General features: G+C 65.0%; 103 protein-coding genes, 1 tRNA gene, 1 pseudogene and 2 riboswitches. Of the genes and pseudogenes, 46 read left to right on the forward strand and 59 right to left on the reverse strand.

From position 1 onward, the window contains the following. The 10 genes from ACODSD_RS13250 to ACODSD_RS13295 all read left to right on the forward strand — a co-directional run. On the forward strand, positions 1-965 hold a 965-nt coding region (locus tag ACODSD_RS13250), incomplete at its 5' end, for a bacteriophage T4 gp5 trimerization domain-containing protein (protein ID WP_488877540.1). Then, positions 965-3,181 (forward strand): DUF2169 family type VI secretion system accessory protein, encoded by a 2,217-nt coding sequence (locus ACODSD_RS13255; RefSeq protein WP_227108456.1) that lies wholly within the window; start codon positions 965-967, stop codon positions 3,179-3,181. The genes ACODSD_RS13250 and ACODSD_RS13255, both read left to right, overlap by 1 nt. Then, positions 3,178-4,257 (forward strand): pentapeptide repeat-containing protein, encoded by a 1,080-nt coding sequence (locus ACODSD_RS13260; protein ID WP_486637206.1) that lies wholly within the window; start codon positions 3,178-3,180, stop codon positions 4,255-4,257. The genes ACODSD_RS13255 and ACODSD_RS13260 overlap by 4 nt, the downstream gene beginning before the upstream one ends. Beyond that, the gene (locus ACODSD_RS13265; protein ID WP_107800058.1) at positions 4,257-4,853 is read left to right on the forward strand and encodes a DUF3540 domain-containing protein; all 597 of its coding nucleotides are present in this window, start codon (positions 4,257-4,259) and stop codon (positions 4,851-4,853) included. Before ACODSD_RS13260 ends, ACODSD_RS13265 begins: the two co-directional genes overlap by 1 nt. Before the next feature lie 11 nt (positions 4,854-4,864). Further along, positions 4,865-5,251, forward strand: a complete 387-nt coding sequence (locus ACODSD_RS13270) for a DUF4150 domain-containing protein (RefSeq protein ID WP_043593253.1) — start codon at positions 4,865-4,867, stop codon at positions 5,249-5,251. Then, positions 5,251-5,850, forward strand: coding sequence for a type VI secretion lipoprotein TssJ (locus tag ACODSD_RS13275; RefSeq protein ID WP_488877541.1), 600 nt, complete (start codon positions 5,251-5,253; stop codon positions 5,848-5,850). Before ACODSD_RS13270 ends, ACODSD_RS13275 begins: the two co-directional genes overlap by 1 nt. Further along, positions 5,847-7,208, forward strand: coding sequence for a type VI secretion system baseplate subunit TssK (tssK, locus tag ACODSD_RS13280; protein ID WP_235088624.1), 1,362 nt, complete (start codon positions 5,847-5,849; stop codon positions 7,206-7,208). Before ACODSD_RS13275 ends, tssK begins: the two co-directional genes overlap by 4 nt. A gap of 169 nt (positions 7,209-7,377) precedes the next feature. Further along, positions 7,378-8,988: a type IVB secretion system protein IcmH/DotU gene (gene icmH / locus ACODSD_RS13285; protein ID WP_488877542.1), complete on the forward strand. Its 1,611-nt coding sequence runs from the start codon at positions 7,378-7,380 to the stop codon at positions 8,986-8,988. Next, entirely contained in the window at positions 8,985-12,440 is a 3,456-nt protein-coding gene (tssM, locus tag ACODSD_RS13290) for a type VI secretion system membrane subunit TssM (protein WP_488877543.1), read from the forward strand. The genes icmH and tssM overlap by 4 nt, the downstream gene beginning before the upstream one ends. Before the next feature lie 84 nt (positions 12,441-12,524). Then, positions 12,525-12,902: a DUF6277 family protein gene (locus ACODSD_RS13295; protein WP_199225904.1), complete on the forward strand. Its 378-nt coding sequence runs from the start codon at positions 12,525-12,527 to the stop codon at positions 12,900-12,902. Between the two features lie 53 nt (positions 12,903-12,955). Here ACODSD_RS13295 and antC read toward each other — a convergent pair whose 3' ends face one another. From antC to ACODSD_RS13325, 6 genes are all read right to left on the reverse strand, one after another. Further along, entirely contained in the window at positions 12,956-13,978 is a 1,023-nt protein-coding gene (gene antC, locus ACODSD_RS13300; RefSeq protein WP_488877544.1) for an anthranilate 1,2-dioxygenase electron transfer component AntC, read from the reverse strand. Between the two features lie 16 nt (positions 13,979-13,994). Further along, on the reverse strand, positions 13,995-14,486 hold the full coding sequence (gene antB, locus ACODSD_RS13305) for an anthranilate 1,2-dioxygenase small subunit (protein WP_488877545.1): 492 nt from the start codon (positions 14,484-14,486) through the stop codon (positions 13,995-13,997). Next, the gene (gene antA, locus ACODSD_RS13310; protein WP_227108448.1) at positions 14,483-15,877 is read right to left on the reverse strand and encodes an anthranilate 1,2-dioxygenase large subunit; all 1,395 of its coding nucleotides are present in this window, start codon (positions 15,875-15,877) and stop codon (positions 14,483-14,485) included. Before antA ends, antB begins: the two co-directional genes overlap by 4 nt. A 91-nt stretch (positions 15,878-15,968) precedes the next feature. After that, the gene (gene catA, locus ACODSD_RS13315) at positions 15,969-16,880 is read right to left on the reverse strand and encodes a catechol 1,2-dioxygenase (protein WP_488877546.1); all 912 of its coding nucleotides are present in this window, start codon (positions 16,878-16,880) and stop codon (positions 15,969-15,971) included. A gap of 78 nt (positions 16,881-16,958) precedes the next feature. Further along, complete coding sequence (gene catC, locus ACODSD_RS13320) at positions 16,959-17,249, reverse strand: muconolactone Delta-isomerase (RefSeq protein WP_107800049.1); 291 nt, start codon at positions 17,247-17,249, stop codon at positions 16,959-16,961. 25 nt (positions 17,250-17,274) lie between these two features. Continuing rightward, positions 17,275-18,426, reverse strand: a complete 1,152-nt coding sequence (locus ACODSD_RS13325; protein ID WP_256477411.1) for a muconate/chloromuconate family cycloisomerase — start codon at positions 18,424-18,426, stop codon at positions 17,275-17,277. Positions 18,427-18,519: 93 nt separating this feature from the next. Here ACODSD_RS13325 and ACODSD_RS13330 point away from each other — a divergent pair, with 93 nt between their 5' ends. Next, entirely contained in the window at positions 18,520-19,422 is a 903-nt protein-coding gene (locus tag ACODSD_RS13330) for a LysR family transcriptional regulator (RefSeq protein WP_488877547.1), read from the forward strand. A gap of 60 nt (positions 19,423-19,482) precedes the next feature. Here the strand turns inward: ACODSD_RS13330 and ACODSD_RS13335 are convergent, their stop codons facing one another. Further along, the gene (locus ACODSD_RS13335) at positions 19,483-20,679 is read right to left on the reverse strand and encodes an MFS transporter (RefSeq protein WP_488877548.1); all 1,197 of its coding nucleotides are present in this window, start codon (positions 20,677-20,679) and stop codon (positions 19,483-19,485) included. Between the two features lie 139 nt (positions 20,680-20,818). Here ACODSD_RS13335 and ACODSD_RS13340 point away from each other — a divergent pair, with 139 nt between their 5' ends. Further along, a complete protein-coding gene (locus ACODSD_RS13340) occupies positions 20,819-21,415 on the forward strand; it encodes a TetR/AcrR family transcriptional regulator (protein WP_199225903.1) in 597 nt (198 codons plus the stop codon). Between the two features lie 13 nt (positions 21,416-21,428). Here the strand turns inward: ACODSD_RS13340 and pcaD are convergent, their stop codons facing one another. The 5 genes from pcaD to ACODSD_RS13365 all read right to left on the reverse strand — a co-directional run bounded on the left by pcaD (position 21,429) and on the right by ACODSD_RS13365 (position 26,317). Beyond that, positions 21,429-22,211: a 3-oxoadipate enol-lactonase gene (pcaD, locus tag ACODSD_RS13345; protein WP_488877549.1), complete on the reverse strand. Its 783-nt coding sequence runs from the start codon at positions 22,209-22,211 to the stop codon at positions 21,429-21,431. Between the two features lie 14 nt (positions 22,212-22,225). Next, entirely contained in the window at positions 22,226-23,566 is a 1,341-nt protein-coding gene (locus tag ACODSD_RS13350) for an MFS transporter (protein ID WP_227108442.1), read from the reverse strand. Positions 23,567-23,773: 207 nt separating this feature from the next. Next, positions 23,774-24,976 carry a 3-oxoadipyl-CoA thiolase gene (gene pcaF / locus ACODSD_RS13355; protein ID WP_488877550.1) on the reverse strand — a complete coding sequence of 401 codons (1,203 nt, stop codon included), beginning with the start codon at positions 24,974-24,976 and terminating at the stop codon, positions 23,774-23,776. Further along, on the reverse strand, positions 24,973-25,632 hold the full coding sequence (locus ACODSD_RS13360; protein WP_488877551.1) for a 3-oxoacid CoA-transferase subunit B: 660 nt from the start codon (positions 25,630-25,632) through the stop codon (positions 24,973-24,975). Before ACODSD_RS13360 ends, pcaF begins: the two co-directional genes overlap by 4 nt. Continuing rightward, complete coding sequence (locus ACODSD_RS13365; RefSeq protein WP_227108439.1) at positions 25,625-26,317, reverse strand: 3-oxoacid CoA-transferase subunit A; 693 nt, start codon at positions 26,315-26,317, stop codon at positions 25,625-25,627. Before ACODSD_RS13365 ends, ACODSD_RS13360 begins: the two co-directional genes overlap by 8 nt. Positions 26,318-26,487: 170 nt before the next feature. Between ACODSD_RS13365 and ACODSD_RS13370 the strand changes: the two genes are divergently transcribed. The 4 genes from ACODSD_RS13370 to ACODSD_RS13385 all read left to right on the forward strand — a co-directional run bounded on the left by ACODSD_RS13370 (position 26,488) and on the right by ACODSD_RS13385 (position 31,083). Continuing rightward, complete coding sequence (locus ACODSD_RS13370; protein ID WP_488877552.1) at positions 26,488-27,297, forward strand: IclR family transcriptional regulator domain-containing protein; 810 nt, start codon at positions 26,488-26,490, stop codon at positions 27,295-27,297. 104 nt (positions 27,298-27,401) lie between these two features. After that, positions 27,402-28,874: a sensor histidine kinase gene (locus tag ACODSD_RS13375; protein ID WP_227108435.1), complete on the forward strand. Its 1,473-nt coding sequence runs from the start codon at positions 27,402-27,404 to the stop codon at positions 28,872-28,874. After that, complete coding sequence (locus ACODSD_RS13380; protein ID WP_488877553.1) at positions 28,871-29,317, forward strand: response regulator; 447 nt, start codon at positions 28,871-28,873, stop codon at positions 29,315-29,317. Before ACODSD_RS13375 ends, ACODSD_RS13380 begins: the two co-directional genes overlap by 4 nt. Positions 29,318-29,322: 5 nt before the next feature. Then, complete coding sequence (locus ACODSD_RS13385; protein ID WP_488877554.1) at positions 29,323-31,083, forward strand: putative bifunctional diguanylate cyclase/phosphodiesterase; 1,761 nt, start codon at positions 29,323-29,325, stop codon at positions 31,081-31,083. 37 nt (positions 31,084-31,120) lie between these two features. On the opposite strand, the gene ACODSD_RS13390 is transcribed toward ACODSD_RS13385, so the two are convergent. The 20 genes and pseudogenes from ACODSD_RS13390 to cbiB form a co-directional block, all read right to left on the reverse strand. After that, complete coding sequence (locus ACODSD_RS13390) at positions 31,121-32,425, reverse strand: cobyrinic acid a,c-diamide synthase CobB (protein WP_488877555.1); 1,305 nt, start codon at positions 32,423-32,425, stop codon at positions 31,121-31,123. Next, positions 32,425-33,027: a cob(I)yrinic acid a,c-diamide adenosyltransferase gene (gene cobO / locus ACODSD_RS13395; protein ID WP_227108427.1), complete on the reverse strand. Its 603-nt coding sequence runs from the start codon at positions 33,025-33,027 to the stop codon at positions 32,425-32,427. Before cobO ends, ACODSD_RS13390 begins: the two co-directional genes overlap by 1 nt. A gap of 29 nt (positions 33,028-33,056) precedes the next feature. After that, on the reverse strand, positions 33,057-34,079 hold the full coding sequence (locus ACODSD_RS13400; RefSeq protein WP_227108425.1) for a FecCD family ABC transporter permease: 1,023 nt from the start codon (positions 34,077-34,079) through the stop codon (positions 33,057-33,059). Beyond that, the gene (locus ACODSD_RS13405; RefSeq protein ID WP_488877556.1) at positions 34,076-35,044 is read right to left on the reverse strand and encodes an ABC transporter substrate-binding protein; all 969 of its coding nucleotides are present in this window, start codon (positions 35,042-35,044) and stop codon (positions 34,076-34,078) included. Before ACODSD_RS13405 ends, ACODSD_RS13400 begins: the two co-directional genes overlap by 4 nt. A gap of 254 nt (positions 35,045-35,298) precedes the next feature. Continuing rightward, positions 35,299-35,832 (reverse strand): annotated as a pseudogene (locus tag ACODSD_RS13410) (ABC transporter ATP-binding protein); the annotation flags it as partial. Positions 35,833-35,835: 3 nt separating this feature from the next. Then, on the reverse strand, positions 35,836-36,942 hold the full coding sequence (locus ACODSD_RS13415; RefSeq protein WP_488877557.1) for a CobW family GTP-binding protein: 1,107 nt from the start codon (positions 36,940-36,942) through the stop codon (positions 35,836-35,838). Continuing rightward, positions 36,939-38,483, reverse strand: coding sequence for a precorrin-3B C(17)-methyltransferase (cobJ, locus tag ACODSD_RS13420; protein ID WP_488877558.1), 1,545 nt, complete (start codon positions 38,481-38,483; stop codon positions 36,939-36,941). Before cobJ ends, ACODSD_RS13415 begins: the two co-directional genes overlap by 4 nt. 326 nt (positions 38,484-38,809) lie before the next feature. After that, positions 38,810-39,649 (reverse strand): cobalamin biosynthesis protein, encoded by an 840-nt coding sequence (locus ACODSD_RS13425; RefSeq protein ID WP_488877559.1) that lies wholly within the window; start codon positions 39,647-39,649, stop codon positions 38,810-38,812. Next, positions 39,646-40,449: a precorrin-4 C(11)-methyltransferase gene (gene cobM / locus ACODSD_RS13430; protein ID WP_488877560.1), complete on the reverse strand. Its 804-nt coding sequence runs from the start codon at positions 40,447-40,449 to the stop codon at positions 39,646-39,648. Before cobM ends, ACODSD_RS13425 begins: the two co-directional genes overlap by 4 nt. Next, positions 40,446-41,174, reverse strand: a complete 729-nt coding sequence (gene cobI, locus ACODSD_RS13435; protein WP_488877561.1) for a precorrin-2 C(20)-methyltransferase — start codon at positions 41,172-41,174, stop codon at positions 40,446-40,448. Before cobI ends, cobM begins: the two co-directional genes overlap by 4 nt. Beyond that, positions 41,171-42,295 carry a cobalt-precorrin-5B (C(1))-methyltransferase CbiD gene (cbiD, locus tag ACODSD_RS13440; protein ID WP_488877562.1) on the reverse strand — a complete coding sequence of 375 codons (1,125 nt, stop codon included), beginning with the start codon at positions 42,293-42,295 and terminating at the stop codon, positions 41,171-41,173. The genes cobI and cbiD overlap by 4 nt, the downstream gene beginning before the upstream one ends. A 5-nt stretch (positions 42,296-42,300) precedes the next feature. Continuing rightward, complete coding sequence (locus ACODSD_RS13445; protein WP_488877563.1) at positions 42,301-43,860, reverse strand: precorrin-8X methylmutase; 1,560 nt, start codon at positions 43,858-43,860, stop codon at positions 42,301-42,303. Next, positions 43,857-44,558: a cobalt-precorrin-7 (C(5))-methyltransferase gene (locus ACODSD_RS13450; protein ID WP_488877564.1), complete on the reverse strand. Its 702-nt coding sequence runs from the start codon at positions 44,556-44,558 to the stop codon at positions 43,857-43,859. The genes ACODSD_RS13445 and ACODSD_RS13450 overlap by 4 nt, the downstream gene beginning before the upstream one ends. Beyond that, a complete protein-coding gene (gene cobA, locus ACODSD_RS13455; RefSeq protein ID WP_488877565.1) occupies positions 44,555-45,316 on the reverse strand; it encodes a uroporphyrinogen-III C-methyltransferase in 762 nt (253 codons plus the stop codon). Before cobA ends, ACODSD_RS13450 begins: the two co-directional genes overlap by 4 nt. Position 45,317: 1 nt before the next feature. Continuing rightward, positions 45,318-47,222: a putative cobaltochelatase gene (locus ACODSD_RS13460; RefSeq protein WP_488877566.1), complete on the reverse strand. Its 1,905-nt coding sequence runs from the start codon at positions 47,220-47,222 to the stop codon at positions 45,318-45,320. A 165-nt stretch (positions 47,223-47,387) separates the two neighbouring features. Continuing rightward, positions 47,388-51,557, reverse strand: a complete 4,170-nt coding sequence (locus ACODSD_RS13465) for a cobaltochelatase subunit CobN (RefSeq protein ID WP_488877567.1) — start codon at positions 51,555-51,557, stop codon at positions 47,388-47,390. Beyond that, on the reverse strand, positions 51,554-51,883 hold the full coding sequence (locus ACODSD_RS13470; RefSeq protein ID WP_488877568.1) for a (2Fe-2S) ferredoxin domain-containing protein: 330 nt from the start codon (positions 51,881-51,883) through the stop codon (positions 51,554-51,556). Before ACODSD_RS13470 ends, ACODSD_RS13465 begins: the two co-directional genes overlap by 4 nt. Beyond that, positions 51,880-52,926 (reverse strand): HoxN/HupN/NixA family nickel/cobalt transporter, encoded by a 1,047-nt coding sequence (locus tag ACODSD_RS13475; protein WP_235088681.1) that lies wholly within the window; start codon positions 52,924-52,926, stop codon positions 51,880-51,882. Before ACODSD_RS13475 ends, ACODSD_RS13470 begins: the two co-directional genes overlap by 4 nt. Before the next feature lie 108 nt (positions 52,927-53,034). Then, positions 53,035-53,216: riboswitch (cobalamin riboswitch) on the reverse strand. 107 nt (positions 53,217-53,323) lie between these two features. Continuing rightward, positions 53,324-54,310: a threonine-phosphate decarboxylase CobD gene (gene cobD, locus ACODSD_RS13480; protein ID WP_488877569.1), complete on the reverse strand. Its 987-nt coding sequence runs from the start codon at positions 54,308-54,310 to the stop codon at positions 53,324-53,326. Next, the gene (cbiB, locus tag ACODSD_RS13485; RefSeq protein ID WP_488877570.1) at positions 54,303-55,229 is read right to left on the reverse strand and encodes an adenosylcobinamide-phosphate synthase CbiB; all 927 of its coding nucleotides are present in this window, start codon (positions 55,227-55,229) and stop codon (positions 54,303-54,305) included. The genes cobD and cbiB overlap by 8 nt, the downstream gene beginning before the upstream one ends. Before the next feature lie 145 nt (positions 55,230-55,374). Here cbiB and ACODSD_RS13490 point away from each other — a divergent pair, with 145 nt between their 5' ends. Then, a complete protein-coding gene (locus ACODSD_RS13490; RefSeq protein ID WP_488877571.1) occupies positions 55,375-56,844 on the forward strand; it encodes a cobyric acid synthase in 1,470 nt (489 codons plus the stop codon). 57 nt (positions 56,845-56,901) lie between these two features. Here ACODSD_RS13490 and ACODSD_RS13495 read toward each other — a convergent pair whose 3' ends face one another. Continuing rightward, positions 56,902-57,288, reverse strand: coding sequence for a hypothetical protein (locus tag ACODSD_RS13495; protein WP_488877572.1), 387 nt, complete (start codon positions 57,286-57,288; stop codon positions 56,902-56,904). A 157-nt stretch (positions 57,289-57,445) separates the two neighbouring features. On the opposite strand from ACODSD_RS13495, the gene ACODSD_RS13500 reads away from it, so the two are divergent. The 9 genes from ACODSD_RS13500 (at position 57,446) to ACODSD_RS13540 (ending at position 65,623) form a co-directional block, all read left to right on the forward strand. After that, on the forward strand, positions 57,446-57,760 hold the full coding sequence (locus tag ACODSD_RS13500) for a hypothetical protein (RefSeq protein WP_488877573.1): 315 nt from the start codon (positions 57,446-57,448) through the stop codon (positions 57,758-57,760). Positions 57,761-57,824: 64 nt separating this feature from the next. After that, complete coding sequence (locus tag ACODSD_RS13505; protein WP_488877574.1) at positions 57,825-58,043, forward strand: major capsid protein; 219 nt, start codon at positions 57,825-57,827, stop codon at positions 58,041-58,043. Positions 58,044-58,418: 375 nt separating this feature from the next. After that, complete coding sequence (locus ACODSD_RS13510; protein WP_488877575.1) at positions 58,419-59,771, forward strand: virulence factor TspB C-terminal domain-related protein; 1,353 nt, start codon at positions 58,419-58,421, stop codon at positions 59,769-59,771. Next, complete coding sequence (locus tag ACODSD_RS13515) at positions 59,772-60,050, forward strand: DUF2523 domain-containing protein (RefSeq protein ID WP_488877576.1); 279 nt, start codon at positions 59,772-59,774, stop codon at positions 60,048-60,050. 2 nt (positions 60,051-60,052) lie between these two features. After that, complete coding sequence (locus tag ACODSD_RS13520) at positions 60,053-61,102, forward strand: zonular occludens toxin family protein (RefSeq protein ID WP_488877577.1); 1,050 nt, start codon at positions 60,053-60,055, stop codon at positions 61,100-61,102. A gap of 502 nt (positions 61,103-61,604) precedes the next feature. After that, a complete protein-coding gene (locus ACODSD_RS13525; protein ID WP_488877578.1) occupies positions 61,605-62,357 on the forward strand; it encodes a hypothetical protein in 753 nt (250 codons plus the stop codon). A gap of 376 nt (positions 62,358-62,733) precedes the next feature. Beyond that, positions 62,734-64,053 carry a rolling circle replication-associated protein gene (locus ACODSD_RS13530; RefSeq protein WP_488877579.1) on the forward strand — a complete coding sequence of 440 codons (1,320 nt, stop codon included), beginning with the start codon at positions 62,734-62,736 and terminating at the stop codon, positions 64,051-64,053. Between the two features lie 486 nt (positions 64,054-64,539). Further along, positions 64,540-65,088, forward strand: a complete 549-nt coding sequence (locus ACODSD_RS13535) for a DUF2726 domain-containing protein (RefSeq protein ID WP_488877580.1) — start codon at positions 64,540-64,542, stop codon at positions 65,086-65,088. 256 nt (positions 65,089-65,344) lie between these two features. Next, positions 65,345-65,623, forward strand: a complete 279-nt coding sequence (locus ACODSD_RS13540) for a hypothetical protein (RefSeq protein WP_488877581.1) — start codon at positions 65,345-65,347, stop codon at positions 65,621-65,623. Positions 65,624-65,727: 104 nt separating this feature from the next. Here the strand turns inward: ACODSD_RS13540 and ACODSD_RS13545 are convergent, their stop codons facing one another. The 5 genes from ACODSD_RS13545 to ACODSD_RS13565 all read right to left on the reverse strand — a co-directional run bounded on the left by ACODSD_RS13545 (position 65,728) and on the right by ACODSD_RS13565 (position 69,290). Beyond that, entirely contained in the window at positions 65,728-66,348 is a 621-nt protein-coding gene (locus tag ACODSD_RS13545) for an ATP-dependent Clp protease proteolytic subunit (protein WP_253314278.1), read from the reverse strand. A 196-nt stretch (positions 66,349-66,544) separates the two neighbouring features. Continuing rightward, a complete protein-coding gene (locus ACODSD_RS13550) occupies positions 66,545-67,363 on the reverse strand; it encodes a DNA cytosine methyltransferase (RefSeq protein ID WP_488877582.1) in 819 nt (272 codons plus the stop codon). Between the two features lie 116 nt (positions 67,364-67,479). Beyond that, entirely contained in the window at positions 67,480-67,953 is a 474-nt protein-coding gene (locus ACODSD_RS13555; RefSeq protein ID WP_488877583.1) for a hypothetical protein, read from the reverse strand. Between the two features lie 257 nt (positions 67,954-68,210). Beyond that, positions 68,211-68,957, reverse strand: a complete 747-nt coding sequence (locus ACODSD_RS13560) for a DUF1906 domain-containing protein (RefSeq protein ID WP_488877584.1) — start codon at positions 68,955-68,957, stop codon at positions 68,211-68,213. A 24-nt stretch (positions 68,958-68,981) separates the two neighbouring features. Next, a complete protein-coding gene (locus tag ACODSD_RS13565) occupies positions 68,982-69,290 on the reverse strand; it encodes a hypothetical protein (RefSeq protein WP_488877585.1) in 309 nt (102 codons plus the stop codon). A gap of 327 nt (positions 69,291-69,617) precedes the next feature. On the opposite strand from ACODSD_RS13565, the gene hpaR reads away from it, so the two are divergent. Next, a complete protein-coding gene (gene hpaR / locus ACODSD_RS13570; protein ID WP_227108364.1) occupies positions 69,618-70,067 on the forward strand; it encodes a homoprotocatechuate degradation operon regulator HpaR in 450 nt (149 codons plus the stop codon). Here the strand turns inward: hpaR and ACODSD_RS13575 are convergent, their stop codons facing one another. Beyond that, positions 70,068-70,868 (reverse strand): M90 family metallopeptidase, encoded by an 801-nt coding sequence (locus ACODSD_RS13575; protein WP_235088692.1) that lies wholly within the window; start codon positions 70,866-70,868, stop codon positions 70,068-70,070. Between the two features lie 163 nt (positions 70,869-71,031). Between ACODSD_RS13575 and ACODSD_RS13580 the strand changes: the two genes are divergently transcribed. The 8 genes from ACODSD_RS13580 (at position 71,032) to ACODSD_RS13615 (ending at position 77,954) form a co-directional block, all read left to right on the forward strand. Then, on the forward strand, positions 71,032-72,228 hold the full coding sequence (locus ACODSD_RS13580; RefSeq protein WP_488877586.1) for a cation:proton antiporter: 1,197 nt from the start codon (positions 71,032-71,034) through the stop codon (positions 72,226-72,228). Positions 72,229-72,232: 4 nt separating this feature from the next. Next, positions 72,233-73,366 (forward strand): YbdK family carboxylate-amine ligase, encoded by a 1,134-nt coding sequence (locus ACODSD_RS13585; RefSeq protein ID WP_107800002.1) that lies wholly within the window; start codon positions 72,233-72,235, stop codon positions 73,364-73,366. Positions 73,367-73,392: 26 nt separating this feature from the next. After that, positions 73,393-74,196 (forward strand): NAD(+) diphosphatase, encoded by an 804-nt coding sequence (gene nudC / locus ACODSD_RS13590; protein WP_227108358.1) that lies wholly within the window; start codon positions 73,393-73,395, stop codon positions 74,194-74,196. A 387-nt stretch (positions 74,197-74,583) separates the two neighbouring features. Next, complete coding sequence (locus tag ACODSD_RS13595) at positions 74,584-75,510, forward strand: MBL fold metallo-hydrolase (protein ID WP_488877587.1); 927 nt, start codon at positions 74,584-74,586, stop codon at positions 75,508-75,510. Positions 75,511-75,537: 27 nt separating this feature from the next. Then, on the forward strand, positions 75,538-75,840 hold the full coding sequence (locus ACODSD_RS13600; protein ID WP_488877588.1) for a hypothetical protein: 303 nt from the start codon (positions 75,538-75,540) through the stop codon (positions 75,838-75,840). Then, the gene (locus ACODSD_RS13605; RefSeq protein ID WP_488877589.1) at positions 75,828-76,667 is read left to right on the forward strand and encodes an MbnB/TglH/ChrH family RiPP precursor modification enzyme; all 840 of its coding nucleotides are present in this window, start codon (positions 75,828-75,830) and stop codon (positions 76,665-76,667) included. The genes ACODSD_RS13600 and ACODSD_RS13605 overlap by 13 nt, the downstream gene beginning before the upstream one ends. A 19-nt stretch (positions 76,668-76,686) precedes the next feature. After that, a complete protein-coding gene (locus ACODSD_RS13610; RefSeq protein WP_488877590.1) occupies positions 76,687-77,358 on the forward strand; it encodes an HvfC/BufC family peptide modification chaperone in 672 nt (223 codons plus the stop codon). 11 nt (positions 77,359-77,369) lie between these two features. Then, complete coding sequence (locus tag ACODSD_RS13615; protein ID WP_227108348.1) at positions 77,370-77,954, forward strand: HvfX family Cu-binding RiPP maturation protein; 585 nt, start codon at positions 77,370-77,372, stop codon at positions 77,952-77,954. 219 nt (positions 77,955-78,173) lie between these two features. On the opposite strand, the gene ACODSD_RS13620 is transcribed toward ACODSD_RS13615, so the two are convergent. From ACODSD_RS13620 to ACODSD_RS13630, 3 genes are all read right to left on the reverse strand, one after another. Then, complete coding sequence (locus ACODSD_RS13620) at positions 78,174-78,713, reverse strand: hypothetical protein (protein WP_227108347.1); 540 nt, start codon at positions 78,711-78,713, stop codon at positions 78,174-78,176. Positions 78,714-79,010: 297 nt separating this feature from the next. Further along, positions 79,011-79,086, reverse strand: a tRNA-Thr gene (locus ACODSD_RS13625). 45 nt (positions 79,087-79,131) lie between these two features. Next, positions 79,132-79,677 (reverse strand): hypothetical protein, encoded by a 546-nt coding sequence (locus ACODSD_RS13630; RefSeq protein WP_253314272.1) that lies wholly within the window; start codon positions 79,675-79,677, stop codon positions 79,132-79,134. Between the two features lie 200 nt (positions 79,678-79,877). Here ACODSD_RS13630 and ACODSD_RS13635 point away from each other — a divergent pair, with 200 nt between their 5' ends. Next, on the forward strand, positions 79,878-81,089 hold the full coding sequence (locus tag ACODSD_RS13635; RefSeq protein WP_235088698.1) for a SpoIIE family protein phosphatase: 1,212 nt from the start codon (positions 79,878-79,880) through the stop codon (positions 81,087-81,089). Positions 81,090-81,098: 9 nt separating this feature from the next. Here the strand turns inward: ACODSD_RS13635 and ACODSD_RS13640 are convergent, their stop codons facing one another. Then, a complete protein-coding gene (locus tag ACODSD_RS13640; protein ID WP_488877591.1) occupies positions 81,099-81,854 on the reverse strand; it encodes an N-formylglutamate amidohydrolase in 756 nt (251 codons plus the stop codon). 193 nt (positions 81,855-82,047) lie between these two features. Beyond that, positions 82,048-82,785 carry a class I SAM-dependent methyltransferase gene (locus ACODSD_RS13645; protein ID WP_488877592.1) on the reverse strand — a complete coding sequence of 246 codons (738 nt, stop codon included), beginning with the start codon at positions 82,783-82,785 and terminating at the stop codon, positions 82,048-82,050. A gap of 235 nt (positions 82,786-83,020) precedes the next feature. After that, positions 83,021-83,183, reverse strand: a riboswitch (FMN riboswitch). An 83-nt stretch (positions 83,184-83,266) separates the two neighbouring features. On the opposite strand from ACODSD_RS13645, the gene ACODSD_RS13650 reads away from it, so the two are divergent. Continuing rightward, positions 83,267-83,632, forward strand: coding sequence for a YfeK family protein (locus ACODSD_RS13650; protein WP_107798990.1), 366 nt, complete (start codon positions 83,267-83,269; stop codon positions 83,630-83,632). A gap of 97 nt (positions 83,633-83,729) precedes the next feature. Continuing rightward, positions 83,730-87,665 carry an ATP-dependent RNA helicase HrpA gene (gene hrpA, locus ACODSD_RS13655; protein WP_107798989.1) on the forward strand — a complete coding sequence of 1,312 codons (3,936 nt, stop codon included), beginning with the start codon at positions 83,730-83,732 and terminating at the stop codon, positions 87,663-87,665. Positions 87,666-87,749: 84 nt separating this feature from the next. Here the strand turns inward: hrpA and ACODSD_RS13660 are convergent, their stop codons facing one another. From ACODSD_RS13660 to ACODSD_RS13670, 3 genes are all read right to left on the reverse strand, one after another. Then, the gene (locus ACODSD_RS13660; RefSeq protein ID WP_488877593.1) at positions 87,750-89,066 is read right to left on the reverse strand and encodes an MFS transporter; all 1,317 of its coding nucleotides are present in this window, start codon (positions 89,064-89,066) and stop codon (positions 87,750-87,752) included. A gap of 66 nt (positions 89,067-89,132) precedes the next feature. Beyond that, the gene (locus ACODSD_RS13665; RefSeq protein WP_488877594.1) at positions 89,133-90,374 is read right to left on the reverse strand and encodes a GNAT family N-acetyltransferase; all 1,242 of its coding nucleotides are present in this window, start codon (positions 90,372-90,374) and stop codon (positions 89,133-89,135) included. Positions 90,375-90,453: 79 nt separating this feature from the next. Beyond that, positions 90,454-91,254: an AraC family transcriptional regulator gene (locus ACODSD_RS13670; protein WP_488877595.1), complete on the reverse strand. Its 801-nt coding sequence runs from the start codon at positions 91,252-91,254 to the stop codon at positions 90,454-90,456. A gap of 137 nt (positions 91,255-91,391) precedes the next feature. On the opposite strand from ACODSD_RS13670, the gene ACODSD_RS13675 reads away from it, so the two are divergent. The 6 genes from ACODSD_RS13675 to ACODSD_RS13700 all read left to right on the forward strand — a co-directional run bounded on the left by ACODSD_RS13675 (position 91,392) and on the right by ACODSD_RS13700 (position 98,264). After that, complete coding sequence (locus tag ACODSD_RS13675; RefSeq protein ID WP_107798985.1) at positions 91,392-92,282, forward strand: DMT family transporter; 891 nt, start codon at positions 91,392-91,394, stop codon at positions 92,280-92,282. Positions 92,283-92,424: 142 nt separating this feature from the next. Beyond that, positions 92,425-93,204, forward strand: a complete 780-nt coding sequence (locus tag ACODSD_RS13680; RefSeq protein WP_107798984.1) for a class II glutamine amidotransferase — start codon at positions 92,425-92,427, stop codon at positions 93,202-93,204. Positions 93,205-93,272: 68 nt separating this feature from the next. Continuing rightward, a complete protein-coding gene (locus ACODSD_RS13685; RefSeq protein ID WP_488877596.1) occupies positions 93,273-95,078 on the forward strand; it encodes a putative nucleotidyltransferase substrate binding domain-containing protein in 1,806 nt (601 codons plus the stop codon). Beyond that, entirely contained in the window at positions 95,078-95,686 is a 609-nt protein-coding gene (locus tag ACODSD_RS13690) for a 3'-5' exonuclease (RefSeq protein ID WP_227108331.1), read from the forward strand. The genes ACODSD_RS13685 and ACODSD_RS13690 overlap by 1 nt, the downstream gene beginning before the upstream one ends. A gap of 241 nt (positions 95,687-95,927) precedes the next feature. After that, a complete protein-coding gene (gene exaC / locus ACODSD_RS13695) occupies positions 95,928-97,448 on the forward strand; it encodes an acetaldehyde dehydrogenase ExaC (RefSeq protein ID WP_107798982.1) in 1,521 nt (506 codons plus the stop codon). Between the two features lie 153 nt (positions 97,449-97,601). Then, a complete protein-coding gene (locus tag ACODSD_RS13700; protein WP_488877597.1) occupies positions 97,602-98,264 on the forward strand; it encodes a class I SAM-dependent methyltransferase in 663 nt (220 codons plus the stop codon). Positions 98,265-98,315: 51 nt separating this feature from the next. On the opposite strand, the gene ACODSD_RS13705 is transcribed toward ACODSD_RS13700, so the two are convergent. From ACODSD_RS13705 to ACODSD_RS13760, 12 genes are all read right to left on the reverse strand, one after another. Further along, a complete protein-coding gene (locus ACODSD_RS13705) occupies positions 98,316-100,511 on the reverse strand; it encodes a phosphocholine-specific phospholipase C (RefSeq protein ID WP_488877598.1) in 2,196 nt (731 codons plus the stop codon). Positions 100,512-100,527: 16 nt separating this feature from the next. After that, complete coding sequence (locus ACODSD_RS13710; RefSeq protein WP_158274261.1) at positions 100,528-100,704, reverse strand: hypothetical protein; 177 nt, start codon at positions 100,702-100,704, stop codon at positions 100,528-100,530. Between the two features lie 189 nt (positions 100,705-100,893). Continuing rightward, on the reverse strand, positions 100,894-102,249 hold the full coding sequence (creD, locus tag ACODSD_RS13715) for a cell envelope integrity protein CreD (protein WP_488877599.1): 1,356 nt from the start codon (positions 102,247-102,249) through the stop codon (positions 100,894-100,896). Positions 102,250-102,364: 115 nt separating this feature from the next. Then, positions 102,365-103,783 carry a two-component system sensor histidine kinase CreC gene (creC, locus tag ACODSD_RS13720; RefSeq protein ID WP_488877600.1) on the reverse strand — a complete coding sequence of 473 codons (1,419 nt, stop codon included), beginning with the start codon at positions 103,781-103,783 and terminating at the stop codon, positions 102,365-102,367. 1 nt (position 103,784) lies between these two features. Next, the gene (creB, locus tag ACODSD_RS13725) at positions 103,785-104,465 is read right to left on the reverse strand and encodes a two-component system response regulator CreB (RefSeq protein WP_488877601.1); all 681 of its coding nucleotides are present in this window, start codon (positions 104,463-104,465) and stop codon (positions 103,785-103,787) included. Continuing rightward, positions 104,462-104,920, reverse strand: a complete 459-nt coding sequence (gene nudB, locus ACODSD_RS13730; RefSeq protein ID WP_488877602.1) for a dihydroneopterin triphosphate diphosphatase — start codon at positions 104,918-104,920, stop codon at positions 104,462-104,464. The genes creB and nudB overlap by 4 nt, the downstream gene beginning before the upstream one ends. Further along, positions 104,920-105,543: a response regulator transcription factor gene (locus ACODSD_RS13735; RefSeq protein WP_019100757.1), complete on the reverse strand. Its 624-nt coding sequence runs from the start codon at positions 105,541-105,543 to the stop codon at positions 104,920-104,922. Before ACODSD_RS13735 ends, nudB begins: the two co-directional genes overlap by 1 nt. Positions 105,544-105,561: 18 nt before the next feature. After that, a complete protein-coding gene (locus tag ACODSD_RS13740) occupies positions 105,562-106,848 on the reverse strand; it encodes a mechanosensitive ion channel family protein (RefSeq protein ID WP_227108322.1) in 1,287 nt (428 codons plus the stop codon). 137 nt (positions 106,849-106,985) lie between these two features. Then, positions 106,986-107,696: a lipoprotein-releasing ABC transporter ATP-binding protein LolD gene (gene lolD / locus ACODSD_RS13745; protein ID WP_107798975.1), complete on the reverse strand. Its 711-nt coding sequence runs from the start codon at positions 107,694-107,696 to the stop codon at positions 106,986-106,988. Beyond that, on the reverse strand, positions 107,689-108,933 hold the full coding sequence (locus ACODSD_RS13750; RefSeq protein ID WP_488877603.1) for a lipoprotein-releasing ABC transporter permease subunit: 1,245 nt from the start codon (positions 108,931-108,933) through the stop codon (positions 107,689-107,691). Before ACODSD_RS13750 ends, lolD begins: the two co-directional genes overlap by 8 nt. A 72-nt stretch (positions 108,934-109,005) precedes the next feature. Further along, positions 109,006-109,227: a hypothetical protein gene (locus tag ACODSD_RS13755; protein ID WP_048415208.1), complete on the reverse strand. Its 222-nt coding sequence runs from the start codon at positions 109,225-109,227 to the stop codon at positions 109,006-109,008. Between the two features lie 74 nt (positions 109,228-109,301). Next, positions 109,302-110,081, reverse strand: a complete 780-nt coding sequence (locus ACODSD_RS13760) for a C40 family peptidase (protein WP_488877604.1) — start codon at positions 110,079-110,081, stop codon at positions 109,302-109,304. A 229-nt stretch (positions 110,082-110,310) separates the two neighbouring features. Here ACODSD_RS13760 and ACODSD_RS13765 point away from each other — a divergent pair, with 229 nt between their 5' ends. Both ACODSD_RS13765 and ACODSD_RS13770 read left to right on the forward strand, forming a co-directional pair. Further along, positions 110,311-111,993 carry an ABC1 kinase family protein gene (locus ACODSD_RS13765; protein WP_227108318.1) on the forward strand — a complete coding sequence of 561 codons (1,683 nt, stop codon included), beginning with the start codon at positions 110,311-110,313 and terminating at the stop codon, positions 111,991-111,993. Position 111,994: 1 nt separating this feature from the next. Next, a complete protein-coding gene (locus ACODSD_RS13770; protein ID WP_227108316.1) occupies positions 111,995-112,807 on the forward strand; it encodes a hypothetical protein in 813 nt (270 codons plus the stop codon). The last annotated feature ends 47 nt before the right edge of the window (positions 112,808-112,854 follow it).

Consider the following 112,854-nt stretch of genomic DNA (forward strand, 5'->3'; position numbering starts at 1 on the left):
AGATCACCTTCGACGACCAGCGCGGCGCGGAGCGGGTGATGGTGCACGCCGAGCGGGACATGCAGCAGACCACCGAGCGCAATAGTTCGGAGGCGGTGGGCCAGGACCAGAACATCGATGTGAAAGGCACGTCGACCTCGGTCACCGGCGCGTCGATCAAGTTCACCGGGGTGTCGGTGTCCTTCACCGGCCTGTCGGTCAGCTTCACCGGGGTGTCGGCCAGCTTCACCGGCCTGTCCACCAGTTTCACCGGGGCGTCTACCAGCTTCACCGGCGTCTCCACCGGCTTTACCGGGGTGTCCACCGGTTTTACCGGCGTGTCCACCAGCTTCACCGGCATTTCGACCGGTTTCACCGGGGTGTCCACCAGCTTTACCGGCGTGTCCACCAGCCTGACCGGCACGCGCACCTCGGTGACCGGCACCTCGCAGGGCATGACCGGCATTTCCACCTCGATGACCGGCACCAGCGTGTCGGCCACCGGCATGTCGCAAAGCATGACCGGGGTGTCGTCCTCTTATACCGGCACCTCCACCAGCGTCACCGGCAGCAAGATGTCGGTGACCGGCACCTCCAAGAGCGTGACCGGCACTTCGATGTCGGACACCGGTTCCTCGGTCAGCATCACCGGCACCTCGATGTCCACCACCGGCTCGTCCACCAGCGTGACCGGCAGCAAGATGTCCACCACCGGGTCCGACGTCGGCGTCACCGGCTGTTCGGTGTCCACCACCGGCGCTTCGGTCAAGTTGGTGGGCAGCGATACCTCGATGACGGGTTCCGAGACCAAGGCGGTGGGCAGCAAGATGTCCACCACCGGTTCCAGCATCAGTTCGGTGGGGTCTGAGGTCAGCAGCACCGGCTTCAGCAACTCCACCACCGGTTTCAAATACTCCTACACCGGCGCGTCCTACTCGGACACCGGCGTGGATCTGAAAAAAGTCGGCATGGAGGTCAAAAGCTGATGCCCTTGCGTCATATCAAACCCCAGGCGGCGCTCGTGTCCTCGTCGCGCACCCAGATCGGCGCTCAAGCCATGTTGCGCGTCGGCGTCGGCGTCGGCTTCCGCCTGAGCGATCCCTTCATCCTGGCGCACGAGGCCGCGTGCTGGGAGGCGATCAAGGCCGCGGAGCCGGCGCTGCCGCTGTTCGAGCCGGCCATGCCCAAGCTGCGCGCCGAATGGCTGTTGCTGGGCAGCGCGCATTATCGTGGCCCGGCGGCCGGCGCCGGTGCGCTGGACTGGCTGGCCGAGGCCGAGCTGGGCGGCGTGCGCAAGATCGCGAGTTGCCGGGCGCGGCCGCGCGTGGACGGCGGCCGCGCCGAGGCCAGCCTGGCGCTGGACCCGCGTCAGGCCGCCGCCGGCCTGCAGGGCGAAAACCCTTTCGGCCAACGCCACGCGGCCCCGCCCTTGCAACGGGTCCGCGGCCTGAGCGTGAGCCCGGCGCCGCTGGCGGCGATGGGGCCGCTGGGCAGCGACTGGCCGGAACGCCGCCAATGGCAGCCGCGCTTCGCCGGCTCGCCGCAGGCAATGGCGGAGGACGGCAGCCATATGGGCTGGCCGGCGGCCACCGATCTGCGCTTCTTCCAGCAGGCGGCGCCGGACCAATGGTCGGAGCAGGCTTGCTGGCCGGCGCAAGCGCCGTACGCGCTCAGCGGTTTTCGCGGCGGCGAGCTTCAGGGCCGCTTGCCGGCCCTGCGGCCGCTGCTGCTGGCCGGGCGCGGCGACGGACCGCTGGACGAGCGCCCGGAACTGAGGCTGCAAACCGTATGGCTGCTGCCGGACGCGGATCTGGGCGTGATGTGGTGGAACGGCTTCCTGCCGCTGGATTACGTGCTGGACGACAGCGTCGGCCGGCTGGCGCTGGGCTTCAAGGACGCCGCCGAGCCGGAGCGGCCGGCGGAGCTTGCCGCCTTCGCCGAGCGCCGCGCGCGGCTGGACGACCAGGACCCGCTCTTGCTGGCCGATCACGCGCTGATGCCGGATCCCGCGCGCGGCTGGGTCTGGGAACAGATCCTGGACTCCGCCGACCATCCGCGCTTCGCGCCGCCGCCGCGCGATCGCGCCGAGATCCGCGCGCGGCTGGAACAGAACCGCGAGGATTTGCGCGAGGCGCAGGCGGCGCAAAGCCGGCTGCAGTCCTTTGTCCGCGCCAATGAAAACGCCTTGGCCGGCCTGCCGCAGGCGGCGGCCGACGAGGAAGACTGGCGCGCGCGGCTGCAAAGCGAGCGCGGCCCCTGGAGCGAGCTGACCATACGCGACGCCGATCTGAGCGGCCTGGTCATCGACGGCCGCGAACTGAACCAGGTCCGCTTCGAACGCTGCAAGCTGGATCACGGCCGCTGGCGGCAATGCCGGCTGGAGCAGGTGCAGTTCGTCGATTGCTCGCTGGCCGGCGCCGTGCTGGAAGCGGTGCGCTGGAGCGGCGGCGGCTTGAACCGCTGCAATCTGGGCGCCAGCGTCTGGAACGGCGTGGAGCTGGCGCAGCTGGGCATAGAGGATTGCCGGCTGGACGACATCGCGGTCAACGGCGGCGCCTGGCGCGCGGTCACCGTGCAGGGCGAGGGCGGCGCCGGCGGCCGGATCGGCCAGCTGCGCTGGGATCAGGTCAATTGGTGCCGGGTGCGGGCCGAGGACTGGCGCTTCACCGGCCTGCAGGCCGACGGCCTGGGGCTGGTGGAATGCCAGCTGCCGCGCAGCGGCTGGCGGCAATGCCGGCTGCTGAAGTTCAGCGCGCTGGACACCGATCTGTCCGCCAGCGTCTGGCAGCGCTGCCAGCAACGCTTCGGCGTGGTGTCGCACGGCAGCTCGCTGCGCCAGGCGCGGCTGGAAGACTGCGAACTGCTGTCGTGCAGCTGGCAGGAGCTGGACGCGGCGCAGCTGCGGATGGAGCACTGCGCCTGCCCGCAACTGCACGCTCAGCGGCTGCGGGCGCCGGATTCGCTGTGGCGGGGCTGCGCGCTGGACGGCCTCAACGCCACCCACGCCGATCTGACGCGCGCCCGCTTCGAGGCCTGCGCCTTGAAGGACGCGCTGTTCTACGGCGCAAGCCTGGAGGACAGCCGGATGGAGGGCTGCAATCTGATCGACGCCAAAACCGCCTGGATGCGGCCGCCGTCCGGCGGCGGCTGGAGAGGCAATCTGGAAACCGGACGCCAGGACTGGCCGAGGAGGGCGCCATGAGCGCGGCGGGAGAGGAGGTCTTGCGGGAGCTGGCCGGGCAGTTGCCGGCGGTGGTGGAGGGGCTGCGTTTCGACGCGCCGCCGGCGGCGACGCTGAACCGCGCCGTCTACATCGACTGCCGTTTCGAAGGCGTTCACTGGCAGCGGTGCCGCTTCGAGGAGGTCCGCTTCGTCAACTGCCGTTTCGAGGCCAACCGTTTCGAACGCTGCGTCTGGCGCGAGCTGGGCTGCGCCGACAGCCAGTTCATCGACTGCGTTTGGGACGAATGCGAACTGGAACGGGTGGGCTGGCAGCGGGTGAGCGCGTCCGGGGCCCAGTGGCGCGGCGGGCGGCAGCGCGACTTTTCCTGCGTGGAGCTGGACGCGGCCGATTGGCGGCTGAGCGATGTGCACAGCGCGCACGGCTCCTTCGTCGATTGCCGGCTGCGCGAGTGGCAGTTGCAGGGCGGGCGCTGGTCGGACAGCGCCTGGATCCGCAATCAGCTGGATGGTTTCAGCGTGGAAGGCGCGGAGCTGCGCAACTTCATCCACGGCCAGAGCCGGGCGCGGCGCGTGGCGCTGAGCGCCTGCCGGGGCCTGAACGCGCGCTGGATAGATTGCGAGCTGGAGCATATGGCGCTGGACCACTGCGAGCTGCGCCAGGCGGCCTGGTCGCACAGCGTCTGGAACGGCGGCGCCATCCGCGCCAGCCGTCTTGCCGGCGCCAGCTTCGACCAGGCCCGGCTGCGGCGGGTGCAAGCGCGCGAGGCCGATCTGGAGCAGGCCCTGTTCGACGGCGCGCGGCTGGAGGACTGCGCCTTCGAGCAATTGAGCGCGCCGCGGCTGTCGCTGCGGCAGGCGCGGCTGGAACAGGTCAATCTGTCCGGCGCCAATTTGCGCGGGCTGGACGCCAGCGGCGCCGCGCTGCAGTCGGTGAAGCTGTCCGGCTGCGATTGCCGCGGCGGCAGGCTGATAGGCCAGCCGCGCGGCGCATGGAGCGCGGCGGACACCGCCGGCGCGTTGTTCGACGATAGCAAACTTGAGCAAGACCGGGCCTGGCGGCAACAGGCGCAGCCCGGACCTAGAGGAGCCGCATGATGACATGGATGCAAGAGAGCGCCCTGGCCTGGGCTGAAACCCCGGCCGAATCCGATCCGGTGCTGCGCGCGCTGCGCGTGGCCGCGCCGACGCCGCGCCCCAGCCAGGAATGGCTGCCGGCGCGGGTGTGCGCGCAAGGCGAGGGAGACGGCGAATGGCTGGTCCGGCTGCCGACCGGCGCGCTGCGCCAGGCGCGCGCCGCCTTCAGCTGCCTGGTGAGGCCGCAGCGCGGCGATCTGGTGCAATTGGCGGCGTCGGAAGAGGGGTGCTGGGTGCTGGCCGTGCTGGAGCGCCCGCAGCCGGGCGGCGTCTGCCGGCTGGAACTGGGCGCGGCCAGCGTGCAGCTGCACGCCGCCGAACTGCATCTGTGCGCCGACGGCGAACTGAGCCTGAACGGCCGGCAGCTCAACAGCCGCGCCCAGGCCATCGCCACCGCGGCACAGGAGCGGCAGACCCATATCGGCGGCACCGACGCCGCGCACTGCGGCAGCCTGCTGCTGCACGCGGACCGCCACATGGGGCTGCACGCCAAGAGCACGGCGCTGAGTTCGGCTTCGCTGTTGAAGCTGGACGCCGGCCAGATCCACGTAGCTTGAGGAGAATCGCGATGTTCGCCAATTGTTCCGCGGGCGGCATGGCCCTGGCGGCCTCCGACGTCTGCAAGACCCCGCCGCTGGGGATTCCGTCCACCTACGCCAATATCGCCAACAAGCCGGAGGCGGTGCCCAATGTGCCGACCATCATTTACGCCGGCGGCCCGGTGCACAACCTCAACACCATCATCCCGATGACCCACGGCGACGAGGGCGGTTCGATGGGCGGCGTGGCTTCCGGCACCGTGGCGGCGTTGTCCCGCCACGTGACCGGCTCCGGCAAGGTGCTGATCCAGGGCGCGCCGCAGACGCGGCTGACCGACACCAATCTGCCCAATAACCAGAACACCGCCGGGCAGACGGTGGCTCCTTCTCAGACCATCACCATGACCTTGAGCTAATGACCTCCTTCTCCTTTGTCCGGCGCACGCTGCTGCTGTGCGCGCTGGCCGGCCTGGCGGGCTGCTCCTCGCTGTTCTCCTCGCGGAGCGACGAGGGGCCGCGCCAGCTGCACGTCACCCTGGTGGGCGGCGGCCAGCTGAACAACAGCGGCGGCGGCCCGCGGCCGGTGCAGGTCTGCCTGTACGTGGTGCGGGAGGCCAACTGGCTGCCGCCGGCCGGGCTGGAGGATTCCAGCTGCGCCCAGCGCGGCCGCGAAGTGGCGGCCGAATCCCGCCACGTGGTGGCGCCCAATCAGGTGCAGCAAGTGCTGCTGCCGGCCTCCGGCTCGGACCCGGTCTGGCTGCTGGCGGACGCGGACTTCGCCAGCAAGCCGCCCGGCTACGCGCCGCTGCGCATCCGGGTGGACGGCCGTCAGCTGATCCATCTGGCGGTGCTGCTGGAGCGCAACCGCATCGTCGACGCGCTGCGGCCCGCCCCCTTGCCGGCGGACGCCTCCGCGGCGGCGCCCGCCGCGTCGCCGCCGCCGGCCAAGCCCGGCCGCAAGCCTTGGCGCAAAACGCGCAAGGCGCCCATCGCCCATCTGGAGGAAAGCCCATGAGCGCTTTGCCGGTAGGACCCGTCGCCTGGAGCGACGGCATGTTGATAGAAACCCAGCATTTTCAGCAGCAGGAACGCCATCTGGCCCATCAGTTCGGCCTGCGGATGCGCCAGACCTCCAACCACGGCTGGGGCTTTTTCCGGCTGGACGTGGACAGCGACGGCCTGGGCCTGGGCCGGCTGGGCCTGCGCGCCGCCGAAGGCGTGCTGCCGGACGGCACCCCGTTCGCGCTGCCGGCGCACGACCCCTTGCCGGCGCCGCTGGACACCTCGGAGGCCCAGGCCGGCGACATCGCCTGCCTGGCTTTGCCGGCCGCCGGCTGCGGCGGCCCGGAAATGGCCTTCGGCGACGCGCCGGCCGCCGCGCGCTACCACGCCGCCGCCACCGAAGTGCCCGACCTCAGCGTGGGCCTGGACGCGCCGGGCTCGCCGCGGCGGCTGACGCTGGAAACCGGCCGCATGATGACGCGGCTGTGCTGGCAATCGCAATTGCGCGCCGATGAAACCGCCTTGCCCTTCGCCCGGGTGGCCGGGCGCAGCAGCGCGCTGACCCTGCTGCTGGACCCGCGCTTCATCCCGCCGCTGCTGGACAGCCGCGCCCACCAGACGCTGCGCGCGCTGATCGAGGAATTGCAAAGCACGCTGCAAGTGCGGCTGGCCGGCAGCGCCGGCTTGCGCCTGCTGTCCGCCGGCGGCGGCCTGGCCGATCTGGTGGAGCTGATGCTGCGCCAGGGCATTGCCGAATACCGGATGCGGCTGGCCCACCTGGACGCCTTCGACCCGCTGCCGCCGGCCTTGTTGTTCCAGGAGCTGATCGGCCTGTTGGGCCGCCTCAGCGTGCTGCCCGGCGTGGACGAGGCCCTGGCCGAGCGGCAGTTCGTCTATCAGCACAACGACCTGCAAGCCGGGTTCGAGCCGCTGGCGGCCACCTTGCGCTACGCGCTGGCCAGGGTGATCGAAACCCCGGTGCTGCCGCTGAAGTTCGAGGACCGCGGCGACCAGGTCCACGTCTGCGTGGTGGACCGCCAGTGGAAGCTGCAGAAGATGGTGTTCGCCTTCTCCGCGGCGATGCCGGCGGACAAGCTGCGCCAATTGCTGCCGCAGCAGGCCAAGCTGGGCGCGGTGGAGCAGATCCAGAAACTGGTGGACCTGCAATTGCCGGGCGCGCGCCTGATCCCCGCGCCCAATCCGCCGCGCCAGGTGCCGTACTACGCGCAGAGCGTGTATTTCGAAGTGGAATCCAGCGACCCGTTCTGGGCGCAGGCCTTCGCCGGCTCGGCGCTGGCGCTGCGCATCGTCGGGGACTTCCAGGACTTGAGGTTTGAGGCTTGGGGGTTGCGCGAAGGCAAGGTCGCTTAGAACCTGTTTACGATCGGCTGCGCGTCGGCGATACGGCGTTGAAAACGTCTTCGAAATGCTCATGTACCAACCGTACATTCCGCTTTCTCAGCCGTTTTCGCCTTGTCTCGCCTTAGCTCGCAAGCTCGTAAACAGGTTCAAAACCCAATAGCCGAAAGAGTGAACCTAAATGAATCTGCTGCATAATTTTTCCTCCATCTTTCGCCGGGCCTCCACCGCGCACCTGAACAGCGGCATGCTGGAAGGCGCGATGCGCAGCCGGCTGGAAAACCTGCCGCTGCTGATGCCGGGCCAGCAAGTGTCCACGCTGGACGCCCAGCCGGAGCCTGAGACGCTGGACGCCTTGCCGCTGGCGCTGCCGCCCGCCGCGCCGCCGACGGCGGGCGCGGGCAGGGCGCAGGCCGAGCCCGACGACGCGCCGGTGATCTATCAGCGCTCCGGCGCGCGCGGCGGCCTGCTCAAGGCCGGCCTGCAACAGGCGCAATGGGACAATCCCTTCATCTCCCACGCCTTGCCCGCGGTGCTGCAATTGCAGCGGCTGCAAGGCGGCGCGGCGGAGAGCCAGGCGCAGATCCGCGCCCAGCTGGGCCTGGAACTCAAGCTCTACCGCGAACGCCTGGCGGCCTCCGGCTGCGAGTGGCAACAGGCCCAGGACGCTTCCTACCTGCTGTGCACCTATCTGGACGAGGTCTGCAACGACGCGGCGCGCGGCGCCGGCCAACAGCCCTACGACGGCGAGCGCAGCCTGCTGGTGGAGTTCCACGACGACGCCTGGGGCGGGGAAGACGCCTTCGCCGACCTGCAGCGCTGGCTGCGCCACGAGCCGTCGCCCACCCCCTTGCTGGAGCTGTACGAACTGGTGCTGGCCCTGGGCTGGCAAGGCCGTTACCGGGTGCTGGATCGCGGCGAGGCGCTGCTGCAGGATTTGCGCTCGCAGCTGCACGCGGCGATCTGGCGCCAGCGGGAGCCGGAGCCGCTGGGCGCGGAATTGATCGCGCCGCCGCCCCCGCCGCCGCCGCCGGAACCCGAAGCCCCGCCGCGCCAGCGCTGGCTGACCCCGCTGCGCGGTGGCGCCATCGCGCTGGGCGTGGTGGCGCTGGCCTACGGCGCGGCCAATATCAGCCTGGACCTGCTGGGCCGGCCGATACGCGAAGCGCTGGCGGCCTGGACCCCGCCCTTGCGCAGCATCAATCTGGCCACCACCTTGCCGCCGCCGCTGCCGCAGCTGCTGTCCGAAGGCTGGCTGGTGGCCTATAAGCATCCGCAAGGCTGGCTGCTGGTCTTCCGCAGCGACGGCGCCTTCGACGTGGGCAAGGCCGAGGTGAGGGCTTCCTTCCAGAAAAACATCGAACGGCTGGGCCAGGCTTTCGCGCCGTGGCCGGGCGATCTGGAGGTGATAGGCCATACCGACCGCCAGCCGATCCAGACCAGCGCCTTCCCCAGCAATCAGCGCCTGTCCGAGGCGCGCGCGCGCTCGGTGGCGGACACCCTGCGCCAGACGGCGATTCCCGGCGGCGCGCAAGCGCCCGACAACGCGGTGGCGCGGCGCATCGATTCCTCCGGCCGCGGCGACAGCGCGCCGCTGGACGCGGCGCAAACGCCGGCCGCCTATGAGCGCAACCGTCGCGTCGACGTGTTGTGGAAAGTGGCGGACGCGGCCAAGGGCGCGGCGCCCGGTCAAAGCGCTCAGACGCCGGCCCCGCTGGCGCTGGCCCCGGGCGTCGGCATCGCCAACGGCCCCAGCCCGCTGGAGCCCGGCTATAAGGAGCAACAACCATGATCCGGCAAAGCATGCGCGTCTTGATCGCGCTTTTGATCGCGCTGGCGATCTGGTGGATAGGCCCGCTGATCTCCATCGGCGTCTACCGGCCGCTGGGCTGGGCCTTGCTGCGGCACATCCTGGCGGCGGCGGCGCTGATCTGGGGCTTCTGGCCGCTGCTGAGCTGGCTGTGGGGCCGGCTGACCGCCGCGCCGCGCGCCTTCCGACGCGCGCCCAAACCCGCGCCGGAACCGGAGCCGGACCCCGGCCCGCCGGACTATATCAGCGACACCTTGCAGCAACTGGAGCGCCAGCTGAGCCGCCGCGGCGGCGCGCCGCTGCCGTGCTATCTGCTCTTGGGCGCCGCCGGCAGCGGCAAAAGCAGCCTGCTGTCCTGGACGCTGCGCGACGGCGCGGCGCCGGCGACGGCGATAGGGCAGGGCCTGGGCCTGGATTTCCGCCTGTCTTCGGACGCGGTGTGGCTGGACACCCAGGGCCAGTGGAATGTCGGCGAAGGCTACGACCAGGAGGCCTCCGCCGCCTGGGACAAGCTGCTGGCCGGCTTGGCGGCCCTGCGCGATAAGGTCAGCGTCAGCGGCGTGGTGCTGTGCGTGGGCGGCGACGATTTGATTTCCATGGCGTCCAAACGCCGTCAGCAAATGGCCGCCACCTTGCGCCAGCGCCTGCTCAAGCTGCGCGACGGCCTGGGCCGCACCCCCAATGTTTACCTGGCCCTGACCGGGGCGGACCGGCTGGACGGCGCGCTGGCGATGCTGAACCAGATGCGGCCGGAGCGTTGGGCGCGCGGCATCGGCTTCCCGCTGCCGCTGGAAGCCGGCGCGGACGCCGCCGGCGCCTGGGCGCCGGCCTTGCACAGCCTGGAGCAAAGAGTGCAGCGCCAGGTGCAGTTCGCCGCGCCCCTGGCCGGCGAGGTGGAGGCCAACCACGCCCAGCTGCGCTTCGTGGAAGCGCTGGGCCGGCTGCGCCAGGCCTTGCAGGGCCTGCTGCCGCCGCTGTTCGCCCGCGACGGCGACGAGGACGCGGCTCATCTGCGCGGCCTGTGGCTGGGCTCGGTGGCGGAAGTGGCCGACATCGAAATCGACGGACCGGAACCGGCGACGCGGCCGCTGGGCGAGCTGTGGACGCCCTTGCTGCGCCAGGTGGCGGTGGAACGGCAGTTGATGGAGCAGAACCTGACCGCGGCCGAACGCCAGGCGCGGGAACGGCCGGCCCCGCCCGCGCCGCCCTCGCGCAAGCGTCGCCTGCTGAACGCGCTGCGCTGGGCGGCCTTGCCGGCCTTGGCGCTGGGCCTGCTGGTCTGGGTGGCCTGGGGCTATTTCGCCGAGCGCAACTATCTGGAATACGTCTGGGCCCAGTTCAGCGAGGGCAAGACGCTGGCGCGGGAACAGGCCGGCAGCGCGCCCAGCGCCGGATCGCCGCTGCTGGCGGTGGCCGCGCAGATGCGTTACGCCCAGGCTCAGGCGGAAAGCGCCGAGCGCGGGATGAGAACCCCGTATTTCGAGCACCGCCGCGTGGCCGAAACCGCCACCGCCACCTATCACCGCCATCTGCAGAAAACGCTGATGCCAGAGCTGTACAACGAGGTGAAACGCACCTTGCTGGCGCAGACCGAGGGCAGCCCCGGCGACATCTTCCTGACACTCAAGGTTTACTTGATGCTGTGCCGGCCGCAATACCGCTCCGCCGACGCGGTGGAGCGCTGGATCGCCGGGCGCTGGGAGGCGTTGTCCGAAGGCCAGTACAACGACGAGGACCGGCGTATGCTGATTGCCGACGCGCGCGCGCTGATCGCGCTGCCCGGCCTGCCGGCGGCACCGGAGGACGCCAATCTGGTGCAGACGGCCCGCGCCCGCGCCTCGCAGATTCCGGTGGTGACCCGGGTGCTCAACCATGTGCGGGAGCAGGGCTTGCCGGCGCAGATTCAGGACATCTCGCTGGCGCGCGCGGCCGGCTTCGGCTCCGCGATGAGCTTGCGCATGCGCAACAACGTGCCGGACACCGACAGCGCCGTTTCCGGCTGGTACACCCGCGCCGGCTATGTCGACGCCTTCCTGCCGCGGCTGGAAACCAGCGCCCGCGCCATGCTGGAGGAGCAGAGCTGGGTGCTGCGCAACGAACCGCTGCGCGGCAACGGCTTTGAAATCGACAGCCTGGTGCAGAAGCTGGCCGACAGCGCCCGCAACCAGTATCTGCAGGACTACATCACCGCCTGGCAAAGCTTTCTGGCCAATGTCAGCGTGCGCTCCGTCACCGGCCTGGACGACGCCGCGCAACTGGCGGCGTCCATGATGAACTCGCAGTCCCCGCTGGCCAATCTGCTGCGCTTCGCCGGACGCGAAACCATGTTGACCGGAAACTACGACGGCGGCATGGACAGCTGGATAGACCGCCAGAAGGCGCGGCTGGAGAAAAGCCGCCGCTCGCTGGTGGGCGAGATCAACGGCGAGCGCTACCGGACCACCTTGCTGCCGGAACACGCGGTGGAGGAGCACTTCCAGTCCTTGCGCCAGATCGCCAAGCAATTGGAGAAGAACGACAACAGCGGCAGCAATCCGCTGGCGCGGCTGTTCGATTCGCTGTACCGCCAGCTGGGTCTGGTCAACGGCGCGCTGCAAACCGGCCAGGTGCTGCCGGCGCAATACGATGTGTTCACCAAGCTGCGCGGCGACGCCGGCCTGCAGCCGGAACCGGTGCGCGGCATCATGCTGGACCTGATCAACAACGGCAGCGCCGCCACTTCCAGCCAGACCCAGGCGGTGCTCAACAAGGGGGCGGCCGGCGCCACGCGCAGCGCCTGCGACCAGGGCCTGACCGGACGCTATCCGTTCCGCCGCGGCGCCGGCGCGGACGCCAGCGTGGAGGGTTTTGAGCGGCTGTTCGCGCCGCAGGGCGCGATGGCGGTGTATTTCCGCGAGCATCTGGCCGCCTATGTCGACACCTCGGTCGCGCCGTGGAAGGCGCGCAGCGTGGACGGCGGCAAGCAGGCGCTGCTGAGCCCGGACGTGATAGGCGCTTACGAGAGCGCCAGCCGCATCCGCGACGCGATGCTGGACGACGGCGGACGCTTGCGCGTGCCCACGGTCTTGCGCTTCCTGGACATGGACCCGCAATTGGCCGAGGTGCAACTGGATCTGGCCGGCCAGACCCTGCGCTTCGCCCACGGCGCCACCACGCCGCAGCGCATCGACTGGAACGGCCAGAGCCAGAAGCTGGCGATACGGCTGCAGATGAAGTCGGTGGACGGCCGGGTCAACACCCTGCAATACGACGGGCCGTGGGCGCTGTTCCGCTTCTTCGACGCCGGCCGCGGCGTGGGCGGGACCGCGGACCGCCGCGAGCGTCTGTACCAGGGCAGCCTGGGTTCGGTGCGCATCGAGTGGCAGTCGCTGTCCTCGCCGTCGCCGCTGTGGTCCGGGCTGATCCAGTCCTTCCGTTGTCCGCAAGGCGGCTGACAACGGCTCCGGGGCCGGCGCGGCCGGTCCCGGGCAGCATTGCCGCCGTTTGCTTCATTCCATGACCCACTGAAAGGAAACACCATGACCAAGGCCGCAGAAAACATGATCAACCCGGCGGAAATCCTCAAGGCGTGCAGCGCCGCCCACCAGTACGGCCAGAGTGCCGGCGGCTCCATGGCGGAGCCGTTCATGAACTCGGTGCCGGGCATGTCCACCGCCTCCGGCAGCAACGCCAGCAATATGATAGGCAATGTGCAGGACGTGGGCCGTCAGATGCTGGATCACATGACGGCGATCAAGTCCGCGGTGGACAAGCAGGTGGCGGTGCACCAGGACCAGCAGCGCCGGCAGAAGACTTACGACTTCCAGCCGGACATGTCCGACCTGCGCCCCAGCGACGCCAAGGGCTTCCCCACGGAAATGCCGGAAGCCTTCTTCGCGCCCTTCATGAAGAAATAGGCGGGACGGGCGGGAGCCCGGGGCGCATCCCCGTTCCGGGCCCTGGCCGCCGTTCAGCCGCCGCTGTCGGCGAACTTCTCCAGATAGAGCTTGAGGCGCTCGCAGCCGTGACGGCGCAGCCAGTCGCGCATCGCGTCCACCATCGGCGGCGGGCCGCAGAGATAGATGTCGGCGGCCCGCGCGCGCAGCGCGTCCGCGTCCAGATGATCCGGGATCAGCCCGCGCTTGCCGCTCCAATTCTCTCCCGGCGCCGTCACCACCGGATGCCAGACAAAGCCGGGGAGCCGTTCGGCCAGGCCGCGCAAGCGCGGCAGCTCGCACAGATCGCCTTCGCGGTTGACGCCGTAATACAGCGTCACCGGCTGGCCGCAGCCGCCTTGTTCCGCCAATTGATCCAGCATGCCGAGAAAGGCGGACAGGCCGGTGCCGCCGGCCAGCATCAGCACCGGTTTGTCGATGTGGCGCAGATAGAAGCTGCCCAGCGGCGCCTCCAGTTCGATGCGGTCGCCGGCCCGCCAGCCGTCGCGCAGATAATTGCTCATCGCGCCGTCCGGCAGCAGCCGCACCAGAAAGCGCAGCTGCTTGTCCGCGCCGGGAGCGTGGGCGAAGGAGTAGGCGCGCCACTGCTCGCCGCCGGGCACGCGCAGCCTGGCGTACTGGCCGGGCAGGAAGGACAGCGCGCCTGCTGCGGCGGAGGCGTCCAGGCACAGCACGGCGCAGCTGTCCGACACCGGCTCCACCCGGCTGACCACGGCGCTGAGACGGGCGGCCGGCGCGCCGCGGCACAGGCTGGAGTCGAAGTCGAAGGAAAAGGCGGCGTTGGACAGCACCCGGGTCTGGCAGGACAGCACGCTGCGTTCCGCCAACTCCTCCGCGGACAGCGCCTCGGGGTCGACATAGTCCTGGCTGTAATCGCCGCGGTCGCAGCGGCCGCGGCAGGTGGCGCATACGCCCTCGCGGCAGTCCATCGGGATCTTGATGCCCTGGCGCAGCGCGGCGTCCAGCAGCAATTCCCCCGGCCGCGCTTCCAGAAATAGCGTTCTGCCATCGAGAAAATTCAAAGCCACTTGATGCATATCGGCGCTTTCCGATTCAAAGATGGTAGAAGTCCAACACCGCGTTGACGGTATCGTTCAGCAAGAGCACATGCTGACGCCGGATCAGCCAGCCGTCGCCGTTTCGCGCCAGCGTGTACGCGGCTCGGCCGTAAAAATAGTGGGTGTCGCCAAAGCGGGTGTAGAAGGTGGCCCAGTTGACGCGCGCCTCCACCAGCCCGTCCGCGCCGCGTTCCACGCGGAGATTGGCCAACTGGTGCAAGGTGCGCGGCATCGGGTTGCAGGCGGCGGATTTGCCGGTGCGGATGCGGAATACCCGGTCTTCCAGGCCGGCGCGGCTGGCGTAGTAGATCAGCGACATCTCGCGCTTGGGGTCGGTGGTGTACACATGCTCGGCGTCCCATTGCGGCACGTGGTATTCGCAGTCCGGCGCGTAATCGGCCAGGTAGGCGTCCCAGTCCTGGCTGTCGCAGCGCTCGGCGTGGCGGTAGAGAAACTGCTCCACCTGATAATGCAGTTCGATATTCATTGCTCGGCCTCCTCGGCGGCGGCGCGCCGCTCCAGCCCTTGCAGCAGGCATTGCCGCCAGGCGCTGTGCTGGTTGACGTACAGGCCCTCATGGGTGATTTCGGTCCCGGTCAGGCAGGGGCGGATGCCCAGGGTCAGGCTATTGGGCGTGGCGCCGGTCTGCCAGCGCGGGTGGCCGCGCGAGATGTCGCTCCAGCGCTCCAGCCGCCCCTGGAAGCCGCGCTGGGCCTCGCGGAACTCGGTCAGATCGTCCGGCGTGCCCATGCCGGACACATTGAAGAAGTCCTCGAACTGGCGGATGCGGTTTTCGCGGTCGGCGGCGGATTCGCCCTTGACGCCCAGGCATTGGCTTTGCACCAGGGTCTTGTTCCAGGCCAGCGGGCGGATGATGCGCAGCTGGGAGCTGATCTGGTCCATGAAGAACAGGCTGGGATAGATGTTGAGATTGCGCAGCCGGTGCATCATCCATTCCGCCTTGGCCTGGCCGTGTTCGGCCACCAGCCGCGGCATGATGCCGGCGTAGCCGGGCCGCACCGCGGGGTTGGGCATGTCGCTGAACAGCAGACTGTGGCCGTTGGGAAAGGAGAACCAGCCGTCGTCGGTGGCGGCGTCGCCGGCGCCCAGCTTGCTGTAGTCCAGCGTGGCGGCCTGCGCCTCGCCTTGCTGGCGGCTGACTTCCTGGCGGTGCTGCACCGTGGCCACGTAGTTGTAATGCACGGTGCTGACGTGGTAGCCGTCCAGGCCGTTTTCGTTTTGCAGCTTCCAGTTGCCGTCGTAGGTGTAGCTGGATTTGCCGGGCAGCACTTCCAGCTCGCCGCTGGGGGATTGCGCCACCATCATGTCGAAAAAGACCTTGGCGTCGCCCAGATAGTCTTCCAGCGCGTCCGCGCCGTCCGTGTCCAGGCTGACGAAGACGAAGCCCTTGTAGCTGGCGACGCGCGCCTGTTTCAGCGATCGGCCGGCCTTGTCGAAGTCCGCCGGGTATTCGCCCGGGGCCTTGACCTTGAGCAGGCGGCCGTCGTTCTTGTAGCACCAGGCGTGGAAGGGGCAGGTGAAGGTGGATTGATTGCCCTTGCACTGGCGCACCAGGGTGGCGCCGCGGTGCTGGCAGGCGTTGACCAGCGCGTGCAGGCCGCCGTTGGCGTCGCGGCTGACGATCAGCGGCTGGCGGCCGGCCTGCAGGGTGATGAAGTCGTTGGGCTCGGCGATTTCGCTTTCGTGACAGGCGTAGATCCAGACTTTCTCGAAGATCAGCTCCATCTCCAGCTCGAACAGCTGAGCGTCGGTGAACATGTCGCGGGCGATGCGGTAGACGCCGTCGTCCGGGCGGAAGTCCAGGCAGCCGCCGACGAAGCTGCGCCATTGCGCCGTGGTGCGGAAGGTTGTGCTCATCGTAATGTCCTTGAACAGGTTCTGCGTTCCGGCGAGCCCGCCGCGCCGGGCGGCGGGCCGCGGTTTCAATCAGTCCATCAGCCTTGGTCCATCAGGCCTGGGCGCGGGTGCGGCTGACCTCGGTGGAGGGGGCCGGAGCCGCTTCGCGGTGCAGGGTGAAGTTGAACTCGATGCGGGCGAAAGGCTTGCCCACGCCGCTCTGGCGCAGTTCCTCCGGCGCGCTGACGCGCTGGACGTCCGGCACCAGCCCTTCGCGCGTGCCGAAGGCGAAGTCGTCCCACAGATGCGGATCGTCCTGGATGTTGATCTGGGTGGTCAGCTTGCGGAAGCCCGGCGCGGACACGAAGAAATGCACGTGGGCCGGACGGTGGCCGTGACGGCCCAGCTGCCGCAGCAGACGGTCGGTGGCGCCGCCCGGCGGCACGCTGTAGCCACAGGGCATGATGCTGCGGAAGCGGTAGCGGCCTTGCTCGTCGGCGCGGATGCCGCGGCGCAGGTTGAAATCGCTCTGGGTTTTATCAAAGTAGGAGTAATTGCCCAGGCTGTTGGCGTGCCATACCTCCACCAGCGCGTGCGGCACCGGCCGGCCGGCGTCGTCCCGCACCTGGCCGCGCATGAACAAGGGTTCGCCGTCGTCCTTGCCGTCGTCCAGCCGCGCCTCGCATTCGCACAGCGGCGCGCCGGCCACGTAGAGCGGCCCTTCTATGGTGCGCGGCGTGCCGCCGAGCAGGCCGGCCTTGCGTTCGGCCTCGTCGGCGCGCAGGTCCAGGAAGTGTTCCAGCCCGAGACCGGGCACGATCAGGCCCAGCTCGCCGCTGCGGCCGGCGTCGGCCAACAGCTCCACCGCGCTCCAGAACTCCGACGGCTGGATGTCGAAGTCCTCGATCGCGTAGCACAGCTCGCGCATCAAGCGGTTGACGATGGCGCGGGTGCGCGGATTGGCCTGCTCGGTGGCGGTTTGGTCGAAGCGTTGCAGCAGGGCGTCGATTTCGGCGCGTTCCATGGTGTTTCTCCTTTGTTGACGGGCGGGGCGGGGGTCTTGTGTTTTGCCGCCGTCGCAGTGAACCGCTAAAGCGGGCGCCTAGCGGTCGTCGGCGTGGATGCTGGACGGATGCCGGTTCAAGGGCCTGACCTCGATGCGCATGAAGGGGAAGAGCGGCAGGCTGGACAGCAATTGGTGCAGTTCTTCGGCATCGGCGACGTCGAACACGCTGATGTTGGCGTACTGGCCGCTGAGCCTCCATAGATGGCGCCATTGGCCGCTGCGTTGCAGCGCTTGCGCGCGTTCGCGCTCGTCCAGCTTCAAGGCCGCCGCCCGTTCCGGGTCCAGGTCGTGCGGCAGTTGTACTTGCATTTCCACATGAAACAGCATGGTGGTCTCCTTGGGAGGTCGGGTGTCAGACCGCGTGCAGGCGCGGCGCGGTCCGGTCGCGGCGCAGGGCCGCCAGCTTGTCCGGGTCCGGGCGCACGCCCAGGCCGGGGCCAGACGGCAGTTGCAGTTCGAAGTCGCGGTAGCAGAGCGGCTCGCTCAGCAATTCCTCGGTCAGCAGCAGCGGGCCGAACAGCTCGCTGCCCCAGTCCAGCCGTTCGAAGGTGGAAAACAACTGGGCCGAGGCGATGGTGCCGATGCCGCCTTCCAGCATGGTGCCGCCGTAGAGGCCCAGGCCGTTGACGGCGGCGATCTCGGCCACCTGGCGCGCGGCGAACAGGCCGCCGGACTGCGCTATCTTCACCGCGAACACGTCGGCGGCGTCCCGGCGCGCCAGCTGATTGGCGTCCGCCGGGCCGTGCAGGGATTCGTCCGCCATGATGGGCACCTCGAAGCGCCGCGCCAGCCGGGCCAGCGCCGCCGGGTGTTCGCGCGGCACCGGCTGTTCGATCAGCTCCACGCCGCCGTCCTGCAGCCGGGCGATGGCGCGCTCGGCCTGCATCTCGCTCCAGGCCTGGTTGACGTCGACGCGCACGCCGGCGCGGCCGTCCAGCGCGCGGCGTATCGCCAGCACGTGGGCCACGTCGTCTTCCGGCGCGCGCAAGCCTATCTTCAGCTTGAACGCGCGGTGGCGGCGCCGCTCCAGCATGGCCTCGGCCTCGGCGATGTCGCGGCCGGTGTCGCCGCTGGCCAGGGTCCAGGCCACCGGCAGGCTGTCGCGCACCCGGCCGCCCAGCAGCTCGCTCAGCGGCACCTCCAGCCGCCGCGCCTGGATGTCCAGCAAGGCGGTTTCCAGCGCGCACTTGGCGAAGCGGTTGCCGCGGGCGCCGCGGCGCAGCTTGCCCAGCAGGCGGCCGAAGTCGCGGGCATCCTCGCCCAGCAGCAGCGGCGCCAGGTAGCAGTCGATATTGGTCTTGACGCTTTCCGGGCTTTCTTCTCCGTATTGCAGCCCGCCTATGGTGGTGGCCTCGCCCCAGCCTTCTTGTCCGTCGCGGCAGCGGATGCGGACCAGGGCCAGCGTCTGGCCGCGCAGGGTGGCCACCGACAACTGGTGCGGGCGGATGGTGGGCAGATCAACCAGAATGGTCTCCACCGTGTCTATCGCGGTATCAGGTATCAAGATTGCGCTCCCGTGGTTTCGGATATCATGCAAGCCTGTGGAACCGCGGGTCCAACACCGTTTTCGTCTGCTTCCATACCTGTGAGGTATTGAATGGAATTGCGCCATCTGCGCTACTTCGTCGCCGTCGCCGAAGAGCTCAACTTCACCCGCGCGGCGGAACGGCTGCACATCGCCCAGCCGCCGCTAAGCCGGCAGATCCAGCAACTGGAGGAGGAACTGGGCCTATTGCTGCTGGACCGCGGCGCGCGGCCCTTGCAACTGACCGAGGCCGGCCGCTTCTTCTACGCCCAGGCGCGCAATCTGCTGGCCCAGGCCCAGGGCATGCGTGCGATGACGCGCAAGATCGCGCTGGCGCGCCGGCAGCTGGTGATAGGGTATGTCGGCTCCACCTTGTACCGGCCCTTGCCGGAGGTGATACGCCGCTTTCACGCCATCCATGTCGACACTGAGCTGTCTCTGCTGGAAATGACGTCCTTGGAGCAGGTGGAGGCCCTGAAGGCCGGCCGCATCGACGTGGGCTTCGGCCGGCTCTTGTTCGACGACCCGGCGGTGGAGCGCGAAGTGCTGGCCGAGGAGCCCTTGTGGCTGGCCTTGCCGCTGGAGCACCCGCTGGCGCGGCGCGAAGGTCCCTTGCGTCTGCGCGACGCGGCGGAGGAAACCGTGCTGATCTATCCGCGCCAGCCGCGGCCCAGCTACGCCGACCAGGTGCTGGCCGCTTTCCGCCAGCGCGCGCTGGAGCCGGCTTACGCGCTCGAAGTGAGAGAATTGCAAACCGCGCTGGGCCTGGTGGCCGCCGGCATGGGGGTGTGCGTGGTGCCGGCCAGCGTGCTGAGGCTGCGCCGCGACGACGTGGTGTACCGGCCGCTGACGGACGAAGGCCTGGCCTCGCCGCTGATCATGAGCGCGCGGCGCGGGGACCGCTCCGAGGAGCTGGCCCTGATCCGGCGTTTATTGCGCGAGCTGCTGCCGCGCGAGGAGGCGCTGGAGGAGTAGGGCAGGCCGCCATCGCCGCAGGGGCGGGTTGAGGCGGCCCTTGCCGTTCGATGCCGCGGCCTAGGCCGTTTTCTCTTGCAAAGAGCGGGCTATCCGGCGCTGCCCGGCCAGCGCGATCACGGCCATCAGCGCGCCGGCGGCCAGGGTCACGCCGAAACCGGCGCGCACGCCGACATGGTCCACCACCCATCCCGTCGCCGCCGCGCCCAGCGCCACGCCGCTGGCGAGGCCGGTGATCAGCCAGGTCAGGCCCTCGGTCAGTTGCGCCGGCGGCGCCATCTCCTCCACCAAGCCCATGGCCACGATCATGGTGGGCGCGAAGAACACGCCGGCCAGCAAGACGCCGGCGCTCAACATCCATAGATTGGAGACCAGCAGCAAGGGCAGGGTGGCCAGCGCCGTGGCGGCGGCCGCCCAGACGAAGAGCCGCGCCAGCGGCATGCTGGCCTTGCGCGCGCCGAACAGCAGGCCGGCCAGGCAAGAGCCTATCGCGTACACCGACAAGACGATGCTGGCCGCCGCCGGCTGTCCCTGCTGCTGGGCGAAGGCGACGCTGATCACGTCCACGGCGCCGGCGATGGCGCCCAGCGCCACCAGGGCGAAGATCAGCACCCGCATGCCGGCCAGGGCGGCGACGGAGCCGCGCCGTTCTTGGGTTGCGGGGTGCACCGGCGGTTCGGTGCCGGTTTGCGCGCAGAAGGCGGCGACGCCGACGGCCAGCAAGACGGCGGCCAGCAGCGGGCCGGCCTGCGGAAACGCGGCCACGCTCAGGCCCACGGCGATGGGCGGGCCGACGATGAAGCAGACCTCGTCCAGCACCGATTCCAGCGAAAACGCAGTGTGCAGGCGCGGCGTGCCGCGGTAAATCTCGGTCCAGCGCGCGCGCGCCATCGCCGACATGCTGGGCATGCAGCCGGCGAAGGCGGCGGAGACGAACAGCGTCCAGGCCGGCCATTGCGCCCAGCTGCAGAACAGGAGCGACAGCATCGCCGCCACGCTGAGCGCGGTGGCCGCGGGCAAGACCCGGCGCTGGCCGTAGCGGTCCACCGCCCGCGACACCTGCGGCGCCAGCAGCGCCATCGAAAAGGTGAAGGTGGCGGCGACGGCGCCGGCCAGCCAGTAGGAGCCGGAGGTTTGCGACAGCATGGTGATGATGCCGATGCCGGTCATGGAAATGGGCATGCGCGCCACCCAGGCGGCGGCGGAGAAGGCCAGGCTGCCGGGGTGGGAGAACAGGCTGAGGTAGGGGTTGGCCATCGGGTTTCCTTGTGGCGGACGGCTCTGATCTCGCCTGGTCCGCTGTTTTAATATACGCGACGTATGCTAAACTAATTGACATACGCGCCGTATGTCAACAGCGGCACGACGGCCAATGCGGAAACAGGGGAGCGGGATGATGAGCAAAACACGCAGCGAAGCCATGGAGGAAACCCGGCGCAGGCTGTTGCTGTCCGCGCGCCGCAGCTTTGGCGCCGACGGCTATGCGGCGACGGTGATGGATGAGCTGACCGCCGCGGCCGGCGTGACCCGCGGCGCGCTCTACCACCACTTTGGCGACAAGAAAGGCTTGTTGCTGGCGGTGGCCCAAGAATTGGACGCCGAGATCGAGGCCGGCCTGGCGCTGGCGGAGCGCGAGGCGGCGGACCCGTGGCAGGGCTTCAAGCGCCGCTGCCGCGCGTATCTGCAAGCGGCCACCCAGCCGGAGGCGCAGCGCATTCTGCTGCGCGACGCGCCGGCGGCGCTGGGCGCGGAGTACGCGCAGGCCGGCCAGCGGCAGTGCGTGAGCAATATCGCCGAGCGTTTGCGCGCCTTGATGGACGCCGGCCTGATCCGCCGCGCCGACCCGCAGGCGCTGGCGCGGCTGATCAACGGCGCGCTGGTGGAAGGCGCCGGCTGGGCATCCGGCGCCGAGCGGCCGGCGGAGGCGCTGGCCCAGACGCTGGACGCGCTGGAGCCCTTGCTGGAGGGCCTGCGGCTAGGCGCGGCCGGCTGAACAATCGAACGGCTCAGGCCGCGTCCAGAAAGTCCAGCAAGGCCCGCTCAAAGGCGAGCGGCGCTTCCAGATTGGACAGATGGGAGGCGGGCAGCCGCGTCAGCCTGGCGTTCGGCATCGCCGCGGCCATGGCTTCCGCCTCAGCCACTGTGGTCACCGGATCGAGCAGTCCGGCGATCAGCAGCGTGGGCGCGGCGATGCGCGGCAAGTCCGCGCGCAGGTCGGCGTCGGCCAGCGCCTCGCAACAGCCGGCGTAGCCGTCCGGCGCGGTGGCCGCCAGCCAGGCGCGCGCCTGCTCGACGATGACCGGCGCCTGAGCGCAAAAGTCGGCGCTGAACCAGCGTTGATGCGCGCTGGCGGCCAGTTCGGCCAGGCCGCTGTCGCGCACTTGGGCGGCGCGTTGCCGCCAGGCTTCGCTTGCGCCTATCTTGGCGGCGCTATTGCTGACCACCAGGCATTGCAGGCGTTCCGGCGCGTGCGCGCCCAGCCACAGGCCGGTGAGGCCGCCCATCGAAATGCCGCAAAAATGAGCGCGTTCGATGTCCAGCGCATCCAGCAAGGACAGCGCGTCGCCGGCGAGGTCGGCCAGCCGGGGCGGAACGGCTCCGACGCCGCTGCCGCCGTGGCCGCGCGCGTCGTAGCGCAGCACGCGGTAGCGGCGGCTCAGCGCCGCCAGTTGCGGCCGCCACATTTCCAGCGTGGTGCCAAGCGAGTTGGACAGCAGCAGCGCCGGCGCGCCGGCCGGCCCGTCCACTTGGTAGTGCAGCGCGTGCGTGCCGAGTTTCAGCATGGGCATGACGGATCTCCTTTCTATACCTGGGGTTTCAAAGCCGCTGGGGCGGCGTCCAGCCGCGACATCGCGAACAAGGCCAAGGCGCCGGCCAATACCGGCGCGGCGGCCCAGGCGAAGAAGCCCTGCGCCGAACCGGCGGCGGCGAACAACAGGGCGCCAGTCATCGAGCCGATGATGGAGCCGGCGCGGCCGGCGGCCAGCGCCCAGCTTACCCCGGTGGCGCGGGCCTGGGTGGGGTAGAGCGTGGCGGCGAGTATGCTCAGATTGTTCAAGGCCCCGGTCAGGCTGAAGCCCACCAGGAACACGGTGGCGAACAACCAGCCGCCGTCGCCCAGCGCCGCGCCCACGGCGGACAGCGCCAGCGCCGCCAGCAGGCACAGCCAGGGCAGTACCCGGCGCGCGCCGATTCTATCCATCAGCATGGCCATGAGCACACCGCCCACCGCGCCGCCCAGCGGCACCATGGCGCTGATGCGCGCCGCCTGCGCCGTGCTGTAGCCGTGATCCCGCAGAATGGTGGGCATCCAGTTGGTGAGCAGGTAAAACACGAACAGACAGCAGAAGAAGGTCAGCCACAGCAACAGGGTGCGGGCGCGCGTTCCGGCGATGAAGAGCAGGCCCGCCGGCGAGCGGCCGGCCGGGACGGCGTTTTCGTGGCGGAAGACCCTGCCCCGCCAGCGCGGGTCCGGATTGATGCGGGCGACGATGCGGCGCAGCGCGGCGGCCTTGTCCGGCCTGCCGGCGAGATAGCACACCGATTCCGGCAGCAGCCAGGCGATGAAGGGCAGCAGGAGCAAGGGCGCCAGGCCGCCGGCCGCCAGCACGCCTTGCCAGCCCCACAGCGGAATGATCTGGCTGGCGACGCCGCCGCCCAGCGCTAGGCCGGCGGTGAAACCGGCGTAGCTGAGCGTGACCAGCAACATGCGGTGGCGCGCCGGCGAGTATTCCGAGCTTAGCGTGATGCAATTGGGCAGCACGCCGCCCAGGCCGATGCCGGTGGCGAAACGCAGCAGCGCCAACTCTGTTATCGACTCCGAGCGCGCCGAGACCAGCGTGCCCAGGCCGAAAATCAGCGTGCACAGCAGCAACACCCGTTTGCGGCCCAGGCGGTCCGCCACCGGGCCGAAGGCGAAATTGCCTATCAGCATGCCGAACAGGCCGGCGCCGAAAGCCGGCGCCAGCTGGCCGCGGGAAATGCCCCACTGGCTGATCAGTTCCGGCGCGATATAGCCAATGGCGGCGGTGTCGAAGCCATCCAGCAGCACAATGAGAAAGCACAGCGTCAACACCATGATCTGGTAGCGGGACAGCGGGCTGTTGTCGATGAACTCGCTGATGTCTATGGGCTTGTCCTGCATGGGAAGCTCCTATGAAAGAGGGCGCGCCGGGAGCGCCGACGCGCAGCAGCCTTTGAACAAGCTATCAGCGCCTGTTCAATGTCTCGCGAGCAAGGGCGAGACAAGGCGAAAACGAGTGAAAAAGCGGAATGTACGAGTGGTACATGAGCATTTTGAGCTTGTTTTTAACGCTGTATCGCTGAAGCGCAGCAGACTTTGAATAGGTTCTCAGACGCGCTCCATGATCAGCGCGATGCCTTGCCCCACGCCTATGCACATGCTGCACAAGGCGTAGCGGCCGCCGCCGCGCTGCAACTGATAGAGCGCCGTGGCCGCCAGCCGCGCGCCGCTGGCGCCCAGCGGATGGCCCAGGGCGATGGCGCCGCCGTTGGGATTGACGTGTTCAGCGTCGTCCGGCAGGCCCAGTTCGCGCAGCACCGCCAGCGCCTGGGCGGCGAAGGCCTCGTTCAGCTCGATCACGTCCATCTGTTCCAGGCGCAGCCCGGCCAGGGTCAAGACCTTGCGTATCGCCGGCGCCGGGCCGAAGCCCATGATGCGCGGCTCCACGCCGGCGCAGGCCATGGCCAGCACCCGCGCGCGCGGCGTCAGTCCATGGCGCTGCAGCGCGGCCTCATTGGCCAGCAGCAAGGCGGCGGCGCCGTCGTTGATGCCGGAGGCGTTGCCGGCGGTGACGCTGCCCTCGGGCCGCACCACGCCCTTGAGCCGGGCCAGCGCCTCCAGCGAGGTGGCGCGCGGATGTTCGTCGCGGACAACACGCAGCGGCTCGCCCTTGGGCCGCGGAATCGTCACTTCCATCAATTCGTCGTCCAGCCGGCCGGCTTCCTGCGCGGCGGCGGCGCGCAGCTGGCTGCGCAGCGCGAAGGCGTCCTGATCCGCGCGCGCGATGCGGAATTGCTCGGCCACGTTTTCCGCGGTTTCCGGCATCGAGTCCACGCCGTAGCGCTCGCGCAGCAACGGGTTGACGAAGCGCCAGCCCATGGTGCTGTCCTCGATGCGCAGATTGCGGGCGAAGGCGCTGTCCGCCTTGCCCATCACATAGGGCGCGCGGCTCATGCTTTCCACGCCGCCGGCTATCATCAGTTCGGCCTCGCCGCTCTTGAGCGCGCGCGCGGCCTGGCCGATAGCGTCCAGGCTGGAGCCGCACAGGCGGTTGACAGTGCAGGCCGGCGTGGACGGCGGCAGGCCGGCCAGCAAGACGGCCATGCGCGCCACGTTGCGGTTGTCCTCGCCGGCCTGGTTGGCGCAGCCGTAGAGCACATCGTCCAGCAAGTCCCAGTCCACGCCCGGATTGCGTTGTCGCAGCGCGCTCAGCGGCAGGGCGGCCAGATCGTCGGCGCGCAGGGCGGACAGGCCGCCGCCGTAGCGGCCGAAAGGGGTGCGGATGGCGTCGCAGATATAGGCCTGGCTCATGGCGTTTCTCCTTGGCGGGCGTCGGTCAGGGGCAGCGGCGTCAGCCGCTGCAATTCGTCGAAATCCAGGCCGGGCACGCATTCGTGCACTAAGAGCTCGCCGTCGCTGAGGTCGATCACCGCCAGATCGGTATACACCCGGTGCACGCAGCCGACGCCGGTCAGCGGGTAGCTGCAGGCTTCCACCAGCTTGCAGTCTCCCTGCTTGTTCAGATGCTCCATCATGACGAAGACCCGCTTGGCGCCGATGGCCAGGTCCATCGCGCCGCCCACCGCCGGGATGGCGTCCGCCGCGCCGGTGTGCCAGTTGGCCAGATCGCCGCGCCGCGACACCTGGAAGGCGCCCAGCACGCAGATGTCCAGATGGCCGCCGCGCATCATGGCGAAAGAGTCGCCGTGGTGGAAGAAACAGCCGCCGGGCAATAGGGTGACCGGCTCCTTGCCGGCGTTGATCAGATCCGGGTCCGCCTGGCCGGGTTCCGGCGCCGGGCCCATGCCCAGCAGGCCGTTCTCGCTGTGCAGGAAGATGTCCAGTTCCGGCGGCAGATAGTCGGCCACCCGGGTGGGCAGGCCTATGCCCAGATTGACGTAAGCGCCTTCGGGGATGTCGCGCGCCACCCGCGCCGCCATCTGTTCGCGGTCCAGTCGCTTATGCATGCCGGCCTCCTTGCATGGGCTGGCCGGCGACGCAGACCAGCTTGTGAACGAAGATGCCCGGCGTCACCACGGTTTCCGGGTCCATTTCGCCCAGCGGCAGCAATTGCCCCACCTGGACGATGGTCTGGCGCGCGGCGGCGGCCATGATGGGGCCGAAATTGCGCGCCGCCTTGCGGTATTGCAGATTGCCCCAGCGGTCGCCGCGCCAGGCCTTGATCAGCGCGAAGTCGGCGTGGATCGGGTATTCCAGCACATAGTCGCGGCCTGCGATGCGGCGGGTTTCCTTGCCTTCCGCCAGCAGGGTGCCGTAGCCGGTGGGGGTGAAGATGGCGCCCAGGCCGGCGCCGGCGGCCTGGATGCGGGCGGCCAGATTGCCCTGCGGCACCAGTTCCAGTTCGATGTCGCCGGCGCGGTAGAGCGCGTCGAAGACCTGGGAATCCGCCTGGCGCGGAAACGAGCAGACGATCTTGCGCACCCGGCGCGCGCGCAGCAGCGCGGCCAGGCCGGCCTCGCCGTTGCCGGCGTTGTTGTTGACGATGGTGAGATTGCGCGCGCCGTGGTCTATCAGCGCGTCTATCAACTCCGCCGGCTGGCCGGCGACGCCGAAGCCGCCGATCATCACCGTGGCGTCGTCGTGGATGTCGGCAATGGCGGCTGCGGCCGAGCTTACCGTTTTATCTATCATCGACTGTCCTTTGCGGGCTGCGTGCAGCCATGAATGGAAAGGAGTTTGTGCGATTATCGAACGATATGTTTTTAATCGCGCATTCAGCATGCTTGCCGGCCTGCCGCAGGGTCAATACGATGATCGCAATAGTGTGCGGTGATCGCTCAACGACGAGAAAAGGTGACAAGATGCAACAGTGGCAAGAGGCGGCGGCCGAGGAGGGCGTGGAAGAGAACTTCAGCGGCGATCCCAACTACATGGCCTCGCTGGCGCGAGGCCTGGCGGTGATACAGGCGTTCTCGGCGCAGCGCCGCCTGTTGTCCACCTCGCAGATCAGCCAGCGCACCGGCATTCCGCGCGCGGCGGTGCGGCGCTGCCTGTACACCCTGGCCAAGCTGGGCTTCGTGGACAGCGAGGACGGCCGCCATTTCGCCTTGCGGCCGCGCATTCTGGCGCTGGGCCACGCCTATCTGGGCTCCACGCCGCTGGCGCGCGCCGGCCAGCCGGTGCTGCGCCACGTCAGCAGCAGCGTCAACGAATCCAGTTCCATCGCCATTCTGGACGGCGACGACATCCTTTACATCGCGCGGGCCTTCACCAGCCGCATCATGACGGTGGATCTGGACATCGGCAGCCGCCTGCCGGCGGTCTGCACCTCGATGGGCAGGGCGATGCTGAGCCGGCTGCCCGCCGCGGAACTCGCCCTCTTGCTGGACCGGGCGCGGCTGGTCCGGCACACGCAGCACACCCTGATTGAGCGGCCGGCGCTGGAGGCGGAACTGGCGCGGGTGGCGGAGCAGGGTTACGCCATCATCGATCAGGAGCTGGAAATCGGCCTGCGCTCCATCGCCGTGCCCATCATCGGCGTCGACGGCCGCGCTGCGGCGGCCATCAATGTGGGGGTGCAGGCGGCGCGCGTCAGCCGCGAGGATTTGCTGTTGCGCATCTTGCCGGTGCTGCGCGAGGCCGCGGCGGAACTGGCGCTGCTGGCGGTGTGAGCAGTGCGGCGAGAACGACGCGGATAGGACATCAGAATTAACTGCGCGGCGGAAAACCCTATGCTAAACCTACAGCAATAAGACATAGGCGAAAGCAGGCTGTCATGTCGTTCAAATTTCCGGAAAGGGCGCCCGCCGGCGCTTCCGGCAATGCCGGGCTGGCCTCCGTGGTGGAGGCCGCTCCGGTGGGCGTGCTGGTGGTGGCGGCCGACGGCCGCATGCTCTACGTCAACAGCGCGCTGGAGAATATGTTTGGCTACAGCAAGGCCCAGTTGCTGGGCCAGGCGGTGGAAATGCTGCTGCCGGCCGATATCCGCGAACGCCATCTCGATTTTCGCCAGCTGTTTTTCTCCCATCCCACGCCCAGAACCATGGGCAGCGGCCGCGAGCTGTTCGCCCAGCATGCGGATGGCCGCCAGTTTCCCATTGAAATCGGCCTCGGCTCCATGCCGCACGAAGATGAAATCTGCGCGGTGGCCTTTGTCAGCGACATCACGCCGCGGCGCCGGCTGGAGCATCGCTTCGCCAAGGTGGTGGCCTCGCTGCCCATCGGCCTGCTGATGGCGGGCGCGGACGGCAAGATCTCAATGACCAACCAGGCGCTGGACGCCCTGTTCGGCTACTCGCCGGGAGAGTTGACCGGCCAGCCGGTGGAGGTGCTGCTGCCGCAACGCGTGCGGCAGGGCCACCCGGCTTTGCGGGCCGCCTTCGCCAAGGCGCCGGAAGTCCGGGCGATGGGATCGGGGCGCGATCTGCTGGCCCAGCATAAGAACGGCAGCGAATTCCCGGTTGAAGTGGGCTTGACCCCGCTGGAAACGGAAGGGGAGCGGCTGGTGCTGGCCGCGATCACCGACATCTCCCTGCGCAAGAAATTTGAGGAGACGCTGCAGCAGGCCAACGCCCAGCTGGAGGAGTTCACCTATGTGGCCTCCCATGATTTGCGCTCGCCTTTGCGCGGCATTGCCGACCTGATCTCCTGGATACGCGAAGACCTGGACCCGTCCCAGCTGAGCGCGGACATCGAGAGAAACTTTGTCCGCGCCGAGGAACGCATCGCCCGCGCCGAACGCATGATAGAAGACTTGCTGGAATACGCGCGGGCCGGGCGCCAGGACGAACGCGTCGAGGAAGTCGATCCCGGCCTGCTGGTGCGCGAGACCCTGGAGCTGCTTGATATTCCCCCGGGCTTTCAAGTGGAAGTGGAAATCAAGGCCCGGCCGTTTCCCGCCGCGCGCACGCCGCTGTCGCTGGCGATCCGCAATGTGCTGTCCAATGCCTGCAAGCATCACGGCGGCGGCAAGGGCGTGATCCGCATCGCGGTGGAGGAGGACGGGCGCTTCAATCTGTTCACGGTGGAAGACGACGGCGTAGGCGTGCCGCCAGGCTCGGAAGAACGCATTTTCAAGCTGTTTCACCGCGCCAGCAGCCAGGCGGAGGGGCATGGAGTGGGGCTGGCGGTGACGCGTCGCATGGTCAATAGCAATGGCGGCACGGTGGTGCTGGATAGACACGGCACGCTGGGCGGCGCCTGTTTCCGCATCCGCTGGCCGCGGTTTCCGCTCAAGGAGGTGGGATGATGGCAAGCGTGGCGGTAGCGAGCGATATCACGGTTTTGCTGGTGGACGACGACGATGTGGCCATTGAGGGCGTCTTGCGCGGCGTGCGCCGTCAAGGGCTTGAATGCAGGATGGTCACCGCCTGCGATGGCCTGGAGGCCTTGCAAATCCTGCGCGGCGCGCACGACAGCAAGCGGATCACCAGCCCCTTTCTGATCCTGCTGGATCTCAATATGCCGCGCATGGACGGTTTTCAATTCCTGGAAACCATCCGCGCGGACAGCCAGCTGCGCAACTCGGTGATCTTCGTGCTGACCACCTCCTCGCGGGACGCGGACCGCATGCGCGCCTACGAGGAAAACGTGGCGGGTTATATGATGAAGTCCGCCGTGGGCCCGCAGTTCGTGAAACTGATGGAGCTGCTGCATTCCTACGCCCAGTCCGTGGTTTTACCCGCCCGGTAATCAAGATGATCGACGACGTCGAATGCCTGTTGGAAACGCCGCCGCAAGTCAGCGTGCTGGTGGTGGACGACGACGACGTCGACCGCGAGCGCATCATCCGCCTGCTGCACCGAAACGCCCTGTGCTCCCAGATTCTGGAAGCGGACTCCAAGGCCAGCGCCTTGAAGCTGCTGGGCCGGGAGTTGTTCGACTTTGTGTTTCTGGACTTCAAGCTGGACGACGGCGACGGCCGCGAACTGGTGCCGTCCATCCAGCAACGCAACCAATCCTGTCTGATCGTGGCGGTCACCGGCACCGGCAATGAGCGCATCGCCGCCGAGGCGATCAAGCTGGGCGTCTACGAATACCTGCCCAAGTTCGAACTGACCGAGGACCGCCTGCGCCAGACCATCAGCGACGGCGTGCGGGTGGCGGCGATACAGGCCAAGCTGCGCGAAACCGAACAACTGCTGCAGCACCGCAGCCTGTACGACTCGCTGACCGATCTGCCCAACCGCAATCTGTTTCTCGACCGCCTGGATCAGCTGTGCGCCTTGCACGCTCGCAATCAACTGCCGTTCGCCGTGCTGATGATAGACCTGGACCGCTTCAAGGAGGTCAACGACAAGCTGGGCCATCAGGCCGGGGATTTGGTGCTGCGGGAGGTGGGGGCGCGTTTCGCCACCTTGCTGCGCGGCTCGGACACCATCGCGCGCCTGGGCGGCGACGAATTCGCCGCCTTGCTGCTGGAAGTGGATAGCGCGGAATGCGCGCTGGCCATGGCGGAAAAAGTGGGCCATACGCTGGACGCGCCCATCCTGGTGGGCGAGCACGCCTTGTCGATAGGGGCTTCCTTCGGCGTGGCGATGTGCCCGCAGCACGGCTGCGATCCCGCCCAATTGCTGTCCCGCGCCGATATCGCGATGTATCAGGCCAAGAGCCATCTGGGCGCCGTCGCCTTGTACGCGGGGGAAAACGACAAGCCCTGGCCCAAGGCGGGGCAAACCACCCAGGCCCTGATCACGCAATTGACCCGGGCGATCCAGCAAGGCGAGCTGGAAATGCATTATCAGCCCAAGGTCAGGCTGGATACCGAGGAGGTGGTGGGTTTCGAAGCCCTGGTCAGATGGAACAGCCCGGCGCAAGGCCGGGTAAACCCCGACGACTTCATGCCCACGCTGGAGTCATGCAATCTCTTGAGCCGCTTCACTTATCTGACGCTGGAGCTGGTGCTGTCCCAGCAACAAAGCTGGATCAGCCAGCGGCAAAAGCCGTTCAAGGTGGCGGTGAACATTTCCGCGCGGATGCTGGAGGACAATCGGTTTGTCGAAGAAGTGATGGCGCGGCTGGCGCTCTACAAGGTTCCGCCCAGCCTGCTGGTGCTGGAGTTGACGGAAACCGCGCTGGTCATCAACCCGGTCAAGGCCAAGGAAATGATAGAACAACTGCACGCTCAGGGCGTGTCCTTGTCGATAGACGACTTCGGCGCGGGCTTCACTTCCTTTACCTATCTGAAAAGCTGCCCCATCACCGAGATCAAGCTGGACAAGGCGTTTGCGCAGGACTTGGAGCCGGGCTCCTTCAACGCCTCCTTGATTCAGTGCATGGCGGTCTTCTGTCAAAGCCGCGCCATTGACTTCATTGTCGAAGGCGTTGAGCGTAAAAAGTATTGGCCGGTCTTGATGCAACTGGGTTGCTGCCTGGCCCAGGGCTTCAGCATCGCCAAGCCGATGCCGGCCGCCAAGGTCTTGTCGTGGTGGGAGACCTGGGAGCAAGGCAAGTCATGAAGGCGAGCCGGCCGCGTCTCGGATCGCAGGCAAGGGCTCAGGCAACGGCTGAGGGCAGAAACAGGCTTGCCGCGGCGCGGGGGTTGGACGGGAAATAGGCGTGGAAATAGCTGGCCAACAGGCTGCCGCTGCGGTACAAGGCCTCGCCGGTTCCGGCGCCGCTGGCGCGCGCGGCGCGGGCGATCGGCTCCAGCGCCGTGTCCAGCCGGGTGTAGTGGAAGGTGTGGCCGCGCAGCGCGCCGCCGGGGAAGGTCATTTTTTGAAGTCCCAGCCCGCATAGTCTGTCTTGAAGGACCGCGCGGCCGGGCAGTAGGCCCAGCATAGACGCGCTGTCGCCGTCGCGGCGGGTCAGCCGGTCCAGCAGATAGAGCATGCCGCCGCACTCGGCGTAGAGCGGCTTGCCGGCCGCTATATGTCCATGCAGCCCCGCTTTCAGCGCGGTGTTGGCGGATAGCGTGTCCAGATGCAGTTCCGGATAACCGCCGGGCAGGTAGACGGCGTCGCAGTCCGGCAGCGCCGTGTCGGTCAGCGGCGAGAAGAAGCTCAGCTCCGCGCCCAGCTGGAGCAGCGTTTCGAGGTTGGCCGGGTAGACAAAGGCGAAGGCGGCGTCGCGGGCGATGGCGATGCGCCGGCCGGCCAGCAGTTTCGGCGGCTCGGCGGGCGCGGCGGGGGGAAAGGCCACCGCCGGCGGCAGCGCGGCCAAGGCGGTGGCGGCGATCTGGCCCGCCATGCGTTCGAGACGCACGTCGAGGTCGGCGATCTCCTGCGCCTGCACCAGACCCAGATGACGCTCCGGCAGCCGCGCCGCCTCGTCCCGGCGCAACGCGGCCAGCAAGGGCGGATGGGCCGGCAACTGCTGGGCCAGCATTTCGGCGTGGCGCTCGCTGGCGACATGGTTGGCGATAAAACCGTGAAAGGCCAGGCCGGGGCGGAAGCTGGCCAGGCCGTGGGCGACGGCGGCGAAGCTCTGCGCCATGCCGGCGGCGTCTATCACCGCCGCCAGCGGCACGCCGAGCAGGGCGGCCAGATCGGCGCTGCTGGGCGTGCCGTCGAACAAGCCCATGCTGCCCTCGATCAGGATCAGGTCGGCCTCGGCGGCGGCCTTGTACAGGCGGGCGCGGCAATCGTCCTCGCCGTTCATCCACAAGTCCAGGCCATAGACGGTGTGGCCGCTGGCCCGCTCCAGCACATAGGGGTCCAGGAAGTCCGGCCCGGTCTTGAACACGCGGACCCGGCGGCCCTGATTGCGGTGATGGCGGGCCAGCGCCGCCGTCAGCGTGGTCTTGCCCTGGTGCGAGGCGGGGGCGGTCAGGAACAGCGCCGGGCAGCGCAAGGACGTCATCAGAACTCCACCCCGCGTTGCGCCTTGATGCCTTGCTCGCGGTAGGGGTGTTTGACCAAGCGCATTTCGGTGACCAGGTCCGCCGCCTCAAGCAAGGCTTCCGGCGCATGGCGGCCGGTGACCACCACGTGCTGCATCGCCGGCCGGGCGGCGAAGGCGGCCAGCACTTCGTCCAGCGGCAGGTATTCGTACTTCAGCACCACGTTCAATTCGTCGAGGATTACCATCTCGTAATCCTCGCTCTCCAGCATCGCCAGCGCCTGCGCCCAGCCCTTGCGCGCGGTGGCGATGTCGGCCTCGCGGTCCTGAGTGTTCCAGGTATAGCCTTCGCCCATGGTATGGAAGTCGCAGTTGTCGAAGCCGCCCAGCAGATCGCGCTCGGCGGTATGCAGCGCGCCCTTGATGAACTGCACCACGCCCAGGCGCATGCCGTGGCCGACGGCGCGCAAGCCCATGCCGAAGGCGGCGCTGCTCTTGCCCTTGCCGGTGCCGGTGTTGACGATGAGCAGGCCTTTTTCGCCGGTGGCGGCGGCCTTTTTCTTTTCAAAGCCCGCCTTGCGCTTCTCGGTCATGCGCTGGTGGGAAGCCGGATCGGTTTTCATCGTGTCGTCCTTGTGTGGGGCCGGCGCCGTCAGCGGCGCAGCAGCCAGATAAAGAAGGCGCCGCCGACGGCGGCGGTGCCGACGCCCACCGGGATGTCTTCCGGCGCGATCAGGGTGCGCGCGGCGGCGTCCACCCAGATCAGGAACAGCGCGCCCAATAGCGCGCAGGCCGGCAGCAGGCGGCGGTGATCGGCGCCGACGCAACGGCGGGCGATATGCGGGATCATCAGGCCGACAAAGCCTATTGCGCCGCTGACCGCGACCATGGTGCCGGTCAGCAGCGAGGAGGCGGCGAACACCGCCAGCCGCAGCCGGGTCACGCGTATGCCCAGGGTGACCGCGGTCTGCTCGCCGGCCATCAGGGCGTTCAGCGGCCGCGCCACGGTCAGCAAGGCGGCGAGGCCCAGGCACAGCGCGGCCAGCGGCGCCGGCAGCAGCTCCCAGCGCGCCTGGCCCAGGCCGCCCAGCATCCAGAACAGCACCGCCGAGGCCGAGCGGTGGTCGCCCAGATACAGCATCAGATTGGCCAGGGCCATCAGCAGAAAGGACACGGCCACGCCGGCCAGCAGCAGACGCTCGGCCTGCAAGCGGCGCTGGCGCACGGCGATGCCGGTGACCAGCAGCGTGGCCAGCAAGGCGCCGGTGAAGGCGGCCAGCGGCAGGGTGGCGCCGCCCAGCACATTGCCGCTGAACAGCAGCACCGTCACCGCGCCCAGCGTGGCGCCGGAGCTGACGCCCAACAGGTGGGGGTCGGCCAGCTGGTTGCGGGTGGTGGCCTGCAAGGCCGCGCCCACCAAGGCCAGGCCGGCGCCGACCATGCCGCCCAGCAGCACGCGCGGCAGCCGCAGCTGCCAGATGATCAGATCCTGGCCCGGCTGCCAGGCCGGTTCCACCGGCAGGCCCAGCTGGTGTAGCAGCACATTGGAACTGACGGCGAATTCAACCGGCGCGGCGCCCAGGCCGGAGGCCAGCGGCAGCGACAGCGCCAGCAGGGCCAGCAAGAGGCTCAGCAAGGGCCAGGCCGGCGGACGGTTGGCGATGGCGCGGATCACTTGGCGAAGACTTCCGGGTGCAGGCCGCGCGCCAGCGCGCTGATGGCGTCGGCGTTGGCGATGCCGGGCGTGGCGCTGTCGTAGGGCAGCACGATGAAGCGCTTGTCGCGCACCGCCGCCATCTTGTTCAGCGCCGGGTGTTTCTGCAGGAAGGCGATCTTCTGCTGGGCGGTGACCTTGCCGTAGTCGATGATCACGACCACTTGCGGATTGCGCGCCACCACGGTTTCCCAGTCGACGCGGGTCCAGCTGGCGTTGACGTCGTTCAGGATGTTGCGGCCGCCGGCGGCCTGGATCAGCGCGTCGGGCATCGCCAGCCGGCCGGCGCTGAAGGGGCGATCCTCGCCGCTGTCGTAGACGAAGACCGACGGCGTGGCCTTGCGTTTGGCGACGCGGGCGGCGACGGCGTCCACCTTGGCGCGCATCTCGGCCACCACTTTTTGCGCGCGCGGCTCCACGTCGAAGATGCGGCCCAGATTATGGATGTCGCGATAAACGTCGTCCAGGCTCGCCGCCGGGCGTTTCATCACATGGGCGCAGGATTCGCTGAGCTCGTAGACCTGGATGCCCAAGGGCGCCAGCGAGGCCGGCGTCACCGGGCCGCCCACGCGCAGGCCGTAGTTCCAGCCGGCGAAGAAAAAGTCGGCGTTGCGGGCCAGCAGCGCTTCCGACGAGGGGTAGTCGCCGGCCAGTTCCGGCAGCTTGCCCAGCGCCTGTTTCAACGGCGCGTTCAGCTTGTTCCAGGCGCTGATGCCGGTATAGCCGACCATGCGGTTTTGCAGGCCCAGCGCCACCATCATCTCGGTCAGGTTGATGTCGTGGCTGACCGCGCGTTGCGGCGCGCGCTGAAAGACGACCTTGCGGTTGCAGCTGTCCACGGTCAGCGGGTAGGCGCTGGCGTGGGCCTGGGAGGCCAGCAGCGCGGCGAGGCCGCAGGCGATGAGCGAAGGCGGATTCAGTTTCATAGGTTTTCTTCTTCCAACAGAGTGATGCGGGGGTGGCCGGCCTGCGGGTGGCGGTCCACCAGCGCGCGCACGCCGAACACCTCGGCCAGGAGCCGGGGCGTCAAGACGGTTTCCGGCGCGCCGCTGGCGACGATGCGGCCGGCCTTCAGCGCGTACAGGCGGTGGCAGAAGGCGGCCGCCAGGTTCAGGTCGTGCAGGGTGGCGACGGCGGCGATGCCCAGCCGGCGGACCAGGCGCAGCAGCGATAGCTGGTGACGCAGGTCCAGGTGGTTGGTGGGTTCGTCCAGGATCAGCAGCTCGGGCTGCTGCGCCAGCGCCCGGGCCAACAGCGCGCGCTGTTTCTCGCCGCCGGACAGGGTGGCGAAGGGCTGGTATTGCTGCGCCGTCAGTCCCACCTGGGCCAGCGCCTCGTCGACGATGGCGTGATCGGCCGGCGATCCGCCGCGCAGCAGCGACTGGTGCGGAATGCGGCCCATGTCCGCCACCTCGCGCACGGTCAGGCCGAAGTCCTCGGGGAATTCCTGCAGCACCACCGCCACGCGGCGGGCGAAGGCGGCGGCGGACTGAGACCAGATGTTGGCGCCGTCCAGCCTGGCTTCGCCGGCCAGCGGCTTGTTGAAGCGGAAGGCGCAGCGCAAGGTGCTGGTCTTGCCGCTGCCGTTGGGACCGATGACGCCGACGAATTCGCCGGGCCGCACCGTCAGCGCGATGTCGCGCAGCAGCCGGGTCTCGGGCGCTACGGCGGGGTCCGGCGACCAGTCCAGGCCGCATAGTTCCAAGGCGCTCATCGGCTAGCTCCAGTGCGCGCCGGTAATGTCGCGCAGCAGCGCCAGCACCCGTGGGCGGCTGGGGTGGTAGCCGATGAAAACCAGCTGCGCCTGGCGCGGCGCGGTCAGCGTCTCGTCGCGGCTGAGTTCGATGCGGCTGCGCACGCCCTGGGCCAGCAAGCGGCCGGAGCCTTCCGCGCAAGCGGCGAAGCCCTTGATTCTGAGCAGCGGCTCCTCGCCGGCGATGGCCTCCAGCGCCGCGGCCAGCTTGTCGGCGTTTTGTGGCTCCTTGCTGCGGATCATGAACGATTGCCAGCCCGGGTCTTGCTCGTGGAAATGCTTGTGGGTGGACAGGCCATGGCTGTGCGCGGCCTGGCCGCCGTGGCTGTGACCGTCCAGCAAGGCCTGGTTGGCCAGTGGCCGCATCGCCAGCCCCGGCATGCTGGCCACCGGGCCGTAATGGCGGTGCGCGGCCGGCGCGGCCTCGTGCAGGTGCAGGCCCAGCGTCAGCCGGGTGTCCAGCTTGGCGCCATAGGCCAGTTCGATGAAGCGTATTGACGGCGCTTGCCGGCGCACGGCGTCTTCCGCCGCCAGCAGCGCGTCGGCGGACAGCGCGTCTATCTTGTTCAGCACCACGATGTCGGCGTGCCCCAGTTGTTGCTCGAACAAACCCGCCACCGCGTCGGCCTTGCCGCCGTCGCCGGCCGGCGCGAAATGCCCGGCCAGCAGCAAGGGGGTGTCGACCACCGCCAGCGTGGCGTCCAGCACGAAATAGGGCGCCAGCGCCTCGCTTTGCAACTGGGCCATCACCGCGCTGGGCAGCGCCAGGCCCGAGGTTTCGATCAGCACGTGGTCGATCTGCTGGCGGCGCTGCCACAGCGCCAGCATGGTGGGCAGGAAGTCGGCGTCGTCGTCGTAAGCCACCAGGCCCTGGGCGAGATCATGAATTTCCACGCCGCCGGCGTCGCCGCCGCGCAGCAGGCCGCCGTCTATCGACACTTCGCCGAATTCATTGACCAGGATGGCCAGCCGGCGCTGCTTATTGTTTTCCAGCAGCTTGCTCAACAGCGTGGTCTTGCCGGCGCCGAGGAAGCCGGTCAGCACGGTAACGGGCAGGCGCGGCGCGCTCATGCGGGTTCTCCCGCGGGCAAGGCCGCCAGCACGCCGGCGAAGTCGTCGAAGGCCTGCGGATAATCCAAGCGGGGCCGGTCGATCACGATGAAGGGGATGCCCAGCGCGGCCGCGGCGGCCGCCTTGGCGTCAAAGCCGCCGGCCGCGCCGCCGTCCTTGCTGATCACGCAGTCTATGCCCCAGTCGCGCCACAGCGCCTCGTTGGCCGCCTGCGAGAACGGGCCTTGCATCGCGCAGACGCGTGAACGCGGGATGCCCAGCTCCAGCGCCCGTTGCAGGTGCTGCGGGTCCGGCGCCAGCCGGACGAACCATTCATGCTTGCGGTCGGCGTCGGCGGCGACGAAGCGGTGCAGTTCCTTGCTGCCGGTGGCCAGGAACACGCGCCGGCCGCGCGCCATCGCCAGTTTGGCGGCCGCATCGCTGTCGGCGCAGCGAATGAGCGGATGCGCGCTGGCGCTGGCCGGCCGCTCATAACGCAGATAGGGCAGGGCCAGTTCCTTGGCCAGCGCCATCAGTTGCTGCGACATCTCGCTGGCGTAGGGGTGGGTGGCGTCGACGATGGCGCTGGCCCGGCTGCCGGACAGCAGTTCGCGGCGGCGCTCCACGCCCAGCCGGCCGCTGACGGTGGCGACGCCAGGCACCGCCTGCTGCGCCTGCTCATTGCCGTAATCGCTGGCGCTGCTGATCACCACCGGGCGGCCGGTTTCCGCGATGGCGCGGGACAGCGCGTTGCCGTCGCTGGTGCCGGAGAACACCCAGGCCGCGCCGGCGGGCAGCGCGTCGGCCTTCACCGTGTCCTGAGTGTCGTCCCAGTTGAAGTAGCCGCGCGGGGTGAACATCCAGTTCCGTTTGCGGCGGGTGAAGCGGTTGCCGATGACGATGCTGGTCAGCATGTCGAAGCGGCGGGTGCGCAGCTCGGCCAGGGTGACGATTTCCACCGCCTGGTCCTCGCGGTAAGCATTGCGGACGATGCCGCACAGCGTTTCCGGCTTCTTGTGCTCCAGCATGATGTCCAGGATGCGGTAGACGCCTTCCTGGCGCTGGCGGCTTTGCACGTTGTAGAACACCACCGCCAGATCCGCCTGGGCGATGTGGCGGGCGCGGGTTTCAATCCATTCCCACGGGCACAGCAGGTCGGACAGGCTCAGGGTGGCGAAGTCGTGCGACAGCGGCGCGCCGAGCAGGGACGCGCAGGAGTTGGCCGAGGTGATGCCGGGGATCAGCTGCACGTCGAAGCCGTCGTCCTCGCGCATGTCCTCGTAAGCCAGCGTGGCCATCGCGTAGACGCCGATGTCGCCGCTGGACAGCAGAGCGACCGTTTTGCCGGCGCGGGCTTCCGCCAGCGCCAGCTGGGCGCGCTCGCGCTCCTGGGTCAGCGGCAGGGTGCGGATGTCCTTGCCGGTTATCCACGGTTGCACCCAGGTCAGGTAGAGATCGTAGGACACGATCACCTCGCTCGCCGCCAGCGCCTGGCGGGCGAGATCGGGAATCAGTTCGGCGCGGCCGGGGCCGACCGAGACGAGGTAGAGTTTGCCGGTCATGGGTTCATTCGTATTCATGGATGATGGCTATGCAATGTCGGGTGTTAGTTTGCAGATGGTTTCTGCAAAGCTGGATAGGTGTGCGATGCGCCCCGCGTGGGAAAATCCCTGTATGCCCACCCAAGGAATAGGCGTGGCATGGGGCTTCCGCCTTACCGCAGTGTCCATATTGGAGCCCCTCTCCCCTTGTGGGAGAGGGGTTGGGGAGAGGGGGCGTCGTGCCCTCTCCTTGGACGATCTTGGGGTGCTGGCTCCGCTCTGCGGGCGGGTAAGTCCGTAGCGCGGGTTGGACGCCAGGCAATACCTGCGATTCCATTTTCGATGGCTCATGTTTTGTCGGCCGCATCGCTCGCGGGTATGGCATGGCCAACCCGCGCTACGCACTGCGTCAAGCCCCTCTCCCCTCGCGGGAGAGGGGTTGGGGAGAGGGGGGCATCCTCCACCACCGCCACCGTCACCCCGTCGCGCGCGGTCTTGGGGACGATCAGCCCGCCCCTGGGGCTGGCGATCAGCGCGCAGGGTTCGCACACGCCGTCCACGCCGACGTTCCGCCGCACCCAATCCGAAGGCGCGCCGGTCCAGCCGCGGGCGGCGACGTCGGTGCGGGCGATGACGCGCAAGGGCAGCGCGTGGCGGGCGCAGAACGCCAGCAGGCCGGCTTCGTCGGCCTTCAGGTCTATCGTCGCCACTTCGCGCACGGCGGACAGCGGCCGGCCGGCCAAAGCTTGCAGAACCGCTTGTTCGATGGCCTCGGCGCTTTTGCCGCGGCGGCAGCCTATGCCCAGCGTCAGCGGTTTCATCGCTTCGGTGGCGGTGGTGATGGCCGGAACCGAGCCGGTCAGCCGCGCCGCTTCATAAGCCAGCGCATTGGCGCCGCCTTCATGGCCGGACAAGAGCGGGATGGCGAAACGGGCGGCTTCGTCCATCACCACCACCGCCGGGTCGCTGTATTTGCTTTGCGGCAGGCCGTCCAGGTAGCGGACGGCGATGCCGCTGGCCATCACCAGCACCCAGTGGCTGTGCGCATGGAAGGCGGCGCGGAATTGCTCGCGCGCGCCGGTCTCGGCTTGCAGCCACGGCTGGTACAGCCTGGCGTCCAGCGCCGCCGCCAGCTTTTGCCCCAGCGGCAGCGCCTCGGCGCGCACCAGCCACACGGCGCGGCTCATGCCTGCTTTTCTTTCTGAAGGCTGGCCCGCTTGGTCTTGCGCGCGTCGCCGTCGCGGAAGATGTGGGTGAAGCCGGCCGCGTACAGGCTGGATTCAACGCCGCCTTCGCGCGACAGCGCTGCGCCGACCAAGAGCAGCGTGGTCAGCAGCCAGTCTTTCTGCTTTACCTCGGACAGCATCTGGCCCAGCGTGGAGCGGTGGACGGACTGGTCCGGCCAGCTGGCGCGGCGCACCAGCGCCACCGGGGTATCCGGCGGGTAATGCAGCGACAGGTCGGCGACGGTCTGCTTCAGCCGCTGGCCGGACAGGAAGATGCACATCGTCGCGCGGTGGGCGGCGAAGCTGGCGATGGACTCCGTCTCCGGCACCGCGCTGGCGCGGCCGCTGGTGCGGGTCAGAATGATGGACTGGGACACCTCGGGCCGGGTCAGTTCGCTGCCCAATGCGGCGGCGGCGGCGGTGAAGGAGGACACCCCGGGCACCACTTCGTAGCCGATGCCCAGCGCTTCCAGCCGGCGCATCTGCTCGTTGGTGGCGCCGTAGATCGCCGGGTCGCCGGAGTGCAGCCGCGCCACGTCCTTGTCCTCGGCCTGGGCGCGGCGGTACAGCGCTTCCTGCTGGTCCAGGTTCAGTTCGGCGGTGTCGTGGATTTCCGCGTCCGGGCAGCAGTGGCCGAGCATCTCCGCCGGCACCAGCGAGCCGGCGTACAGCACCATGGGCGCCGCGCCCAACAGGCGGCTGCCGCGCAGCGTGATCAGGTCGGCGGCGCCGGGGCCGGCGCCGATGAAATACACTTTCATGAATGGCGTCTTTCTCTGGCTGTCTTGCGGATCAGCATGGTGGCGAGGTAGCCGCTGGCGTCTGCGCTCAGTTGCGAGACGTCGGCGCACAGCACTTCGCCGGGCAGGCCGATGCGGCGGGCGAAGGCGCACAGATGGGCGATGCCCATCTCGTTCAGCAGCGCCAGCACGTCCGGCAGCCGCTTGCCTATCTTCATCAGCACGATGAGGTCATGGCTGTCGATATCGGCCCGCAGCGCGGCCATCTCGTCCGGGCAGGGCAGGATCAGGATGCGCTCCTTGCCTTCGCCCAAGGGCCAGGACAGCGCCGACGCGGTGGCGGCGAAGCTGGTGACGCCGGGGAAGGTCTGGGTTTCCAGCGCCGGCAGCATTTCGCGCAGCGCCGCCAGCAGGTAGCCGTAAGTGGAGTAGGTCATCGAGTCGCCTATGGTCAGGTAGGCGACGTTCCGGCCGGCTTTCAGTTCGGCGGCCAATTGCTCGGCCAGCGCGCCGTAATGGCGGGACAGCGCGCCGCGGTCCGGATTCATTTCGAACTCGATTTCGCGGAAACGGCCCTCATCCAGCGCCAGCCCGGCCAGGCATTGCCGGGCGACCGATGCGTCGCTGGAGGTGGCGCGCGGCAGGTAGACGATGTCGGCCTCGCGCAAGGCGGCCAGCGCCGCCACCGGAATCAAGCCGGCCGGTCCGGGGCCGACGCCTATGCCTATCAATCGTCCCAGCTTCATGCGGCCTCTCCCAGCGGGGTGCCGTCCATGCTGAACAGGCGCACCGCCACCTGCCGCGCGCTGGGCACTTTCGCGGCCATCAGCGCCGCGGTGCGGCGTTCTATTTCCATCCAGTAGCCGCGCGCGTCCGGCTGGCTGCTCATGATCTGCACTACGTTCTCCACGGTATTCGCTTGTTTGATGGCGGCCACCAGCTCGGGCGCATAAGCCAGCTCGGCGGCGACGGCGGCGACGGCGTCCATCGCCATGCCGCTCTTGCCGGAGTGGGTGTTCCACACCCCGTCCAGCAGCTTGGCGATCTTGCCCGGGTGGCCCAGCACCCACAGCGTGTCTAGGATGCGGCCCTGTTCGAGCAGCACCGATTCGGCGAAGTCCAGCGAGTCGCCGACGAAGTTGGCGATCTGCACCACCTGCTTTTTCTCCAGCCCCAGCGTGTCGGCGGCGTAGCCGCGGCCTATCTTGCCCGGGGTGAAGGCGATGGCGGCCGGCAACTCGCCCAGCGCCACCCGCACATAGACCTCGATGGAGGCGATCCACGCCGCCTGCGACATCGGCTCGACGATGCCACTGGTGCCCAGTATCGAGATGCCGCCGACGATGCCCAGCATCGGGTTGAAGGTGCGCTTGGCGATCTTGTCGCCGTCGACGCAGCCTATCGCCAGGTCGAAGCCGGGGTCGGGCCGGCCGGCCAGCGTCTCGGCCAGCGCCAGCCGCATCATCTGCCGCGGCACCGGGTTGATCGCCGGCTCGCCGGGCGGGATGCGCAGGCCGGGCTGGGTGACCATGCCGACGCCGGCCGCGGCCAGGAAACGCAGCGCGCCGCTGTGGTTTATCCTCACCTCGGCGAAGATCGTCGCGCCGTCGGTGTTATCCGGGTCGTCGCCGGCGTACTTCAGCACTTCGGCGCGCACGGTGTTTTCGTCCAGCCAGACCACGCGCTGTATCGGCACCGCCAAATAGAAATCCGGGTCCGGCAGGCTGATGAAGACCCCGTCGGCGTCCACGCCGTCCAGCAGCAGCATCAGCGCCGCCTTGGCGGCGGCGGTGGCGCAGCTGCCGGTGGTGCGGCCGCGGCGCATGCCGTTGGGGGCGAGGGCGGCGAGGTCGTAGGGCTGGCGCACCGGGCTCAGGCTTCCTGCTGCTGATACACGTGTTCGATCGCGTCTATCATCAGCGCGTTGACCACGGTGGCCGCCCACGGCGAGCCGCCGCGGGTGCCGCGGTTGGTGATGCGCGGCACTTGCAGCAGCGCGCGCAGCTCGTCCTTGCATTCGCGGGTGCCGACGAAACCCACCGGCAGGCCCACCACCAGCTGCGGCCGCCAGCCGTGATCGCGCACCAGGCGCACCACCTCGCGGATGGCGGTGGGCGCGTCGCCTATCGCCACCACGCAGTCGTTGCCGAACTTCTGCCAGGCGCGGCGGATGCCGGCGGCGGAGCGGGTGATGCCGTTGGCTTCGGCCAGCAGCCGGGTTTCCTCGTCGTGCACGCCGCACCAGGTGTCCACTTCCAGCTGGCGCAGCACTTCGCGTTTGAGGCCGGTTTCCACCATGGTGACGTCGGTGACCACGCGGCGGCAGCGCAGCAGCGCGCGCATGCCGGTTTCACAGGCGCCGGGCGAGAAAAACAGCTCGTCCACGCTGTTGAAGTCGCCGGTGGTGTGCACCAGCCGCATCAGCGCGGTGCGCTGCTCGGCCGGGAAGGCCGACCAGTCGCGGCCCTCATTGATGATGCGCATGCTTTCCGCTTCTATCGGGTGCGGGGTGTAGCGTTTCCAGGCCGGCGGCTGGCTGGAACGGGGCTCGCGCTCCAGCAGGCCGCGCACCTTGCCGTGGTGGCCGCGCTGCGGCTCGCCCACTTGTTGTTCGAAGCCGACGATCTGCACCCGGTACTTGCACAGCGCGCAGTTCATCGCCGCGCGGCCTTCCACGCCCTCCTGCGCCCGTTCCAGGAACACCTCGGCCACTTGCTCGTCCGGGCCCAGATAGCCGGCGCTCAGCACCTCGATCTCCGGATGGCGCGCCGCCAGGTCCGCCGCCGCGCCGTAGATGCGCTTGACCAGCACGCCGTCGAACAGAAAGTAGGGCAGCATCACGATGCGGCGGTAGCCCAGCATGGCGGCGGCGCGCAGGCCGTCGGCCACCAAGGGTTTGGCGGTGCCGGAATAGCAGACGAAAGACGCGGCGAAGCCCAGGCCTTCTTCCAGCATGCGCGTGAGCTTGGAGATTTCGGAGTTGGCGTCCGGGTCCGAGGTGCCGCGGCCGACGACGACCAGACAGGCGTCGTTGCGCGACACGGTGTGCGGCGACGCCGCCTCGGCCTCGACGATGCGTTGACGACACAGCGCCAACAGCCGCGGATGCAGGTCCAGCGCCGCGCCGAAGTGAAAGGCTACGCCCGGATGCGCCTGCCGCAGCGCCAGCAGCTCGCTGGGCATGTCGTTTTTGGCGTGGGTGGCGGCCAACAGCACGCCGGGCACCATCACCACGGTCTTGGCGCCGGCGGCCAGCACCTGGTCCACCGCCTCGTCTATGGTGGGGCGGGCGAACTCCAGAAAGCCGTGAGCCACCGGGCGCTCGCCGGCGCGCGCCTTCAACGCGTCCACCAGCTGCATGAATTCGTTCACCCCGTCCGGGTCGCGGCTGCCGTGGCCGGCCAATACGATGGCGTAGTCTTGCTGGCTCATTTGTGGGTCGGCTCGATCTGGCTGTCCATCGGCGCGAGCGTGCGGATCAGCATGATGCTCATGTCGGAGAAGCGCTGCTCCGCGCACTCGGCCAGCGTGCCGCGCCATTCCGCCTCGTTGCGGGTCAGGTTTTCCCACACTTCCACCTGCTGGCCGGCCGGGATGCCGTTTTCCAGCAGATAGGCGGCGATGTGCCAGGGCATGAAGGAACGCGCCTCGTCCCAGGGGCAGGGGATCACGATGGCGTTGCGGCCGTCCTGCAGCACATGCACCAGGTGGCGCTTGAACGGGGTCAGGTCGCCGCGGCGGTGGAAGGTGATGAAGCTGGTTTCGTCGAAGCACACCTTGCCGCGCGAGGCCAGGATCTGCGCCGACGAGATGCCGGGTATCGTTTCCACCGGGTGGCCGCAGGCGCGCTCCACCCGCTCCAGATACTGGAAGCCGCTGAAGTGGATGTCGCCCATGAACACCACCACGCAGTTTTTGCCGGCGCGGTGGCGCTCGGCGACGATGTCCAGCTGCGCCACCTGGTCGCGGTAGCCCATCTGGATCACTTCGGTCGTGTCCGGGATCAGCGGGCGCACCACGTCCACCACCGCGTTGAAGCCGGCCACCACGTCGGCCTCGCGTATCAGTTGGGCGGAGCGTTGCGGCAGGTAGCCGATGTCGCCGGGGCCGGCGCCTATGCAGATGATCATGCGTATTCCTTCCTTGTTTCGTTGGCGGCGGACGGGCTACAGGACGCCAGCGCCACCGTCGGTCCGATGACGATCAGCGCCGGGCTGTGGATGCCGGCCGCGCTCATGTCTTGTTCCAGCGCGTCCAGGGTGCTCAGCACCTGGCGCTGCTGCGGCAGGGTGCCGTTTTCTATCGCCGCCGCCGGGGTGTCGGGTTTCAGGCCGTGGCGCAGCAGTTCGGCGCGGATCAAGGGCAGCCGCTTGACGCCCATATAGATCACCAGCGTCATGCCGCTTTGCGCCAGCGCCCGCCAGTTGGGCTCGTCGCCGTCCTGATGCGGGTGGCCGGAGACAAAAGTGACGCCGTGGACGAAATGGCGGTGGGTCAGAGGAATGCCCAGCGTGGCCGGCACCGCCAGGCCGGCGCTGAGGCCGTTGACGATTTCCACCTCGATGCCGGCTGCTTGCAGCTTCAGCATTTCCTCGCCGCCGCGGCCGAAGACGAAGGGGTCGCCGCCCTTGAGGCGCGCCACTGTCCTGCCGGCGCGGGCCTCGTCCATCATTCTTTGCTCGATGGCGGCCTGCGGCGTAGACGGCCGGCCGCCGCGCTTGCCCACCGGCACGATTTCAGCGTCCGGCCGCAGCATGGTGTGAATATCCGGATGCACCAGATCGTCCACCAGCGCCACATCGGCCAGCCGCAGGCAGCGCGCGGCCTTCAGCGTCAGCATGTCCAGGTCGCCGGGACCGGCGCCTATCAGATAAACCTTGCCCGTCATCTCAGCGGCCCAGTCTTTGTCGAATCGTCAATGTCAGTTGCTCGCCGGTCAGGGCGTCGCAAGCCAGGTATTCCGCGCCCAGCGCCTCGGCCAGTTCGCGGGCGCGGCCCAGGCGGACAAAGTCCTGCTCGGTGTCCAGCACCAGCGTCGGCGTGCCGGCCAGCTGGCCGGCCAGGTCCAGCGCCTGCCGCCACGGGTCGCCGTCTCCGTCCAGCGCCACATTGGCGCGGCCGTCGCTCAGGATGACCAGCAGCGGCGCCGGGCCGCCCAGCTGGCGGGACAGCGTGTCGGCGGCCAGCGCCAGCGCGTGCGCCAGAGGGGTGCGGCCGCCGGTGGGCAGCTCGCGCAGCGCCCGTTCGGCCTGCTCCACGCGGTTGCACGGCGGCAGCAGCAGTTCCGCCTGCTGGCCGCGGAAGGCGATCAGCGCCACCTGATCGCGGCGGCGGTAAGCGTCTTCCAGCAGGCTCAGCACCGTGCCCTTGACCTGCTCCATCCGCTGGCGCGCGGCCATCGATCCCGACGCGTCGACGACCAGCAGGATCAGATTGCCCTGTTTGGCGACGCGGACCTTGTCGTGCAGGTCGGCGCGGGTGACCGCGAAGTTGTTGGGGTCGCGCAGCAGCGCGTGGCGCAGGGTGGCGTCCACCGCCAGCTGGGCCGGCTGCGGGTTGGCCTCGGCGCGGACGTAATGGCCGCGCTGACGGCTGGCGCCGTCGCTGCGGCGGCCGGCGGCGTCGCCGGAGGAGGGCGCCTGGACGCGGATGCGGGCAATGTCGCCGGCCGGCGCCGCGGCGAAGATTTGCTCGGCGCCATGGCCGGACGTGTCCGCTTGCTGTTCGCCGTCGCCATCCGGCGGCGGCTGGTCGGCGCCGTTCCGCTCCTGCGGCGGCGGCGGATTCGACGCTTGCCGCGTCATCTGTTCCAGCTTGTCCTGATCCAGCCCGCTCTGTTCGAACGGCTTGCTGCGGCGGCGATGCGGCAGCACCAGCCGGGCGGCGTCGCGGACATCCTCGGCGGAGGCGTCGACGCGGCCATCCAGCGCCGCCAGCGCGCGGGCGGCCTTGTTCAGCACGATGTCGGCGCGCAAGCTGCTGACTTCGAATTCGCAGCACAGCTCGCTGACGAAGTGGAACAAGCTATCGCTGAGCCGGGTTTGCGGCAGCAAGGCGCGGGCGGCGGCGATCTTGGCGCGCAGCGCCTCGCTGTCGGCCTGCCACTGCGCGGCGAAGCCGGCCGGATCGGCCTCGAAGGCCAGGCGGCGGCGCACCACCTCGGCGCGCTGAAGAGGCTCGCGCGGCGCGGCCACGTCCACCATCAGGCCGAAGCGGTCCAGCAGCTGCGGCCGCAGATCGCCTTCCTCCTGGTTCATGGTGCCCAGCAGCGTCACCCGCGCCGGGTGGCTGACCGCCAGGCCCTCGCGCTCCACGGTGTTGACGCCCATCGCGGCGGCGTCCAGCAGCACGTCCACCAGATGGTCGGCCAAGAGGTTGACCTCGTCGATATACAGCATGCCGCGGTGGGCTGCGGCCAGCAGGCCGGGCTTGAAGGCCTGCTTGCCGCCTTGCAGCGCTTTTTCGAAGTCCAGGCTGCCCAGCACCCGGTCCTCGGTGGCGCCCAGCGGCAGGTTGATGAAGGGCACCGGGCCGTCATGCAGCGCGCGCGCGTCGCCGGAGCACACCGGGCACCGCGGCAGCGGGTGGTCCGGCTCGCAGTTGTAGCCGCAGCCGGCGGCGCGGCGGATGGGCGGCAGCACGGCGGCCAGGCCGCGCGCGGCGGTGCTCTTGGCGCTGCCCTTGTCGCCGCGCACCAGCACGCCGCCGACGGTGGGGTCCACCGCGCAGATCAGCAGCGCCTGCTTCAGTTGTTGCTGGCCGACGACGGCGGCGAAGGGGTAAATCGGGCTCATGCTGAAACCCTTATTTGCCACGAAAGCACACGGAAAGACACGGAATTGGGTGCAGCGGGGCGATGTGGATGCTTCTGCGCCCATGCTCCGGGAAACGATGGGATTTTTCCGGTTTTCATTTCCCTGCCTTCCAAGTGTTGCCCTGGCTCATTGAGTTTTGGGGTTTCATGCTTTGCTCTCTCCGCGCGCTTCCAGCAGCGCCTCGCTATCCAGGTGCAGCTGGCGCAGGGCGGCCAGCGTCTCCGGGTCCGGCTCCGCCCACAACTGGCGCTGCGCGGCTTCCAGCAGGCGGTCGGTGATGGCGTTCAGCGCCCAGGGGTTGCTGTCGGCGAAGAACTGCTGCATCGCCGGGTCCAGCGCGTAGCTTTGCGCCAGCTGTTCATAGACCCAGTCGTCCACCACCTGGGCGGTGGCGTCGTAGCCGAACAGATAATCGACGGTGGCGGTCAGCTCCAGCGCGCCCTTGTAGCCGTGCTTCTGGATGCCGGCTATCCATTTGGGGTTGGCCACCCGCGAACGGAATACGCGCAGCACTTCCTCCTTCAGGCCGCGCACCGCCGGTGCTTCCAGATTGTGGCTGTCGCCGAAGAAGGCGCGCGGCTGGCGGCCGCTGAGGCTGCGTATCGTCGCGATCATGCCGCCGTGGTATTGCAGGTAGTCGTCGCTGTCGAAGATGTCGTGTTCGCGGTTGTCCTGGTTGTGCAGCGCCACTTCCACGCCGGCCAGCCGGTGGCGCAGCGCGTCGCGGGCGTCGGCGCCGTTGGCCTCGCGGCCGTAGGCGTAGCCGCCCCAGTTGACATAGGCGGTGGCGAAGTCGGCGTCGTTCTGCCAGTTCTGCTCGTTGATCAGCGGCAGGATGCCGGCGCCGTAGCTGCCCGGCTTGGCGCCGAACACACGGTACAGCGCTTGCGCATCGGCGTCGGGCCGGGCGCCCAGCAGCTCGTTTTTCAGGTCGGCCAGGTAGTGCTTGCGCAGGAAGTTCTGCTCCGCCGGCTCGTCCAGCCGCGCCACGGTGTGCACCGCCTCGTCGATCAGCGCAATCAGGTGGGGGAAGGCGTCGCGGAAGAAGCCGCTGATGCGCACGGTGACGTCGATGCGCGGCCGGCCCAGTTCGGCCAGGGGGATCACTTCCAGACCCTGCACCCGGCGGCTTTCCTGTTGCCAGCGCGGCTTGACGCCGAGCAGGGACAGGATTTCGGCGATGTCGTCGCCATGGGTGCGCATCGCGCTGGTGCCCCACACGCTGATGGCCACCGACTCCGGGTACTGGCCGGTTTCCTTCAGATGGCGGGCCAGCATCTCGCGCGCCAGGCCGTCGCCTATGCGCCAGGCGGCGTTGGAGGGCAGGCTGCGCGGGTCCACCGAGTAGAAATTGCGGCCGGTGGGCAGAATGTGGGCCATGCCGCGCGTGGGCGCGCCGCTGGGGCCGGCCGGCACGTAGCCGCCTTCCAGGCCGCGCAAGAGATTGTCTATCTCCTCGGCGGTGCGGGCCAGCTTCAGGCACAGCTGGTCGCAGACGAAGTTCAGCACCCGTTCCAGATCGGCATTCGGCTCGATGCCGGGCAGCATGGCGGCGACGGCGGCCGGCACGGCGGCGCTGTCGTAGCCGCGCGCGGCCAGCTCGGCGATCAAGCCGCGCGCCAGCTTCAGCACCGCGTCGTGGGCGTCGGCGCGGGTGACCAGGGGCAGGCCGGCCAGCGCCTGCAAGGCCGCGGGGGTGTCGCTCAGCCGTTTGCCCTGATCCTGCTGCCACAGCGTCCAGTCGCCGCCGTAGGCCGCCGCCACGCTGGCGGGCAGGCCGGGGATGCCGAGGTTGGGCAAGCGGGTCAGCGCCAGCAGCATGTCGACCAGCGCCTCGCCCTGCGGCGCGTTGCCCAGCACGTGCAGGCCGTCGCGGATCTGCGCCGCGCCCAGCTCGCACAGATAGCCGTCGATGTCCTCGATCAGGTGGGCGACGTCCACGCCGTCCATCTTGGCCAGGCTCAAGGGCACGCCGTCTTCGTTCAGCGTGTCGTCCCAGTCGTGGTCATGATCGTGGTGGTCATGATCGTGGTGGTCATGATCGTGGTGGTCGTGGCTGTGGCCGTGATGGTCATGGTGATGGTGATCATGGTGGCCGCGGTGATGGTCGTGGTCGCCATGATGGTGATGGTGGTGCCCATGATCGTGGCCGTGGGCGGCCTTGGCCGGGCGATACTTCGCCGCCGCGGCCGTCGCCGGTTTCATCGCGGCCGCCGGCTTGGCCGCCTGTGGCCGGTATTTGCCGTGGACGGCGGCGGGCGCGTGATGATGTCCGCCATGCGGGTGTGGGTGCTCATGATCGTGGCGAGGCTCGTGATCATGGTCGTGCTCATGCTCGTGATCATGTTTCAGCATCGCCGCCAGGTCGGTGTCGAGCTTGGCTTCCTTGATCAGGTCCCAGATCTGTTGCTGCAACAGCGGCAGCTTGTTCGGGTCCAGCAGCTCCACCTGGTAGTACTCGTCCACCAACTGGGTCAGCTGCGCCAGCGGGCCGTAGCTGTCGGCGGTGGTCATCGTTGGCGTCAGGTGGTCGATGATCACCGCGTGGCCGCGGCGTTTGGCCTGCGAGCCTTCGCCCGGATCGTTGACGATGAAGGGGTAGAACAGCGGCATGTCGCCCAAGAGCGCATCCGGGAAGCAGTTCTGCGACAGGCCCACGCCCTTGCCCGGCAGCCATTCCAGCGTGCCGTGCTTGCCGACGTGGACGATGGCGTCGGCGCGCCAGTCGTCGCGCAGCCAGCGGTACAGCGCGTAGTAGTGGTGGGTGGGTGGCAGGTCCGGCGTGTGGTAGATGGCGTCCGGGTCCATGCCGTAGCCGCGCGGCGGCTGCAGCGCGACGAAGACATGGCCGTAATCCAGGCCGGAAAACACCAGTTCGTCGCCGTCGACGTAGGCGCCGCCCGGCGGCTGGCCCCAGCGCTGCAGCATTTTGTCGCGCAGACTGTCCGGCAGCTCGTCGAACCAGGCCTGGTAGCGCTGGGCCGGCACGCGGGCGGCGGCGTTTCGCATCTGCTCGGCGCTCAGGTAATCCTGATCGTAGGCGCCGCGGTCTATCAGCTCGTGCATCAGCGCGTCGCTGTCCGGCGGCAGCGGGTCCATCTGGTAGCCGCGGCCCTGCATGCCGCGCAGCATCGCGTACAAGGAGGCCGGGGAATCCAGGCCCACCGCATTGCCTATCTGCGAGGCCTTGCTATTGGAGTTGGTGAAGATGAAGGCGATGCGCTTGTCGGCGTTTTCCACATGGCGCAGCCGCGCCAGGCGGGCGGCGATGCCGGCCAGGCGGCGGGCGCGGTCCGGCAGCGGCGTGTATTGTTCGGCCTGGCCGGGCTGGTCCATCATGGCCGGCTGCTTGAAGCTCAGCGGCACGCCGATGATGCGGCCGTCGAATTCCGGCAGCGCCACGTTCATCGCGGTGTCCAGCGGGTTGAAGCCGCGGTCCGAGGCTTCCCATTGCTCGCGCGTCATGCTGCTGGTGATGGCCTGCAGCACCGGCAGGTTCAGCCGGTCCGACGCCTCCACCGCCCAGCCGGGCTGGGTGGGGCCGTCGTTGTTGATGTCGCCCATCGCGAACGAGGTGGTGTTGATCAGCAAGGACACCTTGGCGCGAGGATCGGCCAGCAGCGCCAGCGCCGCCGGCAGGCCGCCGTCTTGAATCGTGCGCAAGGACGAGGTGAACACCGGCAGCGCGTTGACGCCGCGCTCGGCCAGGCAATCGACCAATAGATCAATGAAGCGGGTGTTGCCGGACAGCCAGTGGGCGCGGTAGAAGCACAGGCCCACGGTGGGCCAGTCCGGGTTGCGGATTTCCAGCCAGTCGGCGAGCGAGCAGGGCGCGCTCAGTTCCGGGTGGTAAACGCCGTGCTCGGGCAGCGGCAGCGGCGGCTGGTAGCCGAAGCCGGTCAGCAGCAGCCTGTCCGCCAGGCAGCGCATCAGCTCGCCCAGATTGGCGCTGCCGCCGGCCTGCAGATAGGCGTGGACGTCCTGCTGCAGCGATACCGGCGCGCTGCATAGCGCTTGCAGCTCCGGGTCCGGCTCGCCGGTGCCGCTGAGCACGATGACCGCGGCCTGCAGCCGGCGCGCGTGGGCCAGCAACCGCTCCAGGCCGGGTATCGCGTCGGCGCGGCCCAGCACGCGCAGCACGATGGCGCGGGCCTGGGCCAGTTGGCCGTCCAGCAGCGCTTGCATCGCGGCCTCGTCGGCAATGCCTTGCAGCGAGATGCCGGCGACAAGGGGAAAATCTTCCGGCCAGCGCGCGCGCGCCAGCGCGGCGAGATCGGTGCCGGCGTGGCTCAACAGGGCGAGTGCGGCGCTCATGCCTGCGCCTCCGTTTCGATGTCGCCGATGCCGGTTTTATGGAACACCAATTCCTCGACCGGAACGCCGCCCTTCAGATGCTGGCAGACGATGCGTTCGATATCGCTTTCATTCACCTTGCGGTACCAGACCCCGTCCGGATACACCACCATCACCGGGCCTTCCTTGCACACGGCGAAGCAGTGGCTGCGGGTGCGCTTGGCGCGCAGGCCTTCGCAAGCGTCTATGCTGCGGCCCAGGTGCAGGAACATCGCTTCCGAACCCTGGCCGTCCGGCGTGCAGCGCGGGCCGGTGCACATCAGCACGTGTTTGTCGTGGGTTCTCATCGCGCCTCCGGCGTCAGTTGGTCAAAACGCTTCCATTTATAAATGGCGGCGGAGGCAAGCCACGTCAGCAGGAACACGCCGATGACGAAGTAGCCGAAATGAGCCAGATCGTCGTTGAGCGCTGAGATCAGGTCCCAGAAGCCGCCGGTGAGCTGCAGCTTGTCCGCCAGCAGGCCCAGTCCCTCCAGCCCGCCAATGCCGACGGCGACGAGAACGGAAACGAAGGTGATGGTCAGGTTGTACCAGAGCTTGCGCACCGGATTGACGAAGGCCCAGCCGTAGACTTCCACCATCATCATGCTGTCCAGCGTGTCCACCAGCGCCATGCCGGCGGCGAACAGCGCCGGGAACACCATGATGTGCCACAGCGCCACGCCGTTGGCGCTTTGCGAGGTGGCGATGGCGAACAGGCCGATTTCAGTGGCGGTGTCGAAACCCAGGCCGAACAAAAAGCCGATGGGCAACATATGCCAGCTCTTGGTCACCATGCGAAACAAGGGCTTGAGCAGGCGCGCGATCAGGCCGCGGTTGTTCAGCAGCAGATTCAGCTGCTCGTCGCAAATGGCCTCGCCGGCGCGGGCGCGGCGGAAAGCGCCCCATACCGCGCGCAAGGAAGACAGATTGATCAGCGCCAGCGTCAGCAGAAAGAAGGCCGACACGCTGGTGCCGATGACGCCGCCTATCTCCTTGAAGCCGGCGACGCGGCTTTGCAGCGCGCTGGCGGCGAACACGATCAGGGCGACGGCGATGACCACCACCGCGGAGTGGCCGGCGGAGAAGAACAGGCCCACCGCCGACGGACGGCGGCCTTCCTGCATCAGCTTGCGCACGGTGTTGTCGATGGCGGCGATGTGATCGGCGTCCACCGCGTGGCGCAGGCCGAACAGATAGGCGAGCAGGGCGGTGGCGAGTTGGGCCGGATGATCGGCGAAGGCGGCGAAAGCCCAGGCCCAGGCCAGCAGATTGGCCAGGATCAGCCCGGCGAGTATCGGCGCGTGCTGCGCCAGACGGCGGCCGGCGGACGGCGCGGTGGATGAATGCATGGTGCCCTCGGAGACGATTTCCGTCGCGCAAACGAGGGCACAGGTCGCCGAGTGTTCATGAGCGGCGCATGTGCGTATCCCCCGGTACACCCCGCCCGGTTTCTGCTTGCGTCGACACGTATGACGGCCGGTCTCCTGGCTCGCGCGTCGCCGTCCGGCGCCGCCTTCCCGGCCCGTTTAGGGGCCAGTGGCTTTAGGCGTGGACTCTGCGCTTACAGTTGCGGGGGCAGCCGCGGTCTTGCACCGCGTTCCCGTTTCACCCTCTGAGAACCTGTTTACGAGCTGCCGCGCGTCTTGGCTGGCGAGCTCGCACACAGGTTTTTGGGGCACCGTCATGATGGGGTCGGATGATACGTGACAAAAACCAGGCTGTGAACAGCTGGCGTTTTGATTTTAATTACAATCGCCGCCAATCCGCCAAGGCCTGCTCCAGCCGCGCCCAGTCCTGTTCGCCGCTAGGCAGGCCAAAGCGCAAGCTGGGCAGGGACTCGAAATAACGGCTCAAGATGCCGCGCCCCGCCAGATGTCGATGCAAGGGCAGGCTGGCCTCGCCGGGAACCCACTGGAACAGTTCGCAGCCGCCGGCCGGGGCGAGCCCGTGCCGCTCCAGACAGTTCCGCAGCCGCGCGCTATCGCGCAGCAGCTGGCTCCTCATGGATTGCTGCCACGCGGTGTCGCCAAGCGCCAGCGTCACCGCTTCGCGCGCGGGCCCGGCCATGGCCCAGGGCCCCAGTTCCTCGGCCAGCGCTTGAAGCAGCGCGGCCTGGGCGAACACGAAACCGGCGCGCGCGCCGGCCAGGCCGAAGAATTTGCCGACCGAGCGCAGCACGATCAGGCCCGGCTTGCCGATATGGGGGAGCATGCTGTCCCGCGGCGACGCATCCAGAAACGCTTCGTCGACCAGCAGCCAGCCGCCGCGTTCCGCCAGCCTTTGCCGCCAGTCTTCCAGCAAAGCCGGTTCAAAACGGTCTCCGGTGGGGTTGTTGGGGTTGCAGATTTGAACCACGTCCAGCTGATCAATATTCGCGGCCAGCCCGTCCGGAGTGAACCGTTCCACGCTGTGTCCGCGCCTTTGCCACTGGTAGGGATGTTCGGCGTAGCACAAGGTCAACATGCCGACGCGGCAGGGCGCTCGCAGCCGCGGCAGCACCTGGATGGCGGGTTGAGAACCGGCCACCGGCAGCAGTTGCTCGCAACCGTAATATTCCGCCGCCGCCGCTTCCAGCCCGTCGTGGTCCTGCGGCAGCCGCAGCCAGCCGTCGGCGGACAGCGGCGGCACTGGCCAGCCATTGGGATTGACGCCGGTGGACAGGTCCAGCCAATCCCCAGGCGGAATACCGTATTCAGCGGCCGCGCGCAGCAGGCCGCCTCCGTGTTCAAGCATGCATGACTCCAATCAAAACAGCCCACAATAGGGAAAGACCGGCCCACAGCCATGCGCCGCGGCTGACCAAGCGCACCGCGCGGCCGATGTCCTGATGCGTGGGCGCGGGGCCGCAGCCCAAGGGCGGGCGCTCCTTCCACTGGCCATGGTAGCGCGCGCCGCCGCCAAGGGAGACGCCCAGCGCGCCGGCGCCGGCCGCCATCACGGGGCCGGCGTTGGGACTGTACCAAGTGGGCGCCTGCGTTCTCCAGCAGCGCCAGCCGCTTGCCGCGTGGCCCAGCAACAGATAGGTGAGGGCGGTCAGCCGCGCCGGGACATAGTTCAACACATCGTCAAGGCGGGCGGCGGCCCAGCCAAAATGCAAATAGCGCGCGTTCTTATAGCCCCACATCGCATCCAGCGTGTTGGACAGCCGGTACAGCACCGCCCCGGGCGCGCCCAGCAGCAGAAACCAGAACAGCGCGGCAAAGACCGCGTCGCAGCCATTTTCCAGCACCGACTCAATGGTGGCGCGGGCGATTCCCGCCTCATCCAGCTCGCTCGTGTCGCGGCTGACAATCCAGCCCACCCGTTCACGGGCCAAGGCGAGATCGCCGTCGGCCAGCGCCTGTCTGACCACCTTCGCATGCTGAGCCAAGCTCCTGGCGCCCACCGCCAGGTAGAGCAGAACAAGCGGGACAATGGCTGACAGCAGCGGCAGACGGGCCAGCAGCCAGGCCGCCAGCGTCAGAGGCAGGATCAAGAGTGAAACGGAGAGGGCGCCGCGCAGACGCATGCGCCAGCGGGGCTCGGCATCGGGCGAGGAGGGGTAGGCAAAGCGCTCAACGCCCCGGGTCAGCCGACCGAAGCCGACCAATGGATGCCAGCGCCGCGGCTCGCCCAGCAGGCGGTCCAGCAACAGCGCTAGCGGTAGAAACAATGCGGAATTCAACACACAACCTTATATAATGGCCGACCGCCGCTTGGAGGTATCCAATGCGCAAATTTTTAGGGTTTGGGATGGCCGGAATGAATCAAGCCGCCATTCTAAGCCTTGTTCGCCATCTATGTGCAGGGGGAATGCCATGGCCAAGACCATCATGATTCAGGGCGCCACGTCCGATGCCGGCAAGAGCGCGCTGGCCACCGGCTTGTGCCGGCTGTTGGCGCGCCGTGGCGTGAGGGTGGCGCCGTTCAAGCCGCAGAACATGGCGCTGAACAGCGCGGTGACGGTGGACGGCGGTGAGATCGGCCGCTCGCAGGCGGTGCAAGCGCAGGCCTGCGGGCTGGAGCCGCATACCGATATGAACCCGGTACTGTTGAAGCCCAACAGCCATACCGGTTCTCAGGTCATCATCCACGGGCGGGCGATAGGAAATATGGAGGCTCGCGGCTATCACGACTACAAACCGGTGGCGATGAAGGCGGTGCTGGCGTCCCACGCCAGGCTGGCGGAGCAATACCAGTGCATCATCGCCGAGGGCGCCGGCAGCCCGGCCGAGATCAATCTGCGCGACGGCGACATCGCCAATATGGGCTTCGCCGAGGCGGTGGATTGCCCGGTGATCCTGGTGGCCGACATCGAGCGCGGCGGCGTATTCGCCCACCTGGCCGGCACCTTGGCGCTGCTGTCGGAATCCGAGCGCGCCAGGGTGATCGGCCTGGTGATCAACCGCTTCCGCGGCGACCCCAGCCTGCTCAACAGCGGCATCGATTGGCTGGAACAACATACCGGCAAGCCCGTGCTGGGCGTACTGCCGTATTTGCACGATTTGCACCTGGAAGCAGAGGACAGCATGGGCCTGGACAAGCCAGGCGGCGCGAGCGGCGCCGGCGACAAGCTGCGCGTCATCGCCCCGGCCGCGCCACGCGTCAGCAACCACACCGACTTCGACCCCTTGCGCCTGCATCCGCAGGTGGAGTTCACCCTGGTTCGTGCCGGCCAGCGCATCCCGCCGGCCGATCTGATCGTGTTGCCCGGCAGCAAGAGCGTGTTGGCGGACCTGGCCTGGCTGCGGGCGCAGGGCTGGGAAGAAGCGATACGCCGCCATCTGCGCTACGGCGGCAAGGTGCTGGGCATTTGCGGCGGCCTGCAAATGCTGGGCCGCAAGCTCCACGATCCAGACGGGTTGGAAGGCGAGCCGGGTAGCGGCGACGGACTGGGCTGGCTGGACATGGAAACCACGCTGGCGCCGGAAAAGCGACTGACGCGCGTGTGCGGCCGGCTGACCTTGGACCACGCCGAGGCCGCCGGCTACGAAATCCACATGGGAGTCAGCGCAGGCCCGGCGCTGCAGCGGCCAGCGCTGCATTTCAAGGACGGCGGCGCGGACGGCGCGCGCTCGGAAGATGATCAGATCCTGGCCACTTATCTGCACGGCGTCTTCGACGAGCCGGCCGCCTGCCAGGCCATCCTGCGCTGGGCCGGCTTGCAAGAACCCGTGGCGCTGGATTACCCGGCGCTGCGCGAAACCAATATCGACAAGCTGGCGGACATGCTGGAACAGTTTTTGGACCTTGGGCCTATCATCAGCGGCTTGCCTAAAGGCGATTAAACCACTGAAGCCCAGGGGTGGGCTTCAGGTAGGTTCTGGCGCTACCTTGGTTTATCCTTATGTTCGCATAATGGGTGATTTCGTTAACCCATTTGCATTTTTACCGCCCGTATATGCTTCGGAATTTTGCCCGGCGGCGAGCATCGTAATCGCTAGGAACAAAGCGGCAACGTTGCGCGAATGCCGCAAAAAAATGCTCTTGATGTACTCTTTGGCTACTGGGTCTTTCGTGTATTCATAGTCTAAACAAGCCTTTACCTCTCTTGCGTCCAGTCCGAGTATGTCAGCGATGACATAGCCAGCAACCGGAGGTGCTTGTCTTCTACCTTTCATGATGTCACTCATTTTGTGGGTATCAATTAGAAGCAATTTTGCAACAGCATAATCGCTTTCAAGTCCTTGTTTTTTCTTGATTTCTTCAACGTAATCCTTAAATGTCTTCATTCCGCTGTCCTTAATTTTTTTGACAACACCCCAATGGGGTGTATCCTTCATTTGTAGTCAACCCCAATGGGGTCTTAATTCGTTCTTGACAGATCATTTTATCAGCGTTGCAGCCCGCCAGCTGCCCCGATATTCCAACGTGCTAGAGGTTCTCAAAATGGCTGAACAAATCGCTCCCAAACCGTCTCTCTCGGCAAACATGGCCGTTGTTGTCGGCCGCATCAAAGCTGTCCGCAAGTCCGATGATTTCGTCCACACCGAAGTGATCCAGCCAGCCCCGGATGAATACAGCATGCCGGGGGTCGTAGAGGTTCGCTCCCGCAAGCGCCTGGGCGACATCGGACAAGATGTTCACATCAAGGTTCAGTGTACTGGCTACTACGGCAAGCCGTTCGATAGCAAAGACAAAGTTACCGGCGAGATTGTTAAGAAACGTGCCGTCATCAACGTTTTTTCCGCGATTGAAGATTAACCCCCGGTCTGCGCATTGGCTACGTGCGTGGGCCTTTTCCATTTGTAGCCATGGAGATTTTGAAATGATCAAAGCTATCCACGTAGTTCGCAAAGTTGCGATGAAAGTCGTTGCCGGTACCGCTGCCGCGATGTCCTTCGCCGCTGTGGCCTACGCCGAAGTTCCGGCGGCGGTCACTACCCAGATGGGCGAAACGACCACGGATGTCAAGACCATTGGCGGCCTGCTGCTGGTCCTCGCGTTCGTCATCGTCGGCTTCCGCTACATGAAGAAAGCGGCCTAGCCTTGGGCTGGGCTGTCGGTTATGCCTGTTATTCAGATCAGCAGGACGCAGCAGATTCGTTTTATTCGGCTACTCCTCCGCGAATTACTGAAGCTGGTTATCAGGCGTTCGAGAAAAGCGGGCAGAACTGGCAGCTAAATTCCTACCAAAACGGCCCCTCTGGGGCTGTTTTGATTTCTAGCGTGTCAGTTACTCCACGATTTGCTGAGTGCTCGCAAGTTGATCTTGCGAAAGATGGCGTAGCGCTGGGCTGGTTAACGATTACGCCCGCTTTAATACTTTACGCAATATTGCATATGAGAGAGGCGGCAAAGTGATGGCTTATTATATCGCTGGCTTTTTATCGGTCACTCTATGTTTATTGGTGCTGACGCGATGAAATTTATACGCCTGCTTATTTTCTTTGCGCTTGGCGTTGCTATCTCTGTAACTGCTGGCTTGGCTTTTGCTGGTAGTTACAGGGTTGGCACTTATTATCGTTACGGCGATTCAATTACTCGCAAAGTGACATCCGCTTCTGATGCGCAAAAGCTATCTGATACGGTCATGAAAGTTGCTTTAGACGATGCTAGAAATGCGCGAGTGACTACGCAAATGGCTGTCAATATGGAGTCTAATTTAGTCCAGTCACGAATTCTTGACCAAATACCTATTCCAGCTTCTGCTGCGGCGGCTGCGGCTGCTTCAGCGCTTAAAAAGGGCCGCATTAATCCCAGTGCCATTGTTGCCAATCTTTTGGCTGATTATGCGGTGCAAAAAGGCTGGGAGATGATGAAGGATGCTCAATGTGAAATGAAGGCCGGTGGATGCTGGAATGCTCCAGCTGGTGGCATTAATGAGTCTAACGCTTCGGATTGTGATTCATACGCATTGGCGTGGGGTCAAAAGGGAACGTATATTGTCCATATTCCCGGCTGGGTTTGTGTTCAAACAATGGGTGGCGGTCCGTCTTTTAATTCTGATAAATGTATTTGGAAAAATAATATACCGGTTGGCGGTGGTGAATACGCTGGCTATTACATGTGTAGAGAAACGACGCCTGTCAAATATGCTCAGAGTTCGCCAGCGACTCAAAATGATATCGATAATTTAGCTAAAGAATATTATTACAACTATACGCAACCTCTTTTTGAAGGTTTCATGAAAGAGGGCACTATTTTTGATCTGGACGACAATACGCCTACAACGACCTCCGGTGATCCTGTTACTGGCCCTAAATCAGTTTCAGCTTCAGGCTCCACTAAGAATGCAGATGGTACTGAGTCACAATGGCAGACTGAAAAGCAAACGACTTACACGCCCAAAGGCGATGGCAAAGCCGGGGGCGAAATTAAGATAGACAAGTCTACGACCACGACCACAACGACAAATACTTGTACTGGCGAAGGCTCATGCCGTACTAGCTCTAACACGACGACTACTAAGCCGCCGGAAGAACAAAAAACGGATTGTGACAAGCACCCCAATTCTATTGGTTGTTCAGAATATGGAGACCCTCCGACAATTCCTATACCAGAATCTACGCAAAATGTAGCGTTTGAATGGAAGCCTTTTTCATTGCCTGCTGCTTGCCCGCCTGATTATGTGATGAATTTTTTTATGGTGGGATCGGTAAGTTTTTCATTTGAATTGTTTTGCCGATTTGCTACGGGCATAAAGGCCATTGTTATTCTTGCCGCGTTTATATCAGCTTACTTTATTTGCTTCGGCGCTAAAAAGGAGGAGTAAATGGCTTCCCTTGCTTCCTTTTTGATGGGCATGGTTAAACCGCTAATTGCGCAAGCTCTTATTAGCTTGGGTATATCGGTGGTTACATTTACCGGCGTTCAATTGGTATTGTCACAATTCAATGGCTACATTCAGTCAAATTTGAACGGAATTATGCCTACTGTTGCCAATTTGCTGGGCTTGTCTGGGTTTGGTGAAGCGCTCGGCATTATCGCGGGGGCATTCGCATTTCGCGCTGCAATGAGTTCTGTTAAACGTTTCCAATTTAAGACGACTTAATCATGCTGACTTTGATTACGGGTGAACCTGGGGCGGGTAAAACAGCGCTGGCTGTGTCTATGCTGATGGAGGAGATGGGAGAGCGGCCCGTTTTTGTTATGGGCATTCCAGAATTAAAGGTTCCGCATGAACCTACGCCGCCGGTTGCGGAGTGGACTACGGTTCAGCCGTTGCCTGAAGATCCTTCTATCATGCGGCCTGTTTTCACTTTCCCGCCGAACTCAATCATTCTCGTCGATGAAGCGCAGAATGTTTACCGTCCTCGTTCTGCTGCCAGTAAAGTACCTGATATTGTTGCGGCATTTGAAACGCACCGTCATACCGGCGTTGATTTTTGGCTTATTACTCAGGGCCCGCATTTAATCGACTCAAACATAAAAAGCCTTGTGGGTCGACATGTTCATATCCGTAATATGCCTACGGGTCGAAAGCTTTATGAGTGGTCCGAGTGTGGTGATCCGAAAAGCAAGGCGAGTCGTGATGTAGCGGCTAGACGTAGTTACAAGCTGCCCAAAAAAGCTTTTTCGATGTACAAAAGCGCTTCGTTGCACTTAAAGCAATCGAAGCGTATTCCTCTTTATGTTTTTGTGGTTTATGGCGGCATTGCGCTTTCTTTGTTTCTTGCGTATCGCATTTATACTCGCGTATTTGCAGACAAGCCTCCGGTTGAGTCGGTTTCTCCGCCGAAGGTTCACGGGCAGGAACAAGCAGGGGGCGCAGTGACACAGGCGCAGCCGGGGGCACTGCAACCGCCTGCGGTGACTGCGGTTTCGATATATGAGGCTGAGAACCCCCGCATTGCTGGACGGCCTGAGACAGCGCCCATTTATGACTCACAGCGGCAAATAAAGGCTATGCCTATTGTTGCCGGTTACATCGCAAGCAAGGGCCGCTGTAGGGCGTTTACACAGCAAGGAACGATTGTTCCTATGAGTGAAGAACAGTGCAGGGCAGAAATGAACGCGCCTCGCTTTAACCCGTATATCGAAGCGGCTTCACAAATTGCGCCGGCTCCTATGAAAGTTTCTAAAGTAGAGGATTTCAAGAAATGACAGGCCTTCTGATTATTATTGCTATTTGTTGGGCCGCACTTCTAGTTCATATTCTTTTGAGGTGACTTATGCCTTTGTATGCAATTGCATTTTGTTGGTTTGTGATGTGTTTTGCGATTCTTGCAATCATTATTAAAATAATCAACTATGAAGCTCGGGGGTGATATGGCTTGTAATTTCTATCGTTGTCGTCGATATGAAGCCATTTATTCTAAACCCCATACTTATCGACTTCATTTCTTAATTTTTTATCTTCCTGTTCACGGCTTTATTTATGAATGTTCATTTGAAGGAAATGGCCGGGTTTTAACTAGAACTTCTTGGCATAGCAAGAGATTTCCTTTTCGTGGTTTTTGTTGCAATGGAATTCGAGAATATGATTTATATTGAATCCCGTTGTTAAATCGCAACGGAAAATAAATAATTGGAGAATTTCAATTAAATAACTTCCATTATTCGTTACCATAACGGATAATGAATTATCTAAACGGAGGTTACGCAAATGGCTAAAGACATGAATGACAGCGCAACGCTTGAATTGATTCCGGTTGCTAAGAAACGTGGCCGTCCATCTAGTGGCAAAGCATTAACGAATGCGGAGCGTCAGCGCCGTTTTAGGGAAAGCAAAAAGGACAGGGTTCAAATAGATTTGTCTAATGACGATTGGGCGCGATTGTCTGCTATTCTTCAATCACTTTATGAGAGCGATTTGGATCATCCTCGCCAGCTTAGATACGCGCATATTGTTGAGCAGGTTTATATGTCGGGGATGATGTATCGTAATGTGTCCATGCCTGACTGGTTTGAAGAAAAGCGTTACAAAGAACCCGTTACTGTAACGGAAAGTCAACACGCCCAAGAAAGCGTTACCGTAACGGAAATTGATGCTCCTGAGGACATGCCCGTTACCGTAACGGAAAAGCCACGTACTAAGAAGGCGCTGGCCCAGGTACAGACCCCGTCGAAAGAACCCGTTACCGTAACGAAATCTAGACCCAAAGCTGTAATTGAAAAGAAAGCCACTTTAGCCGGTCGTCCTGTTCTTGTTGACGGTGTAGTCGTTGGATATGCGCGTCGCTCTTCTGGCTCTGTTCGTAGTTCTTGGCTGTTGTTTTATGAAGCTTCCTTTATTTTTGGTGGTTCCTCTTTTAAAGAGTTTTCTCATGTGGAAGATGTTAGGCAGGCTGCCGTTGCTGCATATTGCCGTTTTGTTCCTAATTTCTCGCGCATTACGGACGGTTCCAATTATAATTAGCGTTATCGTAACGAAAACTCCGCGCGTAAAAATGCCCAGGTGCTTGCCCTGGGCTTTTTTGTATCTATTCCACGTTACCGTAACGAAAATCATCAGCCAAGATCGATCCGGCCCCCTTCCTGTAGACCTCCTGTAGCTTCCTCATGCGCTTGCTTCCGTAGCCCCGCGAAGCGCCCCTAGGGGCCCCATGCGGGCGGTTTGTGCCCGCCGTGGGGGTAGGGGGACTAGCCCGGCTTGCCGGGCGTAGTAGGGCGTCTAAGCTTGCTTCACATCAACCCCATTGGGGTGTATGCTTTATTTATCTTGAATGAAAAACCCCCAGTTCTGCGCCAACAGAGACTGGGGGGTGTTGCGAACACGACAGATACAGGCTGCCATGCACACCGAAACTATATACCCGGAAGGTCCGATTTCCAAGCCCCTGAGCCGTCAGGACGCGAAGCGTCCGCATGGGCTTGTCTTATATTCAACAAGTGCGACGCACGAGCAGCGGTTCTTTGAAGCGCGTGCTAGCCGCCTCAAACGCATGAAAAGGACGGTGATCACATCGGCCCGCATTCATGCCGAACACGTCTCAGCGAAGGGCTTCAGAAAGCCCAAGGCGGCAATGCTGACTCTCACATACCGTCCAGACGCCGATTACAGCCCTCGTCACGTTTCTGACCTGCTTGAGCGCGTGCGTAAGTGGCTCAAACGGCGCGGCGTCCATCAGCTGCGGTATGTGTGGGTTTTGGAGCTGACAAAGGCCGGCAAGCCGCATTATCACCTTGTGTTTTTCCTGCCGCGTGGCCTGACGCTGCCCAAGCCTGATAAACAGGGCTGGTGGCCGCATGGGTCTACGCGGATCGAGTGGGCGCGCAACGCGGTGGGCTATCTTGCGAAATATGCGAGCAAGGGCGGGGATGGTTGGCAGCTTCCGGCTGGCGCTAGGCTCTACGGCGCCGGGGGCTTTACAGATGATCAGCGTGAGGAACGCGCTTATATACTTGCCCCTGGATGGATTAGGGCCGTGTGGGACAGTAAGGACTTCAAGGTACGTCGTGCGGTCGGCGGTGGCTGGATCAGCTTGGCTACGGGTGTGTGGATGGCTTCGCCGTTCATTGTTCAGTTTGACGGCAAGCGTAGAGGCGTTACGGTAACGCCAATGGATGTGAAAACGTTCGTGTCCGTTGCTCACGATACCTGGCGTGAAGACATCGGCTTACGCGATTTCGTTCGTGAGTGTCTTGAAGGCGGTGGGAAAGTCGTTCAACTTGGTCAGAAACAAGTGACCGGGTCACTCCGTAGTCCTATGTTTGGAGATGACCCGGACACGCCGGAATATTGGCAAAAGCTTGGCCGCTTGTATTGCAAAGCGATTGAAGCGATGGGCCGCGACGATCTGCGCTTTCATGAGTCGCAGCTTGATCGAGAGTGGGCCTCCTTTTTTTCTGCGTCTCATGGTTCGCATAATGTATATTATGTCAAATTTTGGAAAAATACGACGCAGGGTATACAGGCTGCTCCAACGGTTCAATTCCCTGACTTTCCATCGTTGTGGGTTCGAGCAACAACTGTCCGCAGCAAAATGAAACGCAATCTACCGTGGTGTGAGTTCCCGTGCAGCCCTGATGACTTGATCAGGGCTGTTTGTTTTCGTGACGTAACGGAAATTGCCGCTGAGACTGGCTCACAAAGCGTCGACAGTGCTAGGTAAGCAGTTCGGTTCATTCTGGACGATGGCCAAGCGCTCATTTGTCCAGCGACTGGCGAGCGCATCAACTACGAAGAAGTCGCCCTAATGCGGGACTATCGTCGGGCCAAGCGCCTTGCCGTACAACAAGCGGAGCTGATCGAACGGCTCATGATTGAACGGGACTTCTACCGCGAGAACTGCCACCGTTAGGCCGCTATGCGGCCCGAAGGCGGCGCGACGCCAACAGGTTGCAACGCCCTACTACGCTCGGCCAAGGCCGAGCTAGTCCCCCTATCCCTTCCTGGATAAGAACGTCCAGGCGGGGCCCCTAGGGGCGCGCGAGCGCGGGGCTGGCCATGGGCGATCGCTCTACACGGTTTTTACTGTCTGCAAAAGAGCCGGGGGCGTGGCTTCCCTAAATTTTCGTTACGGTGACGAATAAGACGAATTTGCAGGCAGAGTTTATTCGTATAGCATCGTCGTTAACGTAACGTGATGAGAAAAAGCATGACAACAATCGTCATCATCTTCATCTTGATGGCTATCGCAGCTATAGCGATGAGTGGCGCGAAGAAAAGCAAAGCACCCAAGCGCTCATTCAACGATGTAACAAGCCCCAGGCAGTTCGGCTCAGCGAGGTTCAAAATCAAAGGGAAAACTCTGCTCACACAGCGTGAGCAAGAGTGCTTTAACCGCCTGACAAAAAGCCTTTCCCCTGACTTCCTCGTTTTTCCTCAAGTAGCCTTTAGCCAGATTATCGACACTGAAGGGGGAAGCAAATTCGACAACGAAGGGCTGCGCAGAACAATGAGCCAGAAGGTAGCTGACTTCGTGATCTGCAAGACAGACCTCACAATGATCGCGATCATCGAGCTTGATGACAGGTCGCACATTGGGAAAGAGGATAAAGACAGGCAAAGAGATTCGATCATCAGGCAGATAGGACTCATGCCGCTACGGATCCCAAGAACACCCCCTCAAAGAACACTGGACGAGTACGCTAACGTGCTTAGAAAAATGCACCCCAAGGAAGAAAGGACGCTTGAGCGTGCTTGAATACTTTATGTGGAGAGGTGCTGTGATGAAACGGTTAGGTGCCGCCATAGCATTAGCTTGCACTGTGTCACAGGCCGGGGTAATCGAGTGCACAGACAAAAATGGTAGAAGCGTGCTGACAAACGAGGCCACTTGCCCTGCAGGAGCAACATTCAAGCGCCAAATGAAAAATGGTGACGAGCCCCTAAGGACGTTCCCGCCGGCGTCCAGGCCTGCGCAACGACCGAACTTGCAAGCCGGCGTACTGGAGTGCTACGTGGGAGACTCTCAAATCATGTACACGACAGCACAATTTTGTCCGCCTGGAACACGCTTCAAGGGCATCAACTTCAATACACGTGATCCAAGCATCGCTGTCATGCAAGGGCGGCAAAACGAGCCAGTTATCCAGGCCAAGCGGAGCTGTGAGACGCTTAAGCAGCTAAGAAACTACTACGATCGAATGCTTGACCCAGGAATGAACAAAGAGCCGGACACAATGCAAAAGCTCAGAGATGCACAAAAAGAGATGCATGAGAATGGTTGCAGGATCTGAAGCCAGGACGAAGTAAAGAGGAAAAAAGCCCAGGGACAGACCTGGGCATTTTTACGTGTGGAGTTTTCGTTCCAAGACGGTCACGTGACTGGAAGGGGAATGCTCTAGTCTGCTGTGATGTAGTAGGTCTCTGGCGTGTCTATTATTTTTTCATCAATTGCTGAGATGATGCCTACCTTCATGGCCTCTTGCGGGGTAAATGTTACCTTGTTTGATTCGCTATAAAGAATATTATTAATTTTTTGGCTGTCCAACGACGTACATTTTTTATAGGCGGTTTTGAACACGTTATTGAATCGTTCATTTTGCTTGACTAGTTGTTTGAGGGTATCGGGCCTTAGTTCGCCTTTATATTCGATAAAAGACGGGTGTAAGTAGATACTGGCTTCGCGCAAAGCTCTCCTATCTCTCGCCGCACATAACATTAACGTTGCCGATGAGCCCACTGTGGTCATGGCAACAGTTGTGACTGTTTTTTTTGAACTTCGAATAGCTGCGGCTGCCATCAAACCGGAGTCCATGTCGCCGCCATAGCTATTTATATAAATATTTATCCGGTCAACATGATCGTTGGCGTTGGCGTCGTCGATTGCTTTTGTCAGTTCGCTGACGGACGAAATTTTCATGTCGCCGCTATAGAATATTTTGGCGTGTCTGACGGTGTTATCCGCGGAGGCTGCTGTACCAATAAGTGAAAAAGCTAAAATTCCAATTTTTTTTAGCATGCTTCATCTCCTGTCTTTTTAGGCCGTTGGTAGTAATGTAGTCCTTCACTTCACCGTCACCGCAGCTCGGTCACGTGACAGATCTGGTGTGACTCATCCAGGATCTGTCACACCAAGAGGGTCACGTGACTGCCTGGGAAGGTGTCGCGGCCAGCAAGTCACAGTGACGATCCTGGTAACAGCCAACCGCAGTTGGTCACAACGTGACTGAGCTCGAACGAATGACGTCGACATGGTCGCGTTTACGCTGCTGGCGCTTACGACAAGCTGGCTTTGCTAAACGTGCCCTGCCCTCAACTTCACGGCCACAACCGCACTGACACACACGAACATCATCAGAACCACGCAGTGACAAAATGCCGGAGGCCATCATCCTGGCCATATCAACCGGCACACCATTACCGACGGCACGGTAACGCGCGCCAAGAGTAAATGCTGGTAAATCTATGCCATCGCGCAAGCCTTGCAACTGACAGAAGCGAAGCCAATCACGCTTACCCAGTTGTGAGCCTTCGCTTGCAGTACAACACGGCTCAACGTCAGTACGAACAGGAAGACGCTTCACGGTAAGTACAAGGCCGTCACAGTGGCCGAACTGAAAATGCCGCAACCGATTCTGCTGCAAACCGCATTCCGATGCGTTGATATCAATGCGCTGGTGACTGTAGCCCGGCAACACCATGTCCGGTACACCGGCAACATTTTCCATGAGCCACCAGGTCGGGCGGGCCTCAAGCACAACGCGACGGAACTCGGCAAGCATTTCAAGGCCGTAGCCGGACGGCTCAGAGCGGCGGGCTTTGCTGAAATCAGGGCACGGCGGACCACCGATGACACCATCAAAACGACCAGCAACAACCCTAAATTGCCGGATGTCACTGCCATAAATGAGGTCAGGTCCACGAACAACCGAGAAGCCCTCAGCTTCAAATCCTCGGCCCAGAAGATCAACGCCAGGAAAAAGGCTCAAGACGAGCTGTGACGGAGCTGCTGGCAAAGCTACCTGGTCAGTCACAAGTACCCCAAAACAGTAAAAACGTGATGGTTCAGTGTGACTCTCCTGGTGTGACTTGTCCAGAGTGAGTCACGATCAAGAAGTCACAGCTTACTGAAAGTCCAGCTATTTACCTTTTAACCGGTCAAAGAGCCACCATCATGGAGATCTTGCTTTACTCCATCCCCGGCAGCAGATTTTGTGGCGGCCGTGGCGAGTCGCAATAGGCATAAACTTGACGATAACCAAGCTGTCGGAAGAGCCGCGCAGGAGCAGCTTTGAAGACTGACCCACTCAGGGTTGTCAATCAGGTCGCCGGTTTCCATGTCCCTGCCCGACTTCCCGACCACACCCGAATCCATGAGCGGCAAAGTCGGCTCGACTTCCTCGGTCTCGGGGTTAGGTCGACCCGGGTGCAGCGGCGAGATCGAGGTGTAATCGATGAAAGCGGACAGGCTGGCCGAGAAGCGAAGACAAAGCCGGTACGACAGACAAAAACGAAGGGCTTGGACTTTGTCGTCTAGCCAATGCATGACCGGTGTGCGGACGATGGACGACTTCGCCTGCATCATGGTCGCCAAAATTTTGGGTATTGACGGCATGATCGTCATCGCCGACAGATGGCACGCGAGAAAAATCAAGCACGTAAGGACGTTGGGGAAGACCTGCGAAAAAAGATGGGCGCCCGCGCCCTGGGCGGGCTGGCGGCGGAGGCGATGCTGATGGGGAGTCTATGTGCTGACAATGCTAGTGCGCCACATTTGATGTCAAATGCATTATTAAAGCGTTATTGCAACACGCCATTTGTATATTGCGTCAAATAAAGGAAGCTAGGGGAAGCTCTCCACGTTCTTCGCCGCCTTCATCATCAAGCCCTCTCCGTCAGAACCTGCCATCTCACCGTGCCGCCCAACTGGTCGGTTTGCGTCTGATCGGCGTCGATGCCGATCCCGTTCACCGGCTGAGGCACCAGGGTCTGCACCATTTGGTAGCCCCGTTGCGGGATCTCCGGCACGCTGCTGCAAGATTGCCAGTAATGCTGGAAAGGCAATTCATACAACTGCGCTCCGCTCAATCCCGCGTCGGACCCTACATACAAGCCTGGCGCGTAGCCCGCGGCGGAAACCGCTTCAAACCATTGCGAACAATAGTCGGCCACATCCTGCGCCGCCGTCCCGTCCGCCACACCTTCCAGATCGCACCAGATGTTCACGCCGGGCAATAATCCGACCGTTTTCGCATGCGCGGCGGTGTTCTGGCCGTCGCTTTTGCCCATGGCCGCATTCGGCGACCAGCCGGGCTCTCTCACATGTTGCACGGCCATCAAGGCCAGGCCCGCTTCAAGAATATCCTGCGCTTCGCTTGCGGACAGGTCTGAGGCGTACTCATCGGACCCTAGCGAGAGATAACGAACGCAAAATTGGTAGCCGGAGGCGGCGAACTGCCGGGCAAGCTCCAGGGACAGCGGCGTATCGGCGTCAAATCCACGCGCGCCGGCCGGAGCGGCTTCAACGCAGATTCCGCTTGGACTGTAAGAGGCGTTCATCTTCTTGGTCCCACGCAAAAAAACAACACTCATCAGCATAAGCCAGGCGGCGTCTTGCGCAGTGGCCATTGGGATGGTTGCGTCCTGGAATGACTATGTTTCGTTTTGACGCTTGGTCGCGGGCTTGTGAAAACAATCCGGCGGCGGGTTGCCCTTGATGGCGGCGCTGTAGATTTTTCTGGCCAGCGCGAAATCGGACTCGCCGTAACGCGATGGGTCAGCTTTCAGCGCCTGCTCCAACATATTGGTCAGGTGGGCCCATTCCTTATCATTTAACGTTACGGTGACGGTATTTGCCCGGTACTTTCGTTGCCGTTCCGCCCCGGACATTGCAAGGCCGGTACTAGGGCGGCCGCGCTTCCTGCCTGCGGCGGCTTCGCCTTGCCACTGTTCTTCCTTCATTGCCCGCCCTCCTCTATCCGTTTGTGCCTGTTGGTCCAAGTTAATTATGCGTCACTGTGACGGAAATTCAAAATTATCGTCACCGTAACGCAAATTGTGCTCTTGGAGGCTCTGTCGCTTGGCGCTTTTGCCCGTTACTTCGCCCGGTATGCATAATTAATTCAATGAATATATGGTATTGAGATGCTATTTTTTTTGTTTTTGGATTAAAATTTGGAATAAAGTAAATATGTGACAGGTATTTGCATGGCATTTTATTTGTCGAGTTCGCCCTCTCGGGCGATAACCAGCAACACTGGCTGCGCGCAGCCGGAAGCAACGATCTAAATGACCAACAAAAACATAAAACTACATAATCAACGGCTGCCCCAGCACCTGCTGCGGGCCAGGGAATCGGTGATGGCTTACTTCCGCCCGATCCTCAACCGTTACGGGGTGACAGAGCAACAGTGGCGCATTCTGCGAGTGCTGGAGGACTTTGGCGATCAGGAGGCCGGCGTTATCGCGGACCGGGCTTGTATCCTGCCGCCAAGCCTGACCGGCATCCTGGTCCGCATGGAAAAAGCGGGGCTGATCCATCGTCAGCGCGACCATGTGGACAGCCGACGTCTGATCATTTCAATGTCGCGGGACGGCCGTGACCTGATTCAACAGATCTCCCCGCTGGCGGAAGACTGTTATCGCCAGATAGAAAGCCATTTGGGCCAGGAAAAGCTGAGCCAGTTGCTGGGCTTGCTGGATGACCTGGAGAAGCTGCCGGCGCCGCGCGCCGGTTGATCAGAACTCCGGGCCCGGGGCGGGTTCCGCCTCGGGCTCGGGCAACCTCGCCGCCGGATCTTGGCGGTAGAACAAGACAAGCTGCTCGTACAGCTCCGGACAGTCCAACTTGAGATGGTGCGGCAGCTCGAAAAAGGCTTCGCTCAACACGGCGAAGAACTCGGCCGGGTTCTCCGCCGCGTACGGGTCCAGCCAGCCGGGATCGATGCCGCGGTCCAGCATGCGGCACAACAAGCGATAGCCTCGGGACCAGACGCGGCTCCATTGCGCCTGTTGCATGCCCTTGTGCAAGGGCGGCGAACCGTTGGCCGGGCCGTTGAGCATGTCCAGCTTGTGCGCCACTTCGTGAATTACCACGTTCCAGCCGTCCAGCTGCTCGGAAGCGCGCGCGTCCGGCAGCGACAACACCACCGGGCCGTCCTGACGGGCCTGGCCTATCAGCACGCTCTCGCTCTCATGCTGCAGGCCTATGCCGTCCATCCAGATGTCGCGCGCGACAAACGGCGACGGGTACAGCACCACGTCGTTCCAGCCGCTCAGGGCGGCTTTGCCCAGATTCATGGCGGGCAGCGCCATTTGCAGGGCCACGCTGGCGCATGAGCGGGCGCTTAAGCGCACCCCGTCTTGGCCAGAGAAGCTTTTGCTGCGCAAAACCCAGGCCGCCAGTTCGATCAGGCGCGATAGCTCCGCCTCGTTCAGCCCCGCCAGCAGCGGCATGCGCGCGGCCTGCTCTCGCAGCGCGGCCATCGTTTCCGGAGCGGTTTTGCCGGATAGCGCGCGGCGAATCCACTCAATCACCATGAACTCTCGTCCCGTTTTATCGTCTCTCATACTCTGAGGGCGATTTCGCGCATTTCAATGCGCGTCCCATCCGATCCGTCGCAAGACGTCAACATTCCGCTTTCGCTGCGCCGGCTCAGGCTGGCGCGTCAGTCAAAATCAAAAAATAAACGGGGGAATTATCATGAGCCTGCCTTGGCAAACGCTGGCGCTCAATCCTTTGGCGGCATTCGGCGTGCTGTTGTCGCTGGGCGTGATTGGCGGCCAGATCGCCGTGCGGGTGGCGCGTCTGCCCGCCATCGTCGGTTATGTGCTGACCGGCTTGCTGATTGGTCCGCACAGCCTGCGGCTACTGGACGAGCAACTATTGCAGCAAGCGTCCATCTTCGTGCACCTGGCCTTGGGCATTGCGCTGTTTGAGGCCGGGCGCCGCGTGGATTTGCGCTGGCTGCGGGTGGAACGCACCTTGTTGCTGACCACCTTGTTCTATTGCCTGCTGACCTTGCTTGGCCTGTTCGCCGCCTTGCAGCTGTTCGGCCTGGGTCTGGCGGCCAGCCTGATGCTGGCCGCGCTGGGCGTGGCCACTTCGCCGGTGGTCACGCTGGAGATTGTGCGGGAGTCTAACGCGGACGGCCAGGTCAGCGAACGCCTGCTGGTGGCCACGGCATTGTCCAATCTGCTGGCCCTGCCCTGCTTCGCGCTGGCCTTGTCCTATGGCCATCTGTCCGGCAACAACGGCGTGGAAAGCGGCATTCTGCTGCCGGGCTGGCTGACCTTGGCCTCCTGTGCGCTGGGCCTGTTGGCCGGTCTCGCGGCAATCCAGCTTAATCGCTGGCTGGGCGGCCGGCAGCGGGAATCGCAGAAAGTCATGCTGCTCGGTTTGATCGCGCTGGTGGTCGGCGTGGCGGACATGCTGCAGGTCTTGCCGTCCCTGGCCTTGCTCACGGCCGGTCTGGCCACGCGCAACCTCAAGCACGGCCATACCGTGACCGAACGCGGCATCATGTCGTCCGCCCATATCTTTACCGTGGCGTTCTTCGTGGCCGCCGGCGCGCAACTGGCGCCGCAGTCACTGGCGCAGTTCTGGCCGGTGGCCCTGGCCTGCCTGCTGCTGCGCACCGGCTTCGCTGTGTTGATCTGGTGGCTGGCGGCTGGAGCCAATGGCCTGCCCAAGCGCCACGGCGCCTGCCTGGGCTTGGCGCTGAACTCCTGGTCCGGCGGCACTTCGCTGTTGATGAGCTTGGGCGCGATTTCCCTGGGCGCCGCCGCGGGAAACTTCAGCGGAGTGATGATGGCCATCCTGGTGATCAATGAATTGTGCGCGCCGGTGCTGACCCGCCTGGCCTTGAAGCTGGCCGGCGAAACCCGGCCGCAGGAGTGAGACGATGCTGGAATTCAACCGCAGTCAGCCGCTGACCCTGGGGGTGGAGCTGGAGCTGATGATTCTCAATCGGCGCGATTACGATCTGACCCGCGGCTCGGACGATTTGCTGTTGCAGGTGAATCGCCTGCAGCACGGTTTCGACATCAAGCCGGAAATCACCCAGGGCATGATTGAGATCGGCACCGCCGTGCACAGCGATGTCAACAAGATGCTGGAGGAGATTCTGGCCATCCGCGAGCTGCTGGTCAGCAGCGCGCGCAAACTGAATCTGGGCCTGGCCGGCGGCGGCTCGCATCCGTTCCAGCATTGGGACGAGCAACGCATCTACCCCAAGGAACGCTATCACCTGGTGTCCGAGCTGTACGGCTATCTGGCCAAGCAGTTCACCGTTTACGGCCAGCACATCCACATCGGCTGCCCGGACGGCGACAGCGCGGTGCGCCTGACCCATTATCTGGCGCGCTACATTCCGCACTTCATCGCGCTGTCCGCGTCTTCTCCGTTTTACCAGGGGGTGGACACGCTGTTCCAGACCTCGCGGCTGACCAGCGTCAACGCCTTCCCGCTGTCCGGCTGCATGCCTTGCGTCAACAACTGGGCACAGTTCAACGACTATTTCCGGCGCATGGCCAACCTTGGGATTGTCGCCAGCATGAAGGACTTTTACTGGGACATCCGGCCCAAGCCGGAGTACGGCACGGTGGAAATCCGCATCTGCGACACGCCGCTGTCGGTGGAGACGCCAGTGCTGCTGGCGGCTTACGCGCAGATGCTGGCGCACCGCTGTCTGAGCGAACGCCAGGACGAGGTGTGTCAGGAACATTATCTGACGTATAGCTACAACCGCTTCCAGGCCTGCCGCTTCGGCTTTGACGGCATGCTGGTGGATGCCGGCAACAATAGCCAGATCGGACTGCAGGAGGATTTGCTCAATACCTTGAATCAGCTGGAGCCGCAGGCCGAGGCGCTGGGCAATCAGGCGCAGTTGACCGCCTTGCGCCAGCGGGTGTTGAAGCGGCAGTCCGACAGCGCCTGGCTGCGGCAGGTGTTCGACGACAGCGGTTCTTTGTCCGAGGTGGTGCGCCGGCAAAGCGAACACTGGATGTACGCGGCGCCGGGAGTGGGCGTAAACTGAGGGGCTCAAACCTTAACCAAGCCGCCATGCCATTCGACCTGCCCGCCCTGCCCGATCCCGCGCTGCCTGCCCGCTACTGCATTTTCGAAGGGCCCAAGATCCTGTTGCTGGACCAGGCCCTGCCGGATGACCGCGCGCGCGCCTGGCCACTGGCCCAGATCCTGTTCATCGGCGTGCATGAGGAACACAATCTGTTTCTGGCGGAACTGGTGGGCGCTCCGCCGGCCGGCTGCGAGTGGCTGGCCCTGCGCCCGGCCTTGCTCAGCCTGCCCTCCGGGCTAACGCCGGCCATCGCCCGCGCCGCGCAAATCCGCCAGTTCCAGCGCACTCATCGTTATTGCGGCCGTTGCGCCGGGCCGCTGCTTCAGCGGCCGGACGATAGCGGCAAACGCTGTTCCAGCTGCGGCCAGCTCTACTATCCCAAGCTGTCGCCGGCGATGATGGTGGTAATCCATCGCGGCCGGCAATTGTTGCTGGCGCGCAGCCCTCATTTCGTCCCCGGCGTCTACAGCGCGCTGGCCGGCTTTGTCGAGCCCGGCGAAACCCTGGAGGAATGCGTGCACCGCGAGGCGTTTGAAGAGGTGGGCGTGCGCATCAAGAATCTGCGCTACGTCTGCTCTCAATCCTGGCCCTTTCCCCACTCGCTGATGCTGGGTTTTACCGCGGAGTACGACAGCGGCGACATCCAGCCTCAGGAGGGCGAGATCGAAGACGCCGGCTGGTTCGACATCGACGCCCTGCCGCAAACGCCGACGCCCATCTCCATCGCCTATCAATTGCTGAATCACACCGTGGCGTGGCTGCGCGCGCGGGACGAGGGGCGGGCCTAGCTGCTTAGCCGTATGGCGGACGGCCTCCGTCTCGCCCCCGCGCTACACTCCTATCCATCTTTCCATCACAAGCAGGCCGGCGCGCCTGCTTGATCCTCCACATCATTTTGACGCTGTCCCCGTCTACTTCCTCCGCGCTCTCCCGCCGCCGCCCATCGGCGAATGCTCAATGGCTCTCCATTCTTGTATATAAGTTTTTCTACTCATATCTATAAATACAAAAAGTAATGCTGATATAAGCGCAGTGATAAGCTTTAGTCATAGCCAAAGCGACGCGACTCCCGCCTGCAAGGGGACATCTCGTCGAATTCAATGAAATACGGCGGCGATGACGCAGGCCGGCCTCCCTCCTCAGGCCAAATCACCGCGCCGCACAAGGAGCGCAAAATGAAAATCCGCATGCTTGCCTTATCCCTCTTGCTGGCCTGCGCCGCCAACGCTTCCCTGGCCAGCCCAACTCAATGCGAAAACAAAGACTACGCCTTGCAATTGCTGGGCTCGGGCGGGCCGATCTCCGACGACGGCCGCGCTTCGTCCGCCTCGCTGATCTGGTGGAAGGGCAAGCCGGTGGCGCTGATAGACGCCGGCGGCGGCGCCTTTCTGCGCTTCGGCCAATCCGGCGCGCGGCTGGAAGACGTCGGCTTCATCGGCCTCACCCACTTTCACACCGACCATGTATCGGACTTGCCCGCGCTGCTTAAGGGCAGCTACTTTTTCAGCTCGCCCCGCGCCATTCAGATGTCCGGCCCAACGGGCGGCGCCGGCTTTCCCAGCCTGAGCGGCTTCATGAACGCCCAGTTCAACGCCAAAAGCGGCGCTTACGCCTATCTGTCCGGCCTCTACTCCGGCCAGGGCGACATCCCGCTCAAGGTCTCGCTGTCCAATGTGGACTACCGCAAGACCACGCCGACCACGGTGTATGAAAAAGACGGCGTCCGCATCAGCGCGCTCGGCATTCCGCACGGCGACGTGCCCTGCCTCGCTTATCGGATCGACACCAAGGACGGCAGCATCGTCGTCTCCGCCGATCAGAACGGCGGCAACCCTCGCTTTATCGATTTCGCCAAGAACGCGGACATTCTGGTGATGCCGCTCGCCATCGACGAGCAGGCGGACCCCGCTTCCGCCTTCCTACACGCCAAGCCGTCCGTCGTCGGCCGCATCGCCGCCGCGGCGAAGCCCAAGCAGCTGGTGCTCAACCATTTCATGGGCAAGGGCCTGCGGCTCAAGGAGCAATCGATCTCCATCGTCCGCCGTTATTACCCAGGCCCGATCCACGCCAGCCGCGACCTTTCATGCTTCCAGGCGCATTGAGCGCCGCCATCCCAAAGGAGAACCGACATGAAAAAACAGATCATTCTTTCCATCGCCATGACATCCTTGCTCGGTCTGAGCGCCGAAGCCGCATTGGCGGCGGACGCCAGCCAGCCGGCGCAAGCGGTGAAAAGCCAAAGCGGCCATGGCGGCAAATGCGCCAGCGGCAAGTGCGGCACGGTGAAGATGTATGAGAAAGCCCCTCTCCGGCACGATCCGCAAGATCAATTGGTGCGCGCCCGCGACGGCAAGTGCGGCAAGACCGGCCAAGGCGTCCACTCCGACCAAACCGGCAAGGGAAAAATGGTGGAGGGCGTATGCGGACAATAAATCAACAGGCCGTCGGCGTGGGGCTGCGCGCCGAACATGCCCAATGGCTGGCCGATCACCCCCCGCAGCCTGAAATCGACTTCCTGGAAATCACGCTGGAAAACTGGATGGACATCGGCGGCCGCAAACGCGAACAGCTGGACCGCCTGGCGGAGAAATACCCGTTGATCTCGCATGGGCTCAGCCTGTCGATAGGCGACGAGCTGCCGCTGGACGCGGACTATCTTCAGCGCGCCAAGCGCTTTCTCGACCGCTATCGCATCCGCCTGCACGGCGACCACCTCAGTTACTCCCGTGATCGGCAAGGTTATTTGTACGAACTGCTGCCGATCCCCCGCGGCGAAGCGGCCGCGGCGCGCGTCGCCGCCAAGATACGCCAGGTTCAAGACCTCCTGGATCGACCCTTGATCCTGGAAAACATCAGCTACTACCACGCCCACGCCGGCCAGATGGAGGAAGCGGACTTCATCCGCGCCGTTGTCGAACAAAGCGGCTGCCAATTGCTGCTGGACATCAACAACGTCTACGTCAACGCCTGCAACCACGGCTACGACCCGCGACGCTTCATCGCCGATCTGCCGTCCCAGGCCATCCGCTACTTCCACATCGCCGGCCACTGGCGCCGCGACGACGGCATCTTGATCGACACCCACGGCGCGGCCGTATGCGAAGAGGTGCTGGAACTGGCCCGGCACGCCGTGGCTTTGCACGGCTCCCGCCCGCTGCTGCTGGAGCGCGACAACCAGTTGCCGCCGTGGCTGGAACTATGCGAAGAAGCGGCCGCGCTGCGGCGCCGCATCCACCTGCCGGCGGCCCAGGCCGCCTGAGCGCGGCAAAGGAGACATCATGAACGCGATATCGGACATCGAAACCTTCAGCCGGCGGCTGCGGGGCGGCCCTGAGGCCTTGGGCGAGCGTTCCGTCGAGCTTTACCGCCAGTTTCTGCGCGGCAATGTCGAGGAAGTGCTGAGCCATGTCTTCCCCTTGTTCTGCGCCAGGCTGTCGGCTGAGCAGCTGCGCGGCCGCATCGACGACTTTTTGGCGGGCCACGCCTCGTCCAGCCCCGAGTTCCACCACATCGCCACCGAGTTTCTCTGTTTCTCCCAAGCCGGCCTGCCCGCGGATCTGCGGCAATGCCTGGAATACGAGTGGCTGCTGTTCAGCGTGGAAATAGAAGAGGCCGTCGTGACGCCGCCCTCCGCCGGGCTGGCGACGGAAAGCTCCGTTTTCTCGCTCAATCCCACGCTGGCCTGCGTTGAACTGCAGCTGGACTTCGCCGGGCTTGCCGGCCCTTACGCCATCTTCCGCGACGCCCGGCATCAGGTGATCCGGAAACCGCTGAGCGCCTTAGATCGCTGGCTGCTGGAGGCCTTGCGGACGCCTTGCGCCTATCCGGCGCTGTCGGCCGAAGTTCCGCCCGACACGCTCTGGACCTGGCTCAAGGAAGCGCTCGCCACCGGCTTGATACAGATGCGCGACATGCGCGCGCCGGCGTCCGACGCCGGCCGCCCAATATGAGGAATACGAAAATGATTGCCAAGATAATGAATGGTTTCGACCGGGCGCTTGCGGCTTGCAAGCAATACGACTTCATCGCCCTGCTGGGCGTCCGCCTCTATCTGCTGCCGGTGATCTATGTCGGCGCCCATTCCAAGGTGGTCGGCTTCAGCGCGGCGGTGAGCTGGTTCGGCGCTCCGGCCAGCGAAGGCGGCCTGGGCCTGCCCTTCCCCGTGCTGTTCGCCTTTCTAGCCGCGGCCACCGAGGTGCTGGGCCTGGTCTGCATCGCGCTCGGCTTGTTCACCCGGGTGATGGCCATCCCCATGATGGTGCTGATGAGCGCGGCCAGCGCCATGGTGCACCTGCCGCGCGGCTGGCTGGCCATTGCCGCCAAGGACATGGAGTCCAGCCAGCGCTTGGCCGGCTTCCTGTCCTGGCTGGCGGAGAACTTCCCCGGCCGTTACAACTACATCACTGAACTGGGCGACCCGGTCATCCTGAACAACGGGATGGAGTTCGCCGCCACCTACTTCGTCATGCTGTTGGTGCTGTTCTTTTACGGCGGCGGCCGCTACGTCAGCGCGGATTACTGGCTGCGCAAGCGCTTTGCCGCTTAAAAGCGTTTCAAAATCCGCTGCGCTTCAAGCCGAGAGCGTTCTCGGAATGAGCGCTCGCCTGCCGGCCAATGATGGCCGCCCGTCTTTTGGTCAGTTCGAACAAGCATGCCGGCCGCCTATAACAGGCAGTAGCTGGCATCCTCATGTCGGCCTCCTGTTATGACCATGAGCCCCAGCCTGATTTGGCTGGGGTCTTTTTATGCCCTCGAAAAAAGGGGCCTATCCCCTGATGGCAAGATGGTGGCCGACTAAAATGACGCAAATTGAAAATGCGATCGAGTCATAGGCAAGCAAGAATTGATAGGCATTGCTGCCGGCATACGAAAGAAAGGCGTATCCGGCAGAAACCAAGAGCATCCCAAAGAATTTTTTCTTGCTTCTTTTGCTTGGGCCCTTATCGTAGTAAGCGAAAAAATTGGCCAAAGCGCTGGTGAAGGCGGCCCCGTATACCGTCCAACTGGAAGAGGTGCGGGCCTCGTAGATCGCGAGGCTGTTCAGCGCACACAGGGTGGCTTGCAAGAAACCTGCTCGCCCGGCTTTCCAATTTAAATGAAACTGCAGTTCCCTTTGGGTCTGTAACCACAGCCAGCCAATTCTTGCCGTTGCAAAATTCCAGCACTCTCTAAAAGCCATAAGGTCGAACTGCAAGTTCGGCGCCCATGGAAAGTTCTGATTCAGAATTCTCAGCGTTTCGGCCGCGCTTGTCTCGATATCGACTCTCATTCCTTCCGGAGTGAGGAAATTGCCATCTCCAGTCATTTGTCAGTCTCCCATAAGGGGTGCGTCAAATTAACGATTGGCGTGCCGATTAATGTCGCCGTTACATCAATAAGTAGCCGACTAAAGTATTTTTTCTACAGAAACAATGCTTTATGACGGCTTGTAGGGATGATGACGATTCTTGGCTAAAGAAGTATGGGGAAAAAGCGTAACAATGCGCGAAGCGGCGGGGCGGCGATATTTTGGCGCAGTGGGAAATATCAGCCAACGTGGCCGGCACTCCCCTAAAACGCACCAAGGGCTTATAGAGAAAACTCTATAAGCCCTTGATTTTATTGGTGCCGGCGGCAGGAATCGAACTCGCGACCCCCTGATTACAAGTCAGGTGCTCTACCAACTGAGCTACACCGGCGAAGAGAGGCGTATTATGTCTTGCCTCAATGGCTTTGGCAAGCCGTCAGCGCGTCTTTTTCGGCGCCTTTTTATGCGCCTTCTTCACGCTTTTTCCTACCTTTTTGTTTTTGCTGATTTTTTTAGCGGGCGCCTTGGCCTGCGGCGCGCGCTTTGCGGTTTTGGCTGCGTGACGCGGCTTTTTGGCCGTCGATTTTTTGACGGTCGATTTTTTTGTTGCCGGCTTGGCCGCCGCCTTGCCGTGACGCGTCTGCTTGGCGCTAATGGCCTTGGCCTGACGCTTGCCCTGCTTCGCGGATTTCGCCTTGGCCTTGCCTTTGGCCTGGCGAGCAGGCTTGGCTTGCTCTTTGGCGCGCGCCGGTTCCGCCGCCTGAACGGTTTTGGCCGGCGCGGCCTTGCGCGCAGGCTTGCTCGCCGGCGCCATCTGCACGTCGCCGGGCAAAGGCATGTCTTCGGGTTCGGCCAGGCTGGCCGGGCTGATCAACGCCAGGCTCAAGGCCAGCGCAATGGTGTGCGTCGCGAATTTCATGATCGGGGGTCTAATGCTCTCTGGGATGAAACGGGCCGCGCTTTGCGCCGCCAAAACCCGCATACTAGCACGGGGTTTCCCGCGCCCTGGCGGAAATTGACGAAGGCGGGCAAAGTCCAATCCGCCGCGCGGACTGATATTTATTGCCGCAGTGCGCCATCGCCGCCTCACATATGCTATACCCACAGTGCAATGCCAATGTAATTGCCTTTGCGCTCGTTTGCGCCGCTCGCTTCCCTTTCCTGACACGTAATGGAAACAGCATGCCCCAGCCCAAAATTTTGCTGGTGGACGACAGCGCCACCAATAGCCTGATGGTCCGCACCTTCGTTGAAGACCTGGGCTATCAATGCGATCTCGCCGGCAATGGCCGGGAGGCCGTCGCCATGTGTAAGACAGTCGGCTACGACTTGATCCTGATGGACATCATCATGCCGGTGATGAACGGGCTGCAGGCCACGATGGAGCTGCGGACCCTGTTCGGAGAACACTGGGTGCCCATCATCTTCCTGACCGGCCTGAGCCAGCAGCAAGATCTGATCGAAGGCCTCAAGGCCGGCGGCGACGACTATCTGACCAAACCGGTCAGCCCGGACCTGCTGACGGCCAAGATCCAGGTATTTTTGCGCATCGCCCAAATGCAGCGGCAGATCAACCAGGACGCGGTGCGCCTGGAGCGCTATTTCCAGAACAATGAGCGCGAACAAAGCTACGCCTTGGAGCTGATCGAGCGACTGAATCGGCAACAACTGGAACTGCCGGCCCATGTCTGGCGTCATTTGCGGCCGGCTTCCCAGTTCAACGGCGATCTGGTCTGCTATGCCCGCGCGGCGGATCGGGAATACCTGATGCTGGCCGATTGCACCGGACACGGTCTGACCGCGGCCATCAGCGCCATCCCGGCGGTGGAGTGCTTTTACGAGCTGGCTCAGGCGCAAGCGGCCTTGGGCGACATCGCGGCGGCCATCAACGACAAACTACACCGCCTGCTGCCCTCCGGGCGCTTCGTCGCCGGCATCCTCATTGGAATCGACGCGGCCGCGCAGTCCGTGCAGGTCTGGAACGGCGGCATTCCCTGCGCGCTGATGTTTGATCCGCAAGGGCGCAAGGTCAAGCAATTCCGTTCCGAGCACCCGCCCCTGGGCATTTTGGCGGCTAGACAGTTCGACCGTTCGCTGGAGACCAGCATGTTGAAGCCGGAGCATGCGCTGGTCGTCTGCTCGGATGGCATTACCGAGGCCCAGGCGGACAATGGCCAGATGTTTGGCCTGGACGGCGTGATCAAGGCGGTGGAAGCCGGCTGGCCCGGACGGATCGGCAATACCGTATTGCAGGCGCTGCAGCGCCACCGCCAGAACGAAGCCATCTTGGACGACGCGTCCTTGCTGGTGGTGCATTCGCCATCGGTCCCAAACCAGCCTGAGGCCGATATCGGCTGCGCCGTGCCAAACCGCTCCCGCTGGCACGACGCCTGAGCGCCGCGCCTAGTCCTCCACCTCTCTCACATAGCGCACCAGCGCCTGCAAGAGCTGGGAGAAACGATGCGCGGCCAGATTCCCGTCCGAGGGCGTGAGCCAGGTGCTGCTGATTTCCAGCTGAATGGCGGGCACGCCCAGCCGCGAAGCGAATTTGGCGATGGTCTGATGCTTGGACGCGGCGAAGTAGTTGTCGGAGACATTGAGCACGCCCTGCCCTCGCAAACGCTGCTCCAGCCGCTGTTGCAGCCAGGGCTTGCCCAGGAGCGAAGCCCCGTTCAAGGTGCCGAAATCCACGTCGTAAGGCCGGTAAGGATGGCTGCCGTGCAGGTCCAGCACCAGCAAGGGGCGCTGATCGGCGATCAAAGCCGCCAGCTTGCGTTTGAAGGCGTTGTCGTCTTCGTAATTGGGATCAGACGGCGAGGCGCGGGTGGTGTAGATCGCGGTGGCGCCGGCCAGTTGGTGCAGCATCGCCGCCAAGGCCGCGGTGCCGCCGCCGTCGGAGAAACGGTATTGCCCGTCGCGGAACGGGCTGGTGGCGTGCGGCGCGGTGACGATGATGGGACGCTTGCCCTCCAATACGGTAAACCACGGCCCGCCGTTTTGTGGCGGCCTGTCCTTGGCGGCGTCCGCCTCCTGCTGCAGCTTGATGGCCTCGACGATGTGGGCCGGTTCGATGACGGCCCGTTCCGGCGGGGTCTTGCCGACGGCGGGCGCCGTCGATAAGGCCAGAATCAGAATCCCCGCTACCCATCCGCTTCTCATCGCCTTCCTCCTGATTCTTGCCCGATCATTGCTGGACCGGGCATGCGCGGCTTGGTTCTAAGAACCTGTTTGCGATCTGCTACGCGCCGGCGATACGGCGTTGAAAACAGCCATGCCGTTTTTCAGCCGTTTTCGCCTTGCCGCGACTTGCGCGAGACTTTGAACAGGTTCGGGCCAGTCCGGCAAGGCCGCGCTAACGCGCCGGCTTTCGCGCGGAGAGCAGCAGCAGGGCCGGACGGCGCGCGTGCGGCCGCAAACCGTCCCGATGCGCCAGGGTCTGCGGGTCCGGCGCGGGCTCGCCCAGGTGAAGCAGTTGGAAGCCGGCGTCCAGCAAGCCTTTCACATAGCTTTCCACCGTGCGGTGATGTTTGATCACGCCGTCGACGAACCAGCGGCTTGCGCGCGCATCTTGCTGAAAGTAGGCGTCCAGCGTCCAGTGCGATGGCTCGCCCGCCGCGTCCAGCGCCCAACCCTGAGGGCTGGCCGTGCAAATCGGGTGCTCCACCGTCAGCGCGAACACGCCGCCGGGCCGCAGCGCGGCGAACACGCGCGCCGCCGCCGCCGCGTAATCCTCCACATAGTGCAGGGCCAGCGAGGACACGGCCAGATCATAGGCGGCGGCCGGAGGCTGAAAATCCTCGATGCCCGCGCACTGGTATTGGATGGCGGGATCCTGGGTGCGCGCCCGCGCCTGTTCCAGCATGCGTTCGGACAAATCCACCGCGGTGACGCTGGCCGCGCCCTCGCCGCGCGCCCAGCGGGCGAAATCGCCGAAACCGCACCCCAGGTCCAGGATGTCGATGCCGGCCAGCGGCGGCAGCGCGCTGCGCAAGGCGGGCTGCTCCAGCACGCCGTTCAGCCCGGCGTCGCTGTCGCGCAAGGCTTGGTATTGGGAGAAAAAGACCGGATGGTCGTAGATGTTTTGCTGCATGTGGAGGCTCCGTAAATACTTAAGGAAAGCGCCCCAGGGCGGCGCGCGGCCATGCCGACGCGCAAAAGCGCGCCGGGCTCTCAGAGCCTGTTCAAAGTCTCGCGAGCAAGGGCGAGACAAGGCGAAAACGAGTGAAAAAGCGGAATGTACAAGTGGTACATGAGCATTTTGAGCTCGTTTTTAACGCCGTATCGCTGAAGCGCAGCAGACTTTGAACAGGTTCTCACGGCCTGGCGCGCGTCTTCTCTCATCCGGACTCTCACCGTCGGCTTCGGCTTCTCACCGAATCTGCTGACCCGCGCATCGTGGAAACGGCTGCGCGGCGCTCGCGGGCTCGTCGCCGGCATTCGCCGCGACATACCGCCGGTGGGGAATTTCACCCCGCCCTGAAGACCGGCACAGCATAAAGGCGGCGCGGAAGTTGGACAAGCCCCGCCCCATCGCGCATAGTCTGCGCATTCCAATTGCAATGGAGCGAAGCATGACCCCGAAGCTGCCGATCTGGCTGTTTTTTTGTTTGAGCGCCGGCGCGGCCGTCGCCGCGCCCACCCCGGCCGCCAAGAACGAGATCAACCATCTATTGGACTATCTGGCCCAATCCGGCTGCGAATTCAATCGCAACGGCAGTTGGTACGGTTCCAAAGAGGCCCGCGATCATCTGAACGACAAATACCAGTATCTGCTGAAAAAAGACTGGGTCAGCAACGCGGAAAGCTTCATCGAGCGCGCGGCCACCCAAAGCAGCATCAGCGGCAAGGCCTATCAGGTGCGTTGCGGCTCGGCGCAACCGGTGGCCAGCGCCGGCTGGCTGAAAGCGGAGCTGGGCCGCTACCGCCAGCGCAAATAAGCCGTTCCGCCGGCGTCCGGCCGGCAATCCAGGCCTGCCGGACCGCCACGCAGCTGTTATAATCGCCGCTTTCCTGTAATCCAGTGTTCTTTTCCCGATGACTGCTGCCCAGCTGCTGGCCCAACTCAAGGCCGACCTCCCCTCCTGCCTGATCCGCGACCGCCACGCCTTGCGCCGCAAACTGAGCGACGCCGCCGAGCGGCTGAAGAAAAACCAGCCCGCGGACAGACAGCTGGCCGACATCCAGACGCAGATCGAGCGCTCCGCCGCCAAGGTGGCCGCGCGCCGCGCCCATCTGCCCAAGCCCGATTTCGACGACGCCCTGCCGGTCAACCAGAAACTGGCCGACATCAAAGCCGCCATCGACGGCCATCAGGTGGTGATCATCTGCGGCGAAACCGGCTCCGGCAAAACCACCCAGCTGCCCAAGATCTGCCTGGAACTGGGTCGCGGCGTGCACGGCCTGATCGGCCACACCCAGCCGCGCCGGCTGGCCGCGCGCTCGGTGGCCAGCCGCATCGCCCAGGAGCTGAAATCCACGCTGGGCGAGCATGTCGGCTTCAAGGTGCGCTTCACCGACAAGCTGTCGGACAAATCGGTGATCAAGCTGATGACCGACGGCATCATGCTGGCGGAAACCCAGACCGACCGTTATCTGGAAAACTACGACACCATCATCATCGACGAGGCGCATGAACGCAGCCTCAACATCGACTTCCTGCTGGGTTATCTGAAACAGCTGCTGCCGCGCCGGCCGGACCTGAAAGTGATCATCACCTCGGCCACCATCGACGCCGACCGCTTCTCCCGCCATTTCGACGGCGCGCCGGTGATCGAAGTCTCCGGCCGCACCTATCCGGTGGAAGTGCGCTACCGGCCGCTGGCGCAGCGCGACGAAGACGAGCGCGAAGTGGAGATGGAAGGCGCCATCGTCGACGCCGTCGACGAGCTGTCGCGCCAGGGCCCGGGCGATATGCTGGTCTTCCTGCCCGGCGAGCGCGAAATCCGCGAAACCGCGGAAAAACTGCGCAAATCCGGCATCCGCGGCTACGAAATCCTGCCCTTGTTCGCGCGCCTGTCCAACGAGGACCAGCAAAAGATCTTCAAGCCCTCCGGCGGCCGCCGCATCGTGCTGGCCACCAATGTGGCCGAAACCTCGCTGACGGTGCCGGGCATCAAATACGTGATCGACACCGGGCAGGCGCGCATCAACCGCTACAGCCCGCGCGCCAAGGTGGAACAGCTGCAAGTGGAGAAAATCTCCCAGGCGGCGGCGCGGCAGCGCGCCGGCCGTTGCGGCCGCGTCGAGGCCGGCATCTGCGTGCGCCTGTACGGCGAGGACGACTTCAATCAGCGTCCGGCCTTCACCGATCCGGAAATCGTCCGCTCCAACCTGGCCGCGGTCATCCTGCGCATGGCCGCGCTGCGGCTGGGCAAAGTAGATGCCTTCCCCTTCATCGAAGCGCCCAGCAGCCGTCTGATCGCCGACGGCTACCAGGTGCTGACCGAACTGGGCGCGGTGGACGACAAGGGCGAACTCACCGGCGTGGGCAAGGAACTGGCGCGGATTCCGGTGGACCCGAAAGTGGGCCGCCTGCTGCTGGCCGGCCGCGACTTCGGCTGCGTGCGCGAAGTGCTGATCATCGCCGCCGCCCTCAGCGTGCAAGACCCGCGCGAACGCCCGTTCGAGGCGCGCGAGGCGGCCGAACGCGCGCAGGCGCGCTTCAACGACGAGAAGTCCGACTTCCTGTCCTTCCTGCACCTGTGGGACTTCTTCTCCGACGCGCTCAAGCACAAGAAATCCAACCGTCTGCTGATCAACACCTGCCACGAGCACTTCCTGTCCCATCTGCGCTTGCGCGAATGGCGCGAACTGCACGCGCAGCTGGCGGACATCGCCGGCGAGCTGGGCCTGATCAAGCGCGAACAGGCGCACGCCGACGCCGAGCAGCCGGACGCGCAGATGACGCAGAAAAAGCGCCAGCAGCTGGACGCCGTTGCTTATGAAAACCTGCACAAGGCGCTGGTGACCGGCCTGATCGGCAATCTGGGCATGAAAAACCAGGAAGGCGACGATTACCAAGGCACCCGCGGCGTCAACTTCCACGTCTTCCCCGGCTCCGGCCTGAAAAAGGCCAAGCCCAAATGGCTGGTGGCGGCGGAGTTGGTGGAAACCACCCGCCTCTACGCCCGCTGCGTGGCCAAGATCGAGCCGGAATGGGTGGAAAAGCTGGCGCCGCACCTGGTCAAATACCATTACTTCGACCCGCACTGGGAAAAGAGCCGCGGCGAAGTGGTGGCCAGCGAACGCGTCACCCTGTACGGCCTGACCCTGGTGCCGCGCCGGCCTGTCAGCTACGGCCGCATCGCGCCGGAAGAAGCGCGCGAGCTGTTCATCCGCGGCGCGCTGGTGAATATGGACTACGTCAGCAACGCGCCCTTCTTCCAGCGCAATCAGCAATTGATCCGCGAAGTGGAACAGCTGGAGCACAAGGCGCGGCGTCAAGACGTGCTGGTGGACGAAGAGGCGCTGTTCGCCTTCTACAGCGAACGGATTCCGGCCGAGGTGGTGGACGCCGCCAGCTTCGAGGCCTGGCGCAAGGAGGCGGAAAAGACCGAAGCCAAACTGCTGCACCTGACGCGCGAAGAACTGATGCGCCACGCCGCGCAACATGTCACCGAAAACCAGTTCCCGGAATGGCTGGAACTGGAAGACGGCCGCCTCAAGCTGCGCTACCGCTTCGAACCCAACCACCCGCTGGACGGCGTCACCCTGGACGTGCCGCTGGCCATCCTCAACCGCCTGCAGCCGGCCGCTTTCGAATGGCTGGTGCCCGGCATGGTGCGCGAGAAGCTGCAACAGCTGATCAAGGGCCTGCCCAAGCAGATCCGCCGCTGCTGCGTGCCGGTGCCGGACTTCGTCACCCGCTTCCTCAGCGTCAATCCGGATCAACAGCAGCCGATCGCGCCGCAGCTGGCGCGCTTCATCCTGCGCGAAACCGGCGGCGTCAAAGTGGACATCGACGATTTCCGCGCCCAGGAGCTGCCGGCCCATCTGCTGTTCAACTTCCGCGTCATTGACGACGGCAAGCAGGAAATCGGCCTGGGCCGCGATCTGCTGGCGCTGCAAAAGCAGTTCGGCCAGGCCGCCCAGCTGACCTTCCGCGACACCAGCGCGGAGTTCGAGCGCGACGAAGTCAGCAGCTGGGACTTCGGCGAACTGCCGGAAAGCATTCAGTTCGCCCGCGGCCGCCAGCAGCTGACCGGCTACCCGGCGCTGACGCTGGAGCAGGACAAGGTGGCGATCCGCCTGTTCGACACCCAGTTGATGGCCGAGCGCCATCACCGTCAGGGCGTGATCCGGCTGCTGCAACTGCAGCTCAAGGAGCAGATGAAGCAGCTGTCCAAGGGCCTGCCCGGCATGACCCAGCTGGGCTTGCAACTGCGCGCGGTGGCCAATGTCGACGAATTGCTGGCCGACGCCATCGCCTGCATCTGCGACCGCGCCTTCATCGGCGACGACGCGCTGCCGCGCAATGAGAAAGCCTTCAACGAGCAGAAAACCCGCGCCCGCACCCGGCTGCCGGCCGTCAACCAGGCGGTGACCCAGTATCTGGGCCAGGTGGCGTCCGAATACGGCCCGCTCAGCGTCAAGATGCAGAAGCACAAGCTGGGCTACGAGTTGCAGCAGCAATTGGCCAAGCTGGTTTACAAGGGTTTCCTGGCCGCCACGCCGTGGAGCCAGCTGCCTCACCTGCCGCGCTATATGCGCGCGATGGGCTTGCGCATGGACAAGCAGCCGGCCAACCCGCAGCGCGACGGCCAGCGCGGCGCGGAAATCCGCGACCTATGGCAGAAATGGGAAACCCGGGTGGCCGAGGACAATGAAGCCGAAGGCGCGTCCCAGGCGCTGCTGGATTTCCGCTGGCAGATCGAGGAACTGCGCGTCAGCCTGTTCGCCCAAGAGCTGAAAACGCCGTATCCGGTGTCCGCCAAGCGGCTGTTGAAGCTGTGGAGCGAACTACCGCGCTAATGCTCGCCAGACCTTGAGCTGGCTCGCCCTGGCATGAGAAAACGGCGGCGTCTTTATCGACGCCGCCGTTTTTCTATGCGCGCTTCAATGCACCGGATGGGACAAGCCCGGCCTATCCCCCCAGGCCAGCAGGAACACCCCCATCGCCAGCCCCACCAGGCAGAAAATCATCAGATAGCCGGCCAGCGCCAGCGAGCTGGCCTCCATCCACACCGACAGCAAGACCGGCGTGAAGCCGCCCACCACCGCGTAAGCCACATTGTAGGAAAACGACAGGCCGCTGAAGCGGATGGGCGCCGGGAAGGCGCGCACCATCAGAAAAGGCACCGCGCCGACAATGCCGGCGAAAAAGCCGGTCAGCGTGTACAGCGGGCGCAACCAGCTCACGTCATGCCCCATGGTCTGGTAAAAACACCAGCTGCTGACGCCCAGCAGCAGGCTGCCCGCGGTGAACACCGGGCCGCCGCCGAAGCGGTCCACCGCCAGGCCGGCGACGATGCAGCCCACGCTCAGCGCGATGATGGCCAGGCTGTTGGCGGACAAGGCCTCCACCGGCGGCACGCCGAACTGCTTTTGCAAAAAAGTGGGCGTCATCAGAATCACCACCACGATGGTGACCGACAGCATCGCGGTGGCCGCCATCGACACGGCCATGCCCAGACGATGGCCGCGCAAGGCCGCCTTCAGCGGCAGCTCGGCCGACAGCGCCTTGCGCGCCTGCATTTCGTTGAACACCGGCGTTTCATGCAGCCAGCGGCGCAGATACATCGCCACCAGGCCGAAAACGCCGCCGATCAAGAAGGGAATCCGCCAGGCGCCGTCCTCCAGCTGCTGCGGCGTGAAGAACAGATTCATCGCCATCGCGATCAGGGAGCCGAACAGAATGCCTATGGTCAGCCCCGAGGTGATGATGCCGCACGCCAGGCCGGTGCGGCTGGGCGGCGCGTGCTCGGCGACAAATACCCAGGCGCCAGGCACCTCGCCGCCGATGGCCGCGCCCTGCAATACGCGCAGCAGGAGCAGCAAGATCGGCGCCCATATCCCTATGCTCTGATACGTGGGCAGCAGGCCCATCGCCAGCGTCGGCAAGGCCATCAGCACAATGCTGAGCGTGAACATGCGCTTGCGGCCGAACAAATCGCCAAAGTGCGCCATGACGATGCCGCCCAGCGGCCGCGCCAGGTAGCCGGCGGCGAAAATGCCGAACACCTGCAATTGGCGCAGCCAGCCCGGAATGTCGTGGGGGAAGAACAGCTTGCCCAAGACCAGGGCGAAGAACACGTAAATGATGAAGTCGTAAAATTCCAGCGCGCCGCCCAGCGAAGCCAGGCCCAGCGTCTTGCAATCGTTCCGGTTCAGTTTGCGCGCGGGTGCCGCGGCGGCGCTCGCCGTTTGAGTCATATCAGGTCCTTTCCGCGACCAAGATGCACACGCCCTCCCCGCCGCGCGGCGCGAAGGGCTGGGCCATTATTTTTTGAAGGGATTGATCGTCGGTGCGTCTTCGTGCTGGACGATGCCGAAGCTGCTGCGGATCAGCGAATTGAGCACAGGCTGGCGATGGCGTATCCACAGCGAGGTGGGCACAGGCCGGCAGCCCATCCTCGCCTTGGGCTCCAGCGCGGTGCGGCCGAAGATCACCCGCCGTCCGCCGGCGGCCAAGGCCGACTCGATCGCCGTGTGCAGCAGGCGCAGGTAAAGCGGCAGCTCCTTGGCCGCTGCGCGGTCGAAGCCTATCTGCGCGGCGGTGACTTCCGCGCCGTCTTTCAAGACCAGCAGGAAGCCCAGCAACGCGCCGTTCCGCCACAAGCCGCGCAGTTCCGCCCGCTCCGGCCCCAGCGCCGCCATCCGCCGCCAGTAGTCAGCGCTCACCGTCACCGGCCGCAGCGTGGCATTGTCTTGCACCGCCAGGTAAAGCGCTTGCATCCGCTCCGCCTGCGCGTCCACCTGTTCCGGCGTCATCACGCCGATCTCGCAGCCGGCGGCTTCCACGGGCTTGAAGATCTGCTGGCGGATGGCGCTGCGGTATTTGGAGGTCATGCCGGCCAGGTAGTCGTCGTAAACGCGCCAGTCCTCGGCCAGCGGCAACACCATATTGGGTTCCGTCTCCAGGGTGCTGTAGCTGAGCTTGCCCAACGCCCGGCTGTCTTCCCGCGCCGTTTCGTCCATGTCCTTGACCAGCACGAAGTCGATCTGGCCGTTCAGCTTCTCCGCGCGGCGGATGCGGTAGAGAATCTCCGCCACCGCCTGCCAGCGGGTCTGCGGGTCCAGGTCCTCGGCGAAGGCCGCGCCGTCCAGGCCGTAGCTGAGCATATTGCCGCAGACCAGCAGCCGTTGCCGCAGCTTGGGCTTGAGGTTTTGCGCCAGCGCCGCGCGCAGCGAGCCTTCCGGCCGCGGCCCGGGATGGGCGTGCATGGTTTCCAGGCTGACTTCCAACAGCTGCATCGCCACCGCCGCCACCGGCTCGCCGTCGCGATAGGCCAGCGCGTAGCGCACTTCGAAATGGGCGAGCCCGGACCGCTCCAGCGCGCGCCAGTAATCGCGGGACATCAGCAGCCCGTGCCGGGCCGCCAGCTGATCCCAGTGTTGTCCGTTCAAAAAGTCTATGCGCTCGGAGAAGGCGAAATTCAGCGCGCTGGCCTGCCGCAAGCGGCGGCGCAGCTTCCAGCCGTCGCCCAATTGGCGGGCCAGTTGTTTGATTTTCTTGCTCATGGCTTGGGGCGTAGAAGGCTGGTTCTATGATTGACAATCATTCCAGTGTGCCGCAATGCCAAACGGGCAACAAGCTCCCTCAAGGCGCGCCGTCGGTCAGCAAGCGCCGGTAACGCTCCGGGGAATAGCCCAACTGCTTGTTGAACATGGCGATAAAGGCGGAAGCGGTGCCGTAGCCCAGATCGGCGGCGATGTCCTGCACCGGCCGCCCCTCGCGCAGCCAGGCCAGGGCCCGCAGCAGCCGCACCCGGTTGCGCCACTGGACAAAGCTCATGCCCAGCTCGCGTTGAAAATGGCGCGCCAGCGTGCGCTCGGTGCCGTGCACGCGCCGCGCCCACTGCGCCAGCGTGGCCGCGTCGGCCGGATTGTCGCGGATGGCGGCCAGAATGGGCGCCAGCTGACGATGCCGGCTATCCGGCAGATAGCTGTCCTGGTGGCCGGCCTGGGCCAGCCGCGCCAGCAGCAGCTCAGCCTGACGCCGGTCCCACGGGTCCCGGATCGCGGTAACGCCGCGCTGGCAGAAGTCATCCAGCAACGCGCGCAACAAGGGCGTTTGCGGAATCAGGCAGGGGTGGGCGGGCAGCCCGGCGGCTTCCTCCGCGCCGACGTAGACCGAGGTGTAGCGCATCGCCTGACGCACCGAGGCGGAGTGGCGCACCCCGGCCGGCACCCAGATCAGAAACTCCGCCGGCGCCGCCAGCGCGCGTTCGGCCTGACCGGCTTCGATCAGGCTCAACTCGATCACCCCCAGGCTGATGCAGTTCAACTGCCCCCAAGGGTGGCTGTGCGGCGAGAACTCGGTCTGCGGCGTCAGCTGGTCGTAGCGCAGATGGATGGGCGCCGGCGCCGGCAAGCCCTGGTCCAGTTCGGAATAGTCCAATTTGTCGGTTTCCCGCTATCGTCTTGTCTGGTTTGCGTTATATGCATTGAATCAGACAGCGCTACACTGCGCACTGTCAATGCTTTTCTGTGCTCTCGCCCGCCCGATCGGACGAAAGCCGCATCCGGAGCCATCCCATGTATTCATTGTTTCCCATGCTGGCCGTGCTGATCTGGTCCGCCAACACCGTGGTGTCCAAGGCCGCGGCCCAGGCGCTGGACCCCGCCGCCATCTCCTTCTACCGCTGGCTGCTGGCCGCGCTGATTCTCACCCCCTTGAGCCTGCGGCCGGCGCTGCGCCAATGGCGGGCCATCCGTCCCTGGCTGGGCCGCTTCGCCGTGTTGGCCGCGCTCGGCATGGTGATGTACCAATGCCTGGCTTATTACGCCGCGCACAGCACCAGCGCCACCAATATGGGCGTGATCTGCGCCTTGATTCCCTTGCTGGGGCTGGCGCTGAACGCCGTCGCCTTCCGCCAGCCGGTGGGCGCTCACGCGCTGTTCGGCGTGGCGGTGTCCTTGCTGGGCGTGCTCTATCTGCTGGGCCAGGGGCGACCGCTGGATCTGCTCAGCGGCGGCGTCAACCGCGGCGACGCGCTGATGCTGGTGGGTTCGCTCTCCTACGCGCTGTACGGCATTCTGCTGCGCCGCTGGGCGCCGCCCTTCGGCAGCTGGACCAATCTTTACATCCAGGTGCTGCTGGCGGTGTTGATGCTGGTGCCGGTGGCGCTGAGCGCGGACAGCCTGGCGGTGCCGCCGCAAGGCGTGGGCCTGGTCGCCTTCGCCGGCATCGCTTCCTCGGTGCTGGCGCCCTATCTGTGGATGCGCGGCATTCAGGGCCTGGGCAGCGAACGCACCGCCATCTTCATGAATTTGCTGCCCTTGTTCACCGCCGTGATCGCCAGCGCGCTGCTGGGCGAAACCATTCATGATTACCACTGGCTGGGCGGCGGCCTGATCCTGCTCGGCGTCAGTCTGAGCCAGGGCGGCTGGGCCAAGCTGCGCGGCCTCGTCCGTTCGACGGCCTGAGCTTCGCTTTTCCCGCCACGCCCGGGCTCCACGGCCGGCGCGGCGGGATTGCCGCGGCCCCGCTTATCGCCTAAGCTCTGTAACAAAACCGCAGCCGGCGCGGGCCGGCCATGACAACCTCTTTACCGTGGAATCAGAAACCATGTGCCAGTTACTGGGCATGAATTGCAATACCCCAACCGATATCCTGTTCTCCTTTGAAGGCTTTCACCGCCGCGGCGGCCAGACCGACCACCACGCCGACGGCTGGGGCATCGCCTTTTTCGAGAGCAAGGGCTGCCGCATCTTCCTGGACGACAAACCGTCGGTGGAATCGCCGGTGGCCAATCTGGTGCGCAACTATCCGATCAAATCGGAAAACGTGATCGCCCACATCCGCAAAGCCACCCAGGGCGAAGTCAATCTGGCCAACACCCACCCCTTCATGCGCGAGATGTGGGGCCGTTACTGGATCTTCGCCCACAACGGCAACCTGGAAAACTTCCAGCCCGAGGCCGGCTGCCATTACAACCCGGTGGGCAGCACCGACTCCGAGCGGGCCTTCTGCCACCTGATGGAACGGCTGCGCGCCAAATGGTGCCAGCAACCTCAGCTGGACGATTTGTTCGCCGAAGTGGCGCGGCTGGCGGCGGAGATCTCCAGCCACGGCGTGTTCAACTTCATGCTGAGCAACGGCGAGGCGCTGTTCGCCCACTGCTCCACCCATCTGCACTACATCATCCGCCAGGCGCCGTTCAACACCGCTCACCTGGTGGACGACGACGTCAGCGTGGATTTCGCCTCGGTCACCACCCCGCATGACCGCGTGGCGGTGATCGCCACCCAGCCGCTGACGGACAACGAAAGCTGGACGCCGCTCGTCCCCGGCGAGCTGCTGCTGTTCCGCGACGGCTCTCCGCTGCTGCAACACCTGCCGGGCTGAGCGCCCGCCGACAAGCCCTTGCCGCCGGTGTTATGCTGGCGGCAATGTCTTGTTCCGCGAGGCCCGCCATGCAGCGATTCGACTTCAGCCACGCCCCATTCGACGCCCTGAGCCCGGACGAACGCCTGAGGCTGGAGGCTTGCGCCGACATCCTGTTCTACGCCGACGAGCAAACCGTGCTGGCGCCGGACGCGCCGGTCACCGCCCTGTACGTGGTGATCAAAGGCGTGGTCAGGGAAATGGCCGGCGACGAGGTCGTCGCGCTGTACCGGGCGCAGGACGGCTTCGACGCCCGCGCCACCGCCGCCGGCCAGACTCGCCACCGCTTCATCGTCCAGGAGGAAGCGCTGCTCTACAGCCTGCCGCGCGCCGAAGTGCTGGCGCTGACCGAGAGCAACCCGCGCTTCGGCGCCTACTTTTACGCCAGCGTGTCGGAAAAGCTGGGCCGGCTGGCGCAAGGCGCCGGCCAGCGAGAACTGCAAACCCTGCTGGCGGCCACCGTGCGCGACGCCGGCGGACGCCAGCCGGTGTTCGTGGACGCCGGCGCCAGCCTGCGCGACGCGGCGGCGGCGATGAAGGAACACAAATCCAAGTCCGTGCTGCTGCGCGGCGCCGGGCGGCTGGGCATCCTCACCACCACGGACTTTCGCGACATCGTGCTGAACGGCGTGCCTTCGGACGCGCCGGCGGCGGAATACTGCCAGTACGAGCTGCTGACCATAGACATAGACGACTTCCTGTTCAACGCCCTATTGCTGATGACGCGGCGCAATTTGCGGCGCCTGGTGGTGACCGAGCGCGGCGAGCCGGTGGCCATGCTGGCCCAGGTGGACGTGCTGTCCTACTTTTCCAATCACTCCCACTTGATCGCGCAGCGGCTGGAGCGCGCGGCCACGCTGGACGAGCTGACGGAAGTGGCGGAGCAGATCCCGCGGCTGGTGCGCATCCTGTCCGGCCACGGCGTCAAAGCGCTGCAACTGGGCCGGCTGGTGCAAAGCCTCAACGCCCGCCTGTTCGCCCGCGCCTGGCGGCTGATCGCGCCGCCGGAGCTGGCGGCCAACAGCTGCCTGCTGGTGCTGGGTTCGGAAGGCCGCGGCGAACAGATACTCAAAACCGACCAGGACAACGCGCTGCTGCTGCGCGACGGCGCGCCCTGGCCGCAACTGGAAGCCAGCTGCCAGGCCTTTTCCGCCGCGCTGTCCCGCTTCGGCTATCCGCCCTGTCCCGGCAACATCATGCTCAGCCACCCGGATTGGCGCTTCAGCGGCGCCGAGCTGCGCGACCGCCTGCACCGCTGGGTGCACAGCCCGGACGGAGACGCCTTGATGCGGCTGGCCATCTTCGTGGACGCGGAAGCCGTCTGCGGCGACGCCGCGCTGCTGGAAGACGCGCAAAACTATCTGCGCGCCACCTTGCGCGACGACGCCGGCTTCTTCTCCCGCTTCGCTCGCGCCATCGAACAATTCGACACCCCCTTGGGCCTGTTCTCCCATCTGCAAACCCGCGAACGCGACGGCCGCGCGGCGCTGGACCTGAAAAAAGGCGGCATCTTTCCGCTGGTGCACGGCATCCGCGCGTTGGCGCTGGAGTACGGGGTGAGCGAGAACAATTCACAGCAAAGACTGCAGGCGCTGGCGGCCCAGGGACGGCTGGAGCGAGGCCTGGCCGAGGACGCGGGCGAGGCGCTGTCCTATCTGATGCAACTGAGACTGGAACAAGGGCTGGAACGGATGAGCGCCGGCAAGGCGGCCGACAATCTGCTGGAGCCTGACAAATTGTCCTCGCTGGAACGGGACCTGCTCAAAGACGCGCTGGGCGTGGTCAAACGATTCAAGACGCAGTTGCGCCACCATTACCGGCTGGGCAGTTTCTGATGCTGTCCGCCCTGTTGCGCCAATGGCAACGCCGCCGGCTGCGCGACCCGGCCTACGCCGGCATGTATAGCGAACACCCGGACGAACTGGTCAGCCTGGACTGCGAAACCACCAGCCTGAATCCGGCGGAAGCCGAGCTGCTGTCCATCGGCGCGGTCAAGCTGCGCGGCAACCGCATCCTCGCCAGCGAGGCGCTCTATCTCTTGGTGCGGCCGGAGCGCGCGCCGCAGGCGGACAATGTACGCATCCACGGCCTGCGGCCCATCGACGTCAGCCAGGGCCTGGCGGCCCGGGACGCCGTGCGTCTGCTGCTGGACTTCATCGGCGGCCGGCCGCTGCTGGGCTATTACCTGGAATACGACCTGGCCGTGCTCAACCGCTACGTCCGTCCCTGGCTGGGCGTGCCGCTGCCTCAGCGGCGCATCGAGATTTCCGGCCGCTATTACGACTACAAGCTGAGACAGAACCCGGACGCCCACATCGATTTGCGGCTGGCCAGCATCTGCCGGGATCTGGACATGCCCGCGCCGCCGCGCCACGACGCGCTCAACGACGCCATCAACGCGGCCATGCTCTATCTGGCGCTGAAACAGCGCGGCTACGGCTGATGCCTTGCCTTCAACTCTGCGCGCCACGCTTCACGACGCGCGGAGGACTGAATCGTTTCCCAACCCGCCATCGCCAGATCCGGCCCGTCAAGACGGGCCGGCGGCGATGGCGCCGCCGCCTTTGAACGACACGGCCAATAGGACAGGTGACACGCCCGAACCGACGCATCGCATTCTACAATGCCCTGCTGCGCGCCCAAGCTTGCGCGGCAAGCGGTCTATCCACAACAGGAGAAACACCATGCGTTACGCTCACCCCGGCACGCCCGGCGCGTTGATCGCCTTCAAGCCCCGCTACGGCAACTATATCGGCGGCGAGTTCACGCCCCCGGTCAACGGCCAGCATTTCACCACCACCTCGCCGGTAAACGGCCAGCCCATCGCCGAATTTCCGCGCTCCGACGCCGCCGACATCGACAAAGCGCTGGATGCCGCCCACGCGGCCGCCGACGCCTGGGGCCAGACCTCGGCGCAACAACGTTCCTATCTGCTGCTGCAGATCGCCGACCGCATCGAAGCCAATCTGGAGGTGCTGGCCGTCACCGAAACCTGGGACAACGGCAAGCCGGTGCGCGAGACGCTGAACGCCGACATCCCGCTGGCGGCCGATCATTTCCGCTATTTCGCCGGCTGCATCCGCGCCCAAGAAGGTACGGCGGCGGAAATCGATCACAACACCATGGCCTATCACATCCACGAGCCGCTGGGCGTGGTGGGCCAGATCATCCCGTGGAACTTCCCCATCCTGATGGCGGCGTGGAAGCTGGCGCCGGCGCTGGCCGCCGGCAACTGCGTGGTGCTGAAACCGGCGGAACAAACGCCGCTGGGCATTTCCGTGCTGATGGAAGTGATAGGCGATCTGCTGCCGCCGGGCGTGATCAACGTGGTCCACGGCTTCGGCAAGGAGGCCGGCCAGGCGCTGGCCACCAGCAAGCGCATCGCCAAGATCGCCTTCACCGGCTCCACCCCGGTGGGCCGTCACATCCTGCAATGCGCGGCGGAGAACATCATCCCGTCCACCGTGGAGCTGGGCGGCAAATCGCCCAATATCTTCTTTGAAGACATCATGCAGGCGGAACCGTCCTTCATCGAGAAGGCCGCCGAAGGCCTGGTGCTCGCCTTCTTCAATCAGGGCGAAGTCTGCACCTGCCCGTCCCGCGCCTTGGTGCAGGAATCCATCTATCCGGCCTTCATGGCCGAGGTGTTGAAGAAGGTGAAGGCGATCAAGCGCGGCGATCCGCTGGACACCGACACCATGGTGGGCGCCCAGGCTTCGCAGCAGCAGTTCGACAAAATCCTGTCCTATCTGGACATCGCGCGCCAGGAAGGCGCCGAGGTGCTGAGCGGCGGCAAGCTGGAACCGCTGGAGGGCGGTCTGGCGCAGGGTTATTACATCCAGCCCACCTTGTTGAAGGGCAATAACAAGATGCGGGTGTTCCAGGAGGAGATCTTCGGGCCGGTGGTCAGCATCGCCACCTTCAAGGACGAGGCCGAAGCCGTCGCCATCGCCAACGACACCGAGTTCGGCCTGGGCGCCGGGGTGTGGACCCGCGACATCAACCGCGCTTACCGCGTCGGCCGCGCGATCAAGGCCGGCCGGGTCTGGACCAACTGCTACCATCTCTACCCGGCGCACGCGGCCTTCGGCGGTTACAAAAAGTCCGGCATCGGCCGCGAAACCCACAAGCGCGCGCTGGACCACTATCAGCAGACCAAGAATCTATTGGTGAGCTTTGACGGCAAGCCGCTGGGCTTCTTCTAGGAAGCTGTGCACGGCTAGCGAGATCGTGAACGGTTGCTAAACCCCAAAGCGCCGCGATGCGACAATCATCGCGGCGCTTCAGCTGCGCTTAAGCATTGTTTTCTAGCATGGCCTCTCCAGGACAAACCAGCATGTCAAACCGGAGAAAGTCCCATGCGCAGCCCTGATCCACTCGAAGCCTCCCCCGCCTTTTGCCCCATTTGCGCCAAAGCGCTGAACGCGCCCGCCGTCTGCCGGGCCCATTTGACCGCCCGCGCTCCCCGCCTGTTTCTTCGCGAATGGATAAACCGGCCCGGCCGGGTGGGCGCGGTCTGGCCCAGTTCCAAGCGCCTGGCGCAGTGCATGGCCGCCCAGACGCCGATGTCCGGCACCGGTTTGGTGATCGAGCTGGGCGGCGGCACCGGCGCCATTACCCAGGCCTTGCTGGCGCAAGGACTGAGCCGCGAGCGCTTGCGGGTGGTCGAACGCTCTCCGGCCTTTGCCCGGCATCTGCGGCAGCGTTTCCCCTCGGTTCAGGTGATACAGGGCGACGCCGCGCGGCTGGCGGCCTTATTGCCGGAGCACGCGGCGATAGACGCCGTCGTCTCCAGCCTGCCGCTGCGCTCCCTGCCGCGGGCGGAGGCCTTGGCCATCGTCGAACAATGGCGTCGCGTATTGCCGGCCGGCGGCGCGCTGCTGCAATTCAGCTATGCCTTGCAGGCGTCGGCGGACTGGCTGGGCGCGGGTTTTGCGCTGCGCGACAGCCAACTGGTCTGGCGCAATCTGCCGCCGGCCAGGGTGATGCGGTTCGAGCGCCTGGACACGCCGGGCCATTAAAAAAGCGGCGCCGTCGGCGCCGCCCGTTTTAAACCGGCAAGACCGGCCGGCTCAGGACGTGGCCCACTGCTCGCCCTGCGCCGCGCCGCCCATCGCCGGATCGCTATAACCGTCGCGGCCGGTTTCCACCCGGCCGGCGAAGCGGCGGCTGAAGCCGGGGAACACCGGCGCGCTGACGCTGACGTCGTACCAGCCGTGACTGTCTTTCAACGGCCAGTTCAACACCGCCTCGCCCTGCGGCCCCACGGTGACGCGCTGCGGGTCGGTCTTGGCATAGGCGTTGGCGCGCACCAGGAACTCGCAGTTTTCGCGGCCGCTATTGTGCAGCTTCAGATAAACGTCGCCGGCGGCCGGGTCGTAACAGACCTGAATCTCCGGCTGCGCCTTGCTCACGCGGCCCAGTTGGCTGGCGTCGCCGCTGAAGTGGCGATGAAAGCCGTTGGGGCCCAGCACCCACAAATCGTAAAGATTGGCGTCGTAATTGACCCGCCACAGCCCGGACAGCTGCTTGCCGGCCTCCACCGCGTAGCGGCGCGGCGGCGCGTCCAGATGGCGACGGTCGTACACGTGGAACACCGCCGCCGCCTTGCCGCTGTTGGCGAAGATCAATTCCACGGCGCCGGCGTTGCCGTCCACCCGCGCGCTGGCGTGCAGCTCGTAGGGCAAGGCGCGCGAGCGGCGCAGGCCGACGGCCTGGACCGGCAATTCCGGCAAGGCCGGCGCGTTGGGCTTGGTGCGGCCGGGCAAGGCGCGCGCCCGCGCCGCCAGCGCGGCGGTGGCCGGCAGCTTGGGCAGCTCGGCGTTGGGGTTGACGAAGTCGAAACAGGACAGCAGATCGCCGCACACCGCGCGCCGCCAGGCGGTGATATTGGGCTCCTTGACGCCGAAGCGCTGTTCGATGAAGCGGATCACCGAGGTGTGGTCGAACACCTGGGAGTTGACCCAGCCGCCGCGGCTCCACGGCGAGATCACGTACATCGGCACCCGCGGCCCCGGCCCGTAAGGCACGTGGATCAGGTCGGCGCGCTCATTGCCGGTTTCGCTGCTGCGCAGATGATGGTATTCGCCATCGGTGGCCACGGTGGATGCGCCGGCCAGCACCGCTTTGGCCGGGTCCGCGTCCCAGCTCAGATAACTGGGCGCGGCCGGCGGCGGCAGATGGTCGAAAAAGCCGTCGTTTTCGTCGAAATTGACCAGGAAAACCGTCTTGCTCCACACCTCGGGATTGGCGGTCAGCGCGTCCAGCACGCGGGCGGTGTAATCGGCGCCCTGCGCCGGGCTGGACGGGCCGGGATGCTCGGAGCCGTCGGCAGTGGCGACGATGTAGCTGACCTGGGGCAGCCGGTTGGCCAACACGTCCTGACGCAGATCGTCCAGCGTCCAGGTGGACAAGCCCTTGCTCTTGAGCGCGGGCTTGGCGCCGGCCTCGCCGAAGTAGGCGGCGCGGAAGCTGCGGAAGCCGGCCACCGGGTTGTCGGTGAAGTTGTCGGCCATGTCCTGGTAAATCTTCCAGCTCACGCCGGCCGCTTCCAGCCGCTCGGCGTAGGTGCTGAAGGTGTAGCCGCCCTTGGGGTTGTAATCGACGGAGTCGTAGGCGTTGGCGATCACCGGGCCCTTGCCCTTCTGCAAGGGATCGTTGCCGCCGCACCACAGGAACACGCGATTGGGGTTGGTGCCGCCCTGAAACGCGCAGTGATAGGCGTCGCACAGGGTGAAGGCGTTGGCCAGCGCGTACTGGAACGGCAGGTCCGTCTCCTTGAAGTAGCCCATGGCGTGGTTCTGCTTATAGGTGGGCCAGGCGTTCATCACGCCCTTGCCCCAGGCGTATTGCGCGTCCGACCACACATGCGGCGTGCCTTCCACCCGCATATAGGCGAAAGTCTGGGCGGTGTTGAGGTGGAACGGCGCCACCACTCGCGGCGGCGTGGCGCTGTTCCCCTGATTGGTCTGATACCAGACGGTCTTGCGCTTGAGCAAGGCGCTGTCGGCCAGCGGCAGCGGGAAGCGGTCGCCAAAGCCGCGCACCCCGGCCAGGCTGCCGAAGTAATGGTCGAAGGCGCGGTTTTCCTGGGTCAGGATCACGATGTGCTCGACATCCTGAAGGGTGCCGGTGCGGTTGTTGGCGGGAATGGCCAGCGCGCGCTGGATGGAGGCCGGCAGCAGGGACAAGGTCAAGGAACTGGCGGCCAGCGCGCTGCCGCGCTTGATGAACTGGCGGCGGGAAGCGGAAACGGGAGTGTCGGTCATGGCGGGCTATCCGGGTTCAGGGCGCGCAGCGCAGCGTGGCCGGCGGCTTGGTTTGATTGGAATTGCCGTTGCCCGGTTGGCCGGCTTGGTCCTGATTGTCGCCCAGGCAGCCGGCGAGCGCGGCCGCCAGCAGACAGGCGGCCAGCCGGCGCGCCCAAAGGGCGGAGCTGGGCGAAAGAGTGGTGAGCGTCATCGGGGTGCAATCGTCTTGTGGCGGCGCGGCGCGCCGCGGTGAAAAACCAAGGGCCCGGGGGCGGAATCCCAGGCCCTTGCCCAGCCCGGCGATGAGGCCGGGCGGGAAAACGATAGCGAGAACGCGTTACCTAATGATGTCGATTTTGTGAATTAGCCAAAAAATGCTTTTGTCAATGCGTTGGCGCGCTCAAGGCTGGGGCGGCTCCAGCGGCGCGGCGGCCTCCTCGCTCCGCGCGGAGAAACGATACCAATCCAGCCGCCGGGTCAGCGTCATGATGGCGGTCAGCGCGGCGAAGAGCAGCAGGCTGCCCAGCAGCAAGGCGTTGTCTTCGGACTGCAAGAGACCGTACAGCACCGCGTACAACAGGCTGATCAGTCCGGCGAAACCAAGGCCTCGTTTCCAGCCGCCCAGGATGTGGCTGACGTAGAAGCCTATCTGTCCGACGCAGGCCGTCGCCGCCAGCAGATAGGCCGGTCCGAAGCCCAGGTGCTCGGACAAGGCCAGCAGAATCAGGAAAAACATCACCAGCGCCATGCCCACCAGCACGTACTGGATGGGGTGCACGCGCAGGCTGCGCAGCGTTTCCAGCAGGAAGAAGGACAAGAAGGTCAGACCGATGAACAGCACCGCGTATTTGACCGAGCGTTCGTTCTGCTGGTACTGGTCCACCGGCTGCACCAGGCCGGTGCTGAAGGACGGCAAGGCGCTCAGGCCGGATTTGCCGTCGCTGAAGGCGGCCTGCTGGAAACGGTCGTTCAGATTATTGGCGAACCAGCTGCTCTCCCATTGCGCCTTGAAGCCCTTGGCGTCCACGCTGCGTTGCACCGGCAGGAAGTTGCCGATGAAGCTGGGGTGCGGCCAGTTGGACGTCAGGCTCAGCGTGCTGCTCTCGCCCACCGGCACATAGCTGATGCTGCGCGTGCCCTGCAAATTGAGTTGGAAGGCGAACGGCAGCGTCTGCGGCTTGGCGAAGTCCAGCAACTGCGGCAGCGGCGCGTGTATGCCCTCGCTCATCCGCGGCAGACCGGCGCCAGCCGCGAACGGATGCGGCTTGCCGCCAGCGCTCAGCTGCGGCACTTTGCCGATGCCGCGCGGATCGCTGATGCCCACCGCCAGATAGGGGGTTTTCAGCTGAATCGACGGTTTGAGCAGCTCAGGCTGCGGCGGGATCTCGAAATGGCCGCTGAAACCGGCCTCGCTGCCGAAGATCAGCGCCTGATAAATGCCCAGCGAACGCGGGCTGACCTTGAGCTTGCCGTCCACCACCAGCTGGCGCGGCAACACATAGCGTTCCAGTTCGTGCTTGACGCTTTGCGTCTTGCCGTTCTGTTTTTCCTCCACGGTTTCCACATAGGGGATCACCAGCACCGGGCCGATCACGGTTTGCTCGCCGCTGGTGCTGGCCACCACTTTTTCCACCGCTTCTTCCTGGTAGTGCTTGCGCTCGGAAATCAGATTGCTGATCGCGCTCACCGGCACCAGCAGCGCCAAAGACAGCGCCAGCAGGATCAGTATCTTGGTCAATAAGGGGTTTTTCTTCATCGCTTGTCTCCTGGTTGCATGACGGGAGACAGCCTAAATCCAGGCGATGAAGCGAGAATGAGCCCGTGTGAAGTCTCGGTGAAGTTGGCCGAAGCCGCTCGCTATCGAAGCGGGCTCAGCCCGCCGGCAGCCACAGCCGCGCCTCGGCGCCGCCGTCGGCGTGGTTGGCCAGTTCGGCGCGGCCGCCGTGCAGCTGGGCCACTTCGCGCACCAGGCTCAGGCCCAGGCCGGTGCTCTTGCCGCTGTCCGGCCGCGGCAGCGAATAAAAGCGCTCGAACACCCGTTCCAGCGCGTAATCCGGCACGCCCGGCCCGTGGTCGCGCACGCGGAGCAGATAGCCGCCCTCTTCCGGCGCGCCGCTCAATTCGATGACGCCGCCCGGCGGGCTGAACTCCAGCGCGTTGTCCAATAGATTGGACAGCGCCTGCGCCAGCAGCAAACGGTCCGCGTTCAGCCGGGCCGGCGTCAGCCGGCAAACCAAGCTCACGCCGCGCCCGGCGGCGGCCAGCGCCTTGCCGTCCACGGTTTCCGCGATCAAGGCCGGCCAGTCCAGCGGCTGGGCGTCCGGCCGCAGCCGCGACTCCACCCGCGCCTGCCACAGCAGCCTTTCGATCAACTGCTGCATGCGCAGGCTCTGCGCCAGGATGTTGTCGACGAAGCGGCGGCGCGTGTCCGGCGGCGGGTCTTCCCGCAGCAGTTCGCCGGCGCCCCGTATCGCCGCCAGCGGGCTTTTCAATTCATGGCTCAGCGTATGCACATAGCCTTCCACATAGGCCTTGCCCTCCAGCTTGCGCCGCATCGCCTCCACCGCCAGGCCCAGGCTGTCCAGTTCCGGGCTGCCCAGCCGCGGCACATTGGCCGGCTGGCCGGCCGCCACCGCCTCGGCGTAGCCCACCAGCCGGCGGATGGAGCGGTTGATCCACCACACCATCACCGCGCCTATCAGCAAGGCCGCGCCCAGCAGCGCGCCGCCGGCCAGCATGATTTTGCGCTCGCTGCGGCGGATCACCGGCTCCATTGTCACATTGGGCTTGGACACGGTCAGCGAGCCGACGATGCGACCGTCCAGGCGCACCGGCGCGGCCACGTGCATCACGCTGCTGTTTTCGTCGTCCGGCCTGCTGCGGGTGCTGCGCGCGCCGTATTCGCCGCGCAGCGTGCGGTAGACGTCGTTCCAGCGCGAGTAGTCCCGCCCCAGATCGCGGCCGCTGGAGTCGAATATCACCACGCCGCGCGCGTCGGTGACGTAGACGCGGAACTCCATATTGTTTTTGACGATGCCGGAAATATTGGCGGCGATGGGCGGCCGCGCCTTATCGCGGAAGGCGCGGGCCAAGCGTCCCTTGGCGATGTCGCCGTTGGCCAGATCGGCGGCGGCGATGCCGGCCAGCACATTGGCGCTGTCCACCAGCGTGCCCTCGGTGGCGCGCCGCACGCCCGGCTTCACTTCCTGGGTGAAAATGGCCAGCACGAACCAGCCGGCCACCGCCACGATCAGGAAATAGCCGAGGAACAGCCGCAGGCCGAAGCGCATCTCACTCGCCCAGGCTGTAACCCAGGCCGCGGTGGGTCTGGATGGGCTGGGCGTCGGGGTCGATGTCGCGCAGCTTGGCGCGCAGGGTCTTGACGTGGGTGTCCACGGTGCGGTCGAAGCTGTCCTCGGCGTCGCGCCACACCCGCTCCATCAGCTGCTGGCGCGAAAACACCCGGCCCGGCTCCGCCAGCAGGGTTTTCAGCAGCAGGTATTCGTAGCGGGTCAGGTTCAGCTTGCGGCCGGCGAAATGGACGCAGGCGCGCGCCTCGTCCAGTTCGAAACCGGCGGGCGCCGGCGCGGCGGCCGGCGCCTGGCCCTTGGCGTAGCGCCGCAGGATGGTGCGCGCGCGGGCGCTGACTTCGCGCGGCGAAAACGGCTTGGCCACATAGTCGTCGGCGCCGATCTCCAGGCCGATGATGCGGTCCATTTCCTCGCTACGCGCGGTCAGGAACATCAGCGGCACATCGGCGCGCTCGCGCAAGCGGCGGCACAGGTCGAAACCGTTGATGTCCGGCAGGCCCACGTCCAGGATGCACAGCGCCGGGACGGCCCGCTCCAGCCGCTCCAGCAGCGGCAGGCCGCGCTCGAACCACTCGACGTCGAAGCCGTCCGTCTCCAGCGTGTAAATCAGGGTGTCGGCGATGCCGGCCTCGTCCTCGGCCAGCCAGATCAGCGGCCTCATGGCCGCGCCGGCGCCAGCCTGTGCGGCAACAGCCGCAGCGCCTCGGCGTTGGACGGCGAAAACACCTTGTCGGCGGCCGCGTCCCACGGCAGCCAGAGCTGGGCCAGATGCTCGCGCGGCGCCAGCGTCACCGTCTGCGGCCGCTCCAGGCACAGGCCGAACACATGCTCGTCGTTGTGGGTGACGCCGTCCGGATAACGGTGGCGCCAGTGCGGATAGATTTCGTAGCGGTTGACCAGGCCCCAGTCGCTGAGCCGGGCGTCGTCACGCGCCAGGATCAGGCCGGTTTCCTCGGCCAGTTCGCGCAGCGCGGTGTCGCGCAAGGCTTCCTCGCCTTCGCGGCTGCCGGTCACGGATTGCCAGTAGCCGGGCTTGTCGGCGCGTTCGATCAACAGCGCCTGGCCGTCCGCGGTGTGAATCACCACCAGCACCGACACCGGTTGTTTGTCGCCCATCAGCGCTTGCCTCCGTTGGCCGGGCTCTGGCTGGCCAGCAAGCCGGCCAGCTCCACCGCGGATTTGACGCCCATCTTGTCGAACACGCGGGCGCGGTGCACTTCCACCGTTTTCATGCTGATGGTCAGTTCCTCGGCGATCTGCTTGTTGAGCTTGCCGGTGAGGATCAGCTGCATCACTTCGCGTTCGCGGTCCGTCAGCAAGGACAGCGCGGCGGACACCTTGCTGCGGCGGCCGTGCAGCAGGCGGTTCTGCTCGTCGCGCAGCACCGCGGCCTCGGCACGCTCCAGCAAGCGCTCGTCGTCGAAAGGCTTTTCCATGAAATCCAACGCGCCCAGCTTCAGCGCCGCCACCGCGTGCGGCACGTCGCCGTGGGCGGTGAGCATGATCACCGGCGGACAGTAAGGCCAGCCGGCCAGTTTTTCCAGCAGCATGATGCCGCTCATGCCGGACAAGCGCAGGTCCAGGATGATGCCGTTGAAGTCGCCGCCGTCCGGGCAGGCCAGAAACTCCTCCGCGCTGTCGAAGCCGCTGGCCAGATAACCCTGGCCGTCCAGCAGCCATACCAGCGACTCCCGCACCGCGGCGTCGTCGTCTATGATTGCCAAGCGTTTGCCTGCCATGGCGGCGTCTCCCCTGCCTTAGTCTTGCGGCTTATCGTTGAGAATGCGGATTTCCCGCTGCGGGAACGGCATTTGTATGCCATGTTGCTGGAACAGCCGCCAGATTGCCATATTCAGATCGGATTTCAAGCCCATGAAACCGTTTTCCGGGTCCGCCACCCAAAAGCCCAGCTCCAGATTGATGCTGCTGTCGGCAAACAAGGTGACGAAGCCGCGCGGCGCCGGGTCCTGCACAATCCGCTGCTGTGTGCTCGCCGCCTGTTGCAGCAGCGCCAGCGCCTTGTCCAGATCCGTGCCATAAGCCACGGACACCGGCAAGCTGGTCCACATGCTCTTGTCGGAATAGGACTGGTTGACCACGGTATTGGTCATCAGTACATCATTGGGAATCAGCGCCTCGGTGCCGTCCGCGCCCTTGAGCACCACGTAGCGGGAAGTCATCTTGGTCACGTAGCCGACGCGGTTCTCCACCATCAGCCGGTCGCCGATGCGGATGGAGTGGTCCAGCAGAATGATGAAGCCGGACACGAAGTTGCTGGCGATCTTCTGCATGCCGAAGCTCAAGCCGAACACCATCGCACTGGCGAACATCGACAGCACGGTCAGATCGATGCCCACCACCGGCAGCGCGATCAGCACCACCAAAACCAGCAATATCGTGCGGGTCAGTTTGGCCATGACGATGCGCAGGCTGGGGTCCAACTGCTTTAGATTCAGCAAGCGGGATTCGATCAGACGGCTGACCCACAAGGCCACCATCACGATGATGGACACCCACAACAGACCGTTGAGTATGGTCAGCATATTCAAACGAGTCTTGCCCACCGAGAACGACATCGACTCCAGCCACTCGATCACCACCATGTCGAAGCCGATGGCCCAGCTGACAAAGCCCAGCCACAGCACCGTGGCCAGGAAATGCTCGGTATGGCGTTCGAAACGTCCCTTGGGCAGCGCCTGACGCACCACCGCGCAGCACAGCCGGATCAGGGTCAGCCAGAACAGCATCGCGCTCAGCAAGTGCAGCACCATCGCGCGCTCGTGCAGCAGATGCACCCAGGCGGAGCGGGACAGCATCACCAGCGCCTGCGCCGCCACCGGCAACACCAGACGGAAGCCCACATAGGGCAAGAAGCGCTCATAGCGCTCCGGATTGTGATCGAAAAACTGTTTGAAGGCGAAACGGGCCAGATAGAAAGCGATGAACACGCACAAGACGCCTATCGCCGACTCCATCAGGCCGGACGGGGTTTGCAAAATATCCAGCAAGGCATCGAAGTCGATTTCTTCACGCTTGAACAGCAATGTGGTTTCTCCCAGAGTTGGTTTGCTCGGTTTTCAAAGCACCGGCTCAAAGTCTAGCGAGCAGAAGCGGGGCCGCCGCCAAGGGCGGACCGACGCGCCGCTCGCCTTGCGACGGAGCGTGAACCGGTTTCTAAACATCAAAGCGCCTGGCCGGCGGCCGCGCGCTCCTGCTCCATATCCATCAGCCGGCCCTCGTTCAGCCGCAGCGTGCGCTGAGTGCGCGCCGCCAGCTCCAGATCGTGGGTGACGATGATCAGGCTGGTGCCCAGCGTGCGGTTCAGCTCCAGCATCAGATCGAAGACCTGCTTGGCGGTGTGCACGTCCAGATTGCCGGTGGGCTCATCCGCCAGCAGGCAGGCGGGCCGGGTCACCAGCGCGCGCGCAATCGCCGCCCGCTGACGCTCGCCGCCGGACAGTTCGCCCGGTTTGTGCTGCAAGCGCTGGCCCAGGCCCACGCGGCCCAGCATCTCGCCGGCCTCCCGCTCGGCCTGCTTGCGCGGCATGCGGCGGATCAGCAGCGGCATCATCGCGTTTTCCAGCGCGCTGAATTCCGGCAGCAGATGATGGAACTGATAGACAAAGCCCAAGGAGGCGTTGCGCATCCGGCCGCGCTCCGACTCGGACATCGTCGCCAGATCCCGCCCCAACACCTCCACGCGGCCCTGGCTGGGCGTGTCCAGCCCGCCCAAGAGGTGCAGCAGCGTGCTCTTGCCGGAGCCGGACGCGCCGACGATGGCCAGGCTGGCGCCCTTCTCCACCGTCAGGCTGACATCGGACAACACCGTCAGCTGCAGCTTGCCTTCGTTATAGGACTTGCCCAGCCCTTGGCACGACAACACATTACTCATAGCGCAAGGCCTCCGCCGGTTGCGTGCGCGCCGCGCGCCAGCTGGGGTACAGCGTGGCGAACAAGGCCAGCAGCAGGGAAATCAGGGTGATGGTGGACACATCGCCCCACTGCACGTCGGACGGCAGGTAGTCGATCATATACACCTCGCTGGACAAAATCTTGCTGCCGATGACGCGTTCGATCAGCGGCACGATCACGTCCAGGTTCAAGGCGATCAACACGCCCGAGGCCACGCCGGACAAGGTGCCCAGCACCCCGGCCACCGAACCCTGAATCATGAAGACTTTCATGATGCTGGCCGGCGACGCGCCCAGGGTGCGCAAAATGGCGATATCCGCCTGCTTGTCCGTCACCACCATCACCAGCGTGGACACCAGATTGAACGCCGCCACCGCCACGATCAGCGTCAGGATGATGGTCATCATCCTTTTCTCGATCTGCACCGCGCGGAAGTAATTGGAATTGGTGTCGGTCCAGTCCGTCACCAGGTTTTGCGGCAGCTTGGCGCGCAACGCCTGCTTCACCGCGGGCGCCAGCATCGGATCGTCCAGCTTGAAGCGCACGCCGCTGACGCTGTCCCCCATCCGCGACAACACCTGGGCGTCGCGCAGGTTCACCATCGCCAAGGAGGAGTCGAACTCGAACATGTCCACCTTGAAGATGCCCACCACGGTGAACTGCTTGGAACGCGGCAACATGCCCGCCGGCGTGATCATGCCCTGCGGCACGAAGAGCATCACCTTGTCGCCCAGGCCCACATTGAGCTGGCGCGCCAGCTCCGCGCCCAGCGCCACGCCGAACTCGCCGGGGCGCAAATTCTCCAGCTTGCCGGTCACCATGTGCTGGCCCACGTCCACCACCTTGTCCTCCAGCGCCGGTTCGATGCCGCGCACCAGGCCGCCGCGCACATTGCCGTAAGCGGTAAACAGGCCCTGGCTGTTGACGAAGGGCGCGCCGGCCAGCACATGCGGCTGCGCGCCGCCCAGCTGGGCCACCTGCCGCCAATGATCCAGCCGGCCGTCGTAAGTGCTCACCTCCAGATGCGAGGCCACGCTCAGAATGCGGCCGCGGATTTCCTTCTGGAAGCCGTTCATCACCGACAGCACGATGATCAGCGCGGCCACACCCAGGGCGATGCCGACGATGGAAATCAGGGAAATGAAGGAAATGAAACCGTTGCGGCGCTTGGCCCGCAGATAACGCAGGCCGATAAAGGCTTCAAAAGGCCACTGCATCAAAAAAGCTCCTTTCCGGAGCGAGTCGCGGGCTCGCCGCGCGTAGCCCGAGGGGGTGGATGAAAACGGCGCTCAGCGCCCTTGATAAGGGTTGTGCAGGCTTTGCATCACCTGCACCAGGAAATCCTTGACCTGGCCTTCGTCGCAGCCCATCAGCACCGCATCCTCCAAGGCGTCCTGCGCCAATTGGGCCAGCTCCTCCAGGTTTTCCTGCATCACTTTCAGCTTCTCCACGCAGGCCACCACATTGCCTTGCGGGTCTTTCCACACCGGTATGTCCACTTTCAATGCCATCGTTTCGCTCCAAAGCACATTGCCCGCAACGCGGGCAATGTTGTTCCTGCATCCTTATCAGCTTAAGCCGCCAATCAACGCTTGGCTTTTTTCTTGGCGCCGCCGGCCGCCTTGCCGCCCTTCTTGGCCGCGGCTTTGCCGCCGCTCTTGCCGGACTTCTTGGCTTCGGCCTTGCCGCCCTTCTTGGCGGAGACCTCCGGCTTGCACTTCTTGCCCTTGCGGCACTTCGCCGCCGGAGCGCTTACCACCGCGGCCTTGCGCGTCGGCGTCGCCACGGTCAGATCGTCGGAAGTGTCCGCCGCCTGCGCCGCCGTGCTGCGGTTCACCCGTCGCGCGCCGTTGAAGCGGCCGTTCCAGTAACTCTGGTTGATATTGGCCACTTCGATATTCTTGCCGGTGCGCGGCGCGTGGATGAATTTGCCGTTGCCCATATACATGCCGACATGGGAATAACTGAAGCCGCGGGTATTGAAAAAGACCAGATCGCCGGGCACGAGTTCGCTGCGGTTGATGGATTTCCCAACGCGGGCCATTTCAGCGGAAGTGCGCGGCAGATTCACTTTCAAGGACTTTTGAAACACATAGCGGATGAAGCCGCTGCAATCCAGGCCGTTTTCCGGCGAGTTGCCGCCGAAACGATAGGCCACGCCCAATAGGCTCATGGCTTGCAACAACAAATCCCCCACCGCGTCTTCCGCGGGGGAGGAGAATTTCGAGATGGGGTCGTCCTGGCCAGACTGCGCGCTAGCTTCCGCCGCGGGGCGCCCTTCCGGAGGGGCCTTTTCCGGCGCCGCTTCAGCGAATACCATAAAGCCCGCCAGCACCAGAGTCATTAAGCGGAGTTGCAATTTCATAGGCCGAACTCTATCGGACGGGGGCGGTAGTGTAAAGCCGCAGGCAGGCCGTTTCCAGCGCTTTGGGCCGGCCCGCTTGAACCTTGGACGAGACAGCCGGCACTAATGGCGTACAATCCATCGCACTGGCATGGCCGGCGGCGAAACCGCGCGGCGGGACGGCGCCGGCGCGCCTGGACGGCAAGCCTTTGTTTTTGAGCGAAAACCCAATGCCCACAAGGCAGAACCGATGCTGAGAGAAACCCTGATCGCCATGCGCGACCTGCCGCGACTGAAGGAAATCAGCGGCATTCTGATCCGTCACGGCCTGGGCGAATTCGCCCAAAGGCTAAAATTACCGCGCGCGGTGGAAAAGGCCGGCCAATGGCTGAACCTCAACCTGCCGGAGGCGGAAAACCGCCCGCCCACCCCGGTGCGCGTGCGCCTGGCCTTTGAAGAGCTGGGCCCCACCTTCATCAAGCTGGGCCAGATTCTCTCCACCCGCGTGGACGTGTTCCCGCCGGACTGGATCGCCGAGTTTGAAAAACTGCAGAACAGAGTGCCGCCGGTGCGTCCGGAAGCGGTGCGCCGCCTGGTCAAGGCCGCGCTGGGCGACGAGCCTGAAAACGTGTTCGCCCACTTCGACTTCAACCCCATAGGCTCCGCCTCCATCGCCCAGGTGCACCGCGCCACCCTGCACGACGGCAGCGACGTGGCGGTGAAACTGCGCCGCCCCGGCATTGTGGACAAGGTGGAAGCGGACCTGCGCATCCTCAACCACCTGGCCGGCCTGCTGGAACTGGAATTTCCCGACGTGCGCCGCTTTCAGCCGGTGGAAATCGTCGGCCAGTTCGCCCGCTCGCTGAAGCGGGAAATGGACCTGGCGGTGGAAGCGCGCAATTCAGAACGCTTCGCCCGCGACTTCGCCGACGATCCGGAAGTCCAGGTGCCCAAGGTCTACTGGGACTACACCAACGCCGCCGTCAACGTGCAGGACTACATCGCCGGCGTGCCGGCCGCCCGGCTGGAACAACTGGCCGACAGCGGCCTGGACCCGGTGCTGCTGGCCCAGCGCGGCGCGGACGCGGTGTTGAAGATGATCCTGATCCACGGCTTCTTCCACGCGGACCCGCATCCGGGCAACGTCTTCTTCCTGCCCGAACACCGCATCGCCTTCATCGACTTCGGCATGGTGGGCCGCATCAGCCACGGCCGCCGCGATGAAATCGTCGATCTGCTCGCCGCCGTGGCCAACCGCGACGAAGCCGGCATCATCGACGTGTTGATCGAATGGACCGGCAACACCCCGGTCAACGAACGCCAGTTCGCCCACGACGTGGGCGAATTCCTGTTCCAGTACGAACACGTGCCGCTCAAGGGCATCAACATCAGCCAGCTGATCGCCGACATCATGGCGCTGATCCGCGACCACTCCATCCTGCTGCCGCCGGACATGGCCATGTTGTTCAAGGCGCTGATCACCCTGGAAGGCCTGGGCCGCCAGCTGGACCCGGATTTCCAGCTCATCGCCCACATCACCCCCTTTGTGCGCGAGCTCTCCATCGCCCGCTACCACCCGGCGGCCCTGCTCAAACGCGGCCGCCACTCGCTGGGCGAAGCGCTGGCCATGCTCTCCAGCCTGCCGCGCGACCTGATGCGCATGGGCAAGGACATGCGCCACGGCAAGTTCCGCGTCAATCTGGACCTGCAGCGGCTGGACAGCTTCGGCCGTCAACTGGACCGCAGCACCAACCGGCTGACCATGGGCATCGTCACCGGCTGTCTGATCATCGGCTCCTCCATCGTGATGACCGTCAACGCCGGGCCCAAGCTGTTCGGCCTGCCCTTCTTCGGCTTCGTCGGCTTCATGCTGGCCATGTTCAACAGCGTGTGGCTGGTATGGGCCATCTGGCGCTCCGGCAAGGAATTGTGACATGAGATCGAAACAGAAAACCCTATTGGCGGTCGCGCTGCTGGGCCTCGCCGCGGCGGCCAACGCCGCCGACGTGATCACCCTCAACTGGCGCGACGGCGACGAAGTGGCCGCCGCCTTGCGGCCGCAACTGCGCGACGGCGAAAAACTGGGCGCGCTGGGCAACCAGCTGATCCTGGACGCCCCGCCCGGCCGCAGCGCGGAGCTGCGCCGGCTGATCCGCCAGCTGGACGTCAAATCCTCGTCCCTGCTGGTGGAAGTGGCCCAGGACGGCGTCAGCCGAGAAAGCAAATCCGCGGTGCAATTGGGCGGCCAGGTACAGGGCGGCGGCTACAGCATCAGCACCGGCAAGCCGATGACGGTGCGCCCCGGCAGCCAGGTGGTGATTGCCGGCGGCGCCAGCCAGTCCAACACCCGGCTGCAGGCCAGCCAGGCCTTGCGCATGCTGGACGGCAAAACCGGCTTCATCGAGATCGGCAGCAGCCGGCCGCTGCCCTGGCTGATGTTCGGCCCTGACGGCCGGCCGGTGGTGGGCGTGCGCTACCAGGACGCCGTCACCGGCTTCTACGCCCGGCCGCGGCTGCACGGCCAGCGGGTGACGCTGGAACTGGCCGCCAGCCAGCAAGCCTTCAACGGTCAGAATCTGGACAGCGCCAAATTGGCCACCACCGTGGAAGGCGCGGTGGGCGAATGGCTGACCGTGGGCGGCATAGGCCGCGACCAAAGCGGCCAGGAAACCGTGCTCATCGGCGTCAGCCGCAGCAATGTGCAGCTGGAGCGCAGCATCAAGGTGCGAGTGACGCCGGCGCAATAAGAACCTGTTTACGATCTGCTGCGCGTCGTGAGACGTGGCACGGTGAG

The sequence above is a fragment of the Chromobacterium sp. FG22 genome, assembly GCF_057809415.1.

Coding starts and splice junctions, on each gene's coding strand:
- ACODSD_RS13255 (WP_227108456.1), top strand. CDS start 965: ATGCCCTTGCGTCATATCAAACCCCAGGCGGCGCTCGTGTCCTCGTCG.
- ACODSD_RS13260 (WP_486637206.1), top strand. CDS start 3,178: ATGAGCGCGGCGGGAGAGGAGGTCTTGCGGGAGCTGGCCGGGCAGTTG.
- ACODSD_RS13265 (WP_107800058.1), top strand. CDS start 4,257: ATGACATGGATGCAAGAGAGCGCCCTGGCCTGGGCTGAAACCCCGGCC.
- ACODSD_RS13270 (WP_043593253.1), top strand. CDS start 4,865: ATGTTCGCCAATTGTTCCGCGGGCGGCATGGCCCTGGCGGCCTCCGAC.
- ACODSD_RS13275 (WP_488877541.1), top strand. CDS start 5,251: ATGACCTCCTTCTCCTTTGTCCGGCGCACGCTGCTGCTGTGCGCGCTG.
- tssK (WP_235088624.1), top strand. CDS start 5,847: ATGAGCGCTTTGCCGGTAGGACCCGTCGCCTGGAGCGACGGCATGTTG.
- icmH (WP_488877542.1), top strand. CDS start 7,378: ATGAATCTGCTGCATAATTTTTCCTCCATCTTTCGCCGGGCCTCCACC.
- tssM (WP_488877543.1), top strand. CDS start 8,985: ATGATCCGGCAAAGCATGCGCGTCTTGATCGCGCTTTTGATCGCGCTG.
- ACODSD_RS13295 (WP_199225904.1), top strand. CDS start 12,525: ATGACCAAGGCCGCAGAAAACATGATCAACCCGGCGGAAATCCTCAAG.
- antC (WP_488877544.1), bottom strand. CDS start 13,978: ATGCATCAAGTGGCTTTGAATTTTCTCGATGGCAGAACGCTATTTCTG.
- antB (WP_488877545.1), bottom strand. CDS start 14,486: ATGAATATCGAACTGCATTATCAGGTGGAGCAGTTTCTCTACCGCCAC.
- antA (WP_227108448.1), bottom strand. CDS start 15,877: ATGAGCACAACCTTCCGCACCACGGCGCAATGGCGCAGCTTCGTCGGC.
- catA (WP_488877546.1), bottom strand. CDS start 16,880: ATGGAACGCGCCGAAATCGACGCCCTGCTGCAACGCTTCGACCAAACC.
- catC (WP_107800049.1), bottom strand. CDS start 17,249: ATGCTGTTTCATGTGGAAATGCAAGTACAACTGCCGCACGACCTGGAC.
- ACODSD_RS13330 (WP_488877547.1), top strand. CDS start 18,520: ATGGAATTGCGCCATCTGCGCTACTTCGTCGCCGTCGCCGAAGAGCTC.
- ACODSD_RS13335 (WP_488877548.1), bottom strand. CDS start 20,679: ATGGCCAACCCCTACCTCAGCCTGTTCTCCCACCCCGGCAGCCTGGCC.
- ACODSD_RS13340 (WP_199225903.1), top strand. CDS start 20,819: ATGAGCAAAACACGCAGCGAAGCCATGGAGGAAACCCGGCGCAGGCTG.
- pcaD (WP_488877549.1), bottom strand. CDS start 22,211: ATGCCCATGCTGAAACTCGGCACGCACGCGCTGCACTACCAAGTGGAC.
- ACODSD_RS13350 (WP_227108442.1), bottom strand. CDS start 23,566: ATGCAGGACAAGCCCATAGACATCAGCGAGTTCATCGACAACAGCCCG.
- pcaF (WP_488877550.1), bottom strand. CDS start 24,976: ATGAGCCAGGCCTATATCTGCGACGCCATCCGCACCCCTTTCGGCCGC.
- ACODSD_RS13360 (WP_488877551.1), bottom strand. CDS start 25,632: ATGCATAAGCGACTGGACCGCGAACAGATGGCGGCGCGGGTGGCGCGC.
- ACODSD_RS13365 (WP_227108439.1), bottom strand. CDS start 26,317: ATGATAGATAAAACGGTAAGCTCGGCCGCAGCCGCCATTGCCGACATC.
- ACODSD_RS13370 (WP_488877552.1), top strand. CDS start 26,488: ATGCAACAGTGGCAAGAGGCGGCGGCCGAGGAGGGCGTGGAAGAGAAC.
- ACODSD_RS13375 (WP_227108435.1), top strand. CDS start 27,402: ATGTCGTTCAAATTTCCGGAAAGGGCGCCCGCCGGCGCTTCCGGCAAT.
- ACODSD_RS13380 (WP_488877553.1), top strand. CDS start 28,871: ATGATGGCAAGCGTGGCGGTAGCGAGCGATATCACGGTTTTGCTGGTG.
- ACODSD_RS13385 (WP_488877554.1), top strand. CDS start 29,323: ATGATCGACGACGTCGAATGCCTGTTGGAAACGCCGCCGCAAGTCAGC.
- ACODSD_RS13390 (WP_488877555.1), bottom strand. CDS start 32,425: ATGACGTCCTTGCGCTGCCCGGCGCTGTTCCTGACCGCCCCCGCCTCG.
- cobO (WP_227108427.1), bottom strand. CDS start 33,027: ATGAAAACCGATCCGGCTTCCCACCAGCGCATGACCGAGAAGCGCAAG.
- ACODSD_RS13405 (WP_488877556.1), bottom strand. CDS start 35,044: ATGAAACTGAATCCGCCTTCGCTCATCGCCTGCGGCCTCGCCGCGCTG.
- ACODSD_RS13415 (WP_488877557.1), bottom strand. CDS start 36,942: ATGAGCGCGCCGCGCCTGCCCGTTACCGTGCTGACCGGCTTCCTCGGC.
- cobJ (WP_488877558.1), bottom strand. CDS start 38,483: ATGACCGGCAAACTCTACCTCGTCTCGGTCGGCCCCGGCCGCGCCGAA.
- ACODSD_RS13425 (WP_488877559.1), bottom strand. CDS start 39,649: ATGAGCCGCGCCGTGTGGCTGGTGCGCGCCGAGGCGCTGCCGCTGGGG.
- cobM (WP_488877560.1), bottom strand. CDS start 40,449: ATGAAAGTGTATTTCATCGGCGCCGGCCCCGGCGCCGCCGACCTGATC.
- cobI (WP_488877561.1), bottom strand. CDS start 41,174: ATGAAGCTGGGACGATTGATAGGCATAGGCGTCGGCCCCGGACCGGCC.
- ACODSD_RS13445 (WP_488877563.1), bottom strand. CDS start 43,860: ATGAGCCAGCAAGACTACGCCATCGTATTGGCCGGCCACGGCAGCCGC.
- ACODSD_RS13450 (WP_488877564.1), bottom strand. CDS start 44,558: ATGATCATCTGCATAGGCGCCGGCCCCGGCGACATCGGCTACCTGCCG.
- cobA (WP_488877565.1), bottom strand. CDS start 45,316: ATGACGGGCAAGGTTTATCTGATAGGCGCCGGTCCCGGCGACCTGGAC.
- ACODSD_RS13460 (WP_488877566.1), bottom strand. CDS start 47,222: ATGAGCCCGATTTACCCCTTCGCCGCCGTCGTCGGCCAGCAACAACTG.
- ACODSD_RS13465 (WP_488877567.1), bottom strand. CDS start 51,557: ATGAGCGCCGCACTCGCCCTGTTGAGCCACGCCGGCACCGATCTCGCC.
- ACODSD_RS13470 (WP_488877568.1), bottom strand. CDS start 51,883: ATGAGAACCCACGACAAACACGTGCTGATGTGCACCGGCCCGCGCTGC.
- ACODSD_RS13475 (WP_235088681.1), bottom strand. CDS start 52,926: ATGCATTCATCCACCGCGCCGTCCGCCGGCCGCCGTCTGGCGCAGCAC.
- cobD (WP_488877569.1), bottom strand. CDS start 54,310: ATGCTTGAACACGGAGGCGGCCTGCTGCGCGCGGCCGCTGAATACGGT.
- ACODSD_RS13490 (WP_488877571.1), top strand. CDS start 55,375: ATGGCCAAGACCATCATGATTCAGGGCGCCACGTCCGATGCCGGCAAG.
- ACODSD_RS13495 (WP_488877572.1), bottom strand. CDS start 57,288: ATGAAGACATTTAAGGATTACGTTGAAGAAATCAAGAAAAAACAAGGA.
- ACODSD_RS13500 (WP_488877573.1), top strand. CDS start 57,446: ATGGCTGAACAAATCGCTCCCAAACCGTCTCTCTCGGCAAACATGGCC.
- ACODSD_RS13505 (WP_488877574.1), top strand. CDS start 57,825: ATGATCAAAGCTATCCACGTAGTTCGCAAAGTTGCGATGAAAGTCGTT.
- ACODSD_RS13510 (WP_488877575.1), top strand. CDS start 58,419: ATGAAATTTATACGCCTGCTTATTTTCTTTGCGCTTGGCGTTGCTATC.
- ACODSD_RS13515 (WP_488877576.1), top strand. CDS start 59,772: ATGGCTTCCCTTGCTTCCTTTTTGATGGGCATGGTTAAACCGCTAATT.
- ACODSD_RS13520 (WP_488877577.1), top strand. CDS start 60,053: ATGCTGACTTTGATTACGGGTGAACCTGGGGCGGGTAAAACAGCGCTG.
- ACODSD_RS13525 (WP_488877578.1), top strand. CDS start 61,605: ATGGCTAAAGACATGAATGACAGCGCAACGCTTGAATTGATTCCGGTT.
- ACODSD_RS13530 (WP_488877579.1), top strand. CDS start 62,734: ATGCACACCGAAACTATATACCCGGAAGGTCCGATTTCCAAGCCCCTG.
- ACODSD_RS13535 (WP_488877580.1), top strand. CDS start 64,540: ATGACAACAATCGTCATCATCTTCATCTTGATGGCTATCGCAGCTATA.
- ACODSD_RS13545 (WP_253314278.1), bottom strand. CDS start 66,348: ATGCTAAAAAAAATTGGAATTTTAGCTTTTTCACTTATTGGTACAGCA.
- ACODSD_RS13555 (WP_488877583.1), bottom strand. CDS start 67,953: ATGACGATCATGCCGTCAATACCCAAAATTTTGGCGACCATGATGCAG.
- ACODSD_RS13560 (WP_488877584.1), bottom strand. CDS start 68,957: ATGGCCACTGCGCAAGACGCCGCCTGGCTTATGCTGATGAGTGTTGTT.
- ACODSD_RS13565 (WP_488877585.1), bottom strand. CDS start 69,290: ATGAAGGAAGAACAGTGGCAAGGCGAAGCCGCCGCAGGCAGGAAGCGC.
- hpaR (WP_227108364.1), top strand. CDS start 69,618: ATGACCAACAAAAACATAAAACTACATAATCAACGGCTGCCCCAGCAC.
- ACODSD_RS13575 (WP_235088692.1), bottom strand. CDS start 70,868: ATGGTGATTGAGTGGATTCGCCGCGCGCTATCCGGCAAAACCGCTCCG.
- ACODSD_RS13580 (WP_488877586.1), top strand. CDS start 71,032: ATGAGCCTGCCTTGGCAAACGCTGGCGCTCAATCCTTTGGCGGCATTC.
- ACODSD_RS13585 (WP_107800002.1), top strand. CDS start 72,233: ATGCTGGAATTCAACCGCAGTCAGCCGCTGACCCTGGGGGTGGAGCTG.
- nudC (WP_227108358.1), top strand. CDS start 73,393: ATGCCATTCGACCTGCCCGCCCTGCCCGATCCCGCGCTGCCTGCCCGC.
- ACODSD_RS13595 (WP_488877587.1), top strand. CDS start 74,584: ATGAAAATCCGCATGCTTGCCTTATCCCTCTTGCTGGCCTGCGCCGCC.
- ACODSD_RS13600 (WP_488877588.1), top strand. CDS start 75,538: ATGAAAAAACAGATCATTCTTTCCATCGCCATGACATCCTTGCTCGGT.
- ACODSD_RS13605 (WP_488877589.1), top strand. CDS start 75,828: ATGCGGACAATAAATCAACAGGCCGTCGGCGTGGGGCTGCGCGCCGAA.
- ACODSD_RS13610 (WP_488877590.1), top strand. CDS start 76,687: ATGAACGCGATATCGGACATCGAAACCTTCAGCCGGCGGCTGCGGGGC.
- ACODSD_RS13615 (WP_227108348.1), top strand. CDS start 77,370: ATGATTGCCAAGATAATGAATGGTTTCGACCGGGCGCTTGCGGCTTGC.
- ACODSD_RS13620 (WP_227108347.1), bottom strand. CDS start 78,713: ATGACTGGAGATGGCAATTTCCTCACTCCGGAAGGAATGAGAGTCGAT.
- ACODSD_RS13630 (WP_253314272.1), bottom strand. CDS start 79,677: ATGCGGGTTTTGGCGGCGCAAAGCGCGGCCCGTTTCATCCCAGAGAGC.
- ACODSD_RS13635 (WP_235088698.1), top strand. CDS start 79,878: ATGCCCCAGCCCAAAATTTTGCTGGTGGACGACAGCGCCACCAATAGC.
- ACODSD_RS13640 (WP_488877591.1), bottom strand. CDS start 81,854: ATGAGAAGCGGATGGGTAGCGGGGATTCTGATTCTGGCCTTATCGACG.
- ACODSD_RS13645 (WP_488877592.1), bottom strand. CDS start 82,785: ATGCAGCAAAACATCTACGACCATCCGGTCTTTTTCTCCCAATACCAA.
- ACODSD_RS13650 (WP_107798990.1), top strand. CDS start 83,267: ATGACCCCGAAGCTGCCGATCTGGCTGTTTTTTTGTTTGAGCGCCGGC.
- hrpA (WP_107798989.1), top strand. CDS start 83,730: ATGACTGCTGCCCAGCTGCTGGCCCAACTCAAGGCCGACCTCCCCTCC.
- ACODSD_RS13660 (WP_488877593.1), bottom strand. CDS start 89,066: ATGACTCAAACGGCGAGCGCCGCCGCGGCACCCGCGCGCAAACTGAAC.
- ACODSD_RS13665 (WP_488877594.1), bottom strand. CDS start 90,374: ATGAGCAAGAAAATCAAACAACTGGCCCGCCAATTGGGCGACGGCTGG.
- ACODSD_RS13675 (WP_107798985.1), top strand. CDS start 91,392: ATGTATTCATTGTTTCCCATGCTGGCCGTGCTGATCTGGTCCGCCAAC.
- ACODSD_RS13680 (WP_107798984.1), top strand. CDS start 92,425: ATGTGCCAGTTACTGGGCATGAATTGCAATACCCCAACCGATATCCTG.
- ACODSD_RS13685 (WP_488877596.1), top strand. CDS start 93,273: ATGCAGCGATTCGACTTCAGCCACGCCCCATTCGACGCCCTGAGCCCG.
- ACODSD_RS13690 (WP_227108331.1), top strand. CDS start 95,078: ATGCTGTCCGCCCTGTTGCGCCAATGGCAACGCCGCCGGCTGCGCGAC.
- exaC (WP_107798982.1), top strand. CDS start 95,928: ATGCGTTACGCTCACCCCGGCACGCCCGGCGCGTTGATCGCCTTCAAG.
- ACODSD_RS13700 (WP_488877597.1), top strand. CDS start 97,602: ATGCGCAGCCCTGATCCACTCGAAGCCTCCCCCGCCTTTTGCCCCATT.
- ACODSD_RS13705 (WP_488877598.1), bottom strand. CDS start 100,511: ATGACCGACACTCCCGTTTCCGCTTCCCGCCGCCAGTTCATCAAGCGC.
- ACODSD_RS13710 (WP_158274261.1), bottom strand. CDS start 100,704: ATGACGCTCACCACTCTTTCGCCCAGCTCCGCCCTTTGGGCGCGCCGG.
- creD (WP_488877599.1), bottom strand. CDS start 102,249: ATGAAGAAAAACCCCTTATTGACCAAGATACTGATCCTGCTGGCGCTG.
- creC (WP_488877600.1), bottom strand. CDS start 103,783: ATGCGCTTCGGCCTGCGGCTGTTCCTCGGCTATTTCCTGATCGTGGCG.
- creB (WP_488877601.1), bottom strand. CDS start 104,465: ATGAGGCCGCTGATCTGGCTGGCCGAGGACGAGGCCGGCATCGCCGAC.
- nudB (WP_488877602.1), bottom strand. CDS start 104,920: ATGGGCGACAAACAACCGGTGTCGGTGCTGGTGGTGATTCACACCGCG.
- ACODSD_RS13735 (WP_019100757.1), bottom strand. CDS start 105,543: ATGGCAGGCAAACGCTTGGCAATCATAGACGACGACGCCGCGGTGCGG.
- lolD (WP_107798975.1), bottom strand. CDS start 107,696: ATGAGTAATGTGTTGTCGTGCCAAGGGCTGGGCAAGTCCTATAACGAA.
- ACODSD_RS13750 (WP_488877603.1), bottom strand. CDS start 108,933: ATGCAGTGGCCTTTTGAAGCCTTTATCGGCCTGCGTTATCTGCGGGCC.
- ACODSD_RS13755 (WP_048415208.1), bottom strand. CDS start 109,227: ATGGCATTGAAAGTGGACATACCGGTGTGGAAAGACCCGCAAGGCAAT.
- ACODSD_RS13760 (WP_488877604.1), bottom strand. CDS start 110,081: ATGAAATTGCAACTCCGCTTAATGACTCTGGTGCTGGCGGGCTTTATG.
- ACODSD_RS13765 (WP_227108318.1), top strand. CDS start 110,311: ATGCTGAGAGAAACCCTGATCGCCATGCGCGACCTGCCGCGACTGAAG.
- ACODSD_RS13770 (WP_227108316.1), top strand. CDS start 111,995: ATGAGATCGAAACAGAAAACCCTATTGGCGGTCGCGCTGCTGGGCCTC.